At 46.2% G+C, this 115,343-nt stretch carries 96 protein-coding genes, 2 pseudogenes and 1 riboswitch (2 of these 99 running past the window's edge); of the genes and pseudogenes, 94 read left to right on the top strand and 4 right to left on the bottom strand.

Features of this window, described 5'->3' with window-relative positions; all coding sequences use genetic code 11:
• Together PRIO_RS31260 and PRIO_RS31255 are read right to left on the bottom strand one after the other, a co-directional pair.
• Positions 1 to 806: the 5' end (the start) of an efflux RND transporter permease subunit gene (locus PRIO_RS31260; protein WP_020426786.1), read on the bottom strand. The gene continues 2,392 nt to the left of window position 1, outside the view; the window shows 806 of its 3,198 coding nt (coding positions 1-806); its start codon is at positions 804 to 806; its stop codon lies off the left edge, out of view.
• Positions 807 to 902: 96 nt separating this feature from the next.
• Positions 903 to 1,832, bottom strand: coding sequence for a TetR/AcrR family transcriptional regulator (locus PRIO_RS31255; RefSeq protein WP_020426787.1), 930 nt, complete (start codon positions 1,830 to 1,832; stop codon positions 903 to 905).
• A gap of 236 nt (positions 1,833 to 2,068) precedes the next feature.
• Here PRIO_RS31255 and cls point away from each other — a divergent pair, with 236 nt between their 5' ends.
• Positions 2,069 to 3,577: a cardiolipin synthase gene (cls, locus tag PRIO_RS31250; RefSeq protein ID WP_020426788.1), complete on the top strand. Its 1,509-nt coding sequence runs from the start codon at positions 2,069 to 2,071 to the stop codon at positions 3,575 to 3,577.
• 148 nt (positions 3,578 to 3,725) lie between these two features.
• Here the strand turns inward: cls and PRIO_RS31245 are convergent, their stop codons facing one another.
• Positions 3,726 to 5,267, bottom strand: coding sequence for a phospholipase D family protein (locus PRIO_RS31245; RefSeq protein WP_020426789.1), 1,542 nt, complete (start codon positions 5,265 to 5,267; stop codon positions 3,726 to 3,728).
• A 364-nt stretch (positions 5,268 to 5,631) separates the two neighbouring features.
• On the opposite strand from PRIO_RS31245, the gene fni reads away from it, so the two are divergent.
• The 91 genes and pseudogenes from fni to PRIO_RS30795 all read left to right on the top strand — a co-directional run bounded on the left by fni (position 5,632) and on the right by PRIO_RS30795 (position 111,802).
• Positions 5,632 to 6,759, top strand: coding sequence for a type 2 isopentenyl-diphosphate Delta-isomerase (fni, locus tag PRIO_RS31240; RefSeq protein ID WP_082118157.1), 1,128 nt, complete (start codon positions 5,632 to 5,634; stop codon positions 6,757 to 6,759).
• 46 nt (positions 6,760 to 6,805) lie between these two features.
• Positions 6,806 to 7,276 (top strand): GNAT family N-acetyltransferase, encoded by a 471-nt coding sequence (locus tag PRIO_RS31235; protein ID WP_020426791.1) that lies wholly within the window; start codon positions 6,806 to 6,808, stop codon positions 7,274 to 7,276.
• Positions 7,277 to 7,524: 248 nt separating this feature from the next.
• Positions 7,525 to 8,625 carry a redox-regulated ATPase YchF gene (gene ychF / locus PRIO_RS31230; RefSeq protein WP_020426792.1) on the top strand — a complete coding sequence of 367 codons (1,101 nt, stop codon included), beginning with the start codon at positions 7,525 to 7,527 and terminating at the stop codon, positions 8,623 to 8,625.
• A 756-nt stretch (positions 8,626 to 9,381) separates the two neighbouring features.
• Entirely contained in the window at positions 9,382 to 10,449 is a 1,068-nt protein-coding gene (gene prfA, locus PRIO_RS31225) for a peptide chain release factor 1 (protein ID WP_020426793.1), read from the top strand.
• A 4-nt stretch (positions 10,450 to 10,453) separates the two neighbouring features.
• A complete protein-coding gene (prmC, locus tag PRIO_RS31220; protein ID WP_407944474.1) occupies positions 10,454 to 11,368 on the top strand; it encodes a peptide chain release factor N(5)-glutamine methyltransferase in 915 nt (304 codons plus the stop codon).
• A 162-nt stretch (positions 11,369 to 11,530) separates the two neighbouring features.
• Positions 11,531 to 11,830 (top strand): hypothetical protein, encoded by a 300-nt coding sequence (locus PRIO_RS31215; RefSeq protein WP_020426795.1) that lies wholly within the window; start codon positions 11,531 to 11,533, stop codon positions 11,828 to 11,830.
• 317 nt (positions 11,831 to 12,147) lie between these two features.
• Positions 12,148 to 13,332 carry an FtsW/RodA/SpoVE family cell cycle protein gene (locus PRIO_RS31210; RefSeq protein WP_020426796.1) on the top strand — a complete coding sequence of 395 codons (1,185 nt, stop codon included), beginning with the start codon at positions 12,148 to 12,150 and terminating at the stop codon, positions 13,330 to 13,332.
• Positions 13,333 to 13,563: 231 nt separating this feature from the next.
• Positions 13,564 to 14,730, top strand: a complete 1,167-nt coding sequence (locus PRIO_RS31205) for an FtsW/RodA/SpoVE family cell cycle protein (protein WP_020426797.1) — start codon at positions 13,564 to 13,566, stop codon at positions 14,728 to 14,730.
• A 92-nt stretch (positions 14,731 to 14,822) separates the two neighbouring features.
• On the top strand, positions 14,823 to 15,578 hold the full coding sequence (gene spoIIR, locus PRIO_RS31200; protein ID WP_046507697.1) for a stage II sporulation protein R: 756 nt from the start codon (positions 14,823 to 14,825) through the stop codon (positions 15,576 to 15,578).
• A 149-nt stretch (positions 15,579 to 15,727) separates the two neighbouring features.
• On the top strand, positions 15,728 to 16,945 hold the full coding sequence (locus PRIO_RS31195) for an L-threonylcarbamoyladenylate synthase (protein WP_046507694.1): 1,218 nt from the start codon (positions 15,728 to 15,730) through the stop codon (positions 16,943 to 16,945).
• Between the two features lie 74 nt (positions 16,946 to 17,019).
• Positions 17,020 to 17,592 carry a manganese efflux pump MntP gene (locus PRIO_RS31190; RefSeq protein WP_020426233.1) on the top strand — a complete coding sequence of 191 codons (573 nt, stop codon included), beginning with the start codon at positions 17,020 to 17,022 and terminating at the stop codon, positions 17,590 to 17,592.
• Between the two features lie 55 nt (positions 17,593 to 17,647).
• A complete protein-coding gene (locus tag PRIO_RS31185) occupies positions 17,648 to 18,235 on the top strand; it encodes a low molecular weight protein arginine phosphatase (RefSeq protein WP_020426232.1) in 588 nt (195 codons plus the stop codon).
• A 50-nt stretch (positions 18,236 to 18,285) separates the two neighbouring features.
• Positions 18,286 to 18,368, top strand: a riboswitch (ZMP/ZTP riboswitch).
• Positions 18,369 to 18,559: 191 nt separating this feature from the next.
• Positions 18,560 to 19,213, top strand: coding sequence for a TIGR01440 family protein (locus tag PRIO_RS31180; RefSeq protein WP_020426231.1), 654 nt, complete (start codon positions 18,560 to 18,562; stop codon positions 19,211 to 19,213).
• An 89-nt stretch (positions 19,214 to 19,302) separates the two neighbouring features.
• Positions 19,303 to 20,553, top strand: a complete 1,251-nt coding sequence (locus PRIO_RS31175; protein ID WP_039785575.1) for a serine hydroxymethyltransferase — start codon at positions 19,303 to 19,305, stop codon at positions 20,551 to 20,553.
• Positions 20,554 to 20,842: 289 nt separating this feature from the next.
• Positions 20,843 to 22,552, top strand: a complete 1,710-nt coding sequence (locus PRIO_RS34255) for an ABC transporter ATP-binding protein (RefSeq protein ID WP_052741552.1) — start codon at positions 20,843 to 20,845, stop codon at positions 22,550 to 22,552.
• 18 nt (positions 22,553 to 22,570) lie between these two features.
• A complete protein-coding gene (locus PRIO_RS31165; protein ID WP_052741550.1) occupies positions 22,571 to 23,275 on the top strand; it encodes a S8 family serine peptidase in 705 nt (234 codons plus the stop codon).
• A 16-nt stretch (positions 23,276 to 23,291) separates the two neighbouring features.
• Positions 23,292 to 25,466 (top strand): radical SAM peptide maturase, CXXX-repeat target family, encoded by a 2,175-nt coding sequence (locus PRIO_RS31160; protein ID WP_046505998.1) that lies wholly within the window; start codon positions 23,292 to 23,294, stop codon positions 25,464 to 25,466.
• Positions 25,459 to 25,755 carry a CXXX repeat peptide modification system protein gene (locus tag PRIO_RS31155; protein WP_046505996.1) on the top strand — a complete coding sequence of 99 codons (297 nt, stop codon included), beginning with the start codon at positions 25,459 to 25,461 and terminating at the stop codon, positions 25,753 to 25,755. The genes PRIO_RS31160 and PRIO_RS31155 overlap by 8 nt, the downstream gene beginning before the upstream one ends.
• Before the next feature lie 77 nt (positions 25,756 to 25,832).
• Positions 25,833 to 25,997, top strand: coding sequence for an AC3_0185 family rSAM-modified Cys-rich RiPP (locus PRIO_RS37565; RefSeq protein WP_082118155.1), 165 nt, complete (start codon positions 25,833 to 25,835; stop codon positions 25,995 to 25,997).
• Between the two features lie 602 nt (positions 25,998 to 26,599).
• Positions 26,600 to 27,229 carry a uracil phosphoribosyltransferase gene (gene upp, locus PRIO_RS31150; RefSeq protein WP_020426095.1) on the top strand — a complete coding sequence of 210 codons (630 nt, stop codon included), beginning with the start codon at positions 26,600 to 26,602 and terminating at the stop codon, positions 27,227 to 27,229.
• A gap of 81 nt (positions 27,230 to 27,310) precedes the next feature.
• Positions 27,311 to 28,465, top strand: a complete 1,155-nt coding sequence (gene wecB, locus PRIO_RS31145; RefSeq protein ID WP_020426094.1) for a non-hydrolyzing UDP-N-acetylglucosamine 2-epimerase — start codon at positions 27,311 to 27,313, stop codon at positions 28,463 to 28,465.
• Between the two features lie 194 nt (positions 28,466 to 28,659).
• A complete protein-coding gene (locus PRIO_RS31140) occupies positions 28,660 to 28,914 on the top strand; it encodes an AtpZ/AtpI family protein (protein WP_020426093.1) in 255 nt (84 codons plus the stop codon).
• Positions 28,907 to 29,284: an ATP synthase subunit I gene (locus PRIO_RS31135; RefSeq protein ID WP_020426092.1), complete on the top strand. Its 378-nt coding sequence runs from the start codon at positions 28,907 to 28,909 to the stop codon at positions 29,282 to 29,284. Before PRIO_RS31140 ends, PRIO_RS31135 begins: the two co-directional genes overlap by 8 nt.
• A 30-nt stretch (positions 29,285 to 29,314) precedes the next feature.
• Positions 29,315 to 30,151, top strand: coding sequence for a F0F1 ATP synthase subunit A (atpB, locus tag PRIO_RS31130; RefSeq protein ID WP_020426091.1), 837 nt, complete (start codon positions 29,315 to 29,317; stop codon positions 30,149 to 30,151).
• 102 nt (positions 30,152 to 30,253) lie between these two features.
• Positions 30,254 to 30,481, top strand: coding sequence for a F0F1 ATP synthase subunit C (atpE, locus tag PRIO_RS31125; RefSeq protein WP_020426090.1), 228 nt, complete (start codon positions 30,254 to 30,256; stop codon positions 30,479 to 30,481).
• Between the two features lie 98 nt (positions 30,482 to 30,579).
• Positions 30,580 to 31,068: a F0F1 ATP synthase subunit B gene (gene atpF / locus PRIO_RS31120; RefSeq protein ID WP_020426089.1), complete on the top strand. Its 489-nt coding sequence runs from the start codon at positions 30,580 to 30,582 to the stop codon at positions 31,066 to 31,068.
• Positions 31,065 to 31,616 (top strand): F0F1 ATP synthase subunit delta, encoded by a 552-nt coding sequence (locus PRIO_RS31115; RefSeq protein WP_020426088.1) that lies wholly within the window; start codon positions 31,065 to 31,067, stop codon positions 31,614 to 31,616. The genes atpF and PRIO_RS31115 overlap by 4 nt, the downstream gene beginning before the upstream one ends.
• An 11-nt stretch (positions 31,617 to 31,627) precedes the next feature.
• Entirely contained in the window at positions 31,628 to 33,139 is a 1,512-nt protein-coding gene (atpA, locus tag PRIO_RS31110) for a F0F1 ATP synthase subunit alpha (RefSeq protein WP_020426087.1), read from the top strand.
• Positions 33,140 to 33,292: 153 nt separating this feature from the next.
• A complete protein-coding gene (gene atpG / locus PRIO_RS31105; protein ID WP_020426086.1) occupies positions 33,293 to 34,168 on the top strand; it encodes an ATP synthase F1 subunit gamma in 876 nt (291 codons plus the stop codon).
• Between the two features lie 62 nt (positions 34,169 to 34,230).
• Positions 34,231 to 35,628 carry a F0F1 ATP synthase subunit beta gene (gene atpD / locus PRIO_RS31100; protein WP_020426085.1) on the top strand — a complete coding sequence of 466 codons (1,398 nt, stop codon included), beginning with the start codon at positions 34,231 to 34,233 and terminating at the stop codon, positions 35,626 to 35,628.
• 65 nt (positions 35,629 to 35,693) lie between these two features.
• Positions 35,694 to 36,110: a F0F1 ATP synthase subunit epsilon gene (locus tag PRIO_RS31095; RefSeq protein ID WP_020426084.1), complete on the top strand. Its 417-nt coding sequence runs from the start codon at positions 35,694 to 35,696 to the stop codon at positions 36,108 to 36,110.
• Positions 36,111 to 36,333: 223 nt separating this feature from the next.
• On the top strand, positions 36,334 to 36,591 hold the full coding sequence (locus PRIO_RS31090) for a DUF1146 family protein (protein WP_020426083.1): 258 nt from the start codon (positions 36,334 to 36,336) through the stop codon (positions 36,589 to 36,591).
• Positions 36,592 to 36,794: 203 nt separating this feature from the next.
• Positions 36,795 to 38,177: a UDP-N-acetylglucosamine 1-carboxyvinyltransferase gene (murA, locus tag PRIO_RS31085; protein WP_020426082.1), complete on the top strand. Its 1,383-nt coding sequence runs from the start codon at positions 36,795 to 36,797 to the stop codon at positions 38,175 to 38,177.
• A 252-nt stretch (positions 38,178 to 38,429) separates the two neighbouring features.
• Positions 38,430 to 39,611 (top strand): stage II sporulation protein D, encoded by a 1,182-nt coding sequence (gene spoIID / locus PRIO_RS31080; protein ID WP_046505987.1) that lies wholly within the window; start codon positions 38,430 to 38,432, stop codon positions 39,609 to 39,611.
• 61 nt (positions 39,612 to 39,672) lie between these two features.
• The gene (locus tag PRIO_RS31075) at positions 39,673 to 40,416 is read left to right on the top strand and encodes a M23 family metallopeptidase (protein ID WP_020428471.1); all 744 of its coding nucleotides are present in this window, start codon (positions 39,673 to 39,675) and stop codon (positions 40,414 to 40,416) included.
• Between the two features lie 188 nt (positions 40,417 to 40,604).
• Positions 40,605 to 40,892, top strand: a complete 288-nt coding sequence (spoIIID, locus tag PRIO_RS31070; RefSeq protein ID WP_019915029.1) for a sporulation transcriptional regulator SpoIIID — start codon at positions 40,605 to 40,607, stop codon at positions 40,890 to 40,892.
• A 229-nt stretch (positions 40,893 to 41,121) separates the two neighbouring features.
• Positions 41,122 to 42,120: a rod shape-determining protein gene (mreB, locus tag PRIO_RS31065; protein WP_020428473.1), complete on the top strand. Its 999-nt coding sequence runs from the start codon at positions 41,122 to 41,124 to the stop codon at positions 42,118 to 42,120.
• 50 nt (positions 42,121 to 42,170) lie between these two features.
• Positions 42,171 to 43,046, top strand: coding sequence for a flagellar hook-basal body protein (locus PRIO_RS31060; protein WP_020428474.1), 876 nt, complete (start codon positions 42,171 to 42,173; stop codon positions 43,044 to 43,046).
• Positions 43,047 to 43,063: 17 nt separating this feature from the next.
• Positions 43,064 to 43,879, top strand: coding sequence for a flagellar hook-basal body protein (locus tag PRIO_RS31055; RefSeq protein WP_020428475.1), 816 nt, complete (start codon positions 43,064 to 43,066; stop codon positions 43,877 to 43,879).
• An 8-nt stretch (positions 43,880 to 43,887) separates the two neighbouring features.
• A complete protein-coding gene (locus PRIO_RS31050) occupies positions 43,888 to 44,130 on the top strand; it encodes a DNA-directed RNA polymerase subunit beta (protein ID WP_020428476.1) in 243 nt (80 codons plus the stop codon).
• 289 nt (positions 44,131 to 44,419) lie between these two features.
• On the top strand, positions 44,420 to 44,842 hold the full coding sequence (fabZ, locus tag PRIO_RS31045; RefSeq protein ID WP_039788279.1) for a 3-hydroxyacyl-ACP dehydratase FabZ: 423 nt from the start codon (positions 44,420 to 44,422) through the stop codon (positions 44,840 to 44,842).
• Between the two features lie 48 nt (positions 44,843 to 44,890).
• The gene (locus PRIO_RS31040) at positions 44,891 to 46,609 is read left to right on the top strand and encodes a phospho-sugar mutase (RefSeq protein ID WP_020428478.1); all 1,719 of its coding nucleotides are present in this window, start codon (positions 44,891 to 44,893) and stop codon (positions 46,607 to 46,609) included.
• Between the two features lie 116 nt (positions 46,610 to 46,725).
• Positions 46,726 to 48,762, top strand: a complete 2,037-nt coding sequence (locus tag PRIO_RS31035) for a DUF5693 family protein (RefSeq protein ID WP_020428479.1) — start codon at positions 46,726 to 46,728, stop codon at positions 48,760 to 48,762.
• Positions 48,738 to 49,904: a polysaccharide pyruvyl transferase CsaB gene (gene csaB / locus PRIO_RS31030; protein WP_020428480.1), complete on the top strand. Its 1,167-nt coding sequence runs from the start codon at positions 48,738 to 48,740 to the stop codon at positions 49,902 to 49,904. Before PRIO_RS31035 ends, csaB begins: the two co-directional genes overlap by 25 nt.
• Before the next feature lie 7 nt (positions 49,905 to 49,911).
• Positions 49,912 to 50,667: a WecB/TagA/CpsF family glycosyltransferase gene (locus tag PRIO_RS31025; protein WP_039788282.1), complete on the top strand. Its 756-nt coding sequence runs from the start codon at positions 49,912 to 49,914 to the stop codon at positions 50,665 to 50,667.
• A 116-nt stretch (positions 50,668 to 50,783) separates the two neighbouring features.
• A complete protein-coding gene (locus PRIO_RS31020; RefSeq protein ID WP_020428482.1) occupies positions 50,784 to 51,911 on the top strand; it encodes a glycosyltransferase family 4 protein in 1,128 nt (375 codons plus the stop codon).
• Positions 51,912 to 52,073: 162 nt separating this feature from the next.
• Positions 52,074 to 55,991 carry an S-layer homology domain-containing protein gene (locus PRIO_RS31015; protein ID WP_046505979.1) on the top strand — a complete coding sequence of 1,306 codons (3,918 nt, stop codon included), beginning with the start codon at positions 52,074 to 52,076 and terminating at the stop codon, positions 55,989 to 55,991.
• Between the two features lie 153 nt (positions 55,992 to 56,144).
• Positions 56,145 to 56,486 carry a hypothetical protein gene (locus PRIO_RS31010; RefSeq protein ID WP_020428484.1) on the top strand — a complete coding sequence of 114 codons (342 nt, stop codon included), beginning with the start codon at positions 56,145 to 56,147 and terminating at the stop codon, positions 56,484 to 56,486.
• Between the two features lie 510 nt (positions 56,487 to 56,996).
• Positions 56,997 to 59,756: an S-layer homology domain-containing protein gene (locus tag PRIO_RS31005; protein ID WP_046505976.1), complete on the top strand. Its 2,760-nt coding sequence runs from the start codon at positions 56,997 to 56,999 to the stop codon at positions 59,754 to 59,756.
• Between the two features lie 91 nt (positions 59,757 to 59,847).
• A complete protein-coding gene (locus tag PRIO_RS31000) occupies positions 59,848 to 60,402 on the top strand; it encodes a hypothetical protein (protein ID WP_046505974.1) in 555 nt (184 codons plus the stop codon).
• Positions 60,403 to 60,583: 181 nt separating this feature from the next.
• Positions 60,584 to 60,853, top strand: a complete 270-nt coding sequence (locus PRIO_RS30995) for an alpha/beta-type small acid-soluble spore protein (protein WP_020428488.1) — start codon at positions 60,584 to 60,586, stop codon at positions 60,851 to 60,853.
• Between the two features lie 258 nt (positions 60,854 to 61,111).
• Positions 61,112 to 62,314 (top strand): methionine adenosyltransferase, encoded by a 1,203-nt coding sequence (gene metK / locus PRIO_RS30990; RefSeq protein ID WP_020428489.1) that lies wholly within the window; start codon positions 61,112 to 61,114, stop codon positions 62,312 to 62,314.
• Between the two features lie 231 nt (positions 62,315 to 62,545).
• The gene (locus PRIO_RS30985; protein ID WP_020428490.1) at positions 62,546 to 66,571 is read left to right on the top strand and encodes an Ig-like domain-containing protein; all 4,026 of its coding nucleotides are present in this window, start codon (positions 62,546 to 62,548) and stop codon (positions 66,569 to 66,571) included.
• 215 nt (positions 66,572 to 66,786) lie between these two features.
• Entirely contained in the window at positions 66,787 to 69,516 is a 2,730-nt protein-coding gene (locus PRIO_RS30980) for a stalk domain-containing protein (RefSeq protein ID WP_020428491.1), read from the top strand.
• A gap of 58 nt (positions 69,517 to 69,574) precedes the next feature.
• Positions 69,575 to 70,732, top strand: a complete 1,158-nt coding sequence (locus tag PRIO_RS30975) for a sensor histidine kinase (RefSeq protein WP_025703624.1) — start codon at positions 69,575 to 69,577, stop codon at positions 70,730 to 70,732.
• Between the two features lie 4 nt (positions 70,733 to 70,736).
• Positions 70,737 to 71,459 (top strand): response regulator, encoded by a 723-nt coding sequence (locus PRIO_RS30970; RefSeq protein ID WP_020428493.1) that lies wholly within the window; start codon positions 70,737 to 70,739, stop codon positions 71,457 to 71,459.
• A gap of 228 nt (positions 71,460 to 71,687) precedes the next feature.
• The gene (locus tag PRIO_RS30965) at positions 71,688 to 72,119 is read left to right on the top strand and encodes a glycosyltransferase family A protein (protein WP_020428494.1); all 432 of its coding nucleotides are present in this window, start codon (positions 71,688 to 71,690) and stop codon (positions 72,117 to 72,119) included.
• Positions 72,120 to 72,664: 545 nt separating this feature from the next.
• Positions 72,665 to 74,704, top strand: a complete 2,040-nt coding sequence (locus PRIO_RS30960) for an ATP-dependent helicase ComFA (RefSeq protein WP_046505969.1) — start codon at positions 72,665 to 72,667, stop codon at positions 74,702 to 74,704.
• A gap of 5 nt (positions 74,705 to 74,709) precedes the next feature.
• Positions 74,710 to 75,564, top strand: a complete 855-nt coding sequence (locus PRIO_RS30955) for a ComFC family protein (protein WP_081487303.1) — start codon at positions 74,710 to 74,712, stop codon at positions 75,562 to 75,564.
• A 169-nt stretch (positions 75,565 to 75,733) separates the two neighbouring features.
• The gene (locus PRIO_RS30950) at positions 75,734 to 76,141 is read left to right on the top strand and encodes a TIGR03826 family flagellar region protein (RefSeq protein WP_039790719.1); all 408 of its coding nucleotides are present in this window, start codon (positions 75,734 to 75,736) and stop codon (positions 76,139 to 76,141) included.
• 106 nt (positions 76,142 to 76,247) lie between these two features.
• The gene (gene flgM, locus PRIO_RS30945; RefSeq protein ID WP_020432287.1) at positions 76,248 to 76,535 is read left to right on the top strand and encodes a flagellar biosynthesis anti-sigma factor FlgM; all 288 of its coding nucleotides are present in this window, start codon (positions 76,248 to 76,250) and stop codon (positions 76,533 to 76,535) included.
• A gap of 12 nt (positions 76,536 to 76,547) precedes the next feature.
• Positions 76,548 to 77,048, top strand: coding sequence for a flagellar protein FlgN (locus PRIO_RS30940; RefSeq protein WP_020432289.1), 501 nt, complete (start codon positions 76,548 to 76,550; stop codon positions 77,046 to 77,048).
• Between the two features lie 17 nt (positions 77,049 to 77,065).
• Positions 77,066 to 78,646 (top strand): flagellar hook-associated protein FlgK, encoded by a 1,581-nt coding sequence (gene flgK / locus PRIO_RS30935; protein WP_020432291.1) that lies wholly within the window; start codon positions 77,066 to 77,068, stop codon positions 78,644 to 78,646.
• A 21-nt stretch (positions 78,647 to 78,667) separates the two neighbouring features.
• A complete protein-coding gene (flgL, locus tag PRIO_RS30930; protein WP_020432293.1) occupies positions 78,668 to 79,576 on the top strand; it encodes a flagellar hook-associated protein FlgL in 909 nt (302 codons plus the stop codon).
• 86 nt (positions 79,577 to 79,662) lie between these two features.
• Positions 79,663 to 80,112 carry a flagellar assembly protein FliW gene (locus PRIO_RS30925; RefSeq protein ID WP_020432295.1) on the top strand — a complete coding sequence of 150 codons (450 nt, stop codon included), beginning with the start codon at positions 79,663 to 79,665 and terminating at the stop codon, positions 80,110 to 80,112.
• Positions 80,112 to 80,345 (top strand): carbon storage regulator CsrA, encoded by a 234-nt coding sequence (gene csrA, locus PRIO_RS30920; RefSeq protein WP_020432297.1) that lies wholly within the window; start codon positions 80,112 to 80,114, stop codon positions 80,343 to 80,345. Before PRIO_RS30925 ends, csrA begins: the two co-directional genes overlap by 1 nt.
• A gap of 200 nt (positions 80,346 to 80,545) precedes the next feature.
• Positions 80,546 to 81,316, top strand: coding sequence for a flagellin N-terminal helical domain-containing protein (locus PRIO_RS30915; protein WP_020432300.1), 771 nt, complete (start codon positions 80,546 to 80,548; stop codon positions 81,314 to 81,316).
• A 158-nt stretch (positions 81,317 to 81,474) separates the two neighbouring features.
• Positions 81,475 to 81,834, top strand: a complete 360-nt coding sequence (locus PRIO_RS30910) for a flagellar protein FlaG (protein WP_020432301.1) — start codon at positions 81,475 to 81,477, stop codon at positions 81,832 to 81,834.
• A 15-nt stretch (positions 81,835 to 81,849) separates the two neighbouring features.
• A complete protein-coding gene (gene fliD / locus PRIO_RS30905; protein WP_046505960.1) occupies positions 81,850 to 83,298 on the top strand; it encodes a flagellar filament capping protein FliD in 1,449 nt (482 codons plus the stop codon).
• Between the two features lie 20 nt (positions 83,299 to 83,318).
• Positions 83,319 to 83,708 carry a flagellar export chaperone FliS gene (gene fliS / locus PRIO_RS30900; RefSeq protein ID WP_046505957.1) on the top strand — a complete coding sequence of 130 codons (390 nt, stop codon included), beginning with the start codon at positions 83,319 to 83,321 and terminating at the stop codon, positions 83,706 to 83,708.
• Positions 83,705 to 84,043, top strand: a complete 339-nt coding sequence (locus PRIO_RS30895) for a hypothetical protein (RefSeq protein WP_020432308.1) — start codon at positions 83,705 to 83,707, stop codon at positions 84,041 to 84,043. The genes fliS and PRIO_RS30895 overlap by 4 nt, the downstream gene beginning before the upstream one ends.
• 42 nt (positions 84,044 to 84,085) lie before the next feature.
• Positions 84,086 to 86,035 carry a tetratricopeptide repeat-containing glycosyltransferase family 2 protein gene (locus PRIO_RS30890; protein WP_231869781.1) on the top strand — a complete coding sequence of 650 codons (1,950 nt, stop codon included), beginning with the start codon at positions 84,086 to 84,088 and terminating at the stop codon, positions 86,033 to 86,035.
• Between the two features lie 1,562 nt (positions 86,036 to 87,597).
• Complete coding sequence (locus PRIO_RS34250) at positions 87,598 to 90,129, top strand: hypothetical protein (RefSeq protein ID WP_052741547.1); 2,532 nt, start codon at positions 87,598 to 87,600, stop codon at positions 90,127 to 90,129.
• A 12-nt stretch (positions 90,130 to 90,141) separates the two neighbouring features.
• Positions 90,142 to 90,513, top strand: a pseudogene (locus PRIO_RS37560) (adenylyltransferase/cytidyltransferase family protein); the annotation flags it as partial.
• Positions 90,505 to 91,473: a Gfo/Idh/MocA family protein gene (locus PRIO_RS30880; protein WP_407944509.1), complete on the top strand. Its 969-nt coding sequence runs from the start codon at positions 90,505 to 90,507 to the stop codon at positions 91,471 to 91,473. The pseudogene PRIO_RS37560 and the gene PRIO_RS30880, both read left to right, overlap by 9 nt.
• A gap of 1 nt (position 91,474) precedes the next feature.
• A pseudogene (locus PRIO_RS36485) lies at positions 91,475 to 91,612 on the top strand (glycerophosphodiester phosphodiesterase family protein); the annotation flags it as partial.
• Between the two features lie 142 nt (positions 91,613 to 91,754).
• Positions 91,755 to 93,860, top strand: coding sequence for a hypothetical protein (locus tag PRIO_RS30875; protein WP_046505946.1), 2,106 nt, complete (start codon positions 91,755 to 91,757; stop codon positions 93,858 to 93,860).
• Positions 93,861 to 93,935: 75 nt separating this feature from the next.
• A complete protein-coding gene (locus tag PRIO_RS30870; RefSeq protein WP_046505940.1) occupies positions 93,936 to 95,189 on the top strand; it encodes a rhamnan synthesis F family protein in 1,254 nt (417 codons plus the stop codon).
• Between the two features lie 44 nt (positions 95,190 to 95,233).
• Entirely contained in the window at positions 95,234 to 96,427 is a 1,194-nt protein-coding gene (locus PRIO_RS34245) for a glycosyltransferase family 2 protein (protein WP_052741545.1), read from the top strand.
• Between the two features lie 22 nt (positions 96,428 to 96,449).
• The gene (locus tag PRIO_RS30860; RefSeq protein ID WP_052741543.1) at positions 96,450 to 97,751 is read left to right on the top strand and encodes a glycosyltransferase; all 1,302 of its coding nucleotides are present in this window, start codon (positions 96,450 to 96,452) and stop codon (positions 97,749 to 97,751) included.
• Between the two features lie 16 nt (positions 97,752 to 97,767).
• On the top strand, positions 97,768 to 98,781 hold the full coding sequence (locus tag PRIO_RS34240; RefSeq protein WP_052741542.1) for a class I SAM-dependent methyltransferase: 1,014 nt from the start codon (positions 97,768 to 97,770) through the stop codon (positions 98,779 to 98,781).
• 54 nt (positions 98,782 to 98,835) lie between these two features.
• Positions 98,836 to 100,200 carry a glycosyltransferase family 2 protein gene (locus PRIO_RS34235; RefSeq protein WP_052741541.1) on the top strand — a complete coding sequence of 455 codons (1,365 nt, stop codon included), beginning with the start codon at positions 98,836 to 98,838 and terminating at the stop codon, positions 100,198 to 100,200.
• Positions 100,201 to 100,236: 36 nt separating this feature from the next.
• Positions 100,237 to 102,654, top strand: a complete 2,418-nt coding sequence (locus PRIO_RS37125) for an FAD synthase family protein (RefSeq protein WP_231869780.1) — start codon at positions 100,237 to 100,239, stop codon at positions 102,652 to 102,654.
• A 47-nt stretch (positions 102,655 to 102,701) separates the two neighbouring features.
• Positions 102,702 to 103,823, top strand: a complete 1,122-nt coding sequence (gene glf / locus PRIO_RS30835) for a UDP-galactopyranose mutase (RefSeq protein WP_020432002.1) — start codon at positions 102,702 to 102,704, stop codon at positions 103,821 to 103,823.
• Positions 103,824 to 103,830: 7 nt separating this feature from the next.
• On the top strand, positions 103,831 to 105,150 hold the full coding sequence (locus tag PRIO_RS30830) for a metallophosphoesterase family protein (protein WP_231869779.1): 1,320 nt from the start codon (positions 103,831 to 103,833) through the stop codon (positions 105,148 to 105,150).
• A complete protein-coding gene (locus PRIO_RS30825) occupies positions 105,150 to 105,878 on the top strand; it encodes a glycerophosphodiester phosphodiesterase (protein ID WP_020431998.1) in 729 nt (242 codons plus the stop codon). The genes PRIO_RS30830 and PRIO_RS30825 overlap by 1 nt, the downstream gene beginning before the upstream one ends.
• Positions 105,868 to 106,713, top strand: a complete 846-nt coding sequence (locus PRIO_RS30820) for a LicD family protein (protein WP_046505935.1) — start codon at positions 105,868 to 105,870, stop codon at positions 106,711 to 106,713. Before PRIO_RS30825 ends, PRIO_RS30820 begins: the two co-directional genes overlap by 11 nt.
• A 17-nt stretch (positions 106,714 to 106,730) precedes the next feature.
• Complete coding sequence (locus tag PRIO_RS30815) at positions 106,731 to 107,576, top strand: TylF/MycF/NovP-related O-methyltransferase (protein ID WP_046505932.1); 846 nt, start codon at positions 106,731 to 106,733, stop codon at positions 107,574 to 107,576.
• Between the two features lie 1,202 nt (positions 107,577 to 108,778).
• Entirely contained in the window at positions 108,779 to 109,945 is a 1,167-nt protein-coding gene (locus PRIO_RS34230) for a LicD family protein (protein WP_020431985.1), read from the top strand.
• Positions 109,946 to 110,290: 345 nt separating this feature from the next.
• Positions 110,291 to 111,352, top strand: coding sequence for a tetratricopeptide repeat-containing glycosyltransferase family 2 protein (locus PRIO_RS30800; RefSeq protein WP_052741540.1), 1,062 nt, complete (start codon positions 110,291 to 110,293; stop codon positions 111,350 to 111,352).
• A 252-nt stretch (positions 111,353 to 111,604) separates the two neighbouring features.
• A complete protein-coding gene (locus PRIO_RS30795) occupies positions 111,605 to 111,802 on the top strand; it encodes a cold shock domain-containing protein (RefSeq protein ID WP_019915069.1) in 198 nt (65 codons plus the stop codon).
• Between the two features lie 536 nt (positions 111,803 to 112,338).
• Here PRIO_RS30795 and PRIO_RS30785 read toward each other — a convergent pair.
• Positions 112,339 to 113,211 carry a hypothetical protein gene (locus tag PRIO_RS30785; RefSeq protein ID WP_020431978.1) on the bottom strand — a complete coding sequence of 291 codons (873 nt, stop codon included), beginning with the start codon at positions 113,209 to 113,211 and terminating at the stop codon, positions 112,339 to 112,341.
• A gap of 278 nt (positions 113,212 to 113,489) precedes the next feature.
• On the opposite strand from PRIO_RS30785, the gene PRIO_RS34225 reads away from it, so the two are divergent.
• Both PRIO_RS34225 and hpf read left to right on the top strand, forming a co-directional pair.
• On the top strand, positions 113,490 to 114,932 hold the full coding sequence (locus PRIO_RS34225; protein ID WP_167345684.1) for an S-layer homology domain-containing protein: 1,443 nt from the start codon (positions 113,490 to 113,492) through the stop codon (positions 114,930 to 114,932).
• Between the two features lie 255 nt (positions 114,933 to 115,187).
• Positions 115,188 to 115,343: the 5' portion of a ribosome hibernation-promoting factor, HPF/YfiA family gene (gene hpf / locus PRIO_RS30775; protein ID WP_020431975.1), read on the top strand. The gene runs 396 nt beyond the window's last position; 156 of the gene's 552 nt are visible here — the first part of the coding sequence; the start codon lies at positions 115,188 to 115,190; its stop codon lies off the right edge, out of view.

The raw sequence follows: 115,343 nt of genomic DNA, 5'->3' as shown, positions 1-115,343 counted from the left end.
GCAGGTGTGCCTGCACTTGCCGGGGCTCCGCCAGCTGCACCCGCACCTGCTGCGCCGGAGGGCACAACGGGGATGCTCAGGTTTTTCAGATCATCAACGGTCGTAACATTGCCATCCACAACAACGGCTTTCTGCGACTCCTCCATTGTGAAGAGTCCAAGCGGCACGCGCAGGGAAGAGCCTTGGACGATTCCTTTAATGGTATCCTCGGTCAGCCCGTACTGTTTCAGCTTATCCTGGTTGAACTTCAGCGTGACTTCTTTGACATATTGTCCGGCAATCTGCACGGAGGCTACCCCTTCGATATCTTCCAGAGCCGGACGGATATCATTCTCGGCGATGCGGGTCAGGCTCTCCAGATCGGAGGAGCTGTTGTCGGACAAACTGAGTGAAATCACCGGCAGAGAGCTCAGGCTGAACCGTGAAATCTGCGGTTTCTGCACATTATCCGGCAGGGCAACTTCATTCAGCGCCTCGCGCACGGCTGCCGTAGCATTATCCAGATTTGTGCCGTAATCAAATTCAATGGTGATGCTTGAGGCGTTTTCGAGCGAGTTCGAGGTCAATGTCTTCACGCCGTCCACATTGCGGAGCTTCTGCTCCAGCGGCTTGCTGACATCGTTCACCACGCCCTCAGGTGCAGCTCCCGGGTAAATGGTTGTGATACTGAGATAAGGGATGCTGATATTAGGCAGTGTTTCCTGCTTCATGGTCAGGCCGCTGTACAGACCGGCGAACACAATAATAATGGTCAGAAGCCAAATAGCGAATTTGTTTCTGAGCGAAAAGTTAATGAGGCTTTTCATAAGTTACGTTTCTGCTCCTCTCGGGCCTTCCGTAGGGAACGCCTCCAGTATAAAATCTGCATGTACTGCCTATCCGTCTTTCTCTCTCTGCTGCCGCTATATGCCGGGTTCATGAAAACCGCATACACCCTGCATGTGAAACGAACATAGTTTCTTCAGATCCTCCAGCTGCGGATGAACCGCAGGATAGCTCTGGAGGTTGCCAATCATCCCCAGGATAATCGCCTTGCGCGGATGAGGCATGAGAATTTCGCTTTCCAGAATGGCTATCGATTCCAAGGCATCCTCTGTACTGTGCGGGTCTGCCCCGGAGCCGGCATGCAACCGTTCCTTCATTTCTTTGAGGAGCTGCAAAGGATTACGGTGGCTGCCGGCTTCATAATTCTCCATCCAGCTCTCCAGGGCTATGGAGGAGAACAGGGGGGCCGGCCGGCCGGCGTGCAGACCTGCTACCACGATGTCCAATACATCCACCAGATGGTTGGCAAGACGCGGAATGGAAACGAAAGACTCGTGGTTGAACAGCAAAAAAATATAGGAATGAATCATTCCATGCCCGAGCAGGAACAATTCTCCTGTATAAGGCAGGACCTCCTTTCCATATAGGGTTTCCAGCTTATTCTGGCTCCACTTCAGCAATGGACCATTAATCTTGCGCAGCCATTCGGGCGCATCTGTCATTCCTTTTCCGGCCAGCTCCTGAAATTGCCGCTGGAAAAACTCGCGCAGCTCGTACACATGGTGAAGCAGAATCTCAATCTGGTTGCGCAGCTTCTCGCGCGGCGTTCTTGAGCTGTTCTGTTCTTCCTGCTGCAAGGGATCGCGGATCATGCGAAAGCAATATATATAAATGCTGCGCTCCAGCTCCTCCTTGGATTTGAATACCAGATAGAGACTGCCCTTGGATATCCCGCATAACTCGGCAATCTCCTGCATGGAAGTGGAGGACGAGCCTTTCACAGCGAATAGCTGCATGGCTGTTTTGATAATTTGCTCCTTTTTATCCGTAGTTTTATCAGCTGCCAAAGAAAGCGACTCCTCTCTGACCCAGGAGTTCTGTAATTGACTCCTTAGTCAAACCGATTATAGTATAGAACGGGAGCCATTTCAAATGTTGCTACGTTGAAGGCGGCCGAGAGGTTACATTATTGTTGAAATTACTGTTTTGCAGCGGATACTGGCTAGGAAGAAATAGATTCTTCATGTAATATATAAATGTGTCATTTTCGTGATGAAAGGCAGAAAGAGAAGGTAGGTTATCTATGAGAAGAGGATTGCAAGCTATAGTCATTATTGCAGCTTTATTGGCATTTTATTACTTTGGCTTCGGCTTGTTGGGCAGCACCGTCGGGACCATTGTCAGTGTTTTCTCTACATTGACTGTCATTTCCATTGGCCTCGGTATTTTTATGGAGAACCGTAATCCCTCCACTACGATGTCATGGATTCTGCTGCTGGCCTTGATTCCGGTGGTGGGACTCATTCTTTATTTCCTGTTCGGACAAAATGTGTTCAAACGGCGCAAATATGATAAAAAAGCTCAACGTGACCAGATGGCCTATGAGCGGATTGAGAATGATGCTTTGCGCATGCATCAGGACTGGTCGATCTTTGACACCACCCGGCAGAAGCTGCTGGGCTTGTCGCAGAGGCTGGCACGAACCCCGATTTCATTCAATTCCGAGACACGCATCCTGACCAATGGTGAGGAAACGTTCGGCACACTGCTGCTGGAGCTGCGTCAGGCGCAGCACCATATCCATATGGAATATTATATTTTTCGGGCCGATCATATCGGGACCCGCATTCAGCAGATTCTGATTGAAAAAGCCCGTGCGGGCGTTGCCGTCAGATTTATGTATGACGCGGTAGGAAGCATTCAGCTGTCCCGCGCCTTTCTGAAGGAATTAAGCGATGCCGGAGTTCAGGTGGCGGCCTACGGCAATTCCACTTCTTTTTTCTCCAGCCGGGTCAACTACCGCAACCACCGCAAAATTGTCGTGATTGACGGAGATGTCGGCTTCATGGGCGGGCTGAATGTTGGCGATGAATATCTCAGCCGCAGCAAGACCTACGGATTCTGGCGCGATACCCATATGCTGCTCCGGGGTGAAGCGGTGCGGACGATGCAGATTATTTTCCTGCAGGACTGGATGCACACAACAGGCGAAAAAATTCTCGAGCAGGACTACCTCTCCCCGCAGCTGCGGTTCACGAATGGCGACGGGGCGGTACAGATTATCGCCAGCGGGCCGGATAACGAGCGCCGTGCGCTGAAAAATATTTTCTTCTCGATGATCACCTCGGCGGAAAAGTCGGTATGGATCGCTACCCCATACTTTATCCCGGATGAAGATATTTTAACGGCGCTGCGGGTAGCCGCGATGTCCGGGCTGGATGTGCGGCTGCTGTTCCCGGCCAAACCGGATAAATGGCTTCCTTTTCTGGCCTCACACTCCTATTTCCCGGCGCTGCTGGAATCCGGTGTGAAGATCTATGAGTATGAGAAGGGCTTCATTCACTCCAAGCTGCTGATCACCGATGGCGAAATTGCAACCATAGGCACAGCGAACATGGACATGCGCAGCTTCCATTTGAACTTTGAGGTCAATGCGCTGCTGCTGCAGACGGAAAGTGTCTCCCGGATTGTGGCCGACTTTGAGCGCGACCTGCTGTCGACCCGCCAGATTGTGCATGAGACGTTTATGAACAAACGGCTGCTGGAGCGGGTGCTGGAATCGGCGGCAAGGCTGATGTCTCCACTGCTGTAGTAAGACCTGAGCTATGAGGGGCATACGGCTGCCAATCGTGCATCTCCAGATGCGCGCGTGATATTAGAAAAGACCGTCAGACCCTGCTGGGTGCAGGTGTCTAGCGGTCTTTTGCATTGGGCTTGCGAGCCAAGCGGGGATTCTGCCCTTAAAAGGTAGTGAAGCCCAGGTTTTTCTGCATCCGGAACAGGACATACTTCATCCAGGTCACATCACTTTGGTAGGCTTCAAGCGGCAGGCTGTATTGTGCATCCTTGTTGCCCCACAGCCGGTTGAAGTAGCTTTCCATTTCCGCATAAAGCGGCTGGGTCTTCGGCAGGGCAATCCAGAGATTATTTTCCAGATTATAATCATCCAGATTACGTGCGGTGTAATTGGTTGAGCCGCCCAGAACGATTGAAGGTCCGCTGGCCTTGGCAATGAACATCAGCTTGGTATGGTACTGCTCCTTGCCGGTATTATACCAGCGGATGGCGATCTTTCCGCCCGTGCGTTTATTCAGATCCATGGCTGCCGGACGGTTGGGGATCCCGATTTTATCCCGCCCGAAGGCGTTTTGGTTCGGGTCCATTAAGAGCCGGATATCGGCTCCGCGTGCGGATGCCTTCACCAGCTCATCCAGAATCCTGTCGTCGGCCAGATAGAACATGCCCATCCATAATGTATCGCCCTGCCCCGCAGAGCGGATGCCCTGAAGTGCATATTTATAGATTTTGCCCTCGGTTAAATAACGCATCTCCAGCGGGCTTCCGGTCTGCGCGGTGTTCTCACCGGTCACTTCGGGCAGCTTGCTGAGGATCGGGCCTGCTGCAGACAGATCGGCCGCCGCCTGTTCAGTTTTCAGGATATCCGCGATGATGGGGCCCTGCACTTCCAGTGCGATGTTGGAATGATAGGCACTGGCATCATGCACATTGCCCGAAGAGATCAAAGCGGTTTTCTCGCTGACCACCACTTTGCGGTGATTGGCTTTTACATTGAGCAGCTTCAAATAAGAACGGGCGGTAATGTCCGGTCCGCCGCTGGCCATAAGGTTGGGAATCCAGCCTACTCCCGACTGCCCGAACCACTGGATGAAGGTCCGCCACACGGCGGAGTAGACAGGAGTTGAATCACGCAGCGGATCTACATCGGTCAGGATTACCTTGATTCCAGCCGCTTTCATTTGTTCCAGAAGCGGATTCGGAGCAGATCCGTAATTGGTGTTCACTTCATCCGTAATGAAGACGATCTCCATATCGGGATAGGCCGCCTGCTGTGCGACCAGCCTATCGGTCAGCTCCTGGCTTACCGCAGGAAACTGCTGGTCTTTATGGGTGTAATTATTGAACAGGAACAGATCGATTACCAAAAACTGCCGGGACTCCGCGATAATCTGCAGAATACGGGGCAGAATCTGCTCTTCCCGCTGCTGGTTCCCGTTCTGGTCCTGATAAGTGAGATCATGCCAAAAATAAACGCGGTCCGCTGTATAGACAGGGCTCTCATAAGAAATCCCCGCTGGAAGGGGCTTATGGGTCTGGTATACCATCACCCCGGCCAGCCAGAGCATAAGGAGCCCAATCATCCATAAGATCCATTTGCGGCGCCGGTGGTGCGAACGTTTACGGTAATGCGGGACCGGATTATGGCCGTTGGCATTTGTGGATTCCGGTGCCTCCGGCGGGGCAGTGTAGTTATGTGGATGCATGGGTTCCTCCTGAATGTAATGCGGAGTAAACTTGTACTATTAGTATGCTCCGGCAGGGTATCCAACTATTTAACACCCGCAGAGGGAAACTGAAGCAGCAGCAACGCCTGATGACAGGAATGAGGAATATAAGCGGTCCATCCATTGCTGATCACACCTGAAACAATGGACACATGGGTCCCGTAAATGGCCGCGCGTGGTTGTGGGATGCGGATATGCTATAATGAAGCGTGCTGGCAGTCAATTGATACAATTCCAACTTAGCAGACTAAATAAGGTTTCTTTAACCTTCTGATGTAAAAATCAATGCGGGAGATCGGCCCCGCCGTGTATACATAGATCATTTGGAAGGGGGGATTACAGCATGGGCCAGATACCGCAGGAAGAGTCAACGCATAAAATATCAAAAACAACGGGCATCGCACCGCAGGCGGCAAAACCTGCCGGGCATCAGTCTCTGCTGCCTTCACCCACGACGGGAGAACGCAAGATTGAACATGTAAGGCTGTGCTTGAACGAGGAGGTCGGGGCCAGCGGCATTACGGCTGGCTTTGAGCATTACCGCTTCCGCCATAATGCGCTCCCCGAGCTGAATTACGATGACATTTCCCTGCGGACAGTCTTCCTGGGGCGTGAGCTGCGCACACCGCTGCTGATCAGCTCCATGACCGGTGGCAGTGCTGCTACCGGCGCTATTAATGCCAGGCTGGCGGAGGCCGCCGAGCGCCGGGGCTGGGCGCTCGGGGTAGGCTCCATCCGGGCGGCAATTGAGCGGTCCGAGCTGGCGGCGTCTTTCCGGGTCCGCGATAAGGCCCCGGGCATTCCTGTCATCGCCAATATCGGAGCGGTCCAATTGTCTTACGGCTTTGGCGTGGAAGAATGCCGCCGGGCTGTAGAGATCGCAGGTGCGGATTGGCTGGTTCTGCATTTGAACGGGATTCAGGAGGTTTTTCAGCCCGAAGGGAATACCGGATTTGCTGACTTGTTAACCCGGATCGAGCGCGTGTGCAGAGAGCTGGAAATTCCCGTCGGCGTCAAAGAGGTCGGCTGGGGCATTGATGGAGAAACGGCAATAAGGCTGTACGGTGCCGGGGTCGCCTTTGTCGATGTGGCGGGCGCTGGCGGCACCTCCTGGAGCCAAGTCGAGAAATTCCGCAGCAGCGATCCGGTCCGGCGGGCTGCCGCTGAGGCCTTCGCGGATTGGGGAATTCCCACCGCGCAGTGCATTGCAGAGGTGCGGGCGGCCTCGAAGCACGGAGCGCTGATCGGCAGCGGCGGGCTGCGGCACGGTGTGGATGCTGCGAAGGCACTGGCGCTCGGCGCGGATCTGGCCGGCTTCGGCCGGAATCTGCTGGGTCCGGCTGTAGCGTCCGAGGAGACGCTGGATCAGGCGCTGGCCCAGGTGGAGCTGGAGCTGCGGACCGCGATGTTCGGCATCGGCGCCCCGGACCTGGCGGCACTCCGCGGGACTCACCGCCTGATTAGATGTTGACATGATTAGAGAATAAGGAATAAGGAATAAGGAAGGGCACAAAACCATGATTAGACTGGTCCAGATGGACGAAACTACATTTCAATTTTTTTTAAGCCAGTCCACCCGTGATTATGCGGAGGACAAAATCAAAGCCGGTTCATGGGATGTCGAGACGGCTATGCAGCTGTCCCAAGATGAGATGACCCGATTTTTGCCTGAGGGGCTCAACACGGAAGGGGCTTATCTTTATTCTATAGTAGAGACGGAGACCGATACTCAGGCCGGATATATCTGGTTCAACGTAAGCGAGGGACGCAACGGGCGTGAAGCTTTTATTTATGATTTTTATGTTTTTGAAGCGTTCCAGGGAAAAGGGTACGGCAAACAGACGCTGCTTGCACTGGATGAGGAAGCCCGTAAGCTGAAGATAACCAGAATCGGCCTGCATGTATTCGGCCAGAACAACCGTGCTTTTGAGCTTTACAAAAAAGCGGGTTTTGCCGTCACCGATATCACCATGTCGAAGGATCTATAACCTGGAGAAAATCGTAGAATTGAAGCTATCAAGTCTCCTTCTATTCTTGCTGAGAATGAAGACGCCCCTTTGCAGGGGCCGGCGGAGCCGCTGCGGGCTGCATCACGGGGCGGACCACCGCCCTTTATCTGACACATCCGCCGGACATCCGCTGTTGCTGGCGGTTTTGTTCTAATATATAATGGTTGAGATCAAACCTGGAAATTATGCGGTGATCAATCCAACCGAAAATAGGAGTTGTCATATAAATGGCTTTGAAAGCTGGTATCGTAGGACTTCCCAACGTGGGGAAATCCACATTATTCAATGCAATTACGCAGGCGGGAGCAGAATCCGCCAACTATCCTTTTTGCACAATTGACCCGAACGTGGGTGTCGTGGAAGTGCCGGATGAGCGCTTGGATAAGCTGACAGAGCTGGTGCAGCCGAACAAGACGGTTCCGACTGCCTTTGAATTCGTGGATATTGCCGGTCTCGTACGCGGGGCGAGCAAGGGCGAAGGCCTGGGCAACAAGTTCCTGGCGCATATCCGTGAAGTGGATGCGATTGTTCATGTGGTGCGCTGCTTCGTGGATGAGAACGTGACCCATGTCGATGGCAAAGTAAACCCGGTCAGTGACATTCAGACGATTAACCTGGAGTTGATTCTGGCCGATCTGGAGAGCCTGGAGAAGCGCATCGAACGCTCCCGCAAAAACATCAAGGGCGGCGACAAAAAATACGTCCAGGAAGTAGAAGTGCTTGAGCGCATCAAGGAAGCTCTGTACGAAGACAAACCTGCGCGCAGCGTAGAATTGACCGATGATGAACGTCTGATTGTGCGCGATCTTCATCTGCTGACCCTGAAGCCAGTGCTGTATGCGGCTAACGTAGGAGAAGACGAAGTGGCTGCTGCCGACGAGAACCCTTACGTTCAGCAGGTCCGTGAATTTGCTATTGCCGAGAATGCCGAAGTGGTGCCGATCAGCGCCAAGGTGGAAGCGGAGATTGCCGAACTGGAAGGCGAAGACAAAGCGATGTTCCTGGAAGAGCTGGGCCTGCAGGAATCCGGTCTGAACCGCCTGATCAAGGCAGCCTATAAGCTGCTGGGTCTCTACACTTACTTTACTGCAGGTGTGCAGGAGGTTCGCGCCTGGACCATCCGCAAGGGAACCAAAGCACCAGGTGCAGCCGGTGTCATTCATACGGACTTCGAACGCGGCTTCATTCGTGCGGAGGTCGTAGCTTATGACGATCTGCTGGCAGCCGGTTCGATGAACGGTGCCAAGGAACGCGGACAGCTGCGTCTGGAAGGCAAGGAATATCTGGTGCAGGACGGCGATGTCATGCATTTCCGTTTCAACGTATAGGCCGTAACCGTCTAATCAAGGAATACCAAAAGTCATCTGCTTGTAGAAAATCTCTGCAACCGGATGACTTTTTTATCGTTTCGGAAATAATGATTACATTCCATTATGGATAAGATATTTATAAAATTGGGGATACGAATTTTCTGATCAACTCGTCTGAAGACGAATGTGGATCTAAATAACGGCAGAACTGCTGTTGTTCAGGAGCAGAGGGTTGGTTGTGCTGAAATAACGGCAGAAATGCTGTTGTTGAAGTAACAAATGGTGGTTTGTTGAAGCTATATAATGTGAAAAATAGCGGATGATGAGAACCGGATGATAAGTAAACAAGGAGACTCGCTGCAGGTGGAAATGAGAGGTAAAAGTGTCTTTGAATTTTGCGGAAGCAGGCTAAATGGGTTGAGAGGCGGTATAACTGGCTAAGTCCGTTAGGCCTAACTTTAGTGAGCAGCCTTATCACCCGTAGGGTGATTTTTTCTAATTATAACGAAATAAAACTTTTGCTCCCGGCTTTCATATTTATTTCAATCGAACTTCCGTGTTATGAATAACTTTTCTGCCGGATCACATCATAAGGAGTGGAGTTTCACCGGCTTTAAAAATATTTAAGGCTGTACACAGGCACTGTAGCCAATCGGCGGGTTCGGTAGTATAATATAAAGTCGTATATCTATTTTTATTGTACCAACAATTTAAAGTATTAATTTAAAGTTTCCCATATTGAATCTGAAATTGAATCAGGAGAGGTGAATTCCCTTGTTGGACCGATTGCAATCCCTGGCGGACCGCTATGAGAAACTCAGTGAACTGCTTTGTGACCCGGATGTTGCAAGCGACAGTAAGAAACTGAGGGACTATTCCAAAGAACAATCCGATTTGCAGCCCGCCTTTGAGGCGTATGCCGAATATAAAAATGTAATGGAAGAGCTTGAAGCCGCTAAAATGATGCAGGGCGAAAAGCTTGATGATGAAATGAAAGAAATGGTCAAAATGGAGATTGAAGACCTGTCCTCGCGCCAGACTGCGCTGGAGGAGAAAATCCGTCTCCTGCTGCTGCCGAAGGACCCTAATGACGACAAAAACGTGATTGTGGAAATCCGCGGGGCAGCCGGTGGGGATGAGGCGGCATTGTTCGCATCAGATCTGTACCGGATGTATACCCGCTATGCGGATGCCCAGGGCTGGCGTGTGGAGCTGATGGATGTCAATACGAATGACCTCGGCGGCTTCAAAGAGGTTATCTTCATGATCAACGGACGCGGCGCGTACAGCAAAATGAAATTCGAAAGCGGCGCACACCGCGTGCAGCGTATCCCGACCACAGAATCGGGAGGACGTATTCATACCTCTACTTCTACCGTATCGGTTATGCCGGAAGCGGAAGAGTTCGAAATTGAAATTCTCGATAAAGATATCCGCGTAGATACCTTCTGCTCCAGCGGAGCGGGCGGACAGTCGGTTAATACGACCAAATCTGCGGTTCGCGTGACTCACGTGCCTACCGGCATCGTGGCTACGTGCCAGGACGGTAAGTCTCAGAACTCCAACAAAGAGAAAGCCCTGCAGGTGCTCCGTGCCCGGATCTCGGATATGAAGCGCCAGGAGGAAGAAGCGAAATATGCCGGAGAACGCAAGAGCAAGGTCGGCACTGGTGACCGCAGTGAGCGTATCCGCACCTATAACTTCCCGCAGAGCCGTGTGACTGACCATCGTATCGGCCTTACGCTGCACCGTCTGGATCAGGTCATGAACGGTGATATTACGGAAATTATTTCGGCCTTGTCGATTGCAGAGCAGGCGGAATTGATGGAAAAAGGAGAATAATGCTTTGAATCACGACTCTTATGTCATGCCTGACGTGCAAAGCATCCGGGAAGCCTTTGCGGAGGCTTCTTCTTTTTTGGACAAATCCGGGTGCAATGAGCCGCAGCGCAGCAGCCAGCTTCTGCTGGAGCATGTGCTGGGCTTGTCCGGGGCGGCCTATTATATGGCGTTGGCTGATCCTTTTCCGCCAGAAGCGCGGTCGGCTTGGGAGGCCGGGGTTACCCGCCGGGCAGCCGGTGAGCCGGTGCAATATATCATCGGCGAGCAGGAGTTCTACGGGCGGGTGTTTGAAGTAACGCCCGATGTGCTGATTCCCCGGCCCGAGACGGAGCTGCTCGTCGAGGCGATTCTGAAGTACGGCGCGGAGCTGTGGCCGGACGGCTTGGTTGCTGCGCCGGGTGGAGCGGCGCGTCCGCTGACCGCCGTCGACATCGGCGCCGGCAGCGGAGCGATCTCCGTCACGCTGGCGGCGGAAGCGCCGGCGTGGCGGGTCTGCGCCGGCGACATCTCGCCCGGCGCGCTGGCCGTGGCCGGGCGCAATGCGCAGCGGCACGGCACGGCAGTGGACCTGCGGCTCGGCGACCTGCTCGAGCCGTTTGCGGGGATGGAGACGGATATTCTCGTCTCCAACCCGCCGTATATTCCCGGCGGGGATATCGCCGGGCTGCAGCGCGAAGTGCGCGACCATGAGCCGCGCACCGCGCTGGATGGCGGCGATGACGGGCTGGACCCGTACCGCCGCATGATGGAGCAGCTGCCGCTGCTCCCGGCCCCCCCGCGGCTGGTCGGCTTCGAACTCGGCCAAGGTCAGGCCGGGCAGGTGGCCAAGCTGCTGCGGGCAGCAGGCCATTGGAGCGAGATTGTCACCATTGACGATCTCGCGGGGATTCCCCGCCATGTGTTGGGCATAGCTCGATAGGGAGGCGGCCAAGTGCTGTTAATTGCTGGCGATGATTGCCCGTTAAGCGCGGCCAGTTAGCGCCGACAGAGACTGCCCGGACATAGTCGGGCAAGCGGCTAAGTCAGTACGCCGGGCATATTCAGGTATGTTGGACAAGCCGGGTACGCCGGGGAGCCGGGCATGCTGGACAAACCGGGTACACCAGACAAGCCGGGAACGCCGAGTAACCCGGACAAACCGGGTACACCAGACAATCCGGGTACACCGGGCAAGTCGGGCAACCCAGGCAAGCCGGACAACAAGGCAAACCGGACAAGCAGCGGGCCTCTCCTGCCCGGAGGGAATTCGGGGCACGAGCTTCTGCTCGGGGCCGAACCTCTGAAGCTGGGGTGGAATATCTCCACCTATCCGGCAGGAGTCCAGCCCAAATTGATAGTTAGTGGGAATTTCTCCACTTATTTCGAAAGAAATCAAGGCTAGTTACTCAAAACAGCCGGATTAGTTCTACTTTTTCCCACTAATGACGATGTGAAGCCCGGTAACCGCTGATTTAGTTCTACTTTTTCCACTTATAACTATGGAGTGCGCATAAGTAAGGGATGCGAGTTACCTGCTGCCTGCCGGATAAGCTGCGTGCTATTATGAACTAGCGGCATGAGTAGGCATCCGCGTGTAGGGGCAGAACTGTTCTCGTGTAAAATTGTATTTTTGCTGCCCCTTCCTTTACAATGGAATTGACGGGACTTCAGCGTAGACAAGAAATTCGGAGGACCCAGTACAGAGTAAGGAGACAGAATATGCTTCAGAAGATTAAAAAGATCGACGGCGTCATCGTAATCATTTTACTGCTGCTGATGGTCGTCAGTATTTTTTCCATATACAGCGTCACGCATGGCCGGGATAAGCTGGATGGGGCGCATCTGCGGATGATCAAGTTCTATGTGCTGGGCATCATCGCTTTTTTCGGATTGACCTTTGTGGATTATAGGCTGCTCGTGAAGTACGCGCTGTACATTTATGTTACAGGAATTGGAATTCTGGTGCTGGTCAGCTTTATCGGCAAGGAGCAGAACGGCGCACAGGGCTGGATTAAATTCGGAGGCTTCAGTCTGCAGCCGGCGGAGCTGTTCAAGCTGATCCTGATCCTGTTCCTGGCGGCCGTACTGGTGCGTAAGCACAAAAACAAGCTGCAGTTCTGGCAGGACGTAGTTCCTTTGGGACTGCTTACCCTGCTGCCGTTCCTGATTGTCATCAGCCAAAATGACCTGGGCAACGCCCTTTCTTATATCGTAATCCTGGTCGGATTGCTGTGGATCGGCAATATCAAGTTTACCCATGCGCTGATTGGACTGCTGGTCATGGGCGGTGTCGCAGCGGGTGGGATTATCAGCTACATTCACTACCACGATGAAATCAAAGGTTTCCTTACGGACATCGGCCGTTCACACTGGGTGGAGCGGTTTGATCCATGGCTGGTCCCTGACGAAGCGACGGCGAAGGCGAGCTACCATACCAAAAATGCCAAGCTGGCTATCGCCTCGGGTGGGATGAGCGGTGAAGGATACATGGAGGGCAGCTCCGTGCAGACGGACCGGGTGCCTTACACCTATTCGGATTCCATCTTTGTACAGATCGCCGAGGAGTTTGGGTTTGTAGGCTCGGCGCTGGTGCTGCTGCTCTACTTTATACTGATTCACCGGATGATTCTGATTGCATTGGAGAGCAAGGATAGGGGAGGGCCTTTCCTGATCGTCGGAATTGTCGCCATGATGCTCTATCAGATCTTTGAAAATATCGGCGCATTCATCGGCCTGATGCCGCTGACCGGCATTACGCTGCCGTTCATCAGCTATGGGGGAACCTCGCTTATGATTAATATGGCCAGTATCGGCCTGGTTATGAGTGTGCGCCTGCACGGACAGGAAGTGGAAGAGGAGCTGCCGAGTCCATCAGTCTACACCTCCCCGGCCAAGCAGGGATAGCCTGAATACAGTTAACCCGAAACCGCTGCAGCTCATCTAATGATGGGCCGGCGGTTTTTTATTGTGCAGCAGGTATCTTTAGCCCAGGGATTTTGTGGACAGTTGTAAAAAAATTGTATTTACCCTGCGCCTTGCTTTAAAATGGAAATCAACGGCTTCGCTCTAAATATGTGCTTTAAATGTATATATAGCGGGCAAGCCTAAATCCGGACATAGTTAGGGGTCTGTTCCATGCTGCAAAGGTTCAAAAAGATAGATGGTGTCATCGTTGTTGTGCTGCTTATGTTGATGGTCATCAGTATTTTATCGATATACAGCGTGACGCACGGGCGGAAAGACGATGGATTGCACATCCAGATGATTAAGTGGTACGGGGTGGGCTTCGTTGCTTTTTTTGGACTGTCCCTGTTTGATTACCGGCTTCTGGTTAAATATGCACATTATATTTATATGCTGGGTGTGGGGATACTGGTGGTGGTCAGCTTTGTAGGTAAAGTGAAAAACGGGGCAAAGGGATGGCTCGAGGTCGGAGGGTTAAGCCTGCAGCCGGCGGAGCTGTTCAAGCTGATCCTGATTCTTGCACTCGCTGCACTGCTGGTCCGCAAAAACAAGGATGAGCTTCTGTTCTGGCGTGATGTCGTGCCGCTCAGTCTGGTGGCGCTGCTGCCGTTTGCGGTCGTCATTATCCAGAACGATCTGGGCAACGCGCTGAGCTACATGGTCATTCTGGTCGGGCTGCTGTGGATTGGCCGGATAAAATGGTCCCATGCCCTGATCGGTCTGATTATTTTTGGCGGTTCGATATTCGGTTTTATTTACAGCTATATTAACTATCATGAGCAGATGACCAGTTTTCTCAGCGAGACCATCGGCCGCAAGCATTTTGTGGCCCGTTTTGACCCCTGGCTGGTCCCGGAGCTGGCCAGCAGCGACGACAGCTATCAGACGCGGAATGCCAAAATAGCCATTGCCTCGGGCGGGCTCAGCGGAGAAGGATATATGCAGGGCGGCTCGGTCCAGTCCGGTAAAATACCGGTGCTGTATACGGATGCGATATTTGCACAGATTGCCGAAGAGTTCGGCTTCGTAGGGGCGGCATTGCTCCTGCTGCTGTTTTTTATTCTGATTCACCGGATGATTATGATCGCTCTGGAATGCCGGGAACGTGCAGGGCCTTTTCTGATTATTGGAATTGTGGCGATGCTGCTGTACCAGATATTTGAGAACATCGGGGCGTATATCGGCCTGATGCCGCTGACAGGAATTACGCTTCCCTTCATTAGCTATGGCGGGACCTCTATTGTGATTAATATGGCCAGTATGGGGATTGCCATGAGTGTGCTGCTGTATGGACAGGATGTGGAGGAAGATTTGCCTGCGCCGGCAGTATATTTTTGAAGGCAATAAATTAATAGATTAATAGGTTTGCAGTCTCTCTTCCCTGGGCATACTAGGGGCATAAGAGTTTTGTGGGAGAGGGGCTGCTGAAAATGGAACGGAGCAAGACAGGAAGACAGGATTCCTTACGGGTAACTTTTAAGTATACTGCCATTTTAATTTGTTTTTTTATGATCCTCATGATGGCCTGGGAAGGGCAAAAAACCGATGCCGCCGTAGCGGAGGCGACAATTCCGCAGGATTCGATACGGCTGCGCATTCTGGCAAATTCAGATGCGGCTGGTGATCAGCAGGTCAAACGCCAGATCCGTGACAGTATAGTCGAACAGATGAACCAATGGGTGGCCTTGCTGGAAGATCCGCAGAGTCTGGAACAAGCCCGGACGCTGATCCGGGGCCATTTGCCCGAGCTGAATGCACTGGTGGCCCGGGAGCTTGAGGAACGGGGTATTGATTATGGTTATAAAGTAGAGCTGGGCGTTGTTCCGTTCCCGACCAAAATGTACGGGGGCACCGTCTATCCGGCTGGGGAATATGAAGCGGTGCGGGTCACGCTGGGCGCAGGCCGGGGGCAGAACTGGTGGTGTGTGCTCTTCCCGCCGCTCTGCTTCATTGATGCAGGCTCGGGAGATGCGGCGGCGCCTGCCGCGGCTAAGGCCAAGACCGTCTCGGCTGCTGCAGCCGGAGAAGGGGCCAAAGTGAAGGCAGCGGGGGATGGAGCGGTTACAGCTCCCGATACTGGCGCAGCCGATGCAGCAGGCGGGGAACCGGAAGCGCCGAAAGTACGCTTCTTCTTCTGGGAGCTGCTGGAGAATATCTGGAGCTGGATCAGCGGATTATTCAACTGAGCTTCTATGAATCTATAACGGCCTATGTTACGATATAATGTGAATTGAAGTGGATTTCCTGCGGCGCCACCTGGTGGGGCCGCTTTTGCTGAGAATATAACGTTTCAACTTGTATATTTAACACCTTATTTAGAAAGCTTGTGATGATAATGAAAGAACCCCAAGATTCCTCATTCGCGGTCCAGCGCCGCAGCGGCCAAATCCGTTCCACCCGGTACTGGAAGCTGTCAGCGGCAGGAGGACCTGGCGTGGACCCTGCACTCTATCCGCAGAGCGAAGGTGACCGGCAAGCCATTGCAGAGGCAGCGGCTCTATTGCGGGAAGGAAGCACTGTCGCGTTCCCGACGGAGACGGTGTACGGGCTGGGGGCGGATGCCCGCAGCACGGCTGCGGTAGAGGCGGTTTTTGCCGCCAAGGGCCGGCCTTCGGACAATCCGCTGATTGTGCATATTGCCCGGCGGAGCGATCTGGACAGGCTGGTGACGGAGGTGCATCCTTCTGCGGCGGCGTTGATCGGCGCTTTTTGGCCGGGCCCGTTAACCGTAGTGCTGCCCGTCCGTCCCGGCGTATTATCGCCGCTGGTAACGGCGGGGCTGGACACGGTTGGCGTGCGGATGCCGGACCATCCGCTCGCGCTGGCGCTGATCCGCGCGGCAGACTGCCCGGTGGCCGCGCCCAGCGCCAACCGCTCCGGGCGGCCCAGCCCTACACTGGCCGCCCATGTGCTGGAAGACCTCGCCGGATATATCGGCGGGGTGCTTGACGGCGGCGCGGCCGGGGTCGGCCTGGAGTCGACCGTCGTGCAGGTGCAGCCTGACGGGACGGCCGTTGTGCTCCGCCCCGGCGGCATCACCGCCGAGCAGCTCGCGGCGGTGCTCGGTCCCGGAGCCGTCGCTGCGGCTCCGGCAGCTGCGGAAGCGCCTGCGGCGGCTTCCGCCCGGTCCCCCGGCGCGGCGCAGGCCGCCGGGGACAGCAGCCCGGCGCCGCGCGCGCCGGGCATGAAGTACACGCACTACGCCCCGCGCGGAGCGCTTGGCGTAGTGCGCGGGGCTTCCGCGCGGCGCGTGGCGGAAGCCGCCGCGGGCCTGCTGCAGGCGGCGCAGCGCGCCGGCGAGATCACGGGCCTGCTCCTCTTCGAGGAGCATCAGGCCCTGTATCCCGCCGGGGCGGCCGCCTGCGTTGTTTCCCTCGGCTCGCTGGCCTCGCCGGAGGAAGGGGCGCGCTCCCTGTATGCCGCGCTGCGGCGCTTCGATGAAGCGGGAGCGACCTATATTCTGGCCGAGGCCTGCCCGGATACCGGCCTCGGCGCCGCAATCATGAACCGGCTGATGAAAGCCGCCGGAGGCACCGTTATCGACGCAGGCTGACCCGCCCAGTCATGAATCCCTTCTTGTCCGCATATGGTTGTGGTACAAGACTTTCGGACTCTGGAGGTATGGGCATGGACATGGGGGGAGTATATGCTGGCTGGGGCCAGATTGTAACGATTGCCATTATGGCAATCGCACTGGGGATGGATGCTTTTTCACTCGGTGTGGGCATCGGGATGAAGGGCATCCGTCTTTTGCATGTGCTGCAGCTCAGTCTTCTGATTGCTTTTTTTCATGTGCTGATGCCGCTGCTTGGTTTGTTTACAGGGAGCTATGTCGGACATTTGCTCGGACAAGTTACTACTTATGCCGCCGGAGGACTGCTCGTGCTGCTGGGTGGACATATGGTGTTCAACTCCTTCCGGGCGGATCATTCCCGCCGTGAACCTGTCAATCACCGCACATTCTGGGGGATGCTGCTGATTTCACTCAGTGTGAGTGTAGATTCATTCTCCGTAGGGGTTTCCTTGGGGATGTTTGTGAATAGCATAACACTAACCGTGCTTGCTTTCGGAGCCTGCGGGGGTCTGATGTCCATTTCGGGCCTGCTGCTGGGCCGGAGGGTCAGCCGTGGATTAGGAGATTACGGTGAGGCGCTGGGCGGAGGGATTCTGCTTGCGTTTGGCTTAATGTTCATCTTCTGATACAATAACATGCACAACAAAAATTTTGCTTAATTCTTTCATGGAGGTGGAAAGTATGCTGCATATTTTATTCGTCTGCACAGGGAATACATGCCGTAGTCCTATGGCTGAGGGGCTTCTCCGGAAACTTGCGAAGGAGCGGGGAATTGACGTCGAAGTGCGGTCTGCAGGCGTTTCCGCCATTTCCGGTACTTCCATGTCCAGACATGCCGCAGCGATTCTGCGGGACGAAGGAATTCATGATCAAATCCTGTCCACGCAGCTAAATGCAGAGACCGTAGCCTGGGCGGATCTGGTGCTGACCCTCACTGGGGGGCACAAACGCCACTTGCTGCAATATTTTCCTGATGCCGTTGCGAAGACTTATACCCTAAAAGAATATGTCTACGATGAAGAAGCCGTAAACGCAGATATCCGTGAGCTGGATAGCCTCTATGCCGATGCCGAGCTTAGCCTTGCACTTGGCGGGGAGCCGAAATCGGCTGATCTGCAGCGGATCATAGAAATCCGTCAACGGATTCCAAGCTTTGATATTTCCGATCCCTTCGGAGGCCCGCGGGAAGATTATGAGCTGGCCGCTGCCGAAATCCGAACAGCGCTGCACAGTCTTCTGGATAAGCTGGAGTCCTTACGCCGGTTATAAACATGGTTGATTTTTCGCGGCCATTCCTATAAGATGAAATAAATATTACCCGGTTCCGGTGTAACTGGCGACAAGTGTGGATCAAACCACGATGGAGCACTGGAATAAACGGCCGGTCGCCTGGGCAAAAGAGCACATCCGCAGCCACCTGCGGACTGCTCTTTTTTGTTTAAAATACAGCATACTGTTAGGTTTAGCTTTTCGAAGTAATATAAGGATGTATATGTTTCGCTTTATGAATCATCCTTATATTTCTCGCTGAAACGGTACTGCCCTAAAAGGGACAGCAAAGCCGTTTCTACTTGCTTGAGGGAGGCTTGAGTGATGGATCATGTCATGAAGCAGGACTCACGGGTGAATCCGGCAGCCAGCAATGCAGCCGGGGATGCCGGTCAACCGGCAGGGGCGGAGCTGTCTTTAACGGCTGCAACCGCTGCTGTGGTAAGGGAGCTGTCAGACGCCGGGAAGCTGGGGCCCGGCAAGATTCTTGTTGTGGGCGCAAGCACAAGTGAAGTGGCCGGGGTCCGTATTGGCACCGGCGGCGCGCTTGAGGTGGCTCAGCAGCTCTTGGAGGGGATTGTCCAGGTTGCTGCGGAGAAGGGATTTCATCCGGTATACCAGTGCTGCGAGCATTTGAACCGTTCGCTGGTGATGGAACGCTCACTGCTGGAGAAGCTAGGGCTGAGGGAAGTGTCGGCGGTGCCGATTCCGGGAGCCGGGGGTTCAATGGCTGCCGCTGCGTACCGCTCGATGGCTGATCCTGTGCTGGCGGAAACCGTGGAGGCCCATGCCGGTATCGATATCGGCGAGACGCTGATCGGCATGCATTTGCGCCGGGTAGCCGTCCCTTTTCGGCCAAGCCTGCGCTACATTGGTTCGGCCCGGGTGAATGCAGCCTGGAGCAGACCTCCGCTCATTGGCGGGGAACGCGCGGTATACCGTAATCCGGAGACCAGCGGATCACGCAGCTGCGATTAAGGAAACAAAGTTAGTTGACGGAATGCTGTGATTATAGTTCATCTTCACACAGGCAACATAAACTAAAGAGCACTAGGGAGGAAATAAGAATCATGGAACAATTGCGTAAGAGTGACCCGGCAGTACTGGAAGCGATGGGACTGGAGCTGAGCCGTCAGCGTGCCAATATTGAGCTTATTGCCTCGGAGAATATCGTCAGCGAAGCTGTAATGGAAGCGATGGGTTCTGTGCTTACGAACAAGTATGCCGAAGGGTATCCCGGCAAACGGTATTATGGCGGTTGTGAAGATGTGGATATCGTGGAGAATCTGGCCCGTGACCGCGCCAAGCAGCTCTTCGGTGCAGATCATGCCAATGTGCAGCCGCACTCCGGTGCCCAGGCCAATATGGCGGTTTATCTTGCCGCGCTGAATCCTGGCGACACTGTCCTCGGAATGAACCTGGCGCATGGCGGCCATCTGACGCACGGCAGCCCGGTGAATGCTTCCGGATTGCTGTATAATTTTGTGGCTTATGGCGTGCAGGAGGATACGTTCCTGATTGATTATGATGAAGTGCGCAAGGCAGCCTTCAAACACCGTCCTAAGCTGATCGTAGCAGGAGCAAGCGCGTATCCGCGTACAATTGATTTTGAAGCCCTCGGTTCGATTGCGAACGATGTAGGCGCGTTGTTCATGGTGGATATGGCCCATATCGCCGGACTGGTCGCTGCAGGCCTTCATCCGAGCCCTGTACCGCATGCCCATTTTGTTACTACAACCACACACAAAACGCTGCGCGGCCCCCGCGGAGGTATGATTCTCTGCAGACAGCCTTGGGCGGCGGCGATTGACAAGGCCGTATTCCCCGGCTCGCAGGGCGGACCGCTGATGCATGTGATTGCGTCCAAAGCCGTTTCCTTTGGTGAAGCTCTTCAGCCTTCTTTCAGAACCTATGCCGAAAATGTAGTGAAGAACGCCAAGGTGCTGGCAGAAACTCTGATCGGCGAAGGAGTCAACATTGTATCCGGCGGTACGGACAACCATTTGATGCTGCTCGATACCCGTAACTTGAATATTACAGGCAAAGATGCGGAGAAGGTCCTTGATTCAATCGGCATTACGGTGAACAAGAATGCTATTCCGTTTGATCCAACGAGCCCGTTTGTAACGAGCGGTATCCGCATCGGTACACCTGCAGTCACTTCGCGTGGAATGAACGAGCAGGCGATGGTAACCATCGGCCGCATCATCGCCAGCGTATTGAAGAACCCTAAAGATGAAGGCAAACTCGCCGAGGCTGCCCGTGAAGTAGCCGCACTTACTGAGCAGTATCCGATCTATCCGGGCCTGCAATACTGATTGGATCAAGCTAACTGTTGTGTATGAACACAGTATCGGTACAATATTTCCTTTACGAAGCTTGGAAAAAATAAATAATTACATGTAGGTTCCTCACCAATTACCGATTATTGAAGTAATCAGTAATTGGTGAGGTTTTTTATTTATGTTAATTATTGTTTTGTAATAAATACTAAGAAAAAATTAAATATTCACACAAATGTAACTATATTACAAAACTTGATGTGGACAAAGTGGGTGAATAAGGATATTGTTAGATTATAAGACATTAATTATAAAGGAGTGGAAGATGAATAAAATAAGCAATTTTGCGACTGCTTTTAAAAAAACTTCCAAATATATAAAAAAACACCAAACAACTTATTCTTTGAATTTAGTTCTGGTTATAGTTTCAGTTATTTTAAATCTAGTTCAACCTTTGATTTGGGCTAATACTATAGTCTCTATATTTAAAAGTGAATTCATAGAAGTATATAAATATTGCGCTTTTATGGTTGGATTTTACTTTCTGCAAGCATTGGTTAACTATGTACAATCGTTATTGGCTTCGCATTTAAGTGAAGAAATTACCTTCGACTTGAAAAGTGAAATGTATCACAAACTTATGGGATTACCTATGAAGGCATTTGATGATACCCCGGCAGGTGAATTGATATCGAGGTTACAATATGATCCTGAAGCTGTAGCGGATATTGTAATCAACAAGTTCACTTTATTATTAGTGAACATTTTAAAATTTTTGACTGTTATAGTTATAATGTTTTATTTACATATTGAGTTGACGCTGGTTACTTTAACTTTAGTTCCTTTTTCAATCGGGTTGTTTTTCTTTTCAGGCAAACTTATGAGGAAACAGATGATGGCGATATCGGTTTTGAAGGACAAGTTCTTTTCTCATATACAAGAGTCATTCACAGGAATCAAGACCATTAAAGGTCTAAACATTCAAGAAGTTAGAAAGCTTGAGTTTAATAACATTTTAAATATTCTAAAAAAGAAAAGTATTACGACCCGAAACTATTCAGCGTTGTCTCAGAATATTTCTCAATTCTTTATGTTTTGCACGCAAGTAGCAATTATTCTTGCAGGATCTTTATTTGTATTAAAATATAAAACGCTTAATATTGCATTTTTTCTAGCTTTTAATAATTATTCCTCTCAATTCACATCTTCTGTAATGGAAATAATGGGATTAAACTCGAGTTTGCAGCAAATGGCAGTATCTATTCAACGCATATTACATTTGCAAGAAAATTTTGACTTAAAAGAAGAAACATCAGGTGACATACATAAAATCTTGACGGGAAGGGTGAAATTCATAAATGTGAGCTTTGCCTATGATATAAGAACTCCTGTGTTTAAAAATATAAATGTTGAAATATATCCTAATAGTATGAATGTGATTATTGGACCAAGTGGGGGAGGTAAAACAACCTTTTTAAATTTGCTCCTTCGATTCTATCAACCATCCTCTGGGCTTATAGAAATCGATGATATTAATATAGATGATCTCAGTGTATTAACAATTGGTGAGGGGATATCAATAGTAGCGCAAGATTCATTTTTTTTTAATGACACCATATTAAATAATTTGTTATTGGTAAATGCAGACGCTTCGTTAGAGGATGTATATATGATTTGTGCACAAGCGCATATTCATGATTTTATCATTACACTTCCCGAGGGGTATTCGACAGTTATTGGGGACGGAGGTTCCAATTTATCGGGGGGACAGAGACAGAGACTTGCGGTTGCAAGGGCACTTTTGAAAAAATCTAAAATACTATTATTTGATGAACCTACCTCTTCTTTAGATAGAGAATCGCAACAATTTATTAATGAGATAATGCTTAATCTTTCGAGAGAACACACGGTAATTGTAATAACTCACAATTATTCGAATTTACACAATGCTGATCATATTTTCTACATTAACAATGGAGAAATAATTGAGTCTAAAGAAGATGAAATTAATTTAGTTAATGCGAGGTATGTTTAAGTTAGGAGGTTGTTGTTTATGGTCACTTCCGATAACGATCGCCAAAATATCCATATATCAATAATTGATAGCGGAATTGATGTGAGTAAACTAGCTCTTAACTGTTATGTGGCTTCATCCTTCAATTATTGGATTGATGAAAAAGGTCATGTGGATTTCAAGTGTGCGGCTAACTGTTCAAATGACCATGGAACGATTATAGCAATTGCAATAAGGCATATCCATGAAAGTGTGAGATTTAATAGTCACAACATACTTGACAAAGATTTAAAATCGGACGGTCGAATCCTAATATCGGCTTTAAAACATGCAATTGAAGAAAATCCTGACATTATTCATATGAGCTTAGGAACAAGTAAATTGAAGTATTACTTACCTTTAAAAATTTTAATTAGAAGAGCCTGTAAAAATGGAATAATAATAGTTTCTGCGGCCTCAAATACGGGAAAGATATCTTTTCCTTCGAACTTTAAAGATGTTGTTTCTGTAAAGGGAGATGGAGATATTAATTGCAATCAATATGATTTCAGAGAAGGGTATTTTATTGCTTCGAATAATGTTATGGATATTCCCAATATAAAATACATAGACAACTACGAAAATTATAGAGGAACAAGTATGGCAGCAGCATATATAACGGGTCAAATAGCGAAAATAAAAAGTGAAAGGGGGGGTGAGGCTAGAAATATAGGTGTTTTATTGAAAAGAAAAATAAATATTTAAACAAATGGAGGTACTCATGATGGCTGTTATTCCATATCAAATGGGCGAGTTTACAAAGGATTGGAGAGATAGTGAGGCCCAGGTAGTAACTTTTTGTATTACTGAAGATTGTAATCTCGCCTGCAAATATTGTTATATTGTTGGAAAAAATACAACCAATAAAATGAGCTTTGAAGTTGCTCGTGACGCGGTTGATTTTATATTAAGAAACTCGGAAGGTTTTAACCATGATGCCGTAATATGGGAATTTATAGGTGGAGAGCCATTTCTTGAGATCGATCTTATTGATAGGATTTGTGATTACATTAAGGTTCAAATGTTTACCTTAGAACATCCCTGGTTTGGAAATTATAGATTTAGCTTCTCATCAAATGGAATATATTATGGAACTCAAAAAGTACAAAATTTTATTAAAAAAAATCGTCATAAAGTAAGTATTGGAATAAGCGTTGATGGAAACCAAAAAAAACATGATCTGCAGCGAATATTTCCAGATGGAAGAGGATCGTATGATTTAGTTGTGAAAAATGTACCCTTATGGCAAGAACAATTTCCGAATACACATACCAAAGCAACATATTCCCATGAAGACATTCCCTATTTAATGGACAGTGTAATAAGTCTGTGGAATTTAGGAATTAAAGATGTATCTGCCAACATTATTTATGAGGATGTTTGGCATGAAGGAGACGAATTGATTTTTGAAGACCAATTGAAGAAATTAGCTGATTACATTTTAGAAAATGATCTTTGGATAGATCATAAAATTAGGTTCTTTCAAAAAGGATCGTTTGGGTTGCCCTTTACCGAAGAAGATCTAAATTCTACTTATTGCGGTACTGGGAATATGGTTGCAATAGACTATCAAGGAAAGCTCTATCCCTGCCTAAGATTTGTTGATTATTCATTGAATAATAGAGAAGGTTATTCAGTTGGAGATATATATTCGGGATTTAACCGGGATAAATTGAGACCCTTTGAAGTCCTGACAATAAGAAATCAAAGTCCAAAGGAATGTATTGAGTGCAGTGTTGCTAGTGGCTGCTCCTGGTGTGTTGGGAACAATTACGATGTAGCTGATTCAGGGACTATATTTAAAAGAACTACATTTAATTGTGAGATGCACAAAGCAAATTGTCGTGCTAATGATTATTTTTGGAGTAGATTTGAAGAAAAAACTGGTATGACTGTAGATAGAAAAAAAGGAAGATTACATAATACTAGGCAGAATTATCTTCAAATTATTCTCTCAACAGACGCTTCATTCAATTGTTTAGTACCAGAGAATAATAAAGAAGTCACCTATATGGAAGAGGATATTTATTTTGCAGGGTTGGAGTTCTGTGAAAGAAATAATTTGATCCCGGTTTTAGTAGGTGAAATCCCGTCTAGCAAGTCGAATAGGAGTGCTTTAAGAGTTGGGGGGAGCTATAATTCTGAAAATCCAGAAAATTCAATTATAGTATTTGATCATAGTGTTAAACAGTTGGATATGATCATTCCTGCCAAGAGCAAAAATTGTATTCTCATTATAAGTAAAAATGAGATAAGTGAATTAACTCAGTTAATAGTGAAAATAAATCTCAAATTCTCTAGAGTAAACCTGGTTATTTCTGATCTAGAACAATGGAGTCAACAAGATTTGGATAGTTATGATAATGAATTGCAAAAATTATCTGAATTTTTACTTTCAAGCTATTCTAGAATCGGGGAACCATTAGAATTAAACGTGCTCACCGACATATTGCATCTAGATAAAATGTCTAATTGTGATGCAGGGGAACACACCTTTACTCTTGCACCTAACGGGAAGTTTTATACTTGTCCTGCATTTTACTTTGAAAATGAGAAAAATTTTATAGGTGATCTTACAATAGGGATAGATATAAAAGATAAAGAAATGCTGAGTGTTGAAAAATCACCTATCTGCAACTCATGCGATGCCTATCATTGCAGCAGATGTAAATATTTAAATAAAAAACTAACCTCCCAAATTAATATACCGTCAAAGGTTCAATGCACGATTAGCCACATTGAACGTAATAATTCTCATAAACTCAAGCTGATGATGAATGAAAATGGATTTATTGTACACAACAACTTTGAGAAAGTTAACTATGTTGATCCGCTTGAATTAATACTTTCTAAGAGAAATAATACCAAATTAAAAGGGAGTGAAATTAATGTCTAATGAAAAAGTAGGTATAGTTTCAGAGCAGGAAAAAGATGAAATATTGAATCTGTATGAAAGAAAGACTGCTCTTCAAGAATTGTTTTCCTCTTTACCTTGTTTGAATAATGATATTGCAGAAATAGAATTAATATATGAAAAAATTGTAGCTGACTTAGGAAAAACAACGGTTAAACTTGAACACTGGTGGAGTGAGAAGGCTCGTAAGTATACTTGGAAATCATCTGCAAACGGAAGTTGGAAAATAGATTTTAATACAAATGAGATTTTTTTGATCAAAGTTGAATAAATGATTGTTCTAGAGGTGGAATCAAATCCATTGATCACCAATCCTTCAGCAAAACTTTAAAAAGGAGGTGAGAGAGAATGCGTCATTTGTTTTCTAAAACAAGTAACTCAAGAAGCGATGTGCAGGGATATGCATGCGGAACTTGTACATGGGGAAGTTGCGTAGGTGGCTGCAATACGAACTGCAATTGGTCCTGTAGTATTGGTTGTTTAACAAATTGTAGCGGGAAAGTAATATGGTAGTTTAGAAATTATTCATTGCAAGTATTCACAAGTAGTTTGAATAAAAATGCTCTAAGGATATTGATATCAGGGGTTAACCGGGTTGCTGGTTAGCCCTTTTCAATTTGTCAACTATGATATTCTTTTTAAGAAGTTTTATCTTACAAAAACGTTGTAATGGAGAATGTAATCCGGATATTAAGAATGTTATTCCCAAGTTTATAATTGAGCACAAAAGTAAAGCCTAGACGTATACAAATAATTTAACTAAAAAAGAGGTTCAGGAAAAATGGATATCTCATTAAATTGTTAAATAAATGTTCACAGAAAAGGAGTGTAATTAAACTGATTCATTCTGAGGAATTTACATATTGTTCATGGAATTTTCGATAAAAATAGTGAAAAAAATGTGAATTTCATGAAAGTGAAGAAAAAACAATGAAAACTTTGACTTTTTTATTAAGCATATTTAACTATTCACAGATATATTTCTGATAGCATGTATATTTCGCTGGATGAAATGCATCTCTAAGGATGATATAATAGACAGGATTTAGCCATAGGAGAAGCAAAAGCGCTTTCTGCGGCTATAGATAAGACTTACAATTACCGGAGGGACAAGAATGGGAAAATTGGTGATTTGCGATCATCCTTTGATTCAGCACAAATTAACATTTATTCGCGACGTGCGGACGAATACGAAAGAGTTCAGAGAGCATGTTGATGAAGTCGCTACACTTATGGCATATGAGATTACGCGGGATATCCCGCTGGAGACTATCACCGTTCAGACACCGGTAGCAGAGACACAGAGCAAAGTGATTTCCGGAAGAATGCTGGGTCTGATTCCGATTCTGCGTGCGGGACTGGGGATGCTTGAAGGCGTGCTGAAGCTGCTTCCTGCAGCCAAGGTAGGGCATGTCGGACTGTTCCGTGATCCGGAAACCCTTCAGCCGGTCGAATATTATATCAAGCTCCCTACGGATGTCCAGGAACGCGAATTGATTGTGATTGACCCGATGCTGGCTACAGGCGGCTCTGCCATTGCTGCGATTACCTCGCTGAAGAACCGCGGATGCACCCAGATCAAGATGATGAACCTGATTGCCGCTCCGGAAGGCGTTGCCGCTGTACAAGCTGCCCACCCGGATGTAGATATCTATGTTGCTGCGCTGGATGATCATCTGAATGAGCACGGATATATCGTGCCCGGGCTTGGAGATGCCGGAGACCGGCTGTATGGAACCAAATGAACTTCAATCAAGTAGTAGTACTATAGAATAAAACAAACAGACCAAACAATAATGAGGATTTGTGAAGAGAGGGTAGGGGTTATGTCCAAAATTAAAGTGATGACGATTTTTGGTGTGCGCCCCGAGGCGATCAAAATGGCGCCTTTGGTCCTGGAGCTTGCCAAGCATCCCGAGCATATTGAATCCGTTGTTTGCGTAACAGCGCAGCACCGTGAACTGCTGGATCAGGTGCTTGAGGTATTCAAGATTACTCCTGATTATGACCTGGATGTAATGAAAGACCGCCAGACGCTGAATGAAATTACGATCCGGGTACTGGAAGGGCTGGAGCCGGTGCTTCGGGAAGCGAAGCCGGACCTGGTGCTGGTGCATGGGGATACACTTACCACCTTCCTCGCCAGCTACGCTTCTTTCCTGCAGCAAATTCAGGTAGGACATGTAGAAGCAGGACTCAGGACCTGGAACAAGCTGTCTCCGTATCCCGAGGAAATGAACCGTCAATTGACGGGAGTTCTTGCCGATCTGCATTTTTCTCCGACTGACTGGTCAGCGGGTAACTTGAGACACGAGAACAAAAAAGAATCAAGTATTTATATCACAGGCAACACCGTAACTGATGTGTTTCAATATACCGTACAGCCGGACTATCGGCATCCTGTACTGGATTTTGCTTCAGGAAAACGACTTATTTTAATGACGGCGCACCGCAGGGAATCTCAAGGCGAACCGCACCGTCATATTTTCCGTGCTGTCAAAAGAATCGCTGATGAATTTGAAGATGTAGCTATAGTCTATCCTGTGCATCCGAGTCCGGCAGTCAAGGAACCGGCGCATGAGATACTTGGCGGACACCCGAGAATCAAGCTGATTGATCCGCTGGATGTCGTTGACCTGCATAATTTTTATCCGCATACCCACCTGATATTGACCGATTCCGGCGGCCTGCAGGAGGAAGCTCCCTCCTTTGGAGTTCCCGTGCTTGTGCTGCGTGATACAACCGAGCGCCCGGAAGGGATCGAAGCCGGAACGCTGGAGCTTGTGGGCACGGACGAGGAGAAGGTGTATCAACGGACACATGCTTTATTGACTGATCAGGAGCTGTATCAGTCCATGAGCCGGGCCGCCAACCCGTATGGAGACGGCAAAGCCTCCGAAAGAATTGTCAATGCGATTTTGCACCATTTTGGTGTAATTCAAGACCGTCCGGAAGAGTTTCACAGAATGTTCACAAAATGAACAAAGTAGCTTGAAATCGATATTCTGAATGCACCGAAATCAACATACAGTAAAACTGTACGGTTTATATGGTTTTGGAATCTTATGCTGTGATTATTTTCATACTTTCATCCGAAAAAGCCATGATTTGCGCTGGATTGACAAACTCTTGTAACATTCAGTAAAATGAATGGGACTTCTAAGGATGTGTTGAAATGAAGGGGCCTAATAAGCCTGCAGAACCGCATAAACAGACGGGTCACGCGCTCAAAGCTGTGAGTCTTGTCAGCGCTGTCGGGGTTAATTTGGCCGCCTTTACATTAGGCGGTTATTTCTTGGGAGCATGGCTGGATGATCAATGGAACAGCTCCGGACTCGGGGTGGCACTCGGTGTCATCGTGGGTGTGTTGTGCGGGATCGCAGGTGTCATCTTCATTATTAAAGCTGTCATGGAGGAAAGTGATGGATGATATGTCTCGATACCGCAAGGTATTGGCATTGGCAACACTTTGCTTCGTGGTTCTATGCGTTCTGGCTGCGGTCGTATTCCCGGATTTCCGGAGTATAGGCTTTGGCATGGCGCTTGGCGGAGCTATTGGATGCATTAATGTGACCTACCTGGGCTACAAAGTCCGGCAAGTGGCAGATACCATGGCGGGTGAAGGCAAGAGGCTTGTAAGCCTGGGGTATCTGACTCGTGCTGCGCTTAGTCTCTTGGGAGTAATGGTAGCCTTTAAAACACCGCAGGTTTTTAATATGATTGCGGTGGCTGGCAGTTTGCTCTTGGCTCCAATTCTTCTTATTATAATAGGAATTGGGTTTTCGCGTAGAGAAAGTTAAAGGCTACAATGGAGAAAGGGGTGAGAAAAAATGCATAAATCACCAATTATTATGCTGGGCGGTTTACATATCGACCTTTCAATCGTGCTGATGCTATTAGTGACCTGTACCATTGTTTTTGTGCTCGCGCTTCTGGCAACGCGTAACCTATCGGTCGAGAATCCCGGCAAACTGCAAAACTTCCTGGAATGGGCAATTGAATTCGTTCAAGGCCTGATTTCAAGTACCATGGATCTCAAAAAAGGCAAACCGTTCCTTTCTCTCGGTATGGCGCTGATCATGTTTTTGTTTGTCGGCAACCTCCTCGGGCTTCCGTTAGGGATTGTCACGGATTATCACGATGCAGAGCATGCCAAGGTGTTCGGGAAGGAAATCGTTTCGGTAACCAAAGAACTGGACAAACTGCATGCTGAAGCGGGAACGGTAAATACCGGCTCTCATGAAGAGGCTGAGGTAGGCGTAGCGTGGTGGAAATCGCCAACAGCAGACCCTGCAGTAGCAATGGGACTTGCAGTCATGATTTTCCTGATGACCCATATCGTGGGTATGACGCGCAACACCAAAAACTATTTCAAACACTATTTTGAACCTTACCCATTCTTCTTCCCGATCAATTTGATTGAGCAGGTATCTAAGCTGCTGACACACGGGATGCGTCTTTTCGGTAATATCTTTGCCGGCGAGGTGCTGATATCCGTTATCCTCAAATTGGCTGCGCTTGGTGTAGGGGGCTGGATCGCTTCTGTACTTGGTCTGATTGTATGGCAAGGGTTCAGTATATTCATCGGGACCATCCAGGCTTTTATCTTCGTTATGCTGACCATGGTGTATTTCTCACAAATGCTTGAAACCCATGACGAGCACTAAACGCTGGAAATGTTAGAAACAAGATTTATGCCAAGGCGGAAATACATTTCGAGTCTGGCTGATAATACACACTAAAACATATCTTTGAGGAGGATTTACACAATGGGAGTTATGGCTTATTTGGCAGCTGCAATTGCAGTAGGTTTGGGAGCGCTTGGCGCCGGTATTGGTAACGGTCTAATTGTCAGCAAAACAGTAGAAGGTATCGCCCGTCAACCAGAAGCGAAATCCACTCTGCAGACTACAATGTTCATCGGGGTCGCACTGGTAGAAGCCCTGCCGATCATCGGTGTAGTACTTGCTTTCATGTTCTACGTTGGAGCAGCTTAAGATTTACAAATGTTTGGCGGGGAAGGCAAAAGCCCTCCGCGCCTTCTTTTTAGAAAAGACCTAAGATATGAACGTGCAACAGAAAGGAGTGTCTAACATTGTCTTTTGTATGGGAATCTTCCGTGCTGGCAATTATTGCCTTCGGGATTTTATACTTTTTGCTGAACAAGTACGCTTTCGGACCGTTGTTCTCTGTTATGGAGAAACGCCGCGAACTCGTACTGCAGCAGATGAATGAAGCTGCTCAGACCCGCGAACAGGCAGTTTCTTATGTTGAAGAGCAGAAACAGGCGCTTCAAACTGCCCGCAAAGAAGCCCTTGAGATCATTGAACAGTCCAGACAAACCAGCAGTAAGCAAACCGAACAGCTGATTGATCAGGCTAAGGTCGAGGCTTCGCGCATTAAGGAAGAGGCAGTTCGCGATATCCAGAACGAGAAGAACAAAGCGGTTGAAGAACTGCGCGGCGAGCTTGGAGCGGCATCGGTCAAGATTGCGTCCAAATTGCTGCAGAAGGAAGTCAGCTCCGATCCTGAGCAGGAAGCGCTTGTTGACCAGTACCTCAAAGAGGTTGGAGGCCGGTCATGAGTCAGGATACGATAGTCGCCAAAAGATATGCGAAGGCATTGTTCGAGGTTGCTTTTGAAGAACGGCAGATCATGGAAGTTGAAGAGGATCTGAAAAGCCTGGTTGCTGCGCTGAATTCGGATGCAGAGCTGCAGAGATTTATCAGCTCTCCGCGGATTACCGGTGAAAACAAGCTTGCCGTACTGAAAAAAGCGTTGGAAGGCAAGCTGTCGGGGGCGGTTATCAACACTCTGGAAATCCTGATGAAGCGCGGCAGAATGGATATTCTTCCGGATCTGCTGGACAGCTATATCAAGATTGAAGGGGATAGTCTTGGTCTGGCAGATGCCACCGTCTATTCAACCTATACGCTCAGCAGCAGCGAGCAAACACAGGTTGCCGAAGAATTCGGCCGTTTGTCAGGCCGGAATATCCGTATCACAAATGTGGTTGATAAGAGCCTGCTTGGCGGACTTAAGGTCATAATTGGCGATACGCTCTATGACGGCAGCCTGTCCGGCAAACTTACGCGTCTTGAGAAATCTTTTAATGATAAGCATAGAAGATAGGGGTGAGGATATTGAGCATTAGACCTGAAGAGATCAGCAGTTTGATCAAAAGTCAAATTGAGCAATATAAAGCCGATATCGAAGTGGCCGAAATCGGCACCGTCATTCAAGTCGGCGACGGTATCGCCCGTGTCTACGGTCTGGAAAACGCGATGGCAGGGGAACTGCTGGAGTTCTCCAACGGAGTAGTGGGCATGGCGCTCAACCTGGAAGAAAGCAACGTCGGTGTTGTTATCCTGGGTGAGTACACAGAGATTCGTGAAGGCGACCAAGTAAAACGTACAGGGCAGATTATGCAGGTTCCCGTGGGTGAAGCTATGCTCGGCCGCGTAGTGAACGCGCTGGGTCAGCCGCTGGACGGCAAAGGCCCGATTGCAACAACTGAATTCCGTCCGGTAGAAAACAATGCACCGGGCGTTATCGACCGTAAATCGGTGCATGAACCGATGCAGACCGGTCTTAAAGCCATCGATGCGATGGTGCCAATCGGCCGCGGACAACGCGAGCTGATCATCGGTGACCGTCAAACCGGTAAAACAGCTATCGCGATTGATGCGATTATCAACCAAAAAGGCAATGGCATGAAGTGTATCTATGTTGCCATCGGCCAAAAGCAGTCCACAGTAGCACAGGTTGTTGAAACCCTTCGCCGCCATGGCGCGCTGGAATATACAATCGTTGTAACCGCTTCGGCCTCCGAGCCGTCCCCGCTGCTGTATATTGCTCCATACGCAGGCTGCGCAATGGGCGAATACTTCATGTACAAAGGCGAGCATGTCCTCGTGATCTACGATGACCTTTCGAAGCAAGCCTCCGCTTACCGCGAATTGTCCCTGCTGCTCCGCCGCCCACCGGGCCGTGAAGCATTCCCTGGTGACGTATTCTATCTGCACTCCCGTCTGCTGGAACGTGCAGCTAAGCTTAGCGATGCGCTTGGTGGTGGTTCATTAACCGCGCTGCCGTTCATCGAAACACAGGCTTCTGACGTATCAGCTTACATTCCTACGAACGTAATCTCGATTACGGACGGTCAAATCTTCCTGGAATCCGACCTGTTCAACTCCGGTCAACGTCCGGCGATCAACGTGGGTATCTCTGTATCCCGTGTCGGCGGTTCGGCGCAGATCAAAGCGATGAAGAAGGTCGCCGGCTCACTCCGTCTGGATTTGGCCCAATACCGCGAGCTTCAGGCATTCTCCCAGTTCGGTTCTGATCTGGATAAATCTACACAAGCCCGTCTGAACCGTGGTGCGCGTATGATGGAAATCCTGAAGCAGGGTGTGAACCAGCCGCTATCGGTTGAGCATCAGGTAATCAGCTTGTATACGGCTGTCAAAGGCCACTTGGACGATATCCCTGTCAAAGACGTAAAACGGTTTGAAAAGGAATTCCTGGCTTATATGGACAGCAATGCTGCTGCCGTTGCCAAGTCTATCTCCGATACTAAGGATTTGACTGCTGATAACGAAGCTGCTCTTAAGGAAGCTATTGAGAAGTTCAAAAGAGGCTTCGCAACTAGCTAAGCCCTGCGGCAACTCTACTACTGCTTTAAAGCGAGCTTTGGCCTAGCCAAAGCTCTGGAATATGCTTACGAAGTTAGTTTTATTATCGTCAAAGCTCAGATTATGCTTTCGAAGTTAGCTTTGACTTCGTCAAAGCTCTAAGGTGGTGAAATCATGGCAAGAAGTATGCGTGATATTAAACGTCAAATCAAGAGCGTTCAGAACACCAGACAGATCACTAAAGCCATGGAGATGGTTGCCGCCTCCAAGCTGCGCAAAGCCCAGGAGAAGGCAGAAGCGGCCCGTCCGTATTCAGAGAAGCTGAAAGAGGTCGTAGCCAGCATTGCTGCCGGTTCTCAGGATGCAACGCATCCGATGCTGGTCAGCCGTCCCGTGAAGAAAACCGCGTATCTGATTGTAACCTCCGACAGAGGCCTCGCAGGCGGATACAACGCTAATATTCTCCGTAAAGTGACAATGCTGCTCGCAGAGCGCCATAAGTCCAAGGACGAATATGCGCTGTTCGTTATCGGCCGCAAAGGCCGTGACTTTCTGCGCCGCCGTGAATATCCGATTGTGGAGGAAATTACTGAGCTCTCCGATACACCGAAGTTTGCCGACATCAAGTCGATTGCCTACTCGGCGGTACAGCAGTTCGAAACAGGCGTCTACGACGAACTGTATCTCTGCTATAACCGTTTCGTGAATGCAATCAGCCAAGTGCCTACGGTGGACCGCTTGCTGCCTATGGAACCTATGGAGAATCAGGAGAAAAAGGCAGAAGGCTTGCATGCAACGTACGAATATGAGCCTTCAGCGGAAGGTGTACTTGAAGTACTGCTTCCCAAGTACGCAGAAACACTGATTTACAGCGCTATTCTGGATGGCAAGGCCAGCGAGCTGGGTGCGAAAATGACAGCGATGGGCAGTGCAACGAAGAACGCGTCCAAAATGATCGGGAACCTTACCCTTACGTATAACCGTGCCCGTCAGGCGGCCATTACGCAGGAAATTACCGAGATCGTGGCCGGAGCGAACGCGCAGTCTTAGGATATAAACGAAGCCATGTCTTCGGCTTTAATGCAACAGCTTTCGAGGAGGGAAATATTAAGATGAACAAAGGACGCGTTGTAAGCATTATGGGTCCGGTTGTCGATATTGAATTTGAACGCGGCCAGTTGCCCGAGATTTTCAACGCTATCAAGATTGTAACCAGCCTGGCAAACGGCAGCACCAGTGAGCTGACCCTGGAGGTTTCCAATCACCTGGGGGACAATCTGGTGCGTTGTATCGCCATGTCTTCCACAGACGGTCTGGTCCGCGGCTTGGAAGCACTTGACCAGGGCGGACCGATCTCGGTTCCGGTTGGCGATGCAACTCTTGGACGTGTATTCAACGTGCTGGGCAATCCGATTGATAACGGTGCTGAAGTTGTTGCGGACAGAAATCCGATTCACCGCCTGGCTCCGACATTTGATGAATTGTCGACACAAGCGGAGATTCTGGAAACCGGGATCAAGGTTATCGACCTTCTCGCCCCATACGCCAAAGGCGGTAAAATCGGCCTTTTCGGCGGTGCCGGTGTAGGAAAAACCGTAACGATTCAGGAACTGATCAACAACATCGCACAGGAACATGGCGGGATCTCCGTATTCGCAGGTGTTGGCGAACGGACCCGTGAAGGTAATGACCTCTATCATGAAATGACCGATTCCGGCGTTATCAAGAAAACGGCCATGGTATTCGGACAAATGAATGAGCCGCCGGGCGCACGCCTTCGTGTAGCCCTGACCGGACTGACCATGGCGGAGTATTTCCGCGATGTGGAGGGCCGCGACACGCTGCTCTTTATCGATAACATATTCCGCTTTACCCAAGCGGGTTCCGAAGTATCCGCACTGCTTGGCCGCATGCCTTCTGCCGTAGGTTACCAGCCTACACTGGCAACAGAAATGGGCCAGCTGCAAGAGCGCATCACTTCCACCAAAAAAGGTTCGGTTACCTCGATCCAGGCTATTTACGTGCCGGCGGATGACTACACTGACCCTGCTCCGGCAACGGCATTTGCCCACTTGGATGCAACTACCAACCTGGAGCGTAAGATTTCCGAAAAAGGTATCTTCCCTGCCGTTGACCCGCTGGCTTCCAGCTCACGTATCCTCGCTCCGGAAATTGTCGGCGAAGAGCACTACAACGTGGCACAGGGCGTTAAGCAGCTGCTGCAGCGTTATACCGAGCTTCAGGACATTATTGCCATCCTGGGTATGGATGAGCTCAGTGAAGAAGATAAGGTCATTGTAGCCCGTGCCCGTAAGGTTGAACGCTTCCTGTCGCAGCCTTTCCACGTGGCCGAACAATTCACCGGCTTCAAGGGCAAATACGTGCCAATCAAAGAAACCGTACGCAGCTTCAAAGAGATTCTGGAAGGCAAGCATGATGATCTTCCGGAAGCAGCGTTCCTGTTTGTCGGAACGATCGAAGAAGCGGTTGAAAAAGCGAAATCGATGTAACCCTGAACTATGGATAATGCTTTCGATGCGAGCTTTATTTCGTAAAGCTCTGAGGAGGAATGAAAGTGAATACCTTTCTGTTGGAAATTGTCACGCCGGAGCATCTCGTTTACTCCAAGCAGGTTAACAGCCTGACGGTAAAGGGAGCCGATGGCGATCTGGGTATTTTGCCGGGACACATTCCGCTTGTGACTCCACTTCAGGTTGCTCCGATGTTCATTAAAGCGGATGGTGCTACAGTCACTATCGCTGTTCATGGCGGGTTCGTGGAAGTGCATAAAGACAAGGTGACAGTTCTGGCCGAAAGTGCCGAGCTGCCTACGGAAATCGATGTTGAACGCGCCGAAGCGGCGAAGGAACGGGCCCAGCGCCGCCTTCAATCCCGCAGCAAACAGGATGAAATTGACCACCGCCGTGCGGAGCTGGCGCTTCAGCGCGCCGTTACACGGATCAAAGTGTCCACCGGAAAAGGACAACAATAATAGCTGTACGGTCAAGCCTGGGGCTTGGCCGTTTTTTTCAGATATATGGATAAAGGAAGGAACAAGGGTTCCATTTCTGCTTGAAAAAGTAAATAATACGCTAACATCCATCCTCACATGGTCTGAAATGTTTAAAAGTTTGTAAAAGTACTGGATTCTTTTCCCCTGCGCAAGTATGATATAAGAGTCGATTTCCGAGTAACTTAATACACGGGGGGCTAACATGGATTCAAGATTCTATGATGAGTTGTCAAGCTCGATCGGCACCAGCGGTTTAGTTTCAATGATCGTCTCTTTATTTTGTGTTGCAATATCTTGGTGGGCACTTCAGAACCTTAAGCTCGATCTGGTCATAAGATATCCCAAGAGCCCTCAAGGAAGACTGCTGCATCTGTTGCTGGCGATTGTACTGGGCCACTTCGTGGCCGGGTTCCTGCTGGATTATCTGGGCTGGAGCGGGCAGATCCGCAACATGTTTTAAGAAAGGCCGCTTTGGTTATATCAGTCTTAGGCCCTAAGCGGTAAGAAACGTGTCGAATAATACGGTTTTATTATGTCAACACTGATGTTTAAGGAGCGTGCCCGCACCTCGGGCGCAGGTCAGGCAATGTTAGAAATGCATTATACCCTGAGCATTAATATCAGAAATAATTTCAGAAATAATGGACGCGGAGGGAAACCGTAATGAGCAAATTTATCGTCCGCGGTGGCAACAGATTGACCGGGAGCGTGAAAGTTAGCGGCGCAAAAAATTCCGTACTACCGATCATAGCCGCCTCTCTATTGGCAGAAGAAGGAGTCAGCGTCATTGTGGACGCACCTCCGCTTGACGATGTAATGACCATCAGCAAAGTGCTGGAATCTCTGGGTGCGGGTGTTACATACCAGAACGATGTGATTGAGGTTGATGCCAGAAACATTACTTCCTATGAGGCACCATACGAATGGGTGCGTAAAATGCGGGCTTCTTTTTTGGTGATGGGCCCTCTTTTGTCCCGACTGGGTCATACACGCATTTCTTTACCTGGCGGCTGCGCCATCGGAACTAGACCGATTGACCAGCATCTGAAGGGGTTTGAAGCGCTTGGCGCCGAAATCAGCCTGGGTCAGGGATACATTGAAGCGAAATCAAACGGACGGCTGCGTGGAGCCAAGGTATATCTGGATGTGGCCAGCGTAGGCGCGACCGAAAACATAATGATGGCGGCAGCACTCGCCGAAGGCACAACAGTCATTGAGAATGCGGCAAAAGAACCGGAAATTGTCGACCTGGCCAATTACCTGAACGGTATGGGCGGGGTCGTGCGCGGCGCAGGGACCGGAGTGATACGCATTGAAGGTGTGGAACGCCTGCATGGCGTGAAGCACCATGTCATCCCGGACCGGATTGAAGCAGGCACCTATATGGCGGCTGCGGCGATAACAGGCGGGGATGTCTATGTGGAAGGCGCGATTGCGGACCACCTCGGCCCGGTTATCGCCAAGATGGAAGAAATGGGTGTTACAATTATTCCGGATGAGAATGGTGTCCGTGTAATCAGCGACAAACCGCTCAAGGCGGTGGATTTGAAGACACTGCCTTATCCGGGCTTCCCTACAGACATGCAATCCCAGATGATGGCGTTATTGCTTCGTTCTGAAGGAACCAGCGTAGTAACAGAGACGGTATTTGAGAACCGTTTCATGCATGTGGATGAATTTCACAATATGAATGCGGAGATCAAGATTGAAGGCCGTTCCGCTATCGTAACCGGCAATGCTGCACTGGTTGGCGCCAAAGTATGCGCAACAGATCTGCGTGCAGGCGCGGCACTGATTTTGGCAGGCCTTGTTGCTGAAGGCACGACAGAAGTCAGCGGGACCCATCATATTGACCGCGGATACGTGAACTTGGCGGAGAAGCTGTCGGGACTTGGTGCGGACATATGGCGGATTTCCATGGAAGAATCCGGTGCAGCTGCTCCGGCAGTGAAGGAAGAGGTCCTGAAACCGGAAACCGCCCGCAGCGAATCTTTCAAAAGCGAAGAGGTTAAGCCCCGCTTTCAGGTTCAGCCCACCTGGGTCTAACAACAAAACACTAGGAATGGTCTTGCCGCTGCTGCGGTAAGGCCTTTTTAGCTTGTTCAGGTAAGTTCGAACGGTACTCTGAGCACCCCCGGCGAATTCAAGCGGAACGCGGCTGCGCATTCCGGTTCAATAAAACTCCCGTCGGCCGGATAAATAAAAGCAGACTCTCTTTCTCTCAGATTGGCGTTCTAGCAGTTGCCCGGAATTCATATCTATAAGAATCAACGGTGACTGAGGGAAGGAGACATAGAGATGAAAGATTTCCGCTACCTGCTGCGGCACAGAATAGAACAGCTGCGGCGCAAAATGGAACGGCCGCGCCGCTTCGCGCCCGTGCGGCGCGCGAAGCCCCGGATCAGGCGGCTCGCCCCCGCCGCCTGGCTTGCAGCGCCCCTGCTGGCGGGGCTGCTGCTGCCGCTGGCCGTTGTCCCGCTGCGCGGGGGACAACCGGCGCTGCCGGCCGTGCCGCCGGCCACGGCCTCCCCGGCGCCGCCGGCACCGGCTGCGAAGGAAGCCCCGCAGCCGAAGGTCTCCGTCTATTTGTCGCACAGCGGACAAATTGAGACATTGCCGCTGGAGGAATACGTCAGCGGCGTGGTTGCGGCCGAGATGCCGCCGGGCTTTGAGCTGGAAGCGCTCAAAGCGCAAGCCGTCGCGGCGCGCACCTTCATTGTGCGCCGCCTGCAGGCCGGCGACCACAGCGGCGTGCCCGTTCCGGGCGCGGATGTGACGGATACGGTAAGCCATCAGGCTTACGTCTCCAAGGCTGCGCTGGAACGGAAGTGGACGCGCGGCGGCAGGAGCGCCGAGCTGGCCAAGGTCCGCCGCGCGGTCCTGGAGACGCGCGGGGTGGTTATGACTTACCAGGGACAGCCGATCACGGCATCCTTCTTCGCCTCCAGCGGAGGCTATACCGAAAATTCGGAGGATTACTGGAATGCGGCTGTACCTTACCTGCGCAGTGTGGCAAGTCCATGGGATCAGGACATTACGCCGAATCTGGCGGTGACATATACATTCTCAAATGCTGAGCTGATACAGAAGCTGGGGATTGCTGCCGCGGCACTTCCGGCTTCCAGAGATCTTGCAGCTTCTGGACCAGCGAAGCCCGTTTCCTCTTCATCGGCCTCTGGGCTGCCTGCAGAAGTACTGTCCCTGACAGCCGGACACCGGGTGCAGAAAATATCGATCGGCGGTATGGTGTTCACCGGAAGGGAGGTGCGCGAGAAGCTGGGGCTGCGTTCCAGCCAGTTCACCTGGAAGCGGAAGGGGAACAAGGTTCTGATTACAACCTATGGAAACGGCCATGGGGTCGGCATGAGCCAGTGGGGGGCGAACGGAATGGCCAAGCAGGGGAGCACTGCTACGCAAATTCTCAAACACTATTACAGCGGCATCTCTTTTAACCAAGTCTCAACTCTCCTGAAAAAATAACTTGCAAGATACGTATAAAAGCGAAGCGCCCGGTAACACTGGTTACTGAGGTGATAAACATATGAATGAACAAGACAAAAACAAGACAAACCATGATGAATCTCTCAAAAACAAGCAGGGAGATTCAGGCGCCAAGCCTTCTTCATGGAACAGAATGTTATCTAAACGCTGGGTATTCCCGGCAGTCTACACGGCGGCAGCGGCAATTATACTAACCTTGGTGTGGGTCTATCAGGACGCAGGCCAGAAGCCGCTGAAGCCGGACACCGCAGCTGTCGTTTCCCAGGAAGCCGCAGGTACAGGGACTGAAGCAGGATCAGCCAAAGATGACCCGGCAGCACTCGAAGTGGTTGCTTCGGCCGAAAGCATGGTCTGGCCGGTAGCCAGTCCGGCTGATGTAGAAGTTGTTAAGCCATTCTACGACGAGAAAGGAACTGAAGAGAATCATGTGGCCGCCATGGTGCAGTATAATGACACCTTCGTGCCTAACGCAGGTATCGACATTGCCCGTGAAGACAATCAGCCTTTTGATGTCAAAGCAGCACTTAGTGGTGAAGTTACGCGGGTTGAAGATGTTCCGGTATTCGGCAAGGTTGTCGAGATCACAAGCACAGGCAATGTGAAGACCGTCTATCAAAGCCTCGGTGACACCAAGGTGAAGCAGGGCGATGAAGTGAAGCAAGGGGACATGCTGGCAACCGCTGGCCGCAGTGAAATCGAGAAGAATCTTGGCAACCATGTGCACTTCGAAGTGTACGAGGATGGCAAGCTGGTCAACCCTTCCGATTTGCTGCCGCAGCGGTAAGCCGGGGAATGGAGCAGGAGGCTGCCGAGCCTCCTGCTTTTCGCTCATTCCATCGCCTGTATGGGCATTTTTAGGTTGTCCAGGAAATAAAATGAGCCTTCAGAAGCTTGTCACGTCCTGAAAGCGCGAATATATAGGCCCGCCCCTCATATAATGTACCAAACTATCCACAGTTGGGAGGCGGGAGCGTGCACGATTACATCAAGGAACGGACGATTAAAATCGGACGCTGCATCGTGGAAACCAGGCATACGGTCCGGACCATAGCCAAGGAATTTGGCGTTTCGAAGAGCACGGTGCATAAAGATTTAACGGAGCGGTTGCCCGAGATCAACCCTGATCTGGCCGATCAGGTGAAGCACATTCTCGAATATCACAAATCCATTCGTCATCTTCGGGGGGGAGAAGCCACAAAAATTAAATATAAAAAAACAACAGGAAAAAAACGCGAGGTTGCCGTAGCTTCAAAGCCATAAGATTGTCGGAATTTAAGCAATAATTCAGGTTTATTTTATTGTCTCAATCCCCTAAAGTATGGTATTTTTAAATTTGGGACTAACTAACTATTACGCTCATTTATGAGGTAACGGCTGCGCCGTCCGGTATGAGGACGGTATCCGTTCCAGTGAGAAAATAGAAGGTTAAAGTATATGTGAACTTATACTTTCTTTTATTTTAAAATAACACTTTGGGGGCTCTTTCATTATGCTTAGCAAGGATATCGGAATCGATCTCGGCACGGCCAATGTGCTCATACATGTCAAGGGAAGGGGAGTCGTTCTGGATGAACCCTCCGTGGTCACGCTCGAAAGTGATACGAAGAAGGTCCTTGCTGTAGGCGAACAGGCACGCCGGATGGTAGGCCGCACACCGGGAAATATTATGACGATCCGTCCTCTTAGGGATGGTGTCATTGCTGATTTTGCGATTACGGAAATGATGCTGAAATCTTTTATTGACCGCGTAGGCGGCCGTTCCTGGTACGCAAGGCCCCGTATTTTGATCTGCGCCCCCACAAATATTACATCAGTTGAGCAGAAATCAATCCGGGAAGCAGCCGAACGCAGCGGGGCCAAGGAAGTTTTTATGGAAGAAGAGCCCAAAGCGGCAGCGATAGGCGCGGGCATGGACATTTATCAGCCAAGTGGAAATATGGTCGTCGATATTGGCGGCGGAACGACGGATGTAGCCGTGCTGTCCATGGGCGACGTTGTTACCGCCTCCTCGATCAAAATTGCGGGGGACAAGTTCGACGAGGCCATTTTAAAATATATTAAACAGAAGTACAAGCTATTGATCGGCGAGCGTACGGCTGAGGATATTAAGCTGAACATCGGATCGGTTCGGCCGGGCGGCATGAAGTCCGAAATGGATATCCGAGGGCGTGATATGGTAAGCGGGCTTCCCCAGACGCTGACTATTTCCTCGGGTGAGGTAAAAGAAGCGCTGTGGGACCCGGTTTCCTCCATCGTGGCTGCGGCCAAATCGGTGCTGGAGCGCACACCGCCAGAACTGTCTGCGGATATTATCGACCGGGGTGTCGTATTGACCGGCGGAGGCGCACTGCTTAACGGACTGGACGAGCTGCTCTCTGAGGAACTGCACGTTCCGGTGTGGGTGGCCGAGGATCCGATGCATTGTGTGGTCAAAGGAACCGGAATAATGCTTGATCATTTGGATAAGAACGTTAAGAAAAAATTCTAGGCTGCCGATAATATAAGTTAACAGCTCAATCAGGAAGGGGATTAACCCTCATGCTTAGAGGATTATATACGGCGGCTGCCGGAATGGTGACGCAGCAGCGCAGACATGATACAGCAACGCAGAACATTGCCAATCTGAATACAACGGGGTATAAGCAGGTGGACAGTGTCAGCCATGCTTTTCCCGAGGTGCTCATTTCTGCAATGAGCGATGGCAGAATAAAGCCTGTAGGCCGAATGAATACAGGGGTATTTGCGGAACAGTCCGTTTCCCAATATCTGCAGGGAGATCTCATTGAAAGCGGCAAGCCGGCGGATTTCGCATTATCCACCGATCTGCAGGTGGCGGACCCGGCGACGGGTGCCAATATTAATTTTGACGGCTCAGGCAAGTATATTACTCCTGATGGCGAGGTCATCTACCGGCCGCAGGCTTTTTTTACGGTTCAGGATAATGAAGGTAATCAATTGTATACCCGCAACGGCAGCTTCACAGTAAACGCGGCGGGAGAAGTACTCAGCGCAGGCGGATTCAAGGTGGTTGACAGCAACGGCAATCCGCTTATCTTGACAGGTTCGCAGGACAATCTTAAAGTAGACGGACAGGGTAACCTCTTGAATCCTGCAACAGGACTTCCTTCAGGAACCCGATTAGGCATCAGTGTGGTCACAAAACCCCAGGAACTGGTTCGTGACGGTAACGGTGTCTTCCACGCCGACGATGTGGAGAACGCGGATATCCGTTTCGCCAATGGGACGGACAATCTGCAGGTGCGGCAGGGCTATCTGGAAAATTCCAATGTTGATGCAACCAAGGTGACCGTGGATATGAATGCGGCTTACCGGGCGTATGAAGCGAATCAGAAGGTTGTCCAGTTTTATGACAGCAGCTTGCAGAAGGCTGTAAACGAAGTCGGCAGAATCTAGGGCAGGAGGAGTAACGTATGAACAATTCAACGATAGGCGCAGCCGTCTCTATGTCCAGTCTCCAGCAGCGTCTGGATATTATAGCCGACAATGTTGCCAATATGAATACCGATGGCTACAAGAGCAAGCAAGGCTCCTTTGAGGATGTGCTGACCCGTGTTCAGCAGCAGTCCAAGGATTATGATCAGCCGGGCCGCAGCACACCGCTCGGTTTTAATATCGGCTTTGGGGTCCGTGTACCTACGGTGACAACCAACTGGGAGGAAGGCCCTCTCAAGGAGACGGGAAATCCGACAGACTTGGCCATTCAAGGCAACGGGTTGTTTGGCGTCCAGGTGAACGGGGCTACTGCGTATACACGCCAAGGGGATTTTCACTTTGTTCCGGACAGTGCGAACCCGGATAGAATGATGCTGGTGGACAACACAGGGAATCCTGTGCTGAACACGCAAGGCAACCCTTTGACCGTTCCCGCAGACGTAAGTGCCGCCATTGATGAGAACGGCCGGGTGCTGACCAAGACGGCTGAGAATGCGCCTGCCAGGGTAGCCGGTACCATCATGATCGTGGAGCCCCTCAGCAAGAGTGCGCTGCAGGCGGTGGACGGGAATTTCTTTGTGCTTGCTGACGGAGTCACGGCTCAGCAGGCGTTCAAGGGAGCAGGGGAGCCTTCCACTATAGGCGTCCGGTCCGGATACCTGGAACAATCGAATGTGGATTTAAGCAAGGAAATCGCAGAAATGATGCAAATTCAACGCACTTATCAGCTTGCCGCCCGGGCACTCACCTCAAGTGATCAGATGCTCGGCCTGGCTAATAACATGCGCGGGTAGGTGAAGGAATGGCTCGTCAGAACAACAGCAAGCCGGAAGCAACACATGAAGCGGAACAGCATCAGCCCGTACGGCGGCGCGGAATTTCCAAATGGACGATCGTTCAGTGGTTCCTGATTCCTGTGCTGCTGGTGGCAGCACTGTGCGGTGGCATGGTTGCCGGGTATGTCGTTCTGGGCAAAAAAGAATTCAGCGATGTGCTTCAGTGGAGCACATGGAAGCATGTGTATGATCTGGTGTTTGCGCCATAACTGTTCATATTAGAACTCCCTTGTTGTACAAGGGAGTTTTCTTTTTTATACTGGAAAATGTATAATGATGGAGGCCCCTGAGAGCAAAAAGGGCCCTCTCCGCCATATTGCCTTATGCGGTGGAGAAAGCCCCTTATCTCAACCTCCACTGCTGCAGGTGGTGAAGGATATTATAGTTTTTGCCGAAGCTGTCCATATTTATGCAGGCAGGCCGGAAATAAAACTAAAACGCTGCAGCGGCAGACAGATTACCAGGGTGCGGTTTATATGCGAAGGGAGCTTTGTATCCATGTTGAATATCAATGAAATCCAAGAAATAATCCCCCATCGGCCTCCATTTCTGCTGGTGGACAAAATTACCGAAATAGAAATGGGCAAGCGGGCCGTCGGCATCAAGAATGTAACGGTGAATGAACCGTTTTTTGTCGGCCATTTTCCGGGATTTCCGGTAATGCCGGGTGTTCTGATCACCGAGGCGCTGGCTCAGGTTGGCGCTGTTGCCATACTGGGAGTTGAAGCCAACAAGGGGAAGATCGGTTTTTTGGCAGGCTTAGACGGCTTCCGTTTCCGTGGCCAGGTGGTTCCGGGAGACACGCTTGTGCTTGAAGTGGAAATTACCCGCCTAAAGGGCAGCATTGGCAAAGGGCAGGCTACCGCGAAGGTGGAGGGCAAAGTGGTCGCTTCCGGGGAAATTATGTTCGCACTCAGCTAGAACCTGTTATAAAATCATATATTATAGATGGAGAAGGAGAGATTTGATATGACTCAATTAAGCCCAAAAGCCGCAGAAACACTGTCACGCTGGCTGCAGGACCCATCGGTTGACGAGAACACGAAGGCAGAACTGAATCTGCTTGCGAATGAGCCGCAGGAACTGGAAGAACGTTTCTACAGAGATCTGGAGTTCGGCACAGGCGGCTTGCGCGGGGTTATAGGAGCAGGCAGCAACCGGATTAACCGGTATACAGTGGGCAGAGCGACTCAAGGCTTTGCGAATTATATCCTTGAACAGCATACTGGTGAAGGCAGACCTTCCGTTGTCATTGCGCATGACTCCCGCCGCTTTTCGCCGGAGTTCACCCTTGAGGCTGCACTGGTATTGGCCGGAAACGGGATTGAGGCTCATCTGTTCCCTTCCTTGCGCTCCACGCCGCAGCTGTCTTTTACGGTCCGTCATCTGAAGGCTACCGGGGGTGTAGTCATTACTGCAAGCCATAATCCTCCGGAGTACAACGGCTACAAAGTGTACAATGCTGAAGGCGGACAGCTTGTTCCGCACGAGGCTGAAAAAGTCATCTCCTACATCTTGGAGGTGGATTCCTTTAATGGCGTAAAACGCATGTCCCAGGAAGAGGCGGAAGCTGGAGGGCTCCTGCATTGGCTGGGAGAGCAGGAAGATGAAGCCTTCACCGATACAGTAGCGGCTGTCAGCGTTGCCCGTGATGAAATCACATCTACACTGGGACGTGATTTCAAAATTGTCTATACACCGCTACACGGGACAGGCAATCTTCCCGTCCGCAGCGTTTTGAGCAAAATCGGCTTTACTCAGGTGCATGTAGTACCGGAGCAAGAGTTGCCTGATTCCGAATTTTCTACCGTAAAATCGCCAAATCCTGAAGAGCGGGAAGCCTTCACCCTGGCAATCAAGCTGGGAGAGGAGCTGGGCGCCGATCTGCTGATCGGTACGGACCCGGATGCGGACCGCATGGGTGCTGTAGTGCGCGACAATGAAGGCAAGTTCGTTGTTCTCTCCGGCAATCAGTCCGGAGCACTGATGATCCATTACTACTTGAGCCGCCTGCAGGAGCAAGGCAAGCTGCCAAGCAATGGTGCTGTCGTAAAAACCATTGTCACCAGTGAAATGGGTGCAGCTGTCGCCGAGCATTATGGCGCTACCGTATTCAACACGCTTACAGGATTCAAATATATCGGTGAAAAAATGACCCAGTTCCAGCAGTCCGGTGAATACACCTATCTGTTCGGCTATGAAGAGAGCTATGGCTACCTTGCCGGGAATTATGCCCGTGACAAGGATGCCGTGCTGGCCTCCATGCTGATTGCTGAAGCTGGAGCCTATTACAAAGCCCAAGGGAAAACGCTGTACGACGTGCTTCAGGAGCTGTATGAACAGTTTGGCTATTTCCTGGAAAGCCTGGAATCACGCACATTGAAGGGCAAGGACGGTGTGGCGCAGATTCAGGGGATTATGAATGACTGGCGCAGCAATCCCCCACAGGAGATTGCCGGTGCAGCAGTAAGCGAGGTTCTGGATTATTCGCTGGGGCTGAACGGACTTCCTAAGGAAAATGTGCTGAAATATTTGCTGTCTGACGGTTCCTGGTTCTGCTTGCGTCCGTCGGGTACCGAGCCGAAGATCAAAGTGTATTTTGCAGTGCGCGGAGAATCGCTGCAGAACGCCAAGGACAAGGTTGCCACGCTCACGCAGCAGGTTATGTCACGCGTTGACGGGAAATAAATAATAGAAGATACAGCATTTAAGCGAAACGGATACTGCTCCTCTATGGACGCGCATCCGTTTCTGCTTGAAATTAGCCTTGAGAAGGCTTTAAGTGAAAGAGGAGGTACTTTGGAGTGCAGCAGAAATGGCAACGTTGGAACATCGCTTCACGAAAGTGGTTATGGATAGTTGTGGTGATTGGTGTGCTTGCCGCATTGCCAGTCGTCTATGACCGTCTGCAGACGGAGAAATCTTCCAAAACGGTTGAATTTGTTTTTGATTACCGTGACCTGGTGGAAGCGGCCAGCTACCGGGCGAATCCGCAGGATTATATTTCAGAGCAGCTTGACCTTTTAAAATCTGCCGGCGTAGGCAGTATGGCTATTTATGAAAACACGCTGGAGGATTACCGCAAGGCCCGCCGGCTGATGATATGGGGAGCGGCTGATATTGCCAACCTGACGGATACCGTGATTCCGGAGAATGAGAACTATACATATGTCCTCTTTACCAGTCCGGAGAATAGTGAAGCCCTCGCGCCGATTATCCGTGATACCTTCAGCAGCCTGAATATAGCAACCGAAAACTGGAGTTTCCGCGGGCAACAGGGGCTTATTATCAAAACTCCGCTGGAGGATGCCACGCTGAAGCCGATGCAGCCGGACCCGTTCACCCTGGAAATGCTGCATAGCAAAGGGTTTAACATTGTACCCCGTCTTGTAGATTCCCTGCCTTACAATGAGGCCGCTGTTACCAAGCTGCTGGACCGCTATCAGGAGCTTGGAGTCAAACGTCTGCTTTTTGAAGGCGAGTCGGTTAAAGGATTTAATGATGATGCTGATTTGAACAGTATTACAGCTTTTGCCGGTCTTCTTAAGGAACGCGGAATCGGGATTGCCGCCATCGAGAATATCAAAGCACAGCAAAAAGGATTCAATAAATTAGCTTATCTGCTGGATTACAACGTGACCCGGCTGTACTCGCTCAGTGAAGGTGATTCCGCCCTTCCTCCGGAAACGATAGCGGACCGCTTTGCACTGGCAACGAAAGACCGCAACATCCGCATGATCTATCTCAACACGATTCCGTCGAGGGACACTTCAAAGGCGCAGATTAAGGATACTCTGGAAAATCTGATCACCAGCCTTAGCGAGCCCGGGGGCGCGGTAGAGAAAATTGAGAGCAACGGCTTTACCTTGGGGCAAGCCACTGCGTTTGATGTTGTAGACTCTTCGTTCCAGCGTTATTTTAAATTAATTGCAGTCATCGGTGCTGTAGCCATGGTGGCCCTTCTGGTTTCCTACTTCATTCCATGGCTTACGCTGCCTGCCTGGGTGCTTGGTCTGGTGGGAAGCGCCGGACTGATGCTGATTAAGCCGCAGCTGTTCGAGCAGGCTCTGGCACTCGCTGTAGCCATCAGCGCACCAACAGTGGCAATGATTCTGGCGGTACGAAAAATAAATGAGAAGGGTCCTCCGCTCCGGGCGAACGCTTTAACCTATGTGGTTATGACTCCGCAGCGCCGCCTGGCTCACAGTCTCGTGCTTTACGTCAAAACAGCGCTGATTTCGCTGAGCGCGGTGCCGTTTGTGATTGCACTCCTGAACAATATCACCTACAGTCTGGTCCTTAACCAGTTCCGTGGTGTCAGTCTGCTGCACTTGGCGCCTATTGCACTGATTGCTGTATACGTACTGCTCTATCGTGGTGAGTTTGTCCTTAGCAAAACAGGCAAGCTTCTACGGACACCCATTACGCTGGCTTGGGTCATTGCAGCCGGTGTTCTGGGGATTGTCGGGATGTATTATTTGAGCCGGACGGGCAACAGCGGCAGTGTGAGCGCACCGGAAAAAATTCTCCGCGTCTTTTTGGAAAATACAGTGGGGGTCCGGCCGCGCAACAAAGAATTCCTGCTGGCTCATCCGCTATTTATACTGGGGGCCTTTATGGCCTATAAATACCGGAATGCCGCATTTATTATGATCATCGCTGTGATCGGGCAGCTTTCAATGGTTGATACCTTCGCCCATATTCACTCTCCGGTTCTGATCTCGCTGGTCCGTGGTTTGCTGGGGCTGGGTCTTGGTCTGATTATCGGGCTGATCGCGGTAGGGGTATGGCAGCTTGCAGAGGGGTGTTGGAGACGATGGTCGCCGCTTCTCAAAAAATAATCATCTCCGGTTATTACGGTTTCCGGAACAGCGGAGATGAGGCGGTGCTGCAGTCCATTCTAAATGCGCTGCAGAAGCATTCGCTGGCAACGGGAACAGTCATTGAGCCTGTTGTGCTGTCAATAGATCCGGAATGGACGACAGCGACCTATGGAGTAAAGGCTGTACACCGTATGAAACTTAGCGAAGTGCGCAGCGCAATTTCGGAAAGTGCCGGTTTGATCAGCGGGGGCGGCAGCCTGCTGCAGGATGTGACCGGGAGCAAAACCATCCCATATTACCTGGGCATCATCAAGCTGGCTCAATGGATGGGCAAGCCGACCTTTATCTATGCCCAAGGTATTGGTCCGGTTAACCGCAAGCTTTTTCATCCCTTAATTAAAGCGGTTTTCCGCAAGTGCAGCTATATCTCTGTAAGAGATGAGCAGTCGCGAGACCTGCTGCAATCCATGGGGCTGGTCGGGAACAAGATTGATGTCGTTCCCGACCCGGTGATGGGATTAAGCCTTCCCGAGGATGGACAGGGAAGCAGCACAGAAGCAGGCGGCGAATCATCTCCTCAGAAGACTCCGTTATCCCGGCCTGATCTTCCGGTTGTAGGGGTTTCGGTCCGCTTTTGGGAGCAATCCCGGGAGGAACTGGATGCTGTCGCCGATGGTCTGCTGCAAGCAAGCGCCCGAACTCCGCTTCATGTGCGTTTTCTGCCTTTTCACCATCCTTCTGACCATGAACCTTCACGTTATATCATGGAGAAGCTGGAAAAGGGGATGTCACAGAACGGTGGAGTAATCAGCATATGTGAGGATGCTGAGCATCCGCAGCAGATGCTGCGGGAGGTAGGGACATGTGACCTCTTGATCGGAATGCGGCTGCACAGCCTGATTTATGCCGCAGGAAGACGGGTGCCGCTTATCGGTATTTCTTATGATCCGAAGATTGATCATTTTCTGGAGCGGGTGGGCTGCCGGCCTATCGGGGATACGTCCTCTCTGGACGGCGGCAAGCTTGCTGCCGAAGTGCTTCAGCTTTTGGAGTCAGGGGATGAATGGAAGCGTGAGCGTGAGCCGTTGATTGCTTCTTTAGTCCAGGAGGCCGAAGCGCCAGCCCGGCAAATTATTGAATATTTCCGCCGTAAAGGGTGATAGATACGTGAAAGCAGAAAGTGTGATCCCCACGGTGCCGATTTTCGGCATCCGGGTATCCAGAGTCGATATGAAAGCTACGGTTTCCTATTTGACCGAAGCCGTCCAAAGGCGTGAACCGCATCAGGTCATTACAGCCAATCCGATCATGGTGATGACCGCCCTGGATAATCCGGCTTATATGGAGATTATGAAATCGGCCGAACTGGTGGTTCCTGACGGAACAGGGGTTGTATGGGCTGCCGAATATTGCCAACAGCCTGTTGCTGAACGTGTTGCTGGTTTTGATTTGTTACATGAATTGCTTCACCAGGGCGAAAGCTATAATTGGAGGGTATATTTGCTGGGGTCTACACCTGAGGTGATTCGCGAGACCGCCTCCCGGTTACAATCTCAGTATGCCGGTATCATTATAGCGGGATATCATGACGGCTTTTTCGGGCCGGAAGCGGACGAGGAAATTGTGAGTGAAATTATCGAAGCTCAGCCTGATCTGCTTTTTGTCGCCAGAGGAGCCGATAGTCAGGAGCCTTGGATCGCCAAATACAAATCCCGGCTGAACATACCGGTAATGATGGGTGTCGGCGGGAGCTTTGATGTCATCTCGGGCAAGAGCCGCAGGGCGCCAAAAGCCTTCCAGAAACTCCGTGCAGAGTGGTTATACCGTCTTCTAAAGGAGCCTACCCGCTACAAAAGAATGCTTGCGCTGCCGAAATTCGCAGTAAAAGTGCTACGTGAGAAAGATAAAGTGACAAAAGTATAGCAAAACGACGCTATTTACCGTAAAAATCCGTGCAACAGCCTAAAAACGGAATTGGAATTTGTTTTACGTTCAGCGTATAATTCAATGCGGTAGAGAAATGGGGGTTGACTGATCAAATGTTAATCATATACATCGCCGGATTCGTCGTGTGCATGGGACTTGCACTGCTTTTGACACCACTCGTGAAGAAATTCGCGGTTAAGATTGGTGCCACAGATGTGCCGAATGCCCGTAAAGTGCATACTAAGATTATGCCCCGCCTTGGCGGACTAGGTATTTTTCTGGCGTTTGTGTTGGGCCTGCTTGCCGTATTGCCGATTATTCCTTATGATTTTACTCCGCGGGAGGCCAACTTCATCAAAGCGCTGCTCTCTGGCGGCGGCCTGATCGTTCTTATCGGTGCACTGGATGACCGCTTTGAGCTTTCGGCGAAGGTGAAGCTGCTGGGCCAGATTGCCGCAGCGTGCATCGTTGTTTTCGGATTCGGGATTACCGTTGATTTTGTAAACATTCCATTTAATAATTCGTATTCATCATTAGAAAGCTGGATTGCCATTCCGCTGACGATCTTCTGGATTGTCGGGGTTACGAACGCCGTTAACCTGATTGACGGGTTGGACGGGCTTGCTGCCGGAGTATCCGGCATTGCGATTGCTACGATTGCTGTCATGGCATTTTTGATGGGCAATACCATGGTTGCCTTGCTTTGCCTGCTTCTGCTTGGCAGTATCCTAGGTTTCCTGTTCTTCAACTTCCATCCCGCCAAAATTTTTATGGGTGATACCGGTTCGCTGTTCTTGGGCTTCTGCCTTGCGCTTCTTGCCCTACTGGGCTTCAAGCAGATTGCGGTAGTCTCCTTTATCACACCACTCTTGATTATCGGAGTTCCGCTGTCGGATACGTTTTTTGCCATCGTCCGCCGGAAGCTGCAGAAGAAACCAATTTTTGCTCCGGACAAAGGCCATCTGCATCACTGCTTGCGCGAGCTTGGCTTTAGCCACCGCCAGACGGTATTAATTATATACGGTATTGCTGGTTTCTTTGGAATCTTGGCTGTAATCCAGACGTCCGCGTCTCTCTATGAAGCCAACTGGGTGACCTTCGTCGTCATTTGCGTCATGCTCTTCTTCCTACAGATCGGCGCAGAGATTACCGGTGTCATCAGCAAGACCAAACGTCCGTTGATTGATTTCCTGCTTAGAATGCGGGTGAAGGCTAATCCGGAACGCGGCTCCAAATCATAAAGTGTATCTATTTGCGTCATGCAATTATCTTCCTTATCTGACAAAGCTCACTCTACAAAAGGGTGAGCTTTTTTGTGATATTTCTAAAAAATCCCGCCGCATTGACCGATAAAGAACAAAGTGAGGGATAACGAGAACATAACTCAAAGGAGAGATATACACATGTTACGCTTTAAGAGACCATTCGTTTGGCTGCTGCTGGCGGCTCTAATCGTTTCCATGTTCCCAGGCAAATACACGCCGCAGGCCTCGGCGGCAACCGCGACTACGACCTATTTCAGTCCGGATGATCTCACGCTGCGGAATACGGCGGCACTCAATATGGATGTCGCAAATTCTATTACTAGAAGCACAGTATATAAGACAAGTGCTCCCAACTTTTCCATTTCAGGTACTTACGCACAGGTAACAGCTTCCACAATGAAGGTTACTGTACAACAGATGACGCAGAGTGGGGACAAATGGGTGACAGATGATACACATTCCACTACGGGTGCAGTAACTACCGACACTACTAACCCGGATAACCGGTTTGTTGCAAGCGGACTCACCTTGTTCACAGGATTTAATAAAATCACCTTCTCAGGGATGCAGGGGACATTGCAGCGCTCTGAATCGTTTTATGTCCTGTATGATAAGGTTCCTTATGTCACTTCGCTGCAAGTGCTTGGAGGAGGCCCTGCTGCCATTAACTTAAATGAAGGTACAAAGGTTGTAGTACCGAATCAGCAGATTACGCTCCAGGGTAATGTGACGAATGCTACCAAAGTTAGCGTATCGCTCAATGGTGGTTCTCCAATGCAAACCTCTCTCCTTGAGGACGGCACCTTTTTTACGCCGTCATTAACCTTGAAGTCCGGTGAGAACACGCTGGACATCGTTGTGCAGAATGCAGCGGATTCTATATCAATCAAACGTTCGGTTTATTATTTTGACACCAACAAGCCTTTTACCGATTTGAAAATTGTTCACAATAATATAGCATACAATATACTTGATAATGTCCCTACGCTTACTGCAACAGACACCAATGCTACTATTATAGGACAAGTGCTTTTACCGTATAATGCTAGTACCAAGTCCTTTTATGAGGACCATGAAGTGAAGATTAACGATACAGTGGTTTCAGTGGATGTGCTTCAGTCTTATACTGTTGCAGCTGATGGTACTGTCTCTACGGTTCCGGGTACTACACCACAGAATGAGACTGTAATTCCGGCTCCGGATGGTGTAACCCCTCAATACCGGCTGATTGCCTTCAAAACAACGGCACCATTCACACTTACAGCGGGATCGTCCAGCGTAACCGTAGGAATTAAATACGGAACGTATAGTACGTCTGTAAAAGAAAACTACAAATATTTATCAGGTGAGAACGTTATTACCGAGATGTACTATTTGTCTGGATATAATGGTGAAGCAATTGCTAGTACAGGACTATCCAAGCTGGCTTTAAACGGTGCTCAGGTTGAAAAATCAGATTTCTACATTCTGGTCAAGTCAAGTGCTAAACCTGATGCTACTAAGACTTTACTGGCTTCCTATCTGCCTTTGGGCGCTTCGCTTACATTGGAGAAACAGACCAATGTTACAGGACTGTCAGATAATGAGGTTATATATAAAGTAGTTGGATTCTCGAATGGACAACAGAAAGTGAAATTTCAATATTCAGGATCGCAATCCTTCTACAATGCAGACATCGCCTATGTCTCCAAGAACTACATTTACGTTGCCAACTTAAATGATGGCCAGACTTATACGTTTAGCTCGGCTAACAGTTCTAATATTTTGAAAGTCTCAGGTGAATATATCGGATTTGAGAACATCAGCAACGCACAATTTTTTGTCAACGGTATTTCAAACGATAAGCTGAAATCGACAGAGGTTAGCAATCTTGATTTTAATCCGATGAATAAATCGACTTTCTCCTTTGATTTAACCATATCAGCCTCAGGGCCACTGGTATACGGAGAAAACAAACTTGTATTCACAGGAACCTCCATGGACAATGTAGGCAACAAAAGAGAAATACGCAAAGAACTGAAATTCTATATTGTAGATACCAATGTCTCCAACCTGTCACAATTCCATCCCAAGCTGTCCAAAGGCAGAGCTGCGCTCTCGCACACAGACATTAAGGCTTACACCGACAAAGAGCTTAATGATATCCTTGGATTAACTGCAGAATTCACGTTCAAGGATGACAAGTTTTTTACAAGTCAGACCAGCTATGACTTGGTTCTTAGAGGCGGAGCAGCAAACAAGCTTAATCTGTATCAGGGATCAGAGCTGTTTCTTTCATTAGATAACAAAGTACTGGGTGATACTTCAAATAAAAAGGGGCCGGAAGCCTTTGACTACAAAGGAAAGACTTACTACTATGATTTTGTAGGCGGCAGCAAAGATTTTATCCTGCGGATCTTGGATATTCCGGCTGAAACGGCAGGCAGTATTGTTTATAATCTGGAGCTGATCAATGAAACTGGCGCACGCACGAATCAGCGCATGGAAGTAGTACGTGAAGTTTCTCCATACCGGATCTTATCGCCAGTTGCCACTGTAGGGAAACAAATCGTTGTCAATAAGAATTTTGTCCGTTTTGATATTGAGGCTGAAGGTGCCACGAAGGTAGTAATCGACAAATTTGATGCTGTGAAACGCACTGACTTGCCGAACCGGTTCACGTTGGATTATGTAGGACTAAAACCGGATAAAGCTACTTCAATCAAAATTAAAATTGTGCGGGGGAATTCAACCTTAAATGATACTGTCACTGTTTATTATGCAAGTGCTGTTCAAATAGACACGCAATTTATGGCTGAGAAAGTTGCTGCTAAATATAGTGTGTTTAACAAAGGGCTTGAGCTCACGTTCCCGAAAGGGACATTGATGAAGGGCTTTACTACCTCAGGTGCAGCGAAGTACTATCCTGACACCAAGCTGCTGTTCGGTATTGCAGATCCTGTAGATGGGGTCGTCGAACGTAAAAATGATTATGGCAATACAATTAATGTGGATGCTGATGCCCGTACACCTGGCGGCCTCGGTACACTGCTGATTCCTTCTGATTTAGTGTTGCGGTTTAACTCGACAGTAGAAACCAATAATTTCTCCCGCGTTTCGGATATTTATTGGCTTAGCGGCGGACTTGGTGAAAAGGGAACGCAAGGCAGTGCTCTTTATAAACCAGCCACTAATGGTATTGCTCCTTACTCAATAGAAGGAAACTTTACGCAAATTGAAGCCGAACGAAAAATTGTTCCTTCCCAGCGGGGAAAACTCACATTGACTTTTAATTCAAGCATTGTGGATGAAGTGGGGTCGACAATCACAGTGTTCCGTTATACCGATTCGGGACAGTGGGAGAACATTGGCGGTGAGGTGGATACGAAGAAACATACGATCTCAGTACCTTTTGATCAGTTTGGGTATTATACAGTAATGAAGCTGCGTCGTGGATACACGGATATCACTAACCACCCATGGGCAAGAAACATTCTTAACGGACTGTACTCCAAAGGTATTATGGAAAATCTGAGATTTGACCAATTCGGAGCGGATGATACAACGACACGCGGTGAATTCGCCACTTTGCTGGTAAAAGGGCTGAATATTCCTCTGAACTATAATAATAATCAGCAGACCTTCTTTGATATCGTGCCTGAGGCGGTGTCTACGACATGGGATTTCAAACATATCGAGACTGCGGCTAGAGCTGGGATTGTCACCGGCTTAAGTGATGGGTTCTTCGGTCCGGACCAGCCGCTCACAAGAGAGCAGGGTGCTGTCATGATTGCCAGAGCCTTGAAGCTGAAAATGGCTACTAATGATGCCAAGCTGCAGGCTACCCTCGCCAAATCATTTGTGGATACGGGAAGCATGGATTTCTATTCGAAACCAGCGATTGACGCGGTGTCCAAAGCCAAAATCATGGAGGGCAGCGCAGTAACCATTACAGGTCAAACCAAACCGGTATATAATTTTAATCCAAAGGGTAAAATGACTAGAGCGGAAGCCGGAAAGATTTCTGTAGCCCTATTGAAGAAGAGTACAAGCATTTTCCCAAAAACCTTTAATTAAGCTAATCAAAAGAGCAACAGGTCCGCGAAAGCTATACGCGGGCCTGTTGTTTGTAATTAATTTACAAAGTCTTCGACATAAACTTTGTAATCTGCACCATTTTACGTTACAATAACTTAGAAAATAATATTTTCTGAAAGGTGAAAGCCATCGATGAAACCGATTTTATCAAAAGCACAGCTGGATTACATGAAAGCAAAGAATTCGTTTGAGAATAGAGCTAAGGTAATGGAGAAGGAGATCGCTGCAAAACGGGCACTTCAGGAGATCACGCAGGAGGTTATGGAAGAGCTTGTACAGGTTACCGGGTTCCATGATGCATACAATGATCTTGTAACTGCAGAGAATGCTTTAATTGAATGGTCGCATACCACGATCAAACATGAGAAGACCTACCGGGAGAACCGCGGTGCAATAGATGCCATGTACGAGAATGTCAATTCAAGTCCTGAGAAACGCCAGGAGCTGATTCAACTATCCATGAAGATACGTTAGACTTTAGATAAAGGCGCCGGAAACGGCGCCTTTTGTTTTGTCCTGAAGAACTATTAGGTAAGATGGTTTGAAAATGGATGATTATGTTTATTTACTTAACAAATATTGCTTAATGACGTTTGGAAAGTCTGTATGCTATACTGTTTCCCGTAGCCACCCATCATTAACAATAGTTAGTAGAACATACATATTGTCTCTTCTAATTGGGACGGGGTCAGTCGCAATATAATTTTAAATTTTTTTTTGAACAAAGCGCAACTTTCTAGAAACTCCTGCGTTTAAGATGTAGAGTCACTTGCATAAGGCATTGTTAATCACCATGATATTGAATAACAACGCCAAATGGAAAAATTAGCTTTACGTGACTTGAGGCACATTGTATAATACTTAGGTAGAATTAGGAATCTAGTATTGCTATGCCTTGAAGCTGCTTACAAGTTTCTGTGATACCCGTCACAGACATTATTTATACTTAATATGCTCAACTCGGGAAAGGGGGTGCATCGGCTAATGAGTGACATGAGCTACCCAACTAAAGAAGAATCTCAGTTCATGAACGTCCAAGGAGGAGAAAAAAAGGTTATGAAGAAAATTTTATCCGTAGCATTATCTACAGCAATGGCATTCTCGATGTTTGCCTCTGTAGCGTTTGGTGAAACTGCAACAACTCCACAAGCAAAATTTGATGCTTTGGCAGCAAAAGGTATCCTTAACGGCTACCCAGACGGTCAAGCACATCTTGAAAAAGATCTGACTCGCGCTGAATTCGCTAAGATCGTTACTAAATTGTTCGGTCTTACTGAAGTAACCGGCAAATTGTCTTACAAAGACAAAGGTTACACAGCCAGCAACTGGGCAGTACCTTACATCGAAGCTGTAACTGCAGCTGGTTATATGCAAGGTCAAGATACTGTTAAAGGTATCTTCAACTACAACGGTAAAGTAACAGTTCAAGAAGTAGCGGCTGTATTGTTCCGCGCTCTGAAACTGGAACAACCATCTACAACTGATAACTCCGCATCCGCATGGGCTAAGGGCTATGCTCAAGCAGTTATCAACGCTGGTCTGGTTGCTCAAACCACCAACTTCAAAGCTAACGCTACTCGCTCTTTGGTAGTTGAAACAGCTTATGCAGTTGATCAAAAGACTGTAGCTCCTACACTGACTGTAGCTTCTGCTGAAGCAGTAAGCCCAACCAAAGTAGTTGTAACATTCTCTGATAAAACAACTGCAAACGTAGATCTGACAACTGCTCTGGTAGCAGGCGTTGAAACTACAATCAACTTCAAGCACCTTGAAAAAGACTACACTGCAAAAGTAACACTTCAAGCACCTAAGGTTGTTAGTGTTACAGCTCCTAACTCCAAGCAAGTGGTTGTTAAGTTCAACCGTGCTATCGATCCAGATACTTTGGTTGAAACTAACACTCTGATCGAAGGTGTAGTTAAAGTAACTGAAGTTGGCAAAACAGTTGATGTAGCTAAAGATGCTAAGGTTGTTATCAGCGATGACGCAACTCAAGCTACAATTTCCCTGGATGGAAACACTTTCCTGAAAGGTAACTATACTGTAGTAGTGAATGACACAATCAAAACAACTGCTGGTGAAGCAATTCCTGCTTTCACTCAATTGTTGCCTGTAGCTGATACTGTTGCACCTACAGTAGTTTCTGTATCTTCTGTTGCAAAAACAACTACTAATAAAGTATACGTTAAACTGAGCGAGCCAGTTAAAACAGCTGGATTGATTGCTTATGTTAACGGTGCGTCTGCAAGTGTTTCCCGTGATACTTACCAGCCACTGGATGAAGTAACACTGACTACTGGCACGTTGAACAGCGGAACTTCGTATGATGTGTCCCTGACTAACCTTTCGGATTATGCTGGCAACCTGGCTACACCTAACCCAGTTAAAACAACTGTTACGGTAACTTCTGATGTGCAAGCACCTGTAGTTCAAAAAGTGACTGCAATTGGTGACAAAACAGTTGAAGTAGTGTTCAACAAAGCAGTGGATTACAACTCTTTGGTAGGTAATGTTCGTCTGTTGGATGCCAATGGCGAAAGCAAAGGCGTATTCACAGTTAACACTACCAGCGACACCAAAACTTTCAAACTGACTAGCCCACTTGGTTCGTTGCCATCCACTGGTACATTCTCCGGTAGCATCGTATTCGGTGCAACTGTTCGTGATACCATTGGTAACAACCTGGGTACTGCAGTAACTCAGCCTATTACCTTCAACAAAGACACTGTAGCTCCAACAGTAACAAGCATTACTTACAAGAGCGGCAGCGGTCTGGTTGTTAAGTTCTCTGAAGAAGTTAATGCTGTATCCGGAGTTTCCGGTCTTACATTGATCAAAGATTCCACAGGCGTTGGTACAGCGCTCAGCTCTACCCCAGTTGCGAAATCTAAAGATGGTAAATCTTTGACCTTTGCTACTCCGGGTGGTGTTGTAGGCGCACATACACTGCGTCTGCCAGAAGGCCTGGTAGTTGATGCTAGCTTTGCTAAAAATAAACTGGCTGCAACCACTGTGGCGGTAACAGGAAACGCTACTTCTTCCGATTCCGAAAGACCTAAAGTAACAAGCATTGTGTATGGTGGAGAAAACACCAACGACTACATTGTTAAAGTAACTGTAACTGACAATGCAGGCATTAGCGTTGCTTCTCTGACTGATAACAACAGCTACACAATGGACAGTAAAGCATTGCCAACAGGATCATTCGTTACACTTGAATCCGCTGCTGACAATGCCACAACAAGAGTTGCAATTATCAACATCCCTAAATCTTCGATCAGTGAAACTAAGGACTATAAGTTCTTGGCTAACGGTGTAGCTGATACTGCTGGTAACGGTGCTGAAGCTCATAATGAAGTAGCAATCAGACTCCTTGACAAAGTAGCTCCTAAGTTGAACTCTGCTGCTGTATCGTCTTCGGATTCTGCTGTACTGATCGTAACCTTCTCTGAGAATGTTAAAGACATTCAGACAGATGATCTGCAATTCCGTATCAATGATAAGCTGGTATCCCCGCTTACCTTTGATAAGGTTGGTAACAGCACTGATAAATGGTATGTTACATTCAATAAAAAGGATATTGATGCCTCCGCATCTGCTGGCGCTCAAGACCTTAACGCTAACAACATCAACACAATTACAGTTAAGGTTAAAGAAAATGATCCTACTACAGGATACGAAAACAGCATCAAAGACATTGAAGGAAACAAAATCACTTCCTTCAATGAAGTATCCGGTAAATAATACTGTTCCTCGTGTATTACCGAAGCAAAGAATAGCCTCTTCGGAGGCTATTCTTTTTTTTAATCATTTCCATCCCTGAAGGAGGAAAGCAATGAAACCAGCAATGAAAGTATCGATGGCAGTTGTCTTGTTGGGTGGAGCCGTATGGGCAGGATCACTGATGAATCTTACCGCAGAAGGCGCAAGTGTAGGGAATCAGCCGGGCACCGCCGATGATCCGGTTGTCACCAAGAGCTATGTGGATCAACAGATTCAGAAAGCATTAGGGGGCGGAACAACTGCAACGAACCCTCCTGCGGCCACTGCCACAGCATCTCCGGCACCAACGGCCACTTCATCATCAAGTCCACAGACATCTGCACCTGCCAACAGCAACGAAGCTGTGATTGTAGATGTCAAACCAGGACAGACTTTATTTGGATCTGCCGGTGCTGAATTTATTGTACGTGCAGGCAAAGCCGTGATTTTTTCGGAAGCGGCCAATGGTGTAGCTGATTTGACCGATGGCAAGGATCTGGCCGATGGACAAGCTGCTCCCATGAATCATCTGTTATCTTTTCCTCGCGATGGGCGGGGGATTAAAGTGCAAGATGGCCAGACCTTAAGACTTGTCGTAATGGTTCGTGGTAGATATACATTAAAATAATTTTTATCTTATGATTCGACATGGAGTGCTTCTATTTCTATAATAATGTTGCCTGTTTAAGCAAAAATCATACCTGAGCGGCACTCATTACCACTGCTAACAAAGATTGATACGACTGAATGCAGCAATGCCGGCACACAATACTCCTGTATTCTTAAAATCTTCAGGAGGTGCAATAGACATGGCACGTAATAATCGCACTGTGGTACCGGAAAGCAGGGCTATGCTGAAACAAATGCAGTATGAGATTGCTTCTGAGTTTGGTTTATATGGTGCTTCTTATGGCGGAGGGGCTGATACTGAATTTGCTTCTGAGCTTGGGGTGACAGGCAGCTCGATAGGGTATGGTACTCCATATCTGGGACATCTCACTTCCCGGGACAATGGATCTGTTGGAGGAGAAATTACCAAGAGGCTTGTGAAGCAGGCAGAACAGTCTCTTTTTAAATAAGAATGGGTTGAATTGACACCATCCGGTAAATAAGATAATATGACTTTTGTGGAAAGCCATAAACCTTTTCCAATCGGAAAAGGTTCATTTTTTGAACTTATCTGACAATATCAACTATGATTATTGAGTCTGGGGAATGGATAAATTCTAGTTGAAAGCGGATCTGCCGGTTCTTTTATCACACAATTCATCTGATCTGGCAGCCGTTGAAGCATCCCCTTATACAGTGTCAGACTAACAATATGGGAGGTTGTTGTATTGTCTATTAAAGGACGTCATTTGTTTACTTCAGAGTCCGTAACAGAAGGGCATCCCGATAAAATCTGTGATCAGATATCCGATGCTGTCCTTGATGCATTTTTGGCTAATGATCCCAATGCCCGTGTAGCCTGCGAAGTAGCTGTTGCCACCGGTCTGGTGTTGGTTATTGGGGAAATCAGCACCAAGTCGGAGTATGTAGATATCCCGGCAATTGTACGCAATACCCTCAAGGAGATTGGTTACACCCGCGCAAAATATGGTTTTGACTACAATACCTGTGCAGTGTTGACCTCGCTGAATGAGCAATCTGCCGATATCGCACAAGGTGTAAACGCTGCATTGGAAAATCGTGACCCTGCACAGGTTGCCGAAGAAACGGCGAATATCGGTGCGGGTGACCAAGGGCTGATGTTTGGTTTTGCGACAAATGAAACCCCTGAATTAATGCCGCTGCCCATTGCCTTGTCTCACCGTATTGCCCGCCGCCTCTCTGAGGTGCGCAAGGATGGTACGCTTAATTATTTGCGTCCGGACGGCAAAACCCAGGTCACTATTGAATATGATAATGAAAGACCGGTGCGCGTGGATACGATAGTTGTCTCTACCCAGCATGCCGAAGAAATCTCACTTGAACAAATTCAGGCGGATATTAAGGAATATGTCATTTTGCCGGTGGTCCCGTCTGAACTGCTTGACGAGAACACTAAATATTTCATTAACCCTACTGGCCGTTTCGTCATTGGCGGTCCGCAAGGGGATGCCGGTCTAACCGGGCGCAAAATCATTGTCGATACCTATGGCGGGTATGCCCGTCACGGAGGCGGGGCTTTTTCAGGGAAAGATCCGACCAAAGTCGACCGTTCCGCAGCTTATGCAGCGCGTTATGTGGCTAAGAATCTAGTAGCTGCAGGGCTTGCTGACAAATGCGAGATTCAATTGGCGTATGCGATTGGTGTAGCTAACCCTGTCTCGATTAATGTAGATACATACGGAACAGGCAAAATCAGTGAAGAAAAGCTGGCTGAGCTGATCAGCAGCAATTTTGATCTGCGGCCAGCCGGTATTATCTCAATGCTGGATCTGCGCAAACCACGCTATAGACAAACGGCCGCTTATGGTCATTTTGGACGGACGGATGTTGATCTTCCTTGGGAGCGCGTGGATAAAGCAGAAATGCTGAGGGGTCAGGCTGGATTATAAGCTATTGTAGGTTTTTTATAAGAATTTCTTCCTTATTATATGCAGGCCCGCAGGACAGCGCTTCGATCATTGGAGCCAGCTGCTGCGGGTTTTTTTGCGTGCCCGAAAAATCACTGATTTCTATTTGCCTTGTTTCGCCTGAGACGTCTTCTAAACTTTGGAAGCCTTTTAACCGAAATAAAAGAATATATGTAAAAACGAAAGTTTGGCTTGAGAGGAGTCTATCACCACATGAAAAGGAAAATTACCATATGGGCAGCACTCATTCTGGCAGGAGATTTGCTCTTGGGGACTGTCTCCCCATCACTTGGACTTGGGACACCGGCAGTTTATGCTGCAGGCGAATTTGGAATGTCGGCAACTTCACCGGCTGCAGGAGAAAAAAATATCAGCTTAGGTTCCTCGATCAATTTGAGTTTTGACCGTGTGGTAAACCCGCAGAGCGGGGATATTACGATAACTCAGGCTGGGAACCCCTTTGTCACTGTATCTGTTGGCACTCTGGGTCTGGTCGGCAGCTCTAATTACTATGAGATCAGATGGGGGGCTGACAAGCCGTTAGAGCCTAACAAGAGCTATACCGTATCGATCCCTAAGGGATTGTTCAAAGACGGGTCTGGAGCTGAGTCATCAGCGGCTTCCTGGGAGTTTACCACTTCTCCGGAAACAAGCCAGGGAGTATCGATAACGGAGTTCTCGCCGGTGAACAACTCGCGGCCGGATTCTGCAGCCCTAAATCAGTTAAGCTTCAAGCTGGGCAAAAAATTGCAAAAAGGCGGAGGGTCCGCCAAACTTATCTCTTCAGCAGATAACACGCTTGTTCAGGAGTTCAAATTCAGGGACGGAGAACCTAATGTTAATGTGCAGACCGATGGGACTACCACTTCTGTAAGTATGACATTGGCCAGTAAGCTGAATCCAGGAAGTACATATTATGTATTGATTGATAACTATGCGTTAAAAGATGATGAGAATCGGACATTTTCCGGGGTTTCCAGCGGCAGCATGTGGAGCTTCACAGCCAAAAGCACCGGAGTAGGCGCCAACGTTTCTCCTGCCGGGGGCTCTACTGGAGTAAATCCTACTAGTGATCTTCAGCTAGGTTTTGACCGTCCGATGATGCCGAATGCGGGAGTGATCTCGCTGACACCGGCCAACAATCCGGGGGGGACAAGATATTTTAACGTCAATTCTACAGCGGTTACCGGAGGCGGCACGCCAACAATTACAATCGATGCGGCCTCAGAAGCGAATCCCCTGTTGGAAAAGACCATGTATACCGTTACTGTGCCGCAAGGAGCCTTTCATGACCAGGATGGAAACTTGTTCCCGGCTTCAGGTCCGCTTACATGGAGTTATACAACAAGTGAAGTCAAGGGGTTTGGCATCGAGGCCCTTTCTCCGGCAGACCGCAGCGAATCGGTAAGTCTAAATCCGCCGATCAAAATTACCTTTAACCGGAATGTTGTTCTTAATAATGCGGTGGCTGGTCCGGTAATTCTGTATAAAGGCGATGGAACGAAGCTGGAATCAACCCTCTCAGTGGGTTCCTCAGCCAAAGAGTTCATCGTAACTCCCGCTGCAGCGTTTGATAATAATACGACGTACTACTTGGATATTGCGAATGGCGCTTTTGTGGATGCCAATAACAGCCAAGTGATCTACGGTGGACTAAGCGGCAAAAATGCCTGGAGCTTCCAGACCTATTCTCTGGACAAGACTGCTCCCGTGCTCAAGACGGCCCTGGTGGATAATAACCGCACGATCCGTCTGATTTATGACGAGGCGCTGAAAACGGAGGCAGCGCTGCTGCCCTCCAGCTTTGCAGTTACTGTTAATGATGAGAAGCGCGCGATTGATAGTATTTCTATCCAGGGAGACAGTATTTATATCAAATTGAGTACAGGGATTACTGTTGGCCAGGTTATCAAAGTCAGCTATTCAGGCGGGCTGCGCCCCATTCAGGATTTAAGCGGGAATAATGCCAGTACCTTCTCACAGTATCAGGTAACGAATGGAGTCCAGTCCGCACTGACTACTATAAAGGACGGGACGCTTACCGGGAAAACCGTATTGCTGAATTTTAATGATACTCTGCAAGCAGTCAATCCCAATGCCTACAGCCAGTTCAGCGTCTATGCAGATGGTTATTCTCTTGGGACAAATGCAATATCATCGAGTGGTGCAAAGTTGAATTTAAGTTTAGACAACGCTGCAACGAACGCGCAGGTTATCCGTGTATCTTATTCTGCGGGTTCTTATCCCGTAGCGGATACGAATGGGCAGAGTGTAGCAAATTTCAGTGATTTTTATATCCGCAACAGTGGTGATAATGTGCCACCGGTGTTTCAGAGTGCGGCCGGTTCCGGCAACAAAATTGTACTGACGTATAACGAGGGAATATCCTCAGGCAGTCTTCCAATGAACAGCCAATTTTCCGTCCTGGTAGGCAGTAAACCTAACTACGTTACGGCAGTAGCCGCAGGCGGCACTCAAGTCACCTTGACGCTCCAGAGTGCGCTGGCGGTTAATCAGCCGACTACAGTTTCATATGTACCGGGGACTACGGGGATCGCCGATCTTAACGGTAACCGCGCTCCCTATTTGAATCAGCAGTCCGTGAACATTTCGGGAACCACGGTTTCAGATATCAGTTCAGCAACAATAACGGGCGACGAACTGCTGGTGACATTCAACAAAACCATGCAAGCTTCTTCAGGGCTGAACGCCAATCAATTTGGAGTCAGATTTGACGGCAGCACGGTTGGTATACAATCCTACTACATCTCCGGCAGTACGCTTAAATTGACGTTATCCAGTGTTGTGAAGAGCGGTCAAACGGTTGATTTATCCTACATGTCAGGTTCAGGGACAATCTCGGATCAGAACGGGAATCTTTTAACTTCCTTCACCGCGCTGTCGGTGCAGAATATGACGGGGGTGGCAGGGAATTCCTCAACAGCAGGCCGTCCATCATATCTGGGAACGCTGGCAGCAAGTGAGTTTGGAAAAGAATATCCTCTGCTCAAAACGGATTCCGCTACAGCAGCAGATGACCGTTCAGTATACAGCCAATCTGTAAAAAGATATAACCTGACCGCTGAACGCCTGGCTGCCAGCTATGATTATGTATACAAACAAGGTACTTCTGCATTAGCATTTGAGGTGCCTTCAACTGATTTGTCAGCTTATGTGAGCGTGCCGCTCAAGCCGCTGCTGGATGCAGTCAACCGTGACAGTAAGGCTGCTTTTCTTCTGCGTCATGGCGACCATTTATACCGTCTCGCGCTGAATGATGTGAATATGAACAGCCTTGCCGCGACTTTGATTGCGGACAGCAATAACATTTCGCTTGTGCTGCGGCTGGAAAAAGTCCCTGCGGGAACCTTTACACCGTTCGAGCAAAAGCTCCAGTCACAGGGGCTTCAGACCGTCACTGGACTCATGGATATCCGCTTGAGCGCTGCGGTGAGCAGCAATTATGCCAACACTACCGCGTTGAGCGTACCCGCAGAATACGCGGTCCGTACGACAGCTACGCTGAATAGTGACCAGGCTTCGGCGGCCCGGCTGGATCTTGCCTATTATGATGCCGCTTATCTCCCTACCAAGCTGAGTTCGGCTGGCAGTTATACGGTGATTACAGCCAGTACTATAGGCAACCAGGTCGTGGGCACATTCCTCTCGACCCGGAGCTTTACAGATATGAATACCCATTGGAGCAAAGCTATTGTATCCCAGCTTGCCGCCAAAAATATAATCGACAGCAGCTATGGCAGCACCTTCAAGCCTGAGCAGAAGATTACCCGTGCAGAATTTGCGGTCATGCTGAGCCGTGGGCTGGGACTGTTAGGGAGCCGCGAGACGGCCCAGCGGTTCAGAGATGTGCAGCCTTCCACACAAACCGGTGATTATATTGGTGCGGCCGCCAAAGCGGGGATTATTACCGGAAATACGGATGCAACATTCCGCCCCAATGATAATATCACCCGCGAGCAGCTGGCGATTATGATTATCCGGGCTATGGAGTACACCGGACGTCCAATAACCCTAAATGGAACCTCTGCTACCGCATTGGTAGCATTTAAGGACCGCTCCAAGATTCAGAACCAGGCTGCCGAATTTGTGGCGAAGGCTGTGCAGCAAGGAATTATCTTGGGTATGACAACCACTGAATTCCAGCCCCAGGGGAATGCCACACGTGCCCAAGCTGCAGTTATGCTGCAGCGGATGCTTACCATGGCCGGATATTTATAAGAAAATCATGTTGTACTGAGGCTCCGTGGATACGGGGCCTCTTTGCATGCCGGGAACCCTTTCACCCAGCTGCCAAATTGGACCGAGTCTAGTAATATTCGCAACTTTTCCTCTCAAAATCAGTCTATTAAAGGTATAGCAGGAAACTAGGAACGTGTTTCCAGCCTCTGAAAGACGCATAAATTTGAAAATAGAGATGGGAGAGTTACGTTGAAATGAATGAAGTTTTCATGGGGAAGAAAAAAGAAGAGCAGTTACGGGGAATGAATAAGCTGCCGGCTAAAAAATGGATTGCTGCCTCATTAGCCGGCGTGTTGTGGATCATGCCTGTCCTGGGCAGTGAGGGGCTGCCGCAATGGGCTTCGGGACCGACCTCGGTTGCCCAAGCAGCCTCCTCCCTGAACGTAACCAAGCTGGGTGAAGAGGTTATTACCTCAGGGGCTATTATGATGAAGTATAAATTCACAACGGTCCGTTCCGGAAAAAAGGCGACCGGTCTGGCAGATGTGATCCGCGTAGATCTAAATAATCCTTACGTATCCCTAGATGTAATGACCGGCAAAGGCGGCAAATTAACTACACGGCAAAGCACCGGAGGCATGGCTGCGGAGACCGGAGCGGTAGCCGCGGTAAACGGCGACTATTTCAATACAGGCGGTGAAGGTGCCCCTATCGGGGGACAGGTATCCGGCGGGGTTGTAGTATCTACACCTTCGCAGCTCAACGGAATGTATGCTTTTGCTGTGACCAAGGACCGCAAGCCCGTAATCGACCAGTATTCGTTCGAGGGGCTGCTTACTGCTGAGGACGGAGCGCAGTTTCCGCTGGCAGGCATCAATAAGGGGGCATACAGCCCCGAGGACGGGAGTTCAACGTATAGTCATGCTAATACCGCTTACATCTATACAGATGCCTGGACTGCGCTGGAGCGTCCTAAGAACAGCTCCACTACTCCGACAGAGGTGCTTGTAGAGAATGATATCATTACCCAGATTTCAGCAGATAAGGCCTTGTCCATGGCTGTTCCCAAAGGAGCCTACATCTTGCGGACACACGGGCTTGGGGCGCAGTTTGTGAAAAATCACCTCGCTGTAGGGCAAAAGCTCAGCAGTGTCTACACCCTGAAGTCCAAATCCACGCAGCAGGAGCTTGATCCGGCCAGCCTGCAGATGATGATCGGAGGGCATACCATTCTGGTGAACGATGGAAAGGCGACGTCTTTTTCCCGTTCGACTTCCAGTATCGGCGGCTTTCGTGCCCGTACAGCACTGGGTTATTCGCAGAGTGGACAGTATGTGTACGTGGTCGCAGTGGAGGATAATGCCAACAGCGCCGGCATGTCGCTGACAGAGCTGCAAAACTTCATGGCGAACATCGGTGTCTGGAAAGGAATGAATCTGGATGGAGGCGGCTCTACAACGATGGTAGACCGCCCGCTTGCTGAAACCTCTGCCACACTTACCTTCAATACTGAATACGGCACAGAACAGCGCAGTATCGTCAATGGCCTGGGTGTCTATACCTCGGCTCCCAAGGGGGAAGTGAAAGGGATCAAGATTAGCGGCAGCACAGTACTGCTGATCGGGCAAAAGGCAACGTACTCTTTAAAAGGTTATGATACTTACTACAATCCAATTGATGTAGCAGCAGGCAACCCTTCCTGGACTGCAAGCAACGGCAGTGTAACTGTAAATGGCGGGGAAGCCACTGCAGTCAAAGCCGGTACAGCGACAATAAAGGCTGCCAGCGGCGCAGCCAGCGCCTCGACCGAGGTAACGGTACTGGGTGGTGAGAATTTATCCAGCCTGACGGTGGGGACAGCTACAGCGCCGCTCACCCCCGGAGCATCAGTATCAGTGCCGGTGACAGCCTTAGCAGAAAATGGAGCCTCGCTTACCGTTCCGCCTGCATCCTTGAAATGGGAGCTTGTTGGCTTTAAAGGCAGTGTTCAGGACGGCAAATTGACGGTTGATTCGGTAGACCCTGGAGTGACGACAGGTTATGCTATCGCCCGTTATGACGGATTCAGCACTGCAGTTGTACTATCAGCAGCAGCGTCCACCCCATGGGAGAATTTCGAAAACGTAAGCTATCCTATTGCATTTACATCCAATGTTAACGGTGTGACCGGAACAGCTGGAGTGGTGGCTGGCAGCGCAGAGAAGGCTGGCTCCAAAGTGCTGTCACTCAGCTATGATATGACAGCCGGCAGCGGTAAGATGTACGCTTATGCCCAGCTTAATGGAACCAGCGGCAAAAACATTCCTGCTGCGGCAACCTCCATGTCGCTTGATGTGATGGGGGATATGAGTCTTAACTGGCTTCGGGCTGAGGTGGTAGACGGAAGCGGAAAAATATCCTATATCGATCTGGCCAAAGTAATCGATTGGAACGGCTGGAAGAGCCTAAATATTGATCTGTCAGGCTCCGGCATCAAATTCCCGGCAGCGCTGAAGCGCCTGTATGTGGTCAATGTGGAAGAAGGCCAGGATGAGCGGGCCAAGACAGGTACGGTTGCTTTTGACAATATATCGTTCGTAATGCCTTCGCTCTCCAGTGAAGCCGGACTTCCGAAGGGAACCGCTGCAATGAGCATCGGCTCCAAGTCCATAACGGTCAACGGTGCAAAGAAGGCGATCGATGTGGCTCCGATTGTCAAAGATGCAAGCACCTATGTGCCGATTAAAGTGGTGTTGGATGCCTTTGGCGGCAGTGCGGCATGGGATAAAAACACCAAGAAAATTATGGTGCTCCGTGGCGCCAAGGCGCTTGACCTGACGGTTAACAAAAAGGAATTTGTACTGAATGGTAAACGACAAACTGCTGAAGTAGCGCCTTTAATCCTACAGGGCAGGACTTTAGTACCGCTAAGATTAGTCTCGGAACAGCTGGGATTAACCGTAAAATGGGAACAGAAAACGAAGACCGTAACTATCGAATCGTGATATGGTAATATTGAAGGAAAGCCTTTAATACGATCCGATAGAAATGGGGCAAGCATCCGTGGAATTTCAAGCCGATGCGATAGATCGCGTTATTAAGAATACCATCGACGTGATGGAGAGCAGCAAGTATCAGATATTTGAAATATTGCAGGTTGCACGGGATGAGCTTGTTGCACTCACCAAAGAACTGCAGCGGGTTATGGAAGAAACGGATGAAACATTGCAAAAGGTAGACAAGCTGGAGCTTCAGTACCACCGCTCCCGGATCCGGCTGACAGAGGTCAGCCGGGATTTTGTCCGCTACTCCGAGAAGGATATCCGGGTCGCTTATGAGAAAGCAACAGAACTTCAGCTTGAGCTCATGATGACCAGGGAGCGGGAGGTCTATCTTCGGAGCAGGCGCGATGAACTGCAGATGCGTGTCCGCAGTGTCGAAAATTCGGTAGAGCGTGCTGAATCCATCGGTTCGCAAATGAGCGTTGTTTTGGAATATCTGTCCGGAGAACTAGGACAAGTGACTAGAATTGTCGAATCTGCGAAAAACAGACAGATGATCGGACTAAAAATAATCCTGGCTCAGGAAGAGGAACGGAAGAGAATTGCCCGGGAAATTCATGACGGTCCTGCTCAAATGCTGGCGAATCTAGTCCTAAGGACGGAAATTGTAGAAAGAATGCTGGTAAAGCAGGAATTTGGGTTGGTACAGGACGAAGTACTAGACTTGAAAGGGCAGGTAAGGTACAGCCTGGAGGAAATGCGGAAGGTGATCTTTAATCTGCGCCCGATGGCGCTCGACGATTTAGGACTAATTCCGACACTTCGAAAATACGTGCATGATTACGAGGAAAAGACGAAAATCCGAACCTCTTTTGAAACAAGGGGCAAGGAGCACAGGCTGTCATCTGCCATGGAGGCAGCGGTATACCGTCTGGTGCAGGAGGCGTTGTCGAATGCGGCCAAGCATGCTTTTCCAAGTTACGTATTGGTGGAAATCACCTATCAGGCCCAGCTGATCAAGATTGTTGTGAAGGATAACGGATTAGGCTTCAATGTGAAAAAAACCAGTGAACAGGCAAACCGCGAAAGCTTTGGGCTGGTCGGCATGCGGGAACGCGTGGAACTGCTCGAAGGAAGAATGGAGATCCTGTCAGCCGAGAATCAAGGCACAACAATCGTAATTCACATTCCGACGAATGTGGAAAAAGGAAAGGAGTAATGTGATGGAAAACCAGAGTATTGGCAAGTCGCCCATCAAAGTTCTTTTGGCCGACGATCATCAGTTGTTTCGTGAGGGGCTTAAGCGGATTTTAAATATGGAGGAAGATATTGAGGTTATTGGGGAATGCGGTGACGGTATCCAGGTGCTTGAATTCTGTAATGAAAACAAACCGGATATCGTACTGATGGATATCAACATGCCGATTGAAAATGGTGTGGAAGCCACGCAAAAGCTGCGGGAAATGTTCCCTGATGTCAAAGTGATCATTTTATCGATTCATGATGATGAGAGCTATGTGTTTGAAACACTGCGCAAGGGGGCCAATGGATATCTGCTGAAGGATATGGAGGCGGAATCGCTGATCAATGCTATCCGTTCTGTCTGTGAAGGACATGCCTTCATTCATCCGAAGGTCACCGGGAAGCTGATTAACCAGCTGCGCCGCATGACGTACCTCAATGAGACAGGAGCTATTGCAGAAACTGCGGTTAAAGAGGCTGGCGTCAAATTTGTCGCTGGCGACAACAATCCCCTGACCCGGCGTGAAGCGGAAGTACTGCGGCTGATGGCGGAGGGCAAGAGCAATAAGATGATTGGGGAATACCTCTTTATCAGCGAAAAAACCGTCAAAAACCATGTTAGCAGCATCCTGCAAAAAATGGAGGTTGACGATCGTACGCAGGCTGTCATTAATTCGATTAAATATGGGTGGGTAACCCTCTAATCCGCCGCTGGTTTTTGAATATTACATATAATGATTGCAGCTGCCCTGCTGCAGTCAGAGTATTGTTGTTGTATCTGTAAGGATGAAAGGCAGCCCCCTGTATACGTACAGGCTGAATGGATGAAACCGTATATTGTGAGGCAGGAAGGCAGGCGCGGGTCTGCTCTGGGCAGTCACCGACCTTTTATCATCGGCATATAGTGTCGGTATAAGAGGAGGTGTATCTCCATGGTAGCCCAGTTAATATGGATTGCGGCCATCTATGCTATTGCGGTATTGCTGGTTCATATTCTGCACAAAGGGGAGCGGGGCCAGTCTGGCAAACGGCTTCATTACATTCTGATCACCCGTAATCATGAATATGTGGTGGAGTGGTATATCCGGGCGCTGACCTTCCATGCTTTGCTGAGCGGAAAGAGGCTTCGGGTAACCTTAATGGATGACGGGTCGAGTGATGCGACGATGGATGTAGCCTTACGGCTTGCCCTGGGCGGTTCTGCACTGGAATTTGCCCCGGCTGCTTCTATCGGCTTTTTGGAATCAGACCGCAAGCTTCAGCCAGGCATTATAGTGGATTTAAGAGAGCCGGGGCAAGCTGTTCCGCTGCCTTTTCTGCAGATGCCGTGGAGCAAGGGATGCAGATCAAAGCGAGGCGAATAATCATATCATATGCAAGTAATGCAGGAAACGGGTGAAGCACACTCTCCAAATTTGGGGGAGTGTGCTTTTTTGTTATTTTGGGAAAATGTACATTTCAAAAAATGTAAAAAGCTAAGAAATCCGGCACAAATAAGCCTGGGTTCTCCTGGCTGCCGTTAATCATCAAAAATCTTGCATGGTATACAACAATGTATGTCTTAAGCAGTCCAAATTGGCGAACATCCTGTATGTTCTACAACAATCTGTGTCCTGAGTACGCCAAATTAATAAAAATCTTGTGAATTGTACAACAATATGTTACTTGAGCACACCGAATTGACACAGATTTTGCATATTGCACAACATATGCGGGCGTGTAGGCATAATCCCTTACCTATCCATTAGTGCGATTGTATTCTTAGTTATGGTTCAGCCGGAAGAACAAGAGAAAAGCTGTGGAACGGCCACTTCAGGAAGATGATGCAACTTAAGTTTGGTATTCGGTGCTGGTTTGCCCAAGCTGATTCAAAGAAATTAGGATAGCAAAATTTTAGGAGGTGGAACGATTGCAGGCAGCAGTATACGCAGTAGAGCTTAGTGGGGAATGGGAGATTCGGGTTTCACTCGACATGGATGTAGACAGATTATGGTGGAGCGGGACAGGAGAAAAACGGGAGGGCTGGAATACCAGGACTGCGGACAAGCTGGTGATTCTCTCTTCCGCGCTTCCCCTGGGTTGGGCTGTGAAGCTGAGAGAGAGCTGGAGTTCAACCCGAGCCGGGCGGCAATGGCAGGTAGAAGACTGGAGGAAATATATGACAGAGGTTCTTAAGGGAGAGATCGCCGGAGAACGGGATGCAGGTGGAAGCTGGTGCGAGGAGAGATTATATCAAGAGGTTTCTGTCTGTACGTTGGTTAATGCAGCGGAGGTTACCGCTGTACAACATAGGAAGGCGTATATGGAGGCAGAAAAGTACAGACTGGCGATAGACGCTGTAGCAGGCGGAAGAAACCTGGATCTTGGAGCTGCAGCAGAACTAATGGTGAAAGTGCTGGAGGGACGCTCGCTGCTGGAGCCTGAAGTGGAAGCACTCCTTGCGGAACGGCTTCCCGGACTGGCGGGACAGTGGCGTGCAGCAGCTCAGCTTGCCCAACTGCAGGGGCGGCTGAGATTGGAGGCCGCTGTGGGTAAAACGCCTGCGCTTCGCAGCGCAGGCGGTGGCCGGCTTCCTGCCCTCGCTGGCCGCTTCTTGCACGCTGCGGCGCTCCGCCTGCCGCAGCTGCGCCTGCCCCGGCGCGGCGCGGCCACCGCCCGCCGCGCGGAGCAGCGCTGCCTGCGCTGCGGCAGCGCTGCCACGGGCCGCACGGCCTGCGCCGCGTGCGGCCTTGCGGGCTGCGCCTATTGCGAGGCCTGCCTCGCACTCGGGCGCAGCCGGGCTTGCGCGCTGCTGCTGCGCAGCGCGTCCTCTCCGGCCGTGCAGTGCACGGCCGGGGGTTCCCCCACCGTGGCGGCACGCCGGTGGGGGCTAAGCGCAGCGCAGGCGGGAGCCGCCGGCGCTGCGCTGGGGTTCCTGGCGGAGCCGCGGCAGCGCTCCGCCGCATCCAGCCCAGAGCGGTTCCTGCTCTGGGCCGTTACGGGAGCGGGGAAAACGGAGATCACGTTCCCGCTCCTGGAGGCGGTGCTCGCCGCCGGAGGCCGCGCACTCGTCGCAACGCCGCGGCGCGACGTCGTGCTGGAGCTGGCGCCGCGGCTCGCACGGGCATTCCCGGCGGAGACACTCGCCGTGCTGTATGGCGGCAGCGCAGACCGCTGGATCCCTGGCCAGCTGACCCTGGCCACCACTCATCAGCTGCTGCGCTTCCACCAGAGCTTTGACCTCGTCATCATCGACGAGCTTGACGCCTATCCTTATCATAATGATCCCATGCTGGCATTTGCGGCGGAGCATGCCTGCAAACCGGGCGGATCATTCATCTATCTGTCGGCTACACCGCCGGAAGAGCTGCAGCGTTTGGCCCGTTCCGGCAAGCTGCCGCATGCCAGGGTGCCTGTCCGCTTCCACGGGCATCCATTGCCGGTGCCGCAGCATTTGGAAGTGCCTCCGCTCCAGATATCCTTGCAGCGTGGGGCTTTGCCCGCAAAGCTGCTGCAGGCACTTCGCAAATCCTTCGCCCGTGAGGCCCAAATCTTTCTCTTTGTGTCGCGGATAGCCCACATTGAAAGATTGTTGGCCCTTCTCCGCCAGAGCTTTTCCGGAGCCGCCATGGAGGGCACCTCATCACAGGACCCGGCAAGAACGGAGAAGGTTGCGGCTTTCCGCAGCCGTTCAATCTCGCTTCTCGTCACCACCACCATACTTGAAAGGGGAGTTACCGTTCCCCGCAGCGATGTGTTGATTCTGGATGCGGACAGCAGCCTCTTTGACGAAGCTTCACTGGTGCAGATGGCCGGAAGAGCCGGGCGCTCCAAAGAAGATCCTGCAGGAACCGTTGTTTTTCTTTCTCCGCAATGGACAAAATCACAACGGGGCGCGGTCGCGCAAATCCGGACTATGAATACGATTGCCCGGAGACAGGGGTACTTAGATAAGGAAGAAAGAAGATGAACTTAATGAGTAGATGGTTGAAGATAACCCAGTCTTTGCTGGCTCCGTCCGCTTCGGACTGCCTCATCTGCGGTAAAAAAAGTGGGATTTCCTCAGAGCTTCCGGGAGTCTGCAAGAGCTGTCAAACTTCAATCCCCTGGATCCGCCATCCGCGTTGCCCCAAGTGCGGCCGCCATGTAGGTTGTCCCGATTGCAGCCGCAGCAGCGACCCGGTTCCCATTGTCTGCAACCGCAGTGCAGTGGCCTACACCAGTGGTATGCGTGAAATCCTGGGGCAGTATAAATATCGCGGCAATGAGCGGCTGGGCCCCTTGCTTGGTCTGATGCTGGATCAGGCCTATACGATCCTCCAAGCAGAACGGGGGCAGATGCCGCGCGATGGAGGTTCTAAGCAACGACATCCATTAATTCCTGCGTTCAAAAGCAAACGCACCCGCTTATGGCAAGCCGATCTGCTGGTTCCGGTTCCCGTCAGTGATTCCCGGCTTGCTGAACGCGGATTCAATCAGGCGGAGCGGCTTGCGGACGTCTTGTCCCGGCGCAGAGGGGTTCCGCAGCTGCCGCTGCTGGTCCGCACCCATCATACCGGCAAACAGAGCTTCAAAAGCCGGGCCGAACGGCTGGCGGATATGAAGCATGCTTTTGCAGTCAATCCGGACCCGGCAGTTGACTCACAGTTTGCCCATTGGCTTGAAGTATCCGGACAAGGGAGAGGGGCTCTGCCTTTGCAGATCATTATTGTCGATGATATCTACACGACAGGAAGTACGATCCGTGCCTGTGCGGAAACCATTGCAGGATTGGCCGGCAGCTTTGGCTGTTCTGCGGAAATCTACAGCTTGACCTGGGCCCGATCTTAAATCAAGAGTATTCTCCATAGGTATTTAGTATATTTTTGTAAAACTGATATAAACATAACGTATATATAACCGATACTAATCATAGACGAAGCCTCAGCAATCATGTAATCTAGGAGCATAAGATATTTATACGCAGCACAAAATGTATGGAAGGGAGCCGCTGCTGAAAATGAATCTGGATAATTGCCCGCGGTGCGGCCGGTTATACGTCAAAAACATCATGGAGCTGTGCCAGCCTTGTGTTAAGGATTTGGAGCATCAATATGAAATCTGTGTAAATTATTTGCGTGAAAACAGAGGCACCAACATTCAGGAACTGTCCGATGCAACGGAGATTCCGATTAAGGAAATCACCCGTTTTATTCGTGAAGGCCGGATTTCTATAGCGAATGCGCCGAATATGATGTATCCGTGTGAAGTCTGCGGAACCTTGATCCGGGAAGGCCATATGTGTGACAGCTGCCGCAGCCGGTTGCGTAAAGATCTTTCGAATGCAGCCAAAGAAATTGCTCCAACCGATACCCCTAAAAAGCTAGGGGAAGGCGCATATCGGGCCGTAGACAAGCTCCGCGAATAATTAAATCTGTAAAAAAACGCTTGCAGCTATAAAAAATGTTTCAAAGATGGCCGATAAACTTAGTAAAGATTATCGGCTTTTTTATACCAGAAGGAAGGTGGAAGTTATGAAAATTAACGAGACCGGACGTATTAATGCGATTAACCCGTATCAACGCAACGCGGAAACGCAAAGACAGGAACAACTGAAGAAAAGCACACGCAAGGATGAGGTTTCGATCTCTGATGAAGCGATAAAGCTGCTGCAGGCACAGAAGAGCGGGGAAGTTGACGCTGAACGCGCCAGCAGAATAGAAAGCTTGAAACAGCAAGTTTCCGCAGGTACCTACCAAGTTGACGCAGCCAAACTCGCAGCCTCACTCGCCCCCTACTTTAAGCAATCCTCCGAGAATTAGGTGAATCCATCCATGACATTGACAACCTTGCTGGAAGTACTCGAGCGGCTGGACGAAGCGCATTTGCAAATGCTGGATCTAGCCGCTGTTAAGAAAGACGCTATTAAGACAAATCAAGTAGATTATCTTATTCAACTTCTTAATAAAGAGTCTAAACACATGAAGCTGATCGAGCAGTTGGAGGAAGAACGTATGCAAGCGGCATATGCCTTTTTGCAGGGAGTGGGGATACGTTCCAACCTGAATTTGAACCTGACTGAGTTGTCCAGGCTTGTATTTGACCCTGAAGAGAAACAGCAGTTATTCCATATGCAGCGTAAGCTATCCGGCACATTGCAGCGGCTGAAGGAAGCTAATACGCTGAATCAACAGCTTCTTGAACAGGCGCTCTCCTATATAGACTTTTCTATTGAAAGCATGTCTTATTATTCTGAGACAGAAGCTACTTATCATCACCCGGCGGGAAAAACAGCTGGAGTGCAACGCTCCGGACTTTTTGATTCTCGGGCCTAATTTTGGAGGAGTAAAAAATGACCTCAACATTCCATAGTATAGAAACCGCCAAGCGAAGCCTGAACACCCAGACGGCTGCACTAAACACGGCAGGACATAACATTGCTAATGTCAATACAGAAGGATATTCAAGACAAGTCGTGAAGATGCAAGCCTCTCTTCCTATGGAAGCCTATGGTTTCTTGCGCTCTACAGCAGCCGGACAAATGGGCACTGGGGTCGATTTCACGTCGATTGAACGGGTGAGACAGAGTTTTCTGGATGACCAATACCGCAATGAAAGCTCAAATTCAGGCAGCTGGGATGTCAGATTCGACACCTTGAAGAAGCTTGAATCTATTGTGAATGAACCCTCAGATACCGGTATCCGCAAGGTTCTGGATAATTTCTGGAATGCCTGGTCTGACTTGAGTCAGGATCCCGAGAATATTACCAACCGCAAAATCGTCAAAGAAACAACAAAGGCGCTTACAGATGCTATGAATCAAGTCAGCACGCAATTGGATGCTTTGACCACTGACCTGACCAGCAATATTTCTCTAAAAACTACAGAGATCAACTCGCTATTACAGACAGTAGCAGATCTTAATAACAACATTACTAAGCTGGAAGGCCTGGGGGATAATCCTAACGATCTCCGGGACCAACGGGACTTGGCCATCGACAAGCTCTCCAAGCTGGCCAATGTTCAGGTTACCCAGCTCAGTGACGGCTACCAAGTGACTTTGAGCGGTCAATTGGTTGTGACTGGTGATCAGGTAACCGCAGTAACGGCGGATGGACTAAAGGCCGCATACGACGGAGGGACACTTACCGGCGGAGAAGTCTATGGTATGTTTATGTCCCGAGATAAATACGTAACCGATTATAAGAATCAGATGAACCAACTTGCCAATACACTTGCTAATGGCGACATCGAAATTACTTTGCCTGCCGGAACAGTTTTACCGGAAGGAACTGTCCTAAATACCGGAGCCAATGGCACACCTGTTACATATTCGAATGCGAATAATAACCGGACCATAACAGCGGACACCAAAGTAACCGTCAAAGGAATTAATGGATTGCTGCAATTGGGTTACACTGTTAGCGGCGCAACACCGGAGAAAGGACTAGCACTCTTCACTACCAAGGATAGCGGAGCAATTACAGCGGGCAATATTACGCTCAATCCGTTAATTGCAGCTGACCCTAACAAAATCTCCACTTCCATGCGTGTCACCGGAGTTGGCACCACCAACGAGAAGGTTGTTATCGGAAATAACGATATGGCCCTGATTATGGCAGGGCTTAAGACAGCCAAATTTGATTTTGGATCTGCCTTGTCCGCACCAGGCACCATGGATGATTATTTCGCCTCTATAGTAGGACAACTAGGTGTTCAGACGCAGGAAGCCGAACGCCAGGCGAAAAATGCCGAACAGCTGACAGAGCAAGTGGAATTGAACAGAGCTTCAGTTAGTGGTGTATCACTGGATGAGGAAATGACTGATCTGATTAAATTTCAGCATGCTTACAGCGCAGCTTCCAGATTTATGACCACATTTGACGAGCTTCTAAATAAACTAATTAACGGAACAGGACGCGTAGGTCTCTAATCTATGGAGGGAGGTATATGAATGTCTATTCGGGTGACCCAAGGGATGATGAGCATGCAGACGCTCAGTAATCTGAACAGAAATAACAGTGTTAGAAGTGACTTGGCCGATCAGGCCTCCACCGGACGTAAAATCAATAAGCCCTCTGATAACCCGGTGGGTGTGACCTATTCACTGCGTTATAGAGCAGAACTAGCTTCCAATGAGCAGTTTCAGACAAATGCTGATGCTGCTGTTAGCTGGCTAGATTTCACCGACAGCACAATGCAGCAGGCCACAGATGTAATGAAACGTCTAAAGGAACTGACTGTTCAGGCTTCAAGTTCAACCGTCCCGAAGTCCGGGTTGGATGCAATCAAACTGGAAGTGGAACAACTCAAAGACCAGTTGGGTAATATTGGAAATGCCCAAATTAGAGGGAAATATATTTTTAATGGGCAAAATTTTGACAAACCTCCATATGAGTTATCAGGCACGGTTACCAACTTCGCTCAGATTGATACAGATTCCGGAGCAGTGAAATACGCGATTGGAGATCAGTCGACATTTCAGGTGAACACAACGGGCAGTGAATTTTTTGGTGCATCCACAGACAGTGATAATATCTATAAAGTAATGGATGATCTGATTTCGGCATTAGGTAGTGAAAACTACACAGGTATTGCAGCGCAAGCTGGCAAAATTGAATCCAGGTCTACTAAAATGCAAGCAGCGCTATCTGAAGTAGGCGCCCGCACTAACCGTGTTGAACTGGTGCAGGGCCGTTTGAATGAACGGGATTTGAATCTGACGACGCTGCAGGCTAAGATTGAAGATGCGGATATTGCTGAAGTAATGATTAAATCTACCACAGCACAGACTATTTATGAAGCTGCTCTAAAGTCCTCTGCTTCGATATTGCAGCCCTCGTTGATGGATTTTATGAGATAAGCCTTGATTCTTTGAAATCGAAATGAGAAGCTATGGACACGAAGTCCATAGCTTCTTTTGCTAGTATTCCTAGGAGGATGAGACAAATGACCCAAGATCGTGTACCTCAAGAGATCACTTTAGAAACCAATGCACCGGCATATTTCTTTTCTAAAGGCTTGCCCGGATTCGAACAGTTAAAAGAATTTTCACTGAAGGAACACAATGATATATTTAGTTTGCTGAGTGCAGCAGACCAGCCGGAGGTAACCTTCATTACAGTTAATCCATTTGATTTTGTTCCGGATTATGAATTTATTCTGCCGGAGGATACCATTCACGAGCTAGGAGTGAAGGATGAGAAACAAGTTTCTGTACGCTGTATAGTCACCTGGCACAGTGATCGTTCGAAGGTATCGGTCAATCTGCTGGCTCCACTCATTTTTAACACAGTAGACCGTAAAGGCAAACAAATTGTGCTTCAGAACACTACGTACACAACCAAACATCCCTTATGGACAGATTCCCCAAAGACTGATGAAGGCGGTGATTCCTGATGCTGGTTCTAAGCCGGAAAAAGGGTGAATCCATTGTGATTCAGAATGATATTGTGGTTACCGTCCTTGCTGTTGAGGGAGATGTCGTAAAGATTGGAATCTCAGCACCAAAGGATATTGATATTTATCGGAAAGAGATCTTTGATGCCATTCAGCAAAACAATCAGAGTGCTGTTTTGGATCTTGAGGCTATTCAAAAGGCGATGCTGGGGATGAACGGTGAAAAAAAGTGAGACTTAGGACTCAATAAATTATGCATAGGTTTCAAGAAAAAAAGTTTTGAATTCAAGAAAAAATATGAAGTCTACTATTAACAATATCAAGTAGAAGGTCGATATATACTTTAGAGCGGTAATTCTTCAGGGCGGCCGACCTGTGAAGACGCTAACCACATGGATGTGGGAACAATATAATTTCAGGGAGGAAATATCAAATGATTATCAATCATAATATTCCGGCATTAAACACACACCGTAACATGGGTCTGAACACAACTGCTACAAGCAAAAACATGGAGAAATTGTCTTCCGGTCTGCGCATCAACCGTGCAGCTGACGATGCAGCTGGTTTGTCCATCTCCGAATCGATGCGCGGTCAAATCCGTGGTCTCGAGCAAGCACAACGTAATGCTCAAGACGGTATCTCGTTCGTACAAACAGCTGAAGGTGCAATGAACGAAGTATCCTCGATGCTGACTCGTATGAAGGAACTGAATGTTCAAAAAGCAAGCGGAACTTACAGCACGAACGATAAAGCTAACATTGATAAAGAGTTGGATCAATTGGGTGATCAAATCGACGAAATCATGACGAAAACTACCTTTAACGGTATCAGCATCACAGCGGGTGCAAATATTACTGTCAATGATAAAGCTACAAGTACTATTGCGATTGGTAGTATCACAACAACCGACTTCAGAAATTTGAGTTCGGCTACATCTCTTGCTAATGTAGAAGTAGCAATCAAGAGTGTTTCCTCTGAACGTGCTAAACTGGGGGCTGTGCAAAACCGTCTAGAATACACGTCCAACAATATTGGTACTACTGTAGAGAACTTGTCTGCTGCAGAATCCCGTATTCGTGATACAGATATGGCTAAGGAAATGGTTGCTCTGTCCAAGAACAACATCTTGCTGCAAGCTTCGCAATCTATGTTGGCACAAGCAAACTCCGCTCCACAAGGTATCCTGTCTGTACTTCGTTAATCTTCATAGTTTTTTGGGAAGAGGCCTTGAATTTCAAGGCCTCTTTTCTTTTTTTCTTATACTCTCCGACTACATATTCACTTCTTATAATCCGATATATAAAGTAACGAACTTGAATTACTAGATGGATGCTCAATACATGTGGGGAGGTATATTCTTTGAGCAACAAAATCGTACCCAGTAATACTCCTGCTGCAGTACAGGGAGTTGTGTTTCCAACGAAGGGCGGCAGTGAAAATGATACCTCATTAAAAAGCAGTGAACTGGCTATAGAGACAGCAAGTTTGCCTGTTGAAAGAGATCAACTGATTCAACAGTTAGAGAAGGCAATTCGGGCAGTGCAAGGACCGGAGAAAACATTTAAAATATCTATTCATGAACAGACACATTCCATAATGGTTAAGGTGTTTGATAAGCAAACAGGTGATTTAATACGGGAAATTCCACCAGAAAAGTTACTAGATGTAGCTGCAAATATGATGGAGTTAAGCGGACTAATTGTGGACGAAAAGGCATAAAATCAGGAGGTTAATATGAGAATTGGCGGATTGGCATCAGGTATGGATATTGATTCAATGGTAAAAAAATTAATGACGGCAGCCAGAGTTCCTTTGGATAAGCTGAATCAGCAAAAACAGCAGTTGGAGTGGAAAAGAGAAGGTTACCGTACAATAAGTACGACCTTGGTTGGTTTTAACGACAAACTCACTACCTTTGGTAGAACCGATTCTATTAACTCTAAAAAAGCTACTGTTACAGGAGCTTCCAACGTAACTGCTACAGCTACCGGGGCGGCAACCAACTCAGTTTTGAATATTAAGGTTTCCAATCTGGCAACGGCTTCTTCCGTCGTATCCACTAACGGGGTAGCTAATGCAACGAAAATATCCGAGGTTTACTCTAATGGAGCGGGTAGTATTACCATTGGTACAGCAACAATTAATTTTTCGGCTGATGAAACCATTGATTCACTTGTCAAGAAAATCAATAACGATAAAAATACGGGTGTTACTGCGGTGTATGACACTGCTTCTGGTAAAATGTCTTTTACCAATAGGGAGACAGGGGAAAAGAATATAACATTATCAGGTGATTTGCTAACTAGTCTTGGAATGACTACGGTCAACAAAGGGATGGACGCTGTTGTTGAGATTAATGGGTTAACCACAAAGCAGTCATCCAATAACTTCACGATCAATGGTGTGGACATCTCCTTGAAGGGCGCTACACCTGCTGGAGAAACATCTCAGATCCAAGTATCCCAGGACGTAGATAAGATGGTCGAAACGATTAAATCCTTTGTGGAATCTTATAACGCGACAATAGCCACTCTTAACCAAAAAACCTCTGAGGAACGTTTCAGGAAATTTTTGCCTTTAAGCACAGAGCAAAAGGCAGATATGAAAGAGGATGAGATCAAACTATGGGAGACCAAAGCAAAAAGTGGTATGCTCAGAAATGACTCCATTATTGACAAATCACTCAGTGACATGAGATCGGCTATGATAACGGATGTTGTGCTTCCAGATGGATCCAAAATTAATATGACACAAATAGGTATTACAACAGGGAAATACAGTGAAAATGGAAAACTGGTTCTGGACGAAAAAAAGTTACGTGCTGCTCTGGATGCTGATCCTGAGAAAGTCTCTGCTCTATTTGGACAAACCGACTATTCAACTAAAACAGATTTTACTTCTAAAGATGGTCTGTTTAACCGTCTGAAAAAAATCGATAATGTTGCTCTATCGTCTATGTATGAAAAAGCAGGGACTTCGCAGGTGAGTAGTGATTTAACCACTGCTTTTATGGTATCCAGTCAAATGGGCGATCAATTAAGGGATTTTGAAAGGAAAATTGAAGATTTAAATAAAAGGCTTACTATGAAGGAAACTCAGTATTATAAACAGTTTACTGCTATGGAAACCGCTATGAACAAGTATAACAGCACTTCTTCAAGTTTGACGAGTATGTTATCTTAATCCAACAAGGAGGAGTTTCTTTGATTACTTCACCCTATCAAAAATATCAACAGACTCAATTACAGACAGCATCTCCGGCGCAACTTCTGTTGATGCTTTATGATGGTGCCATTCGATTTATTCGCATGGGAACCTCCGGTATTGACGAGAAAAATTACGAAAAAGCTAATACGAATTTATGTAAAGCCCAGGCAGTAATTAATGAGCTAATAGCAGCGCTAAACCATGATTATCCCGTTTCCAAAAGTTTGTATCAAGTCTATGAATATATGATTTTTCAATTAATTCAGTCAAATCTCAAGAAAGATAAGAAACCCGCCACTGAGGTGCTTGAGTATATGATGGAATTACGTGAAGCATGGTATGAAGCCAGTAAATTAGTGAATTCAACTGCGGAACAAGCCCAATGAGTACGCTGGGGAAGTATATCAATGAGTTGGAATTGCTGACTGCAGAGATCGTTCGCTCAATTGATCAAATAGGGTATGAACAACTTGCTGCCTTCTCTGAACAAAGAGAGCAGCTTGTTTTTTCAATTGAATCTCAAAAAGGGTTGCTTACAACTGAATATAAGCTCCGGTTGCGGAAATTAAGTGAATTTGATAAGATAATTCTTTCCAAGATGGAGTACTATAGACAGAATGCCAGCGACTGGTTGGAAAAACAAGGGGCCATTAAAGTTCAAAAAAATGCATATACCTCACAGTACGCAGCAAATAGTTTGTTTTTTGACCAAAAGAATTAACTTAAAGGGCTGATTATTTTTATGACGCAACTTAGTGTTTGTATGATCGTGAAGGATGAAGAAGCTCTTTTGTCACGCTGCTTGGAAAGTGTGAAAGGAATTGCTGACGAGATTATTATCGTTGATACCGGATCAACTGATAGAACCAAACAGATTGCGGAAAACTTCGGTGCAAAGATCTATGATTACGTATGGTCCAATGATTTTGCTGCTGCCCGAAATGAATCGCTTCGTCATGCTGCTGGAAAGTGGATTTTAGTACTTGATGCGGATGAATATTTGGGTTCAAATGATCATTCGAAATGGATCGAATTTCTCCAAAAGGAGAAGCCGCAGGCCCAACTTGCCTATACACTGCCAGTCATTAATTTTACCGGGGAAAAAGATTATCAGGAGGAAATGACGACAGCCCCAGTAACACGTCTGTTTCCAAACTTTAAAGGAATACACTTTGAACGTCCTATTCACGAACAATTAACAAGGGGCGGTAAAGAGAAGTTATTGCATAAAAAAATTTCTCTTGAGATTTATCATACAGGGTATCAGATTCAACGCGTAACAGAAAAGAGCAAGCATGAACGGAACATGTCGATCTTTAATGAAATGAAGAAGGCTAACAAACTGAGCGCGTACGATTGGTTTACACTTGGTAACCAATATCGCTTTGGAAAGGAGGATGAGGAGGCGCTTCAATGTTATGAACGCGCAGCAAAAGGTGCAACGGCTAAAGAGGCATGGTACTCGCATTGTTTGATGGGACTTATAAGCTTGTACTTTAAGAATGGTCGCTTGGACTCCTCATGGCGCTGGACTGAAAAAGAATTATATAAATATAAGGATTTTTCAGAATATCATACCATTAAGGGAGTTCATTTTGAGACCTTGGGTTTTTTTGACGATGCAATAGCATCTTACTTACAGGCAATTAACACCGCAGAACAAAGAGCAAAAAGAAATCAAGAGATTTGGCTTGTTGATCCGATGTACAGTTTCGAGACACCGGTGCAGCAGCTCGTAGATATTTATTTTCGTTTAAATGATAATCAGCAGGCTATATATTGGTTGTCCAAGCTCTTGAATAAAAATAACAGAAATCCAAAAGTGTTATTAAAATTGGTGGAATGGCTGTGTCAGAATGAAGAACCTGCTGCAATAATAGGATTTCTAGATAAAATATATGATGTGAGAAATGAAGCAGAATGTAATCTTTTATTTAAAATATCGCTGGTATTAGGTCAGGCTGAGTTGGTTAATTATTACGAGAAATACCTGACTACGTTGGATAATATTAATATTCTGGATCAGTTTCGCTATGTAATTTTAACAGATAAAAAAGAAGAATGGATGTCCCTTCCAATTCCTGAAGTGAATAATGACGTGGATTGGAAACTTCAGATTTGGGTGCAGATGGTTGTGGGTGCTCTTAAGTGGAATTCCCTTCAAAGACTTCATGAAATCACGCGAATCTTGGATCATGATGATATCACTCAGTTGACTTCAATTGTGGAGAAGCTGTTTTTTGAAAATTCATCTGTGGAAGAAGGATTATTAAAACATTATTCCAGTTCATTGTTTTTAGTTAGCAAGCAGCTATTTCTAATCAAAGAGTTTGAGAAATTTGATCAATTTATTCAGCTTTGCAAATCACCTGGTATAATTAACCAACTGGCGAATTATTTTTACACCTTAAACTTAACCGACATGGCCATGAATTACTATAGTATATTATTGTCCCAGAAGGAGCTGGATTTTAATAGTCTAGTAAACCTTGGGTTATATCATGCGAATCAAGGCTACTACTCTGATGCCGTTGAGTTCCTTAATGAAGCGATAGATAAGCAGCCTAAAGCCAAACATTTATATTACTTATTAATACAGCATGCAGCTAGGGAACAAAAGCAATACTTTATAGATAAGTTTAACTTGCAATTCCCCGAGTATGGTGGTATTTCATTTGTTCATAACTTTTTTAATAATGCAAAAAAAGCTTAGTATAATATTACTCTAAGACGTATCCAGTGGATGCGTCTTTTTTGATAGGATAACAAACATAAATGGGATCTACTAGGAGCCATGGAAGGAGGAAGAGCTAGAAATGGGACTATCCCCAGACTCTATTCAAGATAGCAGGAGTCCGGTTCATCCGGGAGGGATTTGAGTTTAGAGCATATATAAAACAACCCACCAGGCATGTGCCTGACGGGTTGTTGGCATGTTTATTAATTGCATAGGATACCGTTTCTGTGCTGGACTGCTGATTATCGTACCAATTCATAAAGTCATTGACTTTCTCCATACTTAGATCGAATTCCTTTCAAGGCTAGTATTTATCGTCACCATCAGGATCGACCGATCGCCCATTGGTGTCGGAAAACAATTTTTACACCAGACTTATCCTACGATAGCCGAGTTGGAAACTAAAAGTGTTAGGCCCAACTCCAGGTGAGCAGCCTTATTCATCCGTTAGGGGGATTTAGTTGAATGTAACGATTAATCATAAATATAAGGTTTTTGTATTTTTATGTCGAATTTATATACTGAAATGATTGTCGAAAATAATATCTGGGTGATAATATGGTGTTTAAATAGAAGTGAGGTAAAACTATGGTGATGGAGTATAGAGCAATGCCTCCTGAAGACCTAAGGCAGATGCAACTGATACAGCATTTTAACCTTCCCTACTCCGAATAATGGATACTACGGTTATTACAGAAAGTGGTACGTAGACCTGGCAGACATAGATTTTTAGGGTCATTACTTCCCGGCTGCCAAGGATTACGATGGTTATATAACTTTTAAATTTGGAGAATATCTTGAGTTTCCTCCAGGATTATAGTATTCAGGCTCAAAGTTATCGGGTGTGGAAGAATTGCGGTGCGGTTTGTACCATAAGTCAAATATGTAAGCGGATCCAATTTTGAGGAGGTTTACAACCGTGTTGACAGTGCCAGAAAGTATGCAGAACAGTTCGAATTGAAATTTTACGAAAAGCATTGGAACAGGGCAAGTATGTTTCATGTGAGAAACTCTGGTCCTGCAGACTGCCCAGGCTGATAAGCTTTACCAGTTAGCTAAGAATAAGGGACTTGTCTTGTTGGAAGCTATTAAGACAGCTTTAAGATATGCCTATGATCTTATGGCCGACTCATTCATATCGTATTTCCGCACAATGCTCGTTCTTGATTTTCCATTCACATATAGCTTTACCATCTGTTCCTTGAACTCTGCTGTAAATGTACGCTTTCCTTAGGCATACTAGAAAAATAGATACGGAAGATTGTGGATGTAAGGATGATATGAGCAAGGAAGAACTCATCGTTTAAGGGGTGATGCGAGAACTATCATTCGTTCTGTTAGAGTAAAGAAAGGGCCAAACGCAGGGCGCATACCGTTCACCGTCCTCCAAAATGCTCTGAATCGGCAATTTTCCCCTGACACTTCATTAATAGAAGCTTGTAACCGATATAAGCCATATAATAGTAAACTTTATGTATATATCCGAGGTACTAGAGTATGACATAGAAATATTACATTCATACAGGGGCGGGAGTTTGATGAGGAAGCACCAACAAGAACAAATTCAGAAATTAGTAACAACACTGTATGAGGCGACTGATGAAATCAATCGGCAATTTTCCAAAAATAATATCCCGACTGTAATCAACCTATTGAGAGACTGCCAAGATGCGGCGATTCATATGGGTGAGTTTATAGAGAATTTTGAAGGCGAAGATACACGAACGGTTGAATTGTTAACCGAATACCACACGAGCCTCTATAATATTGCCATGGAAATTGAAACCATCCATGTGAGCTTCATTAAGCAACTAAAAAAAGAACTTAGGATGATTGAAAACAGCATTAGAAATGAGCTCAAGCCCAAAAAAATCGAGGTTGTATTTTTCCCTTATAAGGCTTCAATGTGGGACTCGCTTGAAAGCGTATGGATGGCAGCAAACGAAGATGCACAATGCGATGCTTATGTTGTACCTATACCATACTACGACCGAAAACCTGATGGTTCATTCGGTGAATTTCATTATGAGGGCGGAGATCTGCCTGATTATGTTCCGGTTACTCATTATGAATCCTACGACATAAGTATTCGCAGACCGGATGTTATCTATATTCATAATCCGTATGACATCTACAACACAGTTACTTCTGTTGATCCGAGGTTTTACTCCCATGAATTAAAAAAGTATACAGATACGCTGGTTTATATTCCTTATTATTCTACTTCCGGTGGTATGAGTGAGGGGCAAAAGAGTTGTTCTGCATATTATCATGCAGATTATATTATTACACAAGCGGAGAAATATCGTGGATTTTTTGATTCGAGCTTTTCAAAAAAACTACTTCCATTGGGTTCACCAAAGTTTGATAGGGTTGTGAGAATATGCAATAATCCGCCAGAGCCGCCTGCTGCTTGGAAAGCAAAAATGACAGGTAAAAAGGTTTATTTTTACAACACAAGTATAAACGGTTTATTGAGTAATACTCAAGTGTTTTTGAAAAAAATGCAATATGTATTTAGTGTATTTGCGGCCCATGACGATGTGTGCCTGCTGTGGAGACCGCATCCATTGCTTGAATCTACACTTGATTCCATGAGACCGGAATTTCAACAGATTTATTCTAAAATAAAAAGATTTTTCATTGAAAATGATATCGGCATTTATGATGACACACCAGATGTTGCAAATACCATCGCGCTTTGTGACGCTTACATTGGTGATTCGGGTACTTCTGTTGTTTCTCTTTTCGGTATTGCAGGAAAGCCGATATTTATTTTGGATAATAATATTAATACGGAACCTGTTGAAGACGACTGGCGCGGCGAAATGATTACTAGAGGATTCAATTTGTACTCTGATGATAAATGGTTGATCACACGCGGGAATAAACTCTATTATTCTCCGGATAACAATTATAAGTACCAGTACCTGTGCGATTTGTCCGATCATGCTTATGGAGATTATTATTTATATGCGCTTACGGTTGGGAATAAAACATACATCTGCCCAAGAAGTGCACAGGATATAGTCGTTCTTGTAGAGAACCAAATTAGCAAACGTATCAGGTTGAAAAAGCATATTGAACGTCCTGGCTCATTTGCAGGAGCAGTAAGCTGCGGGAAATACATTTTCCTGATACCACTTTATTATCCCGCTATAGTTAGATACAATACCGTAAATGAAGAAATCAGATATTTCGAAGCTAATCTCGATGTTATAATCGGCATGAGAAATGGTGAACGTCTAGTGGGCGGATATTGTGTTCAGAACGAATATCTGTTTATTGCCTCTCCTATAGATAACCGTGTGTTGGCAATTGAAGCCGAAAGTGGAAAAGAACAGGTACTGACCACAGGCGGAAATAATGCCGGAGGCTGTATGACGTTGAATTCTGACGGTAGTAATTTATGGTCTATGCCTTTTTCGGGAACTATTGTTACATGCTGGAATTCTGAAAGTGGTGAAGTCCATGAATATTCAAATTTTCCTGACAATCTGAAATGCAGACATATTAATTTTGGCTTTGAATGTATGGAACGGCCTTTTAGCTATCCTGCTTTTTATGGAGACTATGTCTATTTAGCTCCATACTGGTCGAATATGTTCATTAAGCTTAATAGAATTACAGGTGAAGCTAGTGAATGGCAACCCCCGTTTGATATTTCGGATAATATAAAGAACGGATATTATTCTTCATGGTGTAAGAGCTGGTTCGTTAATCCGGCAGATGAAGATAATAAATCTTATAATATATTTTCACTTTACGACAGAAAGCTATACAATGTTGATTTGGAAAACAGTAAATATGAAGAAATCAATATTGAATTTAACGTCAATGAGTTAAAGGCAAACGAGCCGGGGTATAAAAAGAATTCCGAATGGTTGCAGTATTGCTGCGAAGAAAGTGCGTTTAATACACTCTCTGATTTCCTTGAGGAAAATATCACGGGAAATGCCTTTAATAAGGAAAATCAGATTGCGGCTTATGGAGAAATTGCTGCTAATAATGACGGAACATGCGGTGAAAAGGTCCATAAATTTATAAGAGGGCATCTGAATGAAAATTAGGGGGCTATCTGTATGACTAAAGTAATAACATACGGTACATTCGATTTGTTCCATGAAGGTCATTACAGACTGCTTCAAAGAGCCAAAGAACTTGGCGATTATCTTATTGTTGGAGTTACCACCGAGGGATATGACCAGACTAGAGGAAAACTTAATGTAATAGATTCATTGATGACTCGAGTTGAAAATGTTCGAAAAACTGGTTTTGCCGATGAAATTATTATTGAAGAGTCACAGGGACAGAAATTCCGAGATATTAAAAAATATCAAATTGATATTTTTACTGTCGGTTCAGACTGGACCGGTCAGTTTGATTACCTTAACGATTATTGTAAGGTTGTATATCTTGAAAGAACTAAGGATATTTCCAGCACAATGCTTCGCATTAAAAATAAGCATATTCAGAGAATTGGAATTATCGGAACAGGACGTATTGCGGAGAGGTTTATACCGGAAGTGAAGCTTGTTAGCGGTATAAATACACAGGGCATATATAATCCGAATGCAGAAAGCGCCATAAGGTTTGCCGAGAAATGGCAGATTAATCCCTATACCGATATTGGAGATTTCTTTGCTGCGGTTGATGCGGTTTACATTGCGTCACCGCACGAAACGCATTACAAGTACATCAAAATGTCGCTTGAGCATGGAAAGCATGTTCTCTGTGAAAAACCTATGGTTTTGGAAAAAACACAGGCAGAAGAGCTTTTCGGATATGCAAAGGAGCATAATTTGGTGCTTTTTGAAGGAATTAAAACAGCTTATTGCCCAGGTTTCAGCAAGCTGATGGGAATCGCATGTAGCGGAATGATTGGCAGTATACGTAATGTTGAGGCTTGCTTTACGAAACTTGAAAATCCTGCAAGCCGTGAACTGACTGATTTAAAATTCGGCGGCAGCTTCACTGAGCTTGGAAGCTACACAATTCTTCCTATTATTAAGATCTTTGGCACTGAGTATGAAGATATACGGTTTGACTTAATAAAAGATAAAAATGGACTTGATATTTTCACAAAGGCATATTTCAGATATCCCAACGGTCTTGGGACTGCTACTTGCGGTCTTGGAGTAAAATCTGAGGGCCAGCTTATCATATCAGGAACTAAAGGATATATTAAAGTGGATTCACCATGGTGGAAAACAACCTATTTTGAGGTTCACTACGAAAATCAAAACGATGTTGAAAAATACTCCGACAGGTTTCTTGGTGACGGATTAAGATATGAGATCAATGATTTTCTTTCTATGATAAACGGCAATACCGAAAGTGAATTCAAGCTGACAAGCAAAGATTCAATTGCAATAGCGGAGATTATGGAAAGGTTCTTACAGGAGAACAGATAGTATCAAAATATGGGCGCATAGAGGATGTAGTCAGATGTATCCTGAGAATAAACTTCTTTCTTTTGGTAAGGCTGCAGGAATTGATGGTTTGACAGGTATTGAACTTGATATTCTGCTTACAAAAGATGGTCGCCTAGTTTGATGAAAAGGTTGTTCCGCACCACAGACGGCGGCAGCGAGATTTGCAGTTATTCGTTGTCAGAGTTTAAAAAAATGAAAATTGACATGGCTAACGGAAGCTTTGAAAGAATATCTCTGTAATATGCAAGGAGGATGTTGTCATGCAGATCGAATGGAAGTATGTTGTAGAAACATTTAATACGAATTTTATAAAAAGCAAGGATAAGAGAATTGTTTTATATGGGATTGGTAAGCATACCAAGGCAATATTAGATGAATTAGGAGATCAGTATAATTTTGTCGGCTTAATGGATGCAGAAAAAGCAGGTGAAAAGCTTTGGGGATATCCAGTTTTTCGTGTTAACGAGTTAAAAGAAAATTACGTAGATTTAATAGTAATTATAGCGAGGCCTTCGGTACATCAGATAATCTATAGACGTATCGCAGAATATGTGGAAAATAACAACATTCCTGCTTTTTCAATTACTGGAGAAAAAATATACGTAGAAGAAGATTTTCAAGAGTTAAATGATCAATACTATTTATTTCAAAAACAAAGTTTGCTGGATGAAATTGATAAATACGATGTAATATCATTTGATATATTTGACACTCTTATTATGCGTAAAATACTGTATCCAAAAGATCTTTTTTTATTATTGGATTATGAATTTAAGGATAGAAATTTAGGTTTTGTTTTTTCTGATGTAAGACAGGAAACAGAACAGGAATTAATGCGCTTAATGTATCCAAAATTGAGTGAGATATATGATTCAATCAGAGTGAATTATGCTCTTGACAGAGGGGTTTGTCAAGAGCTTATGCAAATGGAGATTCAGAAAGAACATCAACTAATTATACCAAGAGATGATATAATAGAAGCTTTTCATTATGCGATAAATAATAATAAAAAAGTATATATCATATCAGATATGTATTTGCCAATCACAGAAATGGAAGCATTGTTAAAAGAAAATGGGATTTTGGGATATGAAAAATTGTTTATATCCTGTGAATATCGAAAAACTAAACAAGAGGGCTTGTTTAAAGAATTATTGCTTCTTGAAGATTCTAAAAAAATTTTACATATCGGCGATGACGAAAAAGCTGATATTCTTGCTGCTGAAAGCCTTGGGATCTCCACGTTTAAAATAATGAAAGCTTATGAGATGATAAATCATAGTTCCTATTATAAAATAATGGACGGTTCCGACAAATTGTATCATAGGTGCTATTTAGGATTGATGATCAGCAGACTATTTAATAGTCCATTTGCGTTGTATGGTACAAAGGGGAAGTATCAAATTAATACACTTAATACCCTTAGCAATTTAATAGCTCCGACAATACTTAATTATTTGTTATGGGTAATTCAAAGGGTGCAGGAACAGAAAGCTAGCGATATTCTATTCGTTGCCAGAGATGGATATTTACCAATAAAAATATATCAGATGATATGTCAAAAGCAAAAACTGAATGATTTACCAAAAGGAAAATATATCTATACATCTGGAAGAGCAGCATCTATCCCTGCTATGAGAGATATTCAGGATTTGTTGCCTATGATAGAGGAATTTAAAGGAAGTGTACAAGAATTATTTACTAATATTTTTTGTCATGATGGATATGAAATCAATCCAGATGTGTCTATTGCTGAAAATGTTAATGTTAATGCAGATATAATTATTAAAGAAGCACAACAAGAGCGTATGGATTATCAATCATATTTAGACAATCAAAATATTTGCTTTGATAGAGAAGTTATACTCTTTGATTTTTTTTCTAAAGGAACAGGACAGGATAATTTAGAACGGATTTTAGATAAAAAATTATACGGTGTTTACTTGCATAAATCTATTAGTGGAATTTCGAGAAGAAATGAAATAGATTATTTTAGTTTATATAAAGCAAATAATCATTATGAAAAAAATTATAATGTTTTTAAGGTATATTCTCTTTTAGAATATATTATTTCTTCTCCTGAACCTTGTCTTATGAAAATTACGAAAGAGAATAAAATTTTCTTCCCTGAGGACAGGACAATTGAAGGGAAACAGTTTATGGTCAAAATACAAGAAGACATTTTTAAATTCTGTGCTGAATTTATAGATTTTTTCTCTGGAAGCATACCCGAAAAAAATGATGGAGAATTTACAGACAGTATTTTAGGACTTATAGAAAAAAGTGCTATTGAAAGTGGTTTATTGCCAGATTTATCAACATATGAGTGGTTTAATGGCGCATATAAGATTGTCGGGAAAATTTAATAGAGTAAGATCAATTATGTATAAAGAGGAGTCCGCCAAATAGTTCAATTATTGTAATAAAATAAGGAGAGTTCTATGAACAGCGTATATGAGAATTTGGAAGAAAATTTGGGGGAGTTAAATTCTATTCTTCCAAGTGAATATTTAATAGATGGTTATGACAGTAAGATTTTATGTAAAAAGATAGCGGTGGTTATCCACCTGCATTATTCTGATACTTTTGATAAATATAAAAAATATATCGATAATATTCCTCGAGAGATTAGGATTTATTTTACAACCTCTAATAATGAATTAAGCAGGAAAATTGAGGCTCTTTCTATGAATAGAGGGAATTGTATAATTATACAGAAAAACAATCGTGGCAGAGATATAAGTTCTTTTTTGGTTGCTTGTCGCAAAGAAATTCTGAATTATGAGTATATTTGCTTTTTACACGACAAGAGGGAAAAATATCCCTCGATGAAATCTGATATGGATAAATGGATATATAGTCAGTGGGAAAATATGTTGGGAAGCACAACGTATATTTGCAACGTACTTACCTATTTTGATATAAATCCACAGTTAGGATTGCTGCTTCCGCCATTCCCACTTGGTGAGCATATGCCTTTTCCATATGAGAAGAATTGGCATCAAAACTATAAAAACACAATAAAATTGGCGAAATGTTTGAACTTGCAGTGCGATATAAGTAAAGAAATATCTCCTATGGCTTTAGGAACAGTATATTGGGCAAGGGTTGATGCTTTAAGAAAGCTTCTTGAACATGAGTGGAAATATGAGGATTTTGATGCTGAACCATTAGCGGCTGATGGAACATTAAGTCATGCGGTTGAGCGGATTTTGGAATATGTTGCTAGCGATAACGGATATAAAAGTAAATGGGTTATGACAGACCGTTATGCAGAAGAAAGATTGGGATACTTTCAAACAGTATTATCTAAAGCGTTTGAAAGACTTCAGAAGTCATTAGGTCTTCGGTATATATATGAATTGGACCAATTTGATGACAGGTCATTCGAATTCAAAAAAATGTGTCGGAATTATAAAAAGATTTATATATATGGAGCCGGTTTACTTGGCGTGAATTGCCTTCATTTCATGAATTATATTGACGTAATGGTAGACGCAATTATTGTTACTGATATGATTGGAAATGAGCCAGTAATCGAAGACATTCCGGTATATCGTTTAAATGAAATAGAATTTGATAACGATACATTTGTAATTATAGCCGTCACAAAGCAATATCAGGAAGAGATTTTTGGGAATTTAAAAGAAAAGCAGCTGCCAATGAATAATGTATATAATTGGGATTCGTACTAAGCAGATTTATAGTGAAAATTTGGAGAGGGTCATGGAGATGAAATATGGAGACAGAATTAATTTCAATTGTAATGCCTACCTATAATAGAGGAAATGTTATCGAAAAAGCAATTGATAGTGTGATTAATCAAACTTATTTAAACTGGGAATTGTTTATTGTTGATGATGCCTCCACAGATAATACAATAGAAGTGGTAAGTAAATATATTAATAAAGATTCAAGAATTCAATTTATAAGTAATGCATTAAACAAAGGTGCCAATGCATGCAGAAACCAAGGAGCAGCACTTGCAAATGGGGAATATCTTGCATTTTTAGATAGTGATAATCAGTGGTATCAGGATAAGCTGCAGAAACAGTTTGATGTGTTAAATGTTTCTAGTTTAAATACTGCTTTTGTGTATTCAAAAGAAGAAGTAATTAATGAGGGATTTATAAATATAGTCCCCCAAAAAGCATATTCACCGGAAGAACTTAAAACAATACTTTTATATAAAAATGTTGTAGATACAAGCACTGTACTTATTACAAAAGCATCCTTTAATTCAGTTGGCAGGTTTGACGAAACGATGCCAAGACTTCAAGACTGGGAATTATTCTTCAGATTGGTAGTTGTTTATGGGCTCAATGGAGTATGTATAAATGAAGTGTTAAACACTAATATTTTACAGGAAAATAGTATCTCGAAAGATGATAAAAAATTTGTAGATGCCATTTTTCATATGATAGGGAAATATAAGGCTTATTTTAGAGATGTAGATCTTATTTCTCAGATAATTAATAGCACAAGTGACAAAGCAGAGTACATTGTACAAAAGGTTAAAGAACTTTATACTGATAATTTTTCTGGAATGGCAAATATACTGGAGAAAGCCATTGTTAGCACTCAAAATAAACAGAGACAATTTGATTTATTGTATAAATGGCAACTTAAAGATAAAAACAAAATGTATAAAAAAATTGAAAATAAGAATATAGCTATCTATGGCCTGGGAAAATGGGGGGAATTGCTTTATAGGGATCTAAAGGATATATCTGTTCATATTGTATTTAGTATTGATAGGGAAGTAGATCAGTTCCATGGTTTGCCAGTGGAAACATCTAGTGCAGATTGCTTTGATATTGAAGTGGTAATAATTGCAGTTATTGATGGTGCTTCTGAGATAAAAAGTATGTTGCGGCCAAAGTGTACGGGAGAAATCTTTTTATTAGAAGAGTTTATTATGAGTACAGAATAAATAACTGGAAGAGGACTTTATCATGTGCAAAGTATCGGTGATCGTTCCGGTTTACAATGGGGAAAAATATTTAAAAGAATGTATGCAAAGCATATTAAACCAATCTCTATTCGATATAGAAGTTATATGTATAAATGATGGTTCTAATGATGCCACTGCGGAAATATTGGACTCATATGCTAAAAAGGACTTAAGAGTGAAGGTAGTGCATAAGGAAAATTCGGGATATGGTAAGTCTGTTAATATTGGTTTCGATATGGCACAAGGGGAATATATTGGCGTTGTAGAAGCGGATGATTATATAGATGTAAATATGTATCTGCATCTTTATGAGCAGGCAAAAATTAAGGGTGCAGATTTTGTAAAGGCGGATTTTCATAAGTTTTATGGTGATGGCAGTAGCAGAAAGTTTATTATGCATCCGTTATTTGAAAGAAAATCAGATAAAGACATGTATAACAAGCTTGTTAATTATGAGGAAGATATAAGAGTTCTTAATAATTATGTAGTAACATGGGCAGGAATATATAAACGGAAATTTATAAAACAAAATTGCATATGCCATAATGAGACACCAGGCGCGTCATATCAGGATAATGGTTTTTGGTATCAGGTAATGATAAATTCACAAAAAGCATTGTTTTTAAATACACCTTATTATTTTGTCAGAAGAGATAATGAATCTTCTTCGGTATATAATCCCCAAAAAATATTTTGTACAAATGATGAATATGAGTTTATCCGATCGTATATTAGAAACCACGGGAAAAATACGGATATATTGCTTCAGTTCCAATGGGAAATGTTATTTAAAATACATGAAAATGATATGATGCGAATTTCTAAAGAATTTTATCAAATATTCGCGAAACGATTCAGAAATGAATTTTTAACTGCAATTGAACAAAAAGAATTTGACGCTGATAAACTTTCTCGGGCTGAACAAATTCGCTTAAATGTGTTGCTTGAAAATTCAGAGAGTTATATTGAGAAATACTTTCTCTTTGGAAATAACTCAATTAAGCAAATTGAGGGGGCCGAAAACATAGCCATATATGGTGGAGGTTGGAATGGGAGGCGTATTTTGAGTATTATAAGGAATTATGGATATTTAGAAAAGTTATCAGGAATCGTTGTTTCTGATTTGAAAGGGAAAGAGGAAGTAATAGATAGGATTTGTTTGAAAGAAATTCAAGATATTGATTTTGAATCAAATACATTATTTATTCTGGCCACACAGGAAAAGTATCAGGCTGACATTATGAAAAAAATGGTGGAACGTGGATATACGAATTGGATGAGGATTCAGGATATTACACTATAATTTATAGGAGAAAAAAATGAAAATATTATTATATGGTTGTGGCTCCCGGGGCAGGAAATTATTTAATAATTTAAATAAAATGGATAATATTGAAATGGTTGGTATAACAGATAGAAATATTGAGTCGATGGTTACACTAGAGGAAGAGAATAAGTCCTTATTCCGGAATATTGATGAAGTTTTTGGATTGGAATTTGACTATGTTTTAGTCACTTTAGATAAGCATTTTGAAGATGTTTTTAAAGAGTTGACTCTTGCTGGTCTGGCGGGAAATAAAATAATATCTTTGAACGAATTCAATAAAATTTTTGTGGATGAAAGCAATAGGCAGAACAGGATTTTGCCGAAATGTGGTTTGTGTGGTAACTATGTATTCGGATGGTTGCTCACTGGAGAGAAAAATGATCTTTTTGAACAAAAGTCTGTAATTGGTGCAGGATTAAGAAACGGAATTTGTCCGGTATGCGGAAGTACAGACAGGTTGAGATATGTGTACTATATATTGAAAAAGTATACTAATATTTTTGATGTTAATTCAAGTATACTGCATTTTGCACCAGAAATGAAACTGACTGAGGAATTCCGTAAAAGAGGATACGAGTATATTACAGCAGATTTAATGGAAGGCAGAGCCGATGTTGTAGCGGATATCACAAATTTGCAATTTAAGAATAACTATTTTGACTGGATTATTTGTAATCATGTTATGGAACATATCAAAAATGAGAATAAGGCCTTATATGAGATTAAAAGATGTCTGAAACCAGGAGGCAGTCTTATCATTACGGTTCCTATCTGCTGGGAAGAGGATACTTATGAGGAAGATGATATTGTTACGAATGCAGACAAAACCTTATATTATGGACAATCGGATCATGAAAGACTTTATGGACGAGACATAGAGGCGCGTTTTGGAAAGTATGGATTTGATGTGAAGAGATACAAAAATACAGATATATTGAATCAAGCTGAAATAAATAAGAATGGGTTTATATTGGGAGATGCAGTGTTTATTTGTACAAAAATGTGAGCGGAATTTTGAGAGGGATTTTGAGACACATGATTAAAATAGGGGGTGTCATTCATGCCGAAAGTGTCAATTATAATGCCTTCACTTAATATTGCGACATATATAAAAGAATGCATGGATAGTGTTGTAGCACAGACGCTACAAGATATTGAAATCATTTGTGTTGATGCTGGGTCTACTGATGGCACACGGGAAATACTGCAGGAATACGCCACTCGTGACAGCCGCATCCGCATTTTAGATTCAGATCGAAAAAGTTATGGATACCAGGTGAATTGGGGATTTGATGTTGCTAAAGGTAAATATTTGGGAATCGTAGAAACCGATGATTATATAGAGCCTGAGATGTTTCAAACATTGTATGATGTAGCGATAAAAAATGATGCTGATTTTGTAAAATCCGACTTTTTCTTTTTTGCAGATGTTCCCAAAGGTCGCCAGACTTTAGAGTATAAGCTATTTGGTTCTTCCTCAACCAGTGTCAAGCGGGTTTCGCATACTGATTATACTAATCGATTGGTCCCTATTGATACATTTATGTGGAATGGAATCTATAAACGTCAATTCATTCAAAAGTATAATATACGTCTGAATGAAACTCAAGGTGCAGCTTATCAGGACGCCGGGTTTCGTTATCAAGTAGCATTATTAGTTGAAAAGGGAATCTTTATTCCTTCCACGTTTTATCATTATCGAAGGGATAATGCCGGTTCTTCCATGAACAGTCCCAAAGGTTTTCAATATGATCTGCAAGAAAGCCAGTATATCGTGGATTGGGTAATGAATTTCTTTCCTGAAGACCATGCACGTATAAGAACTGTCAGTCGGGCAGTTGCGACCATCTGTTTGAATTCGCTTCTAAGAGCAGTTTTTTATGATAACCCAAATACACATACCATAGTTTGGGATTTTTGGAAGCTGTTAAAGAACAGTTATCATGACGGCTATCTTGTACAAGAAGATTTTTCGATTGATGTTTGGATGAATCTGAGAATGTTTCTCGAGGATCTGGAACGTTTTGAGCATTATATTCGTGAGAAGGCAGAAGCCGAGTTCAGGTCATACTTCGATTTTCTATCACAAATGGCTTCCCCAAAACAGGTGGTTATATTCGGATGCGGGAAAATCGGAATGTTCGCGAATTTTTTCATGGGTATGAATGGAATTTCCAACATCACATGTTTTTGTGATAATGATAGCAACAAGTGGGGAAGTCTATGTTTGGGGAATGAAGTGCTTTCACCGCAAGAAGCCGTCGCTGCCTACCCGCATGCTTACTACTTAATTGCAAACCGTGCAAATAGCATGGATATATCAGCACAATTAACCAGTATGAATATCTCACCAAATAATATTGGGATTTACTATCTTCCATTAAATCCTATCATTTCTACCAGTCGGTTTCTGAATAAGCATTAAACTTGCTGGACCTTAGAAGGAAAGCGAGGGCAAAGGATGACTGCTTCCGGTTATTCAGTAAATCCGGCATCCCAATTAGATGCCGAAATAGGAAATTATATACTTTCAAATCCAACCGGAGATTTTAGCAACGTAATAACGCGGGATCATCGTTGGCAAGTCTTTTATCATTTAAGTGATCAACCAGCTGGACTCTTGAGTTGGTACCCATTTCGTAGTAATTCGTCCCTACTTCAGCTTGGCGGTGGTTTCGGCGCTCATACCGGTATGCTATGTGATCGGTGCAGCTCAGTAACTGTCTTGGAGGCAGATGCATATCGAGCTAAATGCATCAGAACACGCTGGAGTGAAAAATCAGAGCTTCAGGTTTTATGTGGGGATAATTCTGTGTTGCCGTCTGATAGTGCTTTTGACTATATTGTAATGATTGTAGGCCCGGATTCTCGGGAACCTATATTCGCTGGACAAGGCTATATCTCCTTATTACGCCAAGTTAAATCTCTGCTTGCAGAAGATGGGAAATTATTGTTTGCTGTATCTAATCGACTGGGTGTTCAGTATCTGTGTGGAACCCCCGATCTTTCGACAGGGATTCCCTTTGATGGTCTGAATAATTATCCTACGGGAGCGTTAATGCCTTCTTTAAGTAAACCGGAACTACTAGATGTATTGAAGCAAGTAGGGTTATTAAACATAAAGCTTTACTATCCGTTTCCAGATCACTTGCTGCCGCAGTTGGTTTATACGGATGAATTTCCACCTGGAGAAGAGCTTAGCGAGAGGCTTCGGCCTTATCAAGTTAAGCAGGATAGCCTTGTTATAGACTCGCGTAATCTATACGGTCCATTGATTGCTAATGGCCTACTTCAGTTCTTTGCTAATTCCTTGCTTGCTGAATGTAGTAATGCAGACTTGAGCTCTGTAGTGTATGCAGCTGTATCAAGCGAAAGGAACAGAGAGGAATGTTTTTCAACATCCATCCATAACAATGGGACAGTCGAAAAATGTCCGATGTACAAAGAAGGGATGAAGGGACTAGGGCGGCTTTGCAAGAACCTAATTGATTTGGAATCTCATGATATTCCGGTTATTTCATTCAGATTCGAAGATAACCGGCTTATTATGCCGCGAATTCTAGCGCCTACCTTATCAGTTTACTTACGAGAATTGGTAACTTATGATACGGACGGCTTTATCAGATATTTGGATGAACTCTATAAATACATTTTACAATCTTCAGAACATATGCCAGCGGATAAAAATGTGCTAGCTGAATTAGATCCGAATGCCGAATGGGGACCGATTCTGTCTAAAGCTTATCTGGAAATGATACCAGTGAATTGTTTTTTTGATAATGGACAGTTTCTATTTTTTGACCAAGAATTTGTAAAAGAGAACTATCCCGCCAAATACATTATGTTTCGTGCGATTAATGATATATATTGGTTTGCTCCTCACACAGAGCATTACGTGCCACGCCATGAAATGCAGGAGCGCTATGGTCTTACAGATTTATGGCCCGTTTTTTTGCAGGAAGAAAGCCGGTTTCAAGACCAGCTTCGGCAGCGTGAAATGTACAAACAATTTTATAAATGGGTATCAACTGACCCCAAAAACATAATGCGAAATGGAAGGTTATTGCTTATGGACAAAAAGCCTCAACAAATCCATGTGAATATACCGGAACGAACATTTGCTGCAGTTGATGGAGCTGAAGGGAAATTAATAGTGCTTTTTGGTGCCGGACGGATGATGGACCACTATCTCAAAAAATATGCAGCCAGTTATCCGCCTGCTTTCATTGTTGATAATGATGAGACCAAGTGGAATACAGAAAAGCTCGGGTTTCTTATCAAGAGTCCACAGGTTCTTCAGGAACTGACTCCAGGGCAGTACAGAGTAATTATTTGTAATGCTGCTTATGACGAGATTGCTAGACAGCTTGAGAGAATGGGCATCAAGGATTACCGCATCTATCAACGAGCATTTGATGAAATGTTGGGAAATGTTGAGATTATTCCCCATTCAAATGGGAAATACAATATTGGTTATGTGACAGGAGTGTTTGATCTTTTCCATATCGGACATTTGAACATTCTTCGTAAGAGCAAGGAACAATGTGAGTATTTGATTGCCGGCGTTTTGACTGACGAACTGGCTGAGCATGATAAGAGAAAAAGGCCGTTTATCTCATTTGAAGAGCGCTTGGCGATTGTACAGCAGATTAAATATGTGGATCGGGCAATTGCAGTGGACTTCCATAATACGAACAAGCTGGAAGCATGGAAGCAACTTCGCTATGATTGTCATTTTTCTGGCACCGACCACGAACAAGAATGGTATTGGCTACAAAAGCAATTGCAGACATTGGGTTCGAATATGGAGTTTATACCCTATACAGAAAGCACCAGTTCTACCAAGCTTCAACAAATGATTAACAAGACCTTAATCTAGAATTGCAAGGGAAATATCTACCTGTTTAAAAAGGCGGTGTTGTATTCATGAAGTACGATTACTTGATTGTCGGTGCAGGGCCCTATGGTGCAATATTTGCACATGAAGCCATGAAGTGTAATAAAACTTGCTTAGTAATAGATAAGCGTGACCATATCGGAGGAAATATTTATACGGAACAAGTGGAAGGGATTAATGTGCACAAATACGGTGCGCATATTTTCCACACCAACGATAAAGAAGTATGGGAGTATGTTAATCGTTTTGCGACGTTCAATCGTTATACCAATTCGCCAATAGCAAATTTTAATGGCGAGATATACAATCTGCCTTTTAATATGAATACATTTTATCGGTTGTGGGGAGTTTCCGATCCGACAGAAGCAGAAAAGATTATAGAGACGCAACGCTTGAAATGTGAAGAGCCACAAAACCTTGAAGAACAAGCTCTTTCATTGGTCGGACGCGATATTTACGAAAAACTGATCAAAGGCTATACAGAAAAACAATGGGGGCGTGACTGCAAGGACTTGCCTGCGTTTATTATTAAGCGCCTGCCCGTTCGTTTCACTTGGGATAATAATTATTTTAACGACCAGTATCAAGGAATACCTGTCGGAGGGTATACGGGGATCATTAAAAAGTTGCTTGAAGGCAGCGAGGTTAGACTGAATACGGATTATTTTGCACAAAGAGACTACTTTGATCACATTGCCACAAAGACTATTTACACAGGAATGCTTGATGAGTTCTTTAATTATCAGTTCGGTCCGCTAGAGTACCGTACACTGCGTTTTGACTCGGAAATCCTTGATCAACCCAATTTCCAAGGTAACGCTGTTGTAAATTATACGGATAAGGAAACACCGTTTACCCGCATTATCGAGCATAAACACTTTGAATTTGGCACTCAGCCTAAAACCGTAGTTACGCGCGAGTATTCAAAAGAGTATGAAAACGGAGATGAACCCTATTATCCGGTTAATGATCTAAAGAACAGCGCGCGTTATTTAAGTTACAAAGAGCTTGCTGAAGGAGAAGAAAACGTCATTTTCGGCGGCAGGCTGGCTGAATACAAATATTACGATATGTGGCAAATCGTCAGAAACTCCCTGGATGCAGCAAGAAAAGAGCTGAAAGAAGCAAAAGATAATCGTTATGAAATGTAATTGAGGAGTGGAACGCTTGAAGCTATCATTAACGGGTCTTGCAGGGATGAAAATACGCGCAGGTGATGGCCTGCAAGAGCTGGGACATCCTGAGATGCTAAGCACCCCATTTTTTTATTTGGCACAACCTGGCGATTTACTGCGGCTTATGGATTCGGAGTATAAGTTCAACGTTGCAACCTACGCGGCGGAGGTGGAAAATTCTTGGATTTACACCTATAACTATGCTCCAGACGAAAGCTGGACGGTTTACCGGCAGGATTTGAGCGGCAACAGTTACAGGCAAGACGATTATATGTTTACGGAGTGTGTTTACTTTCGTGTATGTCTAAGGAAAATGAATGGAACAGAATTTGAAGGTTTTGAGGATATCAATGATATTCTTTCTTTTGAAAAAAATGCAACTCCCCTGCCTGAAATGAAGCCGTGGCTCAGAAAAGAAATAGAGCGGGTCTCGAAGCGTGTTATGGATATACGGGAAAAAAATGAACTTTCCTTTGCGTTGTTGACCGATACACATTATACAGTAAACGGAACATGGGATGACACGTCTGTATCCATTCAACAACTTCATGATGAATTGGGGTTTGATGGGATTATTCATCTCGGCGATTTCACTGATGGCATGATAACGCGTGACGTAAGCCGTTATTATGTAGAACAGGTTCTTGGAGACTTGAAAAAGTGTGAAATACCTGTATGGACGGTGCTTGGCAATCATGATACCAACTATTTCAGGAATAATCCAGATCGGTTTTCCTTAAAAGAACAATGCGAGCTTTATTTAGGCAGAAATGAACCGAGATATTCCATTGATTTTGAAGCCCACAAACTGCGGTTTATATTCCTAGATTCCTTCGATCCGGACGAGGCTTTGCGTTATGGATACAACGCAGCGTGCATCCAGTGGCTAAATAAGAAACTAGAAAACACGCCTGATGATTGGCAAATTGTGATCTTTTCCCACTTAACGTCTATTAGCCGCTTACAGTATTGGGCAAAGGAAATACGTGGCGAAAACGAGTTGATGGGGTTGTTGAACAATCATGCCGGAAAAATACTTGCCTATATAAATGGTCATAACCATGCAGATTTTTTGGACAATGAAGAAAGCTTTCCTATTATATCCATAGTGAATTCCAAGTGTGAAGCATTTACGGAATATAAGCCGGAAGGCTTTATCACCCCTGATCGAAAACTCGGGGAACCGTCGCAAGAAGCATTTGATATTATGCTCGTTAACACAGAGCAGAGACAGATTCGTTTTGTGAGATTTGGCGCGGGTAAAGATAAGATCGTTACACATGGAAGGGCGGAGTGGCTTTAATGAAAATATGGGGTCATCGCGGGGCCTATTCTTCCGCGCCGGAGAATACGCTTGTTGGTTTTCAAATGGGAGCCCAAATGGGTGCTGACGGAGTAGAGCTTGACATTCAGCTTACCAAGGACAGAGAGATCGTCGTCATCCACGACGAAACTGTTGACCGAACGAGCAATGGACAAGGGTGGGTAAAGGACTTTACCCTTTCTGAAATAAAAAAGCTCAATTTCAATAAAAGCGGTCGCACTGAGCCGTTCTTTATGGAAGTGCCAACGCTAGCAGAAGTATTGGAATTATTGAAACCGACAGGATTGACTATCAATATAGAGTTGAAAACAGGTGTCATCTATTATGATGGGATTGAACCTATTGCGTTAAAATTAGTAGAAAAGTACGGGATCTGCGACAGGATTATATGGTCGTCATTTAACCACTATTCTGTTCAGAAAATAAAGCTGCTTGAACCGTCATCCAAAACTGCGCTGCTATGCGGCGGGGAAATATTGGTCACTGGGGAGCAATGCGAAAAGGTTGGAGCTGAAGCGCTACATCCTAGCATTCATATGCTGCGCTATCCATCACTCGCGGAAGATTGTCGCAAACGGGGCATATTGATACGCCCTTGGACGGTAACGAACGATGATGATCTAAGCCTTGCAAGGGATCTCGGTGTAGACGCGGTGATGGTTAACAGAATTGACTGGGCGAAGGGTGTTTTGGCAGATGGGAATTGAAATACAACCTAATAATGCGAAAAAAGGCCCGCTTTCTCCGGAGGACTTAAGAGCCGTTCAACTCATTCAGGTTGAAATGTTAGCGGAAGTGGATCGGATCTGCCGCTTACATCACATCAATTATGCTATGATCGGTGGTACCATGCTTGGCGCAATCCGTCATAAAGGCTACATACCGTGGGACGATGATGCGGATATTGGTCTACTTCGGGAAGAATACGAGAAGTTCCGCAAGGTGTGCGAAACAGATTTAGACCATGAGCGATTTTACTTTCAAGATATGAGGGCAACCCCCGGTTATCGTTGGGGATATGGGAAAATTAGACGAAAGAACACTTATTTCCTTAGGGAAGGTCAGGCTCATCTGCCTTACGACTCCGGGATATTTATCGATATTTTCCCTTTCGACAGTGTCCCTGACGGGAAATTGGCCGAGAAGATGCATAATCTTCACTGTACGATAATCCGGAAAATTTTATGGTCAGAAGTTGGCAAGAAAACGGATAAAAATCCAATGTTGCGCTACGTGTTCTCACTGCTTAGCCTAATACCGCTTGGAATGGTATCAAATCATTTGCAGCATTTTGCTGGAAAAAGTAACCGCAAAAAATATCAGCGCGTAAGAGTATTAACTTTTCCTGCACGAGATAATGTAAGTGAGGGCAGACGTGAGTGGTATGAAAAAACAGTTGATTACAAATTTGAGGATTTGGATTTATTGGGGGCGGAGAGTGCCGACGCATACTTAAAGCATAAGTTCGGTGCTTATCTAACAACTCCTCCGGAAAGTGAAAGAAAATCACATCCTGTTTCTTATTATAAACTTTTGGATTAAGAAGGAGTGGGGACAACGTGGAAAAAGCGATTATATATGGTGCTGGTACTACTGGAAAGTCTATATTTGAGCAAATTCAAAAAAAAGGTGTAAGTTGTATAGCTTTTATTGACAACGATTCGAACTTGCATGGTAGAACAATAAATGGGGTACCAGTTATCGCTCCCAGTGATATTGTAACGCTTAATTATGATAAAGTTTATATTGGCACAATTATGGATATCGAATTGTTAAGCCAGCGACTTATTTCAATGGGTGTAAATGAAAGCAAAATAGATGATAGTCTAGTATCTCTCTCATACAAAGCTCGTATTGCTTTTCTAAAATCTCAAGCAGAAATACTTAGAGATAGAGAAATTACAGGTTCGTGCGCTGAATGTGGCGTTTTAAGCGGTTCTTTTGCCAAAGTGATTAATGAAACGTTCTACGATAAAACTTTATATCTATTTGATACCTTTGAAGGATTTGACCAACGTGATATAGGTATGGAACTGACTAACGGTTTTTCAAACTCACTAGCTGGCACATTCGGTGGACTCACATCCGCTGATGCTGTAATGAAGTCTATGCCTATTCCAGAAAAGGTGGTCATTAAGAAGGGCTATTTTCCAGAAACTACAGCAGGAATTGAAGATACCTTCGTTTTTGTAAATCTGGACTTTGATTTATATAAACCTACCTTGTCGGGTTTGGATTTTTTCTATCCAAAACTTGCAACTGGCGGGATATTGTTAATTCACGACTATTTCTCGATTCGATTTAAAGGTGTCAAGCAAGCGGTTGACGAGTTTTGTCAAAATAACGCCTTAATGCCAATTTCTATTGGTGACACATCAAGCGTGGTAATCGTTAAAAACTCTTAGGTTACTACAACTTAGAATGTAAGAGAATGGGCCGGGAGGGGGAGGCCATGTTAAACGATACATTAAGAGCATAATATGAAAACTCTCCATGGAAAGATTCTGTTTTCTGCTGGCATCCCTTTGAAGATCGGATTGACTACAGAGATTGTTATGGATCCAAAGGACTTCTCAGTCGAGGCTTTGGTAACTTAAAAAGAAGGTACTCACGGACCCTTACTCCTATTGTATGAGAATCATTTTTGAATTGAGATACTGGGCAGGAAAACGAGCCGCGAACACGGGATTGCCCTATGATACGCTGTTGGGTAGTGGAGAACACCCGCTCCCGAGTAAGGCGGAACTGCAAACTCGATAAAGGCTTGCGGGCTTTGAAGGACAAAAGTGGTTTTACCTGTTGGTCGATCATTATTTTACACGGGAGGTATATTCATACAACTATCTCTGCCACTTCGACGAACGCTCCCTTTTGCGTGAGGTTATTCCCAGCAGAGCATTTGAGTTTATGTGCGATGCATACTTTGTGGAAGCGCGGGTGTGTGCAGATGATCCGCCTTGCGTCGTAGATCAACCAGCGATCACGAAGTATCGTGAGCCCGCCAAACGTTTGCCATACGGTCCGCAGTGACGGTACGGTGCATAAGAGGCCGCTTCATCCTGATGGCAAGGCGGGTCTGCTGAGAATCTTGAGAAATCACGAGGAGCCTGTTGTCTTAGGTGTAAATGTCATTTCAATGAAAATGGAAGAAGATTCGCTGGTCATGCTGAGGTAGAATTTGCCAACGTTTTGGGACTGTTGGGCCGAGAAACTTTCGGATGGAACATTTGATGTCAATGAGATGGTTTCCCAGTTTGACCGTATTCGAGAAACGATCATAAAGGCTGCTAAGACCAGCAAATGCTTTTGGGAGCTGGTTCCGGCGAATTGTTTTTATAATAAAGAAAATGATGAGCTAATCTTTATTGATCAGGAATATTTTTGAGAAAATGCCTCACCTGATATTGCTCGGCTATTTATGGACTTGGCTTGTGCGGGAAACCGTTGAAGCGCGTGTTTAACGATTGCGAAGTCAACGTGACAGCTGTTATCGACAAAGCTCTTTATAATAATGGGATTATTGAAGAGACACTATTGGCCAGCAACTGTGACGTTTTAATTGATCAGGAAAGTATCCATACCTTATATACCTTGGGAGAATTAATCGGTGAACAAACTAAATGAGTTACAGACTGTAGAGCTTGATATTCTAAAAGAATTTACAAGGGTCGCAAAGCGTGAAGAGCTAACCTGGTTCGCCATGTTTGGAACTCTTCTCGGCGCGGTACGTCATAAAGGATTTATCCCTTGGGATGACGATATTGATATTGCCTTACCGCGTAAGGAATATGATCGTCTCCGGCTTTCGCAGCATTGGTTTAGTGAACCCTATTTCCTGCAGACACCGCAAAATGATCCTGCCGCCGCTCCCCATTATATAAGGCTGCAGCGAAGCGATACGACGGTCCTCTCGAACTTTCCTAATGGGTATACGCGAGGTGGTCACATGGGGGCCTATATCGACATCCTTCCTCTAGACGATATGCCCGGCGGCGATGCTGCAAGGCGCGTTCAGGAAACTGCATTGAAGATACAAATTCAAATGTACGCTTCGGCTGCCCTTGATGAATGCGAGGGGCCTGAGATCTCCGAAAGTAAAGAGGGATTTTGTTATGGTGCCGGCGGAATATCGGGACAATACGACTTTTTTGCAGAGCGGTATGAACGCTTCTGCTCAAAGTATTCTAACCAGTTATATTACTCTATCCCCGTTGTAATGGGCGAGCATGGCAGAAGGGTATATGACAAGAAGTGGTTTTCGGAAAGTGTTGAAATGGACTTTGAAGATTTGAAAATTCCAGTGCCTGTCGGCTATAAGGAAACGCTAATTGCATCTTATCCTGGCGGACTATACGAGCCGGATGCGAAAGATCGCAAACCAAAGCACCGGGATCATAGTATTGTGGATTTGGGCCGGTCTTACAAAGAGTACGTTCGTACCTATACAGACATGCTATGCGGTATTGAAAATAAAAAGGTGTACATCTTCGGTGCTGGTGATAGCCTGCGGATTTGGTTGGAGCGTTACAGCAATGGGTTGAATGTAGTTTGCGCTTTTGATAACCGTAAGGCCGCATGGGGGAGTTTAGCATATGGTGTACCCGTGCGTTCTCCTTCCGAATTGCCTGTGTTAATGGATGAGAACTCACGGCTCATTATTGCAAGCATCTATCATAAAGAAATAGCCAAGCAGCTTGAGGAAATGAATATATCCGATTACTACTTTTTTATTGACGGCTTAAAATATACAAGGTGTTTAAACAATACAGAGTAAAGTGAGCATGGTTGTACCACGTGACAACAAAGTGAAAACATCAGGGGCAATGCTGGAAAGCGTAATTGCCCAGGTAAGTGATAACCTTGAGCTATCCTCGTCAATGATGGCTCTAACGATGGCACTCGTGAGGTAATCTCCGAATACGGGCCGAAACTTCATGCTCGGGGGTGTGAGGTTGTTATTGTCGATCAATTAAACGCAGGCTGCTGTGCGGCAGGCACATTACTTCTGATGCGTTTAATAAATCAGAAAATAGCATATAAGGGCGAACTATCTATTACTTTCTTAAGAATTTTGTGTAATCTCTGATATTTCAAAATTAGACTTTTTAGGATGGTTAAGATGAAACTTTCCCTAGTTATGATTGTAAAAAATGAGGAAGGTACCTTAAGACGTTGTCTGGACAGTGCCTTTAAGCTCGTTGATGAAATAGTTATAGTAGACACTGGTTCTACTGATACTACCAAACAGATAGCTTCCGAATTCCATGCTAAGATATTCGAATACGAGTGGACCAACGACTTCGCGGCTGCCCGCAATTTTGCTTTGGAGCAGGCGACCAGCGAGTGGAGCCTGGTACTGGACGCTGATGAATACATTTCTAACGAGTGTGCAGATGAAATTTATAGCTTTATTACTCATTCTCCTGCCGTAGGCCAAATAAAAAGAATAGATAAATTTATGTCGAAAGATGGAGTGAGCTTTGAGCAAAGCTACATCTCACGTCTTTTCCCATCCAGTTGCCGATATTCCGGGAAAATTCATGAACAGATAGTATCTGACCTGCCCAGAGTGAGAGTGGATGTAGAGATTCAGCATGATGGTTACTTTGAAAAAAAGAAGTCAGACAGAAATATTCCAATACTCTTGCAGGTAATTGAGGAGAATCCCCAAGACCCATATTACTACTATCAAATTGCCAAGGAATATCGTGGAATAGACGAACATGATAAAACGTATGCTTCATTGAAACAGGCATATAGTAAAATCACTCATAAAGAAGGATATGCTCCGAGTCTTATCGTCAATTTTTTGTATGCGATCATTGCTTCAGGTCACTTGGATGAGGGACTGGCCATAGTTGAAGCGGAGCAGGATTTTCTCAGTGAGTCTGCGGATTTTTATTTTGTCTCTGCCCTTTTTCTTCTTGAGCTCATCCTTAGCGATCCTGATCAATATAGTGACCTGATTCCGTATATCGAACGATTTTACTTAAGAGCACTAGAGATAGGTGAGACGGGACAAGAGGGAAGCGTTATAGGAACCGGTAGCTTTGCTGCACATCATAATCTCGGTGTGTATTATGAGGTGATTGGTGATACAGGTAAAGCAAAGCAGCAATATCTATATGCAAAAGGCTTCGATTACGCTCCTTCTATTGAAAGATTAAAATTATTTGATTGAAATTGTATGGATTGATATTTTTATGTTTCATAAGTAATCCTTCTGGTTAAACACTCTTAAACGACAACCCACACGTCCTTTTGATAAGAGTCTTTTGTAGAATAATGTTGAAAAAAATAAGTTAATATTTAGGTGGTAATTTATTGAAAGTAAACATTTTCTTTTCCAATTGACAATGGAGAAGCAGCGGTGGTATAGTCGAGTTGTGAGCAAGACTCACGTTCATCTGATGACGAAGGGAATGTTTAGTCAATGGAAGGTAAAGTTAAATGGTTTAACGCAGAAAAAGGTTATGGTTTCATCGAAACTGCCGACGGTGGCGACGTATTCGTACACTTCTCCGCGATTCAAACTGATGGTTTCAAAACATTGGATGAAGGCCAATCCGTGGAGTTCGACATCGTTGAAGGTGCACGCGGACCACAAGCAGCTAACGTCATCAAATTATAATCATCCGGCGCAGCCGACCTACATATATGGTAGATGGTTAGCAATTGAGACAACGCTAGCATAGATCCTGGAGATTTTCTCCAGGGTCTTTTTTATGGCTTTTTTACAAAAAAAGTCAACTCAATTGTGGCGAATTTAAACTAAAATCAGTCATTGTGTAAAATTATTTTACGGGAAAACGTTAAAAAGTCCTAATATTTGGGTAATGAAACGTTGGGCGTTCTATCATGCCTCGGCGTACTTTTTTTTGCTTAGTCGTATGGCTTTTGAACGGGAAAGGTGCTTGGAGTGATACAACATGCCTATGCCCATCAAACACTCAGGAAGATTAAAAGCAGAATGACAAGGAAATGGCGTGGAATTATGACAGGAATACTGGAGGCGAGCATGCTGTTCGGGTCTGTGGACAGTGTCTCTGCACCCCTGCGCCCGAGGATAATCAGGGACACTGGGCGCAGAGACAACAGTTGCAGGGGTGGCTGAATAAGACTTTTGACAAGGATGTATTTAATTTTTCGCTTGTCGTTTCCCCCATCTCATGATTTAACGATGCCGAGGGTTTTATAGAATCCATGCATATTTTGAAGATAAGCATCATCCTTCAGAGATGAATCAGCCAAAATACTTTGCATGCTCTCCAGAAATGCCGCAGCAGAGCTGGTGTCTGCAGTGTCGAACCGGTTCTGAATATGTGTATTGTTTAGTAGTTGATCATTCCGTGCAGTTTGTTCCTTGAATTTCTCTGCCCACTCCGGATGCTGGGGAACTTTTTTCACGAAATCAAGAAGTATATCCAGTCCATTGCCTCCGTGGAAAATGTCGTTCTTAAATCGGCTGTACGTTTCCGGGTCAGCTTGTTTCATTAATTCGGAAGGATTTATATAATCCTCTGGAGCACCTACCGGACGGCTTGACGGCAATTTATAACTGATGTCACCTGTTACCGGATCGGTAGACCGGGTAGAAGCGACAGCTGCAATTGTATTCATTGTCTTTAGGAACTTGTCCGCCTGCTCACCTTCCATATAATTTTCTGCAATATATTTGGACTGTGAAAGTCCCATTTCGAGCAGTGCTTTCCGTTTCTCCTCGTCATTTACGTTTCCATCTACGATAAAGTTGGATTGTATAATGCCGTATACAGCATCAACAACTTCTGTCGGCTCTCCTTCCAGAGCGTGGGTCAGAGCTTCGTTGATTTCTGTTGTTCCATAATATTTTGCTGGATGTGACTGAATGGCATCAGCTGCCAGCTGTCGGCCTGTCTCACTGATTTCGACCTGGTCATAGGTAATGACACTGGACGAACCTGCTTTGTGCCACTGAGCACCGGATTTTTGGGCTGCTGTATCAAGCCGCGGAGTACTGTTAGTAAGGGTCTGGTACGGGATTTGAGATGTAATTTTCATAAAGTTATACCTCCTGAATATTTTTGAACGAATAAGAAGAGAGTACAGATTCTGTAACCCTATAGATATATATCGGCAATGGAACAAACTGGATTAAGAGGTATATGTTTTATGGGAACTGTCTGATCTTTGGAAACATTCATTGTTTATTTTTTGTATTTCTATAAAATTTTTCATGAATCGCAACTTTTTCACATTATCTGGGTAAAAGAATACGTTGAGCTTTTTGTCTTGCCTCGACGCACAATACACTTTACTCTAGGAGGATGAACAGCAAAATGAAAAAGAAGTGGCGTGGTCTTCTGACCGGACTGCTGGGAATCGGCATGATGTTAGGTTCACTCGGCAGTGTATCAGCCGCGCCGGTACCCAAGGATATTCAAGGGCACTGGGCACAAAAGCAATTGCAGGACTGGCTGAATAAAGGTTATCTGGGAGGGTACCAGGACGGTACGGTCAAACCCAATAAAGCCATTACACGTGCAGAGTATGTGGCTTTGGTTAACCGCCTGTTCGGTTATACCGATACGGCAACAATCAGCTTCAAGGACCTCAAGAAATCGAACTGGTATTACAGTGAAGTTGCCAAAGCGGTAAAAGCCGGATACATCGGCGGGTATGAGAACAATACCTTCCGTCCCAACGCTTCGCTTACACGGCAAGAGGCTGCTGTTATTGCAGCCAAGATTTTGAAGCTGAACACTAAGGCGACTACTGCCAAGTTCAAGGACAGCAGCCAGTTTGCGGCCTGGAGCCGTGGAGCTATTGCGGCAGCCGCCGACAAGAAAGTCATCAACGGTTATCCGGATGGGACTTTCGGTCCCAAGAGGGCATTAACCCGGGCAGAGGCAGTTGGCATTATCAGCAATTCGGTGGCTCAAAAGCCTGCGGCTCCTGGTGTAACCCCAGCTCCAACTCCTACTCCTAAGCCAACAACTTCACCGGCTCCAACAACTAGCCCAACACCGGCACCAACCAAGGCTCCGGGTGGAGGATCTGGTGGCGGTTCCGGCGGCGGTGGTGGCGGTGGCGGTTTCATTACACCGACAGTAACCAACGCTGCGTATGGACACGTTGGCTCTGTGACTGCAGACGTCTACTTGACGCCTAATGTAACGGGTGCTGTGTATTACGTAGTTGCGCCATATGCCATTAACGTAACTGCACCAAGCGCGCAGCAGGTGAAGGAAGGACAAATTGCTGCCGGAACGGCAGGCGTTCATCATGGAACCCAAGCGACTACCGCAGGTACTACTGTGTCCTTCACGGTGTATGGACTTAAGGCTGATACGGAATACGCTACTTATGTCACGGTTGCAGACAGCTACGGCAACTGGTCTTCTGTAGCCACTGTCCGGTTGAAAACCGCACCGGCTGGTGCGAATGCCATTGTTGTGGCACAGCCGGGGAATATCGGTACTGTGACGGCTGATGTGTATGTCAAATACGGCACAGCAGGCGGAACAGCTCAAGAGGTCAGATATGTTGTGCTGAAGGATAATGCGGCAGCCCCTACAGCCACTCAAGTGGCAGAAGGCAAGGATAGTGCCGGGACACTGTTGTCCTCTGCATTAAAAGGCACCATTTCCGCGCAGCCTGGTGTAGGTCACACTCATACACTAAGCGGTCTTACAGCGGCTACCGGCTACAAGGTTTACTTGGTTAGCGGACATGGCACTACATGGTCCTCTGTTGAAGTCATACGGATTCATACGAAATAATTTTCTGATTATGCTTGGAGAGAAGACTTGAAGCCCAACACTTTTTGGCAGTAAAGTTAAATAGCTTGAACTTATGTCCGGAAGGGGCTGCTTGCAGCTCTTTCCGGGTTTTTTTGCGGGCAGAAACATCCGTTTCTTCAGCTCCGGTATACAGTTACACCTTTTGTTAGGTGAATGTAAAGGCTGTCATGATTTGTTTTTTACTTAGCCCTGACAATTTGGTATAATGGCAATGTAAACAAAGGAGGAGTGCCCATGCAATTCAGCATTCGAGGTCAACAAATTGAAGTGACCGACGCTTTGAGAGATTATGTTGATAAGAAGCTCAGCAGACTTGAGAAGTATTTCGATGCACCCCCTACCTCAGAAGGATATGTGACGCTTGGCGTCGTTCGCGGCCTTCATACGGTG

This window comes from Paenibacillus riograndensis SBR5 (genome assembly GCF_000981585.1).
Taxonomy (GTDB): Bacteria; Bacillota; Bacilli; order Paenibacillales; family Paenibacillaceae; genus Paenibacillus_AQ; species Paenibacillus_AQ riograndensis.
The sequence above is the reverse complement of the archived record's forward strand: the minus strand, read 5'-3'. Positions and strand labels throughout refer to the sequence as shown.

Excerpts from the sequence above, each read along its gene's own strand:
- PRIO_RS30915 (WP_020432300.1), top strand. The coding sequence starts at position 80,546 with ATGATTATCAATCATAATATTCCGGCATTAAACACACACCGTAACATG.
- PRIO_RS34240 (WP_052741542.1), top strand. The coding sequence starts at position 97,768 with ATGAAAATATTATTATATGGTTGTGGCTCCCGGGGCAGGAAATTATTT.
- PRIO_RS31180 (WP_020426231.1), top strand. The coding sequence starts at position 18,560 with ATGGATCATGTCATGAAGCAGGACTCACGGGTGAATCCGGCAGCCAGC.
- PRIO_RS30970 (WP_020428493.1), top strand. The coding sequence starts at position 70,737 with ATGGAAAACCAGAGTATTGGCAAGTCGCCCATCAAAGTTCTTTTGGCC.
- PRIO_RS30795 (WP_019915069.1), top strand. The coding sequence starts at position 111,605 with ATGGAAGGTAAAGTTAAATGGTTTAACGCAGAAAAAGGTTATGGTTTC.
- spoIID (WP_046505987.1), top strand. The coding sequence starts at position 38,430 with ATGAAAGATTTCCGCTACCTGCTGCGGCACAGAATAGAACAGCTGCGG.
- PRIO_RS30950 (WP_039790719.1), top strand. The coding sequence starts at position 75,734 with ATGAATCTGGATAATTGCCCGCGGTGCGGCCGGTTATACGTCAAAAAC.
- PRIO_RS30860 (WP_052741543.1), top strand. The coding sequence starts at position 96,450 with ATGTGCAAAGTATCGGTGATCGTTCCGGTTTACAATGGGGAAAAATAT.
- PRIO_RS31195 (WP_046507694.1), top strand. The coding sequence starts at position 15,728 with ATGAAAGAACCCCAAGATTCCTCATTCGCGGTCCAGCGCCGCAGCGGC.
- csrA (WP_020432297.1), top strand. The coding sequence starts at position 80,112 with ATGCTGGTTCTAAGCCGGAAAAAGGGTGAATCCATTGTGATTCAGAAT.
- PRIO_RS30870 (WP_046505940.1), top strand. The coding sequence starts at position 93,936 with ATGAACAGCGTATATGAGAATTTGGAAGAAAATTTGGGGGAGTTAAAT.
- murA (WP_020426082.1), top strand. The coding sequence starts at position 36,795 with ATGAGCAAATTTATCGTCCGCGGTGGCAACAGATTGACCGGGAGCGTG.
- fliD (WP_046505960.1), top strand. The coding sequence starts at position 81,850 with ATGAGAATTGGCGGATTGGCATCAGGTATGGATATTGATTCAATGGTA.
- PRIO_RS31190 (WP_020426233.1), top strand. The coding sequence starts at position 17,020 with ATGGACATGGGGGGAGTATATGCTGGCTGGGGCCAGATTGTAACGATT.
- PRIO_RS31245 (WP_020426789.1), bottom strand. The coding sequence starts at position 5,267 with ATGCATCCACATAACTACACTGCCCCGCCGGAGGCACCGGAATCCACA.
- fni (WP_082118157.1), top strand. The coding sequence starts at position 5,632 with ATGGGCCAGATACCGCAGGAAGAGTCAACGCATAAAATATCAAAAACA.
- PRIO_RS31160 (WP_046505998.1), top strand. The coding sequence starts at position 23,292 with ATGATGGCTGTTATTCCATATCAAATGGGCGAGTTTACAAAGGATTGG.
- PRIO_RS30925 (WP_020432295.1), top strand. The coding sequence starts at position 79,663 with ATGACCCAAGATCGTGTACCTCAAGAGATCACTTTAGAAACCAATGCA.
- PRIO_RS31115 (WP_020426088.1), top strand. The coding sequence starts at position 31,065 with ATGAGTCAGGATACGATAGTCGCCAAAAGATATGCGAAGGCATTGTTC.
- atpB (WP_020426091.1), top strand. The coding sequence starts at position 29,315 with ATGCATAAATCACCAATTATTATGCTGGGCGGTTTACATATCGACCTT.
- csaB (WP_020428480.1), top strand. The coding sequence starts at position 48,738 with ATGGTCGCCGCTTCTCAAAAAATAATCATCTCCGGTTATTACGGTTTC.
- flgM (WP_020432287.1), top strand. The coding sequence starts at position 76,248 with ATGAAAATTAACGAGACCGGACGTATTAATGCGATTAACCCGTATCAA.
- PRIO_RS34235 (WP_052741541.1), top strand. The coding sequence starts at position 98,836 with ATGCCGAAAGTGTCAATTATAATGCCTTCACTTAATATTGCGACATAT.
- PRIO_RS31165 (WP_052741550.1), top strand. The coding sequence starts at position 22,571 with ATGGTCACTTCCGATAACGATCGCCAAAATATCCATATATCAATAATT.
- flgK (WP_020432291.1), top strand. The coding sequence starts at position 77,066 with ATGACCTCAACATTCCATAGTATAGAAACCGCCAAGCGAAGCCTGAAC.
- PRIO_RS31210 (WP_020426796.1), top strand. The coding sequence starts at position 12,148 with ATGCTTCAGAAGATTAAAAAGATCGACGGCGTCATCGTAATCATTTTA.
- PRIO_RS31235 (WP_020426791.1), top strand. The coding sequence starts at position 6,806 with ATGATTAGACTGGTCCAGATGGACGAAACTACATTTCAATTTTTTTTA.
- PRIO_RS31000 (WP_046505974.1), top strand. The coding sequence starts at position 59,848 with ATGAAACCAGCAATGAAAGTATCGATGGCAGTTGTCTTGTTGGGTGGA.
- cls (WP_020426788.1), top strand. The coding sequence starts at position 2,069 with ATGAGAAGAGGATTGCAAGCTATAGTCATTATTGCAGCTTTATTGGCA.
- PRIO_RS30985 (WP_020428490.1), top strand. The coding sequence starts at position 62,546 with ATGAAAAGGAAAATTACCATATGGGCAGCACTCATTCTGGCAGGAGAT.
- PRIO_RS31185 (WP_020426232.1), top strand. The coding sequence starts at position 17,648 with ATGCTGCATATTTTATTCGTCTGCACAGGGAATACATGCCGTAGTCCT.
- flgL (WP_020432293.1), top strand. The coding sequence starts at position 78,668 with ATGTCTATTCGGGTGACCCAAGGGATGATGAGCATGCAGACGCTCAGT.
- PRIO_RS31040 (WP_020428478.1), top strand. The coding sequence starts at position 44,891 with ATGACTCAATTAAGCCCAAAAGCCGCAGAAACACTGTCACGCTGGCTG.
- PRIO_RS31005 (WP_046505976.1), top strand. The coding sequence starts at position 56,997 with ATGAGTGACATGAGCTACCCAACTAAAGAAGAATCTCAGTTCATGAAC.
- PRIO_RS31020 (WP_020428482.1), top strand. The coding sequence starts at position 50,784 with ATGTTAATCATATACATCGCCGGATTCGTCGTGTGCATGGGACTTGCA.
- PRIO_RS31205 (WP_020426797.1), top strand. The coding sequence starts at position 13,564 with ATGCTGCAAAGGTTCAAAAAGATAGATGGTGTCATCGTTGTTGTGCTG.
- atpG (WP_020426086.1), top strand. The coding sequence starts at position 33,293 with ATGGCAAGAAGTATGCGTGATATTAAACGTCAAATCAAGAGCGTTCAG.
- PRIO_RS34255 (WP_052741552.1), top strand. The coding sequence starts at position 20,843 with ATGAATAAAATAAGCAATTTTGCGACTGCTTTTAAAAAAACTTCCAAA.
- PRIO_RS30980 (WP_020428491.1), top strand. The coding sequence starts at position 66,787 with ATGAATGAAGTTTTCATGGGGAAGAAAAAAGAAGAGCAGTTACGGGGA.
- PRIO_RS30890 (WP_231869781.1), top strand. The coding sequence starts at position 84,086 with ATGATCGTGAAGGATGAAGAAGCTCTTTTGTCACGCTGCTTGGAAAGT.
- PRIO_RS31010 (WP_020428484.1), top strand. The coding sequence starts at position 56,145 with ATGAAACCGATTTTATCAAAAGCACAGCTGGATTACATGAAAGCAAAG.
- PRIO_RS30995 (WP_020428488.1), top strand. The coding sequence starts at position 60,584 with ATGGCACGTAATAATCGCACTGTGGTACCGGAAAGCAGGGCTATGCTG.
- PRIO_RS30800 (WP_052741540.1), top strand. The coding sequence starts at position 110,291 with ATGAAACTTTCCCTAGTTATGATTGTAAAAAATGAGGAAGGTACCTTA.
- PRIO_RS34245 (WP_052741545.1), top strand. The coding sequence starts at position 95,234 with ATGGAGACAGAATTAATTTCAATTGTAATGCCTACCTATAATAGAGGA.
- PRIO_RS37125 (WP_231869780.1), top strand. The coding sequence starts at position 100,237 with ATGACTGCTTCCGGTTATTCAGTAAATCCGGCATCCCAATTAGATGCC.
- mreB (WP_020428473.1), top strand. The coding sequence starts at position 41,122 with ATGCTTAGCAAGGATATCGGAATCGATCTCGGCACGGCCAATGTGCTC.
- PRIO_RS31060 (WP_020428474.1), top strand. The coding sequence starts at position 42,171 with ATGCTTAGAGGATTATATACGGCGGCTGCCGGAATGGTGACGCAGCAG.
- PRIO_RS30820 (WP_046505935.1), top strand. The coding sequence starts at position 105,868 with ATGGGAATTGAAATACAACCTAATAATGCGAAAAAAGGCCCGCTTTCT.
- PRIO_RS30875 (WP_046505946.1), top strand. The coding sequence starts at position 91,755 with ATGCAGATCGAATGGAAGTATGTTGTAGAAACATTTAATACGAATTTT.
- PRIO_RS31155 (WP_046505996.1), top strand. The coding sequence starts at position 25,459 with ATGTCTAATGAAAAAGTAGGTATAGTTTCAGAGCAGGAAAAAGATGAA.
- glf (WP_020432002.1), top strand. The coding sequence starts at position 102,702 with ATGAAGTACGATTACTTGATTGTCGGTGCAGGGCCCTATGGTGCAATA.
- PRIO_RS31090 (WP_020426083.1), top strand. The coding sequence starts at position 36,334 with ATGGATTCAAGATTCTATGATGAGTTGTCAAGCTCGATCGGCACCAGC.
- atpD (WP_020426085.1), top strand. The coding sequence starts at position 34,231 with ATGAACAAAGGACGCGTTGTAAGCATTATGGGTCCGGTTGTCGATATT.
- ychF (WP_020426792.1), top strand. The coding sequence starts at position 7,525 with ATGGCTTTGAAAGCTGGTATCGTAGGACTTCCCAACGTGGGGAAATCC.
- upp (WP_020426095.1), top strand. The coding sequence starts at position 26,600 with ATGGGAAAATTGGTGATTTGCGATCATCCTTTGATTCAGCACAAATTA.
- spoIIR (WP_046507697.1), top strand. The coding sequence starts at position 14,823 with ATGGAACGGAGCAAGACAGGAAGACAGGATTCCTTACGGGTAACTTTT.
- PRIO_RS34250 (WP_052741547.1), top strand. The coding sequence starts at position 87,598 with ATGAGGAAGCACCAACAAGAACAAATTCAGAAATTAGTAACAACACTG.
- PRIO_RS30955 (WP_081487303.1), top strand. The coding sequence starts at position 74,710 with ATGAGTAGATGGTTGAAGATAACCCAGTCTTTGCTGGCTCCGTCCGCT.
- PRIO_RS31075 (WP_020428471.1), top strand. The coding sequence starts at position 39,673 with ATGAATGAACAAGACAAAAACAAGACAAACCATGATGAATCTCTCAAA.
- PRIO_RS31215 (WP_020426795.1), top strand. The coding sequence starts at position 11,531 with ATGCTGGACAAACCGGGTACACCAGACAAGCCGGGAACGCCGAGTAAC.
- PRIO_RS30880 (WP_407944509.1), top strand. The coding sequence starts at position 90,505 with ATGCTTCGCATTAAAAATAAGCATATTCAGAGAATTGGAATTATCGGA.
- PRIO_RS30825 (WP_020431998.1), top strand. The coding sequence starts at position 105,150 with ATGAAAATATGGGGTCATCGCGGGGCCTATTCTTCCGCGCCGGAGAAT.
- PRIO_RS30785 (WP_020431978.1), bottom strand. The coding sequence starts at position 113,211 with ATGAAAATTACATCTCAAATCCCGTACCAGACCCTTACTAACAGTACT.
- atpE (WP_020426090.1), top strand. The coding sequence starts at position 30,254 with ATGGGAGTTATGGCTTATTTGGCAGCTGCAATTGCAGTAGGTTTGGGA.
- PRIO_RS31135 (WP_020426092.1), top strand. The coding sequence starts at position 28,907 with ATGGATGATATGTCTCGATACCGCAAGGTATTGGCATTGGCAACACTT.
- PRIO_RS31050 (WP_020428476.1), top strand. The coding sequence starts at position 43,888 with ATGGCTCGTCAGAACAACAGCAAGCCGGAAGCAACACATGAAGCGGAA.
- PRIO_RS37565 (WP_082118155.1), top strand. The coding sequence starts at position 25,833 with ATGCGTCATTTGTTTTCTAAAACAAGTAACTCAAGAAGCGATGTGCAG.
- wecB (WP_020426094.1), top strand. The coding sequence starts at position 27,311 with ATGTCCAAAATTAAAGTGATGACGATTTTTGGTGTGCGCCCCGAGGCG.
- PRIO_RS31015 (WP_046505979.1), top strand. The coding sequence starts at position 52,074 with ATGTTACGCTTTAAGAGACCATTCGTTTGGCTGCTGCTGGCGGCTCTA.
- fabZ (WP_039788279.1), top strand. The coding sequence starts at position 44,420 with ATGTTGAATATCAATGAAATCCAAGAAATAATCCCCCATCGGCCTCCA.
- PRIO_RS31055 (WP_020428475.1), top strand. The coding sequence starts at position 43,064 with ATGAACAATTCAACGATAGGCGCAGCCGTCTCTATGTCCAGTCTCCAG.
- PRIO_RS30965 (WP_020428494.1), top strand. The coding sequence starts at position 71,688 with ATGGTAGCCCAGTTAATATGGATTGCGGCCATCTATGCTATTGCGGTA.
- PRIO_RS31140 (WP_020426093.1), top strand. The coding sequence starts at position 28,660 with ATGAAGGGGCCTAATAAGCCTGCAGAACCGCATAAACAGACGGGTCAC.
- PRIO_RS34225 (WP_167345684.1), top strand. The coding sequence starts at position 113,490 with ATGAAAAAGAAGTGGCGTGGTCTTCTGACCGGACTGCTGGGAATCGGC.
- PRIO_RS30940 (WP_020432289.1), top strand. The coding sequence starts at position 76,548 with ATGACATTGACAACCTTGCTGGAAGTACTCGAGCGGCTGGACGAAGCG.
- PRIO_RS30895 (WP_020432308.1), top strand. The coding sequence starts at position 83,705 with ATGAGTACGCTGGGGAAGTATATCAATGAGTTGGAATTGCTGACTGCA.